Origin of the sequence: Enterococcus sp. DIV0294 (assembly GCF_050558155.1) — a bacterium.
Lineage (GTDB): Bacteria > Bacillota > Bacilli > Lactobacillales > Enterococcaceae > Enterococcus > Enterococcus faecalis.
In genome coordinates, this window is sequence record NZ_CP187889.1 from 57,672 (window position 1) to 173,014 (window position 115,343).

A 115,343-nucleotide genomic window follows, 5' to 3' on the forward strand; every position below is an offset into this window, starting at 1 on the left:
CGGCGAACAGATACCTTGTCTATTTCTCTGGAACAACGATTAGAAAGCGCTGGTGAAGAGTTAGTGGACTATTTAGGGACAGCGGCTACCGACCCATTAGGTCAATTAATGATTCAAGAAAAATTGGCAGCTTTTCCGACACGTCTTTCCTCGTTGGAACAACAAATTTTAAACGCATACTTAAAAGGCTACACGTTAGAAGAAATCGCTAAAGTGCGTGGGGGAACTTTTTCAGCTGTCCGAAGTGCCTATGATCGTGCCAAAGCAAAAATGAAATATACATTAGAAAATGAATAAAAATTCGACAAAACAGCCGGTTTGTCGAGCAAAAGTAGTTGCAAACAGACTTCTAGTATGATAAACTTGAAATTTTTTAAAAAAAGTGATATAATGTTTCTCGAGGTGAATGCAATGCCAACAACGTTATCGTCAATTAAGAAAGATTTGGAAGGCCGTATCGGCAGTGAAATTATGTTAGTTGCTCAGACTGGAAGAAAGCGCCAAACAGAACGTAAAGGAATCTTAACGGAGACTTATCCATCTGTTTTTGTTGTTGACTTGGATCCAGACGAGAACTCATTTGAACGTGTATCTTATAGCTATTCAGATGTTTTAACACGCACCGTTGAAATCGAATTCATCGGTCAAGCTGTATAATTTAGAAAGTCCGCTTAGGAGTGAAGGAAGAGCCCTTCGTTCCTAAGCTCTTTTTAATTTCAGCCATCTGTCGTCAGAGAAAGATCAATCTTCGGTGTACTTCTTCATGGACATATGATAGAATCTAAAAGATTAAAATGTTGGTAGACAAAAGATTAAGGAAGGTGAATCAGGGAACCGATGGAAATAATCGAACGAGCTCCTGCGAAAATTAATCTTGGGTTAGATGTTCTGCATAAACGTGTGGATGGCTATCATGAAGTTGAATCTATTTTTGCAAGTGTAGATTTAGCCGATCATTTAACTTTTGAAAATCTAGAAGAAGACATCATTCGTATTGAAACGGACAGCTCTTTTTTACCCGTGGATCGACGGAATCATGTCTATCAAGCAGTTGACTTATTAAAGCGTACCTATAATATTCATAAAGGAATTAAAATATATATTGAAAAACGTATCCCCGTGGCAGCTGGTTTAGCAGGGGGGAGCAGTGACTGTGCCGCAGCATTACGAGGCTTGAACAAACTGTGGAATCTGGGGTTGACGATGGACGAACTCTGTGAAATTGGCAGCCAAATTGGTATGGATGTTCCTTATTGTTTAAGGGGCGGAACAGCCTTTGCAAACGGACGTGGGGAGAAAATTGAAGCATTACCGACCATGCCTCAATGTTGGATTGTGTTAGTTAAACCAAGAATTAGTGTATCTACTAGTACCGTTTTTAATGATTTAGCGGTAGATGAATTGCACCATCCAGATATTGCTGGACTAAGAATAGCTATTGAAAATGGTGATTATACTGGGATGACCCAAACGGTTGGCAATGCGTTGGAAAGTGTCACGATTGCCAGACATCCAATCGTGCAACAAATCAAGGATCGCATGCTGAAGTACGGCGCTGATGCAGCGTTGATGAGCGGCAGTGGACCGACAGTCTTTGCTTTATGTGAAAAGAAAACACGAGCACAACGGATTTATAATGGACTTAAAGGCTTTTGTGAAGAAGTTTATTTGGTTCGGACATTGAAATAAATAAAAACAACAGAGCGTGGAGCAAAAACCCAAAGTGATTTTTGTCCCACGCTCTGTTGTTTTTTTAAATTTATTCCTTGACGTCCCGTGATCCATTTGGTACATTATTCCTGGCAAATCGTAAATATTACGGTTTATAATAGGTAAATCGAAAAGAGGACAGAACATGACGAAAATCTACCGCCGTTTGATAATCGGCGTTACTTTAGCAATCAGTGCTTTTCTTTTAGCTAGCTGTGGGCAAACCACACAATCGTCAAAAGAGAAGAAAGAGCTCACGGTAATGACTACTTTTTATCCGATGTACGACTTCGCAAAACAAGTCGTTGGTGATGAGGGAGAGGTTGAGCTGTTGATTCCAGCTGGAACGGAACCACACGATTATGAACCAAGCGCAAAAGACTTAGCGAAAATTACTGATGCGGATGTCTTTGTTTATAATAGTAAAGAGCTAGAAACTTGGGTTCCGAATGTTATTGAAAACTTGGACACGAAAAAAGTTTCAATCGTGGAAGCCAGTCAATCCATTCAATTGATGCAAGGAACAGAAGAGGAAGAATCTGGCGAAGAAGGTCATGAAGGCCATAACCATTCCCACGAACTGGATCCGCATGTCTGGTTAGATCCCGTGTTAGCGCAAAAAGAAGTGACAGCGATTCGGGATGCGCTTATCAAAAAATATCCTGAAAAAAAAGCCGTATTTGAAAAAAATACCGCTGCTTATTTGGAAAAATTGACTGCGCTAGATAAGGAATACCAAGCTGAATTTGCAGGCGCTAAAAATCGGACCTTTGTGACGCAACATGCTGCATTTGGCTATTTGGCGAAACAATATGGTTTGACCCAAGAACCGATTGCTGGGGTTTCTCCAGACCAAGAACCTTCGCCAAGTCGTTTAGCCGAATTAAAAAAATATATTAAAACAAACAATGTTTCTGTGATCTATTTTGAAGCATCGGCTTCTACAAAATTAGCCAAAACATTGGCAGACGAGACAGGCGTCGAATTAGCTGTATTGAATCCTTTAGAGAGTTTAACTCAAAAAGAACAAGAAGCAGGCGAGAACTATGTGTCTGTCATGAAAGAAAACCTCGCTGCTTTACAAAAAAGCATTCATTAATCTGGCAACAGAAAGGAGCCAACTTATGCATTATATTGAAGTCGAAAATTTAACCTTCTATTATGATGATGAACCTGTTTTAGAAGATGTTTCTTATTATGTTGATCCAGGGGAATTCGTTATTTTAACAGGAGAAAATGGCGCTGCCAAGTCAACGCTGATCAAAAGTACCTTAGGGTTATTAAAACCAACAAGTGGCAAAATTACGGTCGCTAAAAAAAATAGTGCTGGTGAAAAAATCAGCATTGGCTACATTCCACAACAAGTCGCTTCTTTCAATGCGGGCTTTCCTAGCACCGTCATTGAATTAGTACGTTCAGGTCGCTTTCCCAGAAATCGTTGGTTCAAACCGTTGACGAAAAAAGATCATCTTCATGTGGAAAAAGCTTTGAAATCAGTGGACATGTGGGAAATGCGCCACAAACGAATTGGCGAGCTTTCTGGAGGGCAAAAGCAACGAATTAGTTTAGCACGAGTGTTTGCGACCGATCCAGATTTGTTTATTTTAGATGAGCCAACAACAGGTATGGATGAACAATCGCGAAACGAATTTTATCAATTGTTGCAACACAGTGCGCATGAACATGGAAAAGCTATTTTGATGATTACGCATGATCATGAAGATATCAAAACCTATGTGGATCGTCAAATTCGTCTTGTCCGCAAAGAAGATTCGAAATGGCGTTGTTTCCATATGAGTGAAGAATCGTATACGTAAATTTTCCAATAAAACGTTATCTGGCTCGATAATAACGAAAGCCAAGGAACAGCTTAAAGAAATGTTGGAAAAATTTAAAAAATAAGCAGGAATTAAAAAATTAATTCGCTTAAACGTCGCTACAATGGTAGTGTTCATTTTAGCGGTAAGGAGTGAATCGTATGGCAGAAATGCTTTCTTATGCATTTATGCAAAAGGCCTTTTTAGCAGCACTGTTTATCTCAGTGATTGCTCCAATGCTCGGCGTCTTTCTAGTTATTCGCCGACAATCTTTAATGGCAGATACCCTTTCACATGTGTCATTAGCCGGTGTGGCTCTAGGCTTCTTTTTTAATTGGAATCCTAATTTAATGACCTTAATTGTCGTGATTGTGGCTGCAATCATTCTAGAATATTTACGAATGATTTATAGCACCTATTCAGAAATTTCGATTGCTATTTTAATGTCAGGCGGTTTGGCTTTGGCGTTAGTTTTGATGAATTTAACAGGAGGCAATTCAGCTGCTAGTATTCAATCGTATTTATTTGGTTCCATCGTCACGATTACGTGGGATCAAGTGGTTATGTTGGCAATTTTATTCGTAGTTTTAGTTCTATTGTTTATGTTATTTAAACGCCCAATGTATGTTTTAACATTTGATGAAGATACTGCTCATGTTGATGGGCTACCTATTCATTGGATGTCGATGCTTTTTAATGTAATTACTGGTGTGGCGATTGCTGTGATGATTCCGATCGCGGGAGCCTTGTTAATTTCAGCAATTATGGTCTTACCAGCTGCGATAGGTATGCGAATTGGTAAAGGCTTCAACACGGTGATTATCATCAGTGTGTTTATGGGCTTGATTGGCATGCTAACAGGGTTGACTAGCTCGTATTATTTGGAAACACCACCGAGTGCAAGCATTACCCTAATTTTTATTGGTTTATTCTTATTAGTCAATATTTATCGCCGAGTGGTTGTTATGGTCCAGCGAAAACAAAAAATGCAAAGAAACTAAGGAGAAAAACGAAAGTTTTTCTCCTTTATTTCTTTTTTTTAAAAGAAATGGCGAACTATTTTCAGTTATTTGAAAAAAATCCTCGAATTTTTCGGTTAAACCCCTTATAATAAGGAACGATAGAATGAAAAGGAGTGACGAATTTGAAAATTCGGAGAAGTGAACGATTAATCGATATGACCCAATATCTTTTAGATCATCCCCATACATTGGTTTCTTTGACATATTTTGCTGACCGATACCAATCTGCCAAGTCTTCCATTAGTGAAGATTTAGCAATTGTTAAAAAAACATTTAAAGAACGTGGAACAGGTATTTTAGAAACGATTCCAGGCGCTGCAGGCGGTGTCCGCTTTATCCCTGAAATTCCTTATGAGGAAGCGGAGCAGTTGATTATGGATTTGTGTGATCGTTTGTCAGAACAAGATCGCTTATTACCTGGGGGTTATGTTTATCTTTCAGATTTACTTGGGGAACCGAATTTATTAAGACAAGTGGGCCGGATTATTGCTTCTAAATATTTAGGCAAACAAATTGATGCGGTAATGACCGTTGCGACTAAAGGAGTGCCAATTGCGCAAGCTGTGTCTTATTACTTAAATGTTCCGTTTGTGATTGTTCGTCGCGATTCTAAGATTACTGAAGGTTCAACGGTGAGCGTGAACTATGTATCAGGGTCTTCAGAACGTATCGAAAAAATGGAACTTTCAAAACGCAGCTTAAAACGCGGATCAAAAGTTTTAGTCGTGGATGACTTCATGAAAGGCGGCGGCACCGTCAATGGTATGAAGAGTATGATTGAAGAATTTGAAGCAGAACTTGTGGGCATTACCGTTTTTGCTGAGTCAAAATTCAATGGCCGTCGTGCAATCGATGACTACACTTCGCTATTATATGTGGAAGATGTGGATACACAAACAAAAACGATTAGCGTAGTCCCAGGAAACTATTTCACAGAGAAATAATTTGAAAAAGAACCTGAAAATGGTCCATTCCATTTTCAGGTTCTTTTTTTCTGTTTTATTCCTTTAAAAAAAGATGAGAAAATAAATTGGTCTACCTTTTAAATGCCTTATTTTGTTGAAAAAGACAAAAGAGTAAGATAAACTAGAAAAGGTATAATGAGGACGATTTAGAAGAAAATCAAACAATTTAGTTAATTTGAGGTGGCAAACGTGGAAAATAGATACGCAATTATTTTAGCAGCTGGTAAAGGAACACGCATGAAATCTAAACTTTATAAAGTATTGCATCCAGTTGCTGGTAAACCAATGGTCGAACATATTTTAGATCAAGTAGAACAAACAGAACCAACAGAAATCGTGACGATCGTTGGACACGGGGCGGAAATGATTAAAAGCCATTTAGGCGAACGTAGTCAATATGCCTTACAAGCTGAACAATTGGGAACTGGGCATGCAGTCATGCAAGCACAAGAGTTATTAGGTGGCAAACAAGGAACAACATTAGTTATTACAGGGGATACGCCGTTATTAACTGCGGAAACCTTGAAAAATTTATTCGATTACCATCAAGGTAAGAATGCAAGTGCGACTATTTTAACAGCGCATGCGGAAGACCCAACAGGCTATGGTCGAATTATTCGTGATCATGTGGGCATTGTTGAACGAATCGTGGAACAAAAAGATGCCAGTGAAGAAGAAGCACGTGTTCAAGAAATTAATACAGGAACCTTCTGTTTTGATAATGAATCATTGTTTGAAGCGTTAGCGAAAACAGATACAAACAACACACAAGGGGAATACTATTTAACAGATATCATTGAAATTTTGAAAAAAGAAGGCAAAGCTGTCGCTGCTTACCAAATGGCAGACTTTGACGAAGCAATGGGTGTAAATGATCGTGTTGCTTTATCCACTGCTAATAAAATTATGCATCGTCGTTTAAATGAAATGCATATGCGAAATGGTGTTACATTTATTGATCCAGACACAACGTATATTGATGAAGGCGTGGTAATTGGTTCAGACACAGTCATTGAAGCGGGAGTCACTATCAAAGGAAAAACAGTGATTGGCGAAGATTGCTGGATTGGCGCACATTCAGAAATCGTTGATAGTCACATCGGCAATCAAGTGGTTGTTAAACAGTCTGTGATTGAAGAAAGTGTGGTTCGCGAGGGGGCCGATGTGGGTCCGTATGCACATTTACGTCCTAAAGCAGATGTGGGGGCAAACGTACACATTGGTAACTTCGTGGAAGTAAAAAATGCAACAATCGATGAAGGCACAAAAGTGGGCCATTTAACATACGTTGGTGATGCAACATTAGGCAAAGATATTAATGTCGGTTGCGGCGTTGTTTTTGTTAATTATGATGGCAAAAATAAACACCAAACAATCGTGGGTGATCACGCGTTTATTGGCTCTGCAACGAACATTGTTGCGCCAGTCACGATTGGTGATCATGCGGTGACTGCTGCTGGTTCAACCATCACAGAAGATGTCCCTTCAGAAGATTTGGCGATTGCCCGGGCACGTCAAGTGAATAAAGAAGGCTATGCTAAAAAGTTACCTTATATGAAGGATTAATCTCAAATAAAAAAGAACGCTCTTTTGCTTAAGCAAAAGAGCGTTCTTTTTCCAGAAGTAGAAGCAGTGATTAATGAAATTAAAGAGAAGTACGCGGATATTCAAGCTTTCGTGGTTACTGGGCATTTAGGCGTAGATGAAACGACGCCGCATATCTGGCGTGGTGATACGCTAGCAGAAACCCTTAGTCAAACATATCCTGAGTTAGATGTCACTGTGATTGATGGCCATTCGCATACAGCCGTCGAAAGTGGCAAACGTTATGGCAAAGTGATCTATGCTCAAACAGGTAATTATTTAAATAATGTTGGGATCGTCACAGCACCAGAAAGTGAACCAACTAAGAAAACAGCAAAATTGATTTCAGCAGCAGAGTTGCTAGAATTGCCAGAAAACCCGGCAGTTAAAGCCATCGTTGATGAAGCACGTACGAATTTTAACGCTGAAAATGAAAAAGTAATTGTCGATTATATTCCATTCACATTGGATGGACAACGAGAAAATGTGCGCACACGAGAGACCAACTTAGGGAATTTGATTGGTGATGCGATTATGTCATATGGCCAAGACGCGTTTAGTCAACCTGCTGATTTTGCAGTAACTAATGGTGGCGGCATTCGCGCTGATATTAAACAAGGGCCAATTAAAGTTGGGGATGTCATTGCTGTGTTACCTTTTGGCAATAGCATTGCGCAAATTCAAGTAACCGGCGCTCAAGTTAAAGAAATGTTTGAAATGTCTGTTCGTTCGATTCCACAAAAAGATGAGAATGGCACAATTTTACTAGATGATGCTGGCCAACCAAAACTTGGCGCAAATGGTGGTTTCCTACATGTTTCAAGCTCCATTCGTATCCACTATGATTCCACAAAACCAGGTACTCGCTTGGCTAGTGACGAAGGCAATGAAACAGGACAAACGATTGTCGGTAGTCGCGTATTAGGAATAGAAATTAAAAATCGGCAAACACAAAAGTTTGAACCATTGGATGAGAAGAAACAATACCGGATGGCTACCAATGATTTCTTAGCTGCTGGTGGTGATGGTTACGATATGCTAGGTGGTGAACGAGAAGAAGGGATTTCACTAGATGCGGTCTTAATTGAATACTTGAAAAGTGCAACCAGCTTGCGGTTGTATCGTGCAGCAACGACGATTGATTTAGCACAATATAAAGAACCATTCCCAGGCGAACGAATTGTTTCTATTTCGGAAGAAGCTTACAAAGAGTTAATCGGTGGAGGAGAGACGCCAAAACCAGATCCAAAACCAGATCCAAAACCAGATCCAAAACCAGATCCAAAACCAGATCCAAAACCAGATCCAAAACCAGATCCAAAACCAGATCCAAAACCAGATCCAAAACCAGATCCAAAACCAGACCCGAAACCAACACCAGAAACACCAGTAGCAACCAATAAACAAAACCAAGCGGGAGCAAGACAGAGCAATCCATCCGTAACAGAGAAGAAAAAGTATGGCGGCTTTTTACCTAAAACAGGTACAGAAACAGAAACGCTTGCGTTATATGGTTTACTGTTCGTTGGACTTTCTTCTTCTGGCTGGTATATTTATAAACGACGTAACAAAGCTAGTTAGTCATTTTTTAAGAACCGTCCTTCGGGATTGGTTCTTTTTTTATTTTAATGCTTGCCATTTGTTTTTAATTTTAGTATTATAAGAATATTCTAAAAATTAAAAAATGAAGAGTTTTTTCTGTGAAGGGAGAAAGGCATGAAAAGTAAACGTATAAAAGGACTTATCGGGTTAAGTTTAACAACGCTGTTAGTTTTAGCTGCTTGTGGTGGTGATGGGGGAGCTGGCGCCGAAAAAGCAAAGGGCGGATCAGAGAAAACTGCCGCTAAACAAGAATTTAAAGTAGTAGTTCAACAAGAAATGCCTTCTGCAGATTTATCTTTAGGAACAGATACAATTAGTTTTACGGCACTGAATAATGCGTATGAAGGAATTTATCGTTTAGATGATAAAAGCAAGCCGCAACCAGCAGGGGCTAAAGAAAAAGTGCAAGTCAGTGATGATGGTCTGACGTACACAGTGAAACTAAGAGAAGAAGCAAAATGGTCCAATGGTGATCCTGTCACAGCTGCCGATTATGTTTTTAGTTGGCAACGTACAGCAGATCCTCAGACTGGCGCTGAGTATGCTTATTTTCTAGAAATGATTGAAAACGGCGCAGATATTGTAGCTGGTAAGAAACCAGTCTCTGAATTAGGCATTAAAGCAAACGGAGATTACGAGCTAGAAATTAAACTGGCAAAACCAACACCATATTTTGATTATTTACTGGCCTTTCCACTATTTTTCCCGCAACATCAGGCAATCGTAGAGAAATATGGCAAAGATTACGCTGCTTCCAGTGAAAAAGCAGTCTATAATGGTCCGTTTGTCTTAGCTAACTTTGAAGGGGCTGGCTCAGATACCAATTGGACTTTGGAAAAAAATGAAAACTATTGGGATAAAGACAATGTCAAATTAGATAAAATCAATTTTGATGTCGTCAAGGAGGCGCCAACTGCCTTGAACTTATTCCAAGATGGTCAAGCAGACGATGTTATTTTAAGTGGCGAATTGGCCCAGCAAATGGCGAAGGATCCAGAATTGGTTATCGAAAAAGAAGCACGAACCAGCTATTTGGAATTTAATCAGCGAGATAAAAATTCACCGTATAATAATGTGAATTTACGCAAAGCAATTTCAGCAGCGATTGATCGCAACGCATTAGTAGATAAAATTTTAGGCGACGGCTCAGTAGTCGCTACCGGCTTAATTCCAGAAGGGATGTCGTATTCGCCGACAGATGACAAAGATTTTGCTGATGAAAATAAAAAAATTGTTGAATATAGCCCAGAAAAAGCAAAAGAATATTGGGCAAAAGCGAAGAAAGAATTGGGCATAACAACACTCAAAATGGATATTGTTGCCGATGATGTCGATTCTACGAAAAAGTTAGCGGAATATATTCAAGGTACGTTAAAGGATACTTTAGAGGGCATTGATGTAACAGTGAGCCCAGTGCCGTTTTCAGTTCGAATTGATCGAGGTAGTCGCGGCGATTTTGAGACAATCTTAGGTGGTTGGGCTGCGGATTACGCAGATCCAAGTAGTTTCTTAGACCTTTTTGTTACTGGTAATAACTATAATCGCGGGCGTTTTTCAAGTAAAGCCTACGATGAGTTGATCGAGGCTTCTGCCACAAGAGATGCTTCAGATCCTGAAAAACGTTGGGAAGACATGGTTAAGGCTGAGAAGTTATTGATTGGTGAAGAGACCGCTCTAGCACCACTTTATCAAAAGGCGACTGCCCATCTACGCAGTAAAGAAGTGAAAGGCGTCGTTGCCCATGGTGCTGGCGCACAATATGATTATAAGTGGACATATGTGACAGAAGAGTAGTTAAAAAGAGACACAGAATAGTCAAATCGACTGTTCTGTGTCTCTTTTAATCAAAATATTTCTGCTGTTCTTCTTTTAATTTTTCTGGGGTTACATCTTCACCAGTAGGATCATAAATAGTGACGCCCATTAATGTTTTATTGAATTGTTCACGAATGGTCCGCAAATATTCTTGTCGCAAATCGACACGAAGAGCTTGTTCTTCAGATGTTAAACCTTGTTCACGCTCTTTTTGTGCAAGCGTATTAATTCTTTTTAAAACCTCTAACATTTCTCATTTCCTTTCTATAATAATTCTTTTGCTAGGCGTTCAAACGATTGAAAGCGCGTTTGTTTGTCATAACCTGGGGTGATTAGCATTGCTTCTGTCAACCCTAGTTCTTCTTGTTGGTGGAAAAACTCCGCAACTTCTTGGCTACTGCCAATGACAAAGCGTTGTTTATTTTGTTCTAAAACCAGTTTGTCCATTTCACTGTAAGGGAAAGCTAGGGCTTCTTCTGACGATAAAAATTTATTTGGAAGCCCATGTTCGGTGGCAAAGATATAATGCTCGAAACTAGCCGCATGGTATTCTGCTTCTTCTTTCGTGTCGGCGGCAAAAGTGAAATACGCAGCGCTCACTTGCGGCTCTCGTTGTTCAGTTACTGGTCGGAAATGCTTGTAATATGCTGACAATACTTCTTTGGGCAAATGTCCATGAATAAACTGCGCAAAGGAAAAATTAATGCCATATTCACCAGCTGAACGTGCGCTTTCTTTACTAGCACCTAGTAACCAGGGTTGTGGTAATAGAACTTCCCGCGGAACAGCTGAAATTTTAGAATATAAATGATCTTCAGGAAATTCCTCTCTTAAAAAGAGTAAAATTTCAGGTAATTTATCAAATTGGTCTAGCTGTGGTGGCTGACCATTATTTAACGCCAACGTAGTTAAAGGGCTGCCGCCAGGCGATCGGCCCATGCCTAAATCGATTCGATCAGGATATAAAGCTGCTAACGTTTTAAACGTTTCTGCGACTTTAAATGGCGCATAATGCATGGTCATAATGCCACCCGCGCCAACACGAATTTTTTCGGTGGCACTAGCAATATGTGCAACTAAAATTTCTGGCGTTGCACTGGCAAAGGCGTCTGAGCCGTGATGTTCGGCATACCAAATTCTTGTGTAACCAAGTTTTTCCGCTAATTGAGCGAGCTCTTTGGCTTCTTGTAATGTGTCGCTTGCTGATTGATTTTTAGGAACCGTTAATTGATCTAAGATACTTAATTTCATGTATGTAGTCTCCTTTTTAGTTATTTTTTTGAAGCTACCGCTATTATCACGCAAGCATGTCAAAAAAAACAGTACGCACTTTTTAATTCCCTAGTGAGCGAAAAGTAACAAATAAATGTAGCCAAGGTCGATGATAAAAAATTCTCCGCTATGGCTTTTTGATGCTTTGTGTTAAAATGGAACATATGTACGCAATCAGCAATTGGAAAGGTGACAACATGTACGAATATATTATTGGAAAAGTAACGTTTGTTAGCCCATACTATATTGTCGTTGAAACAAATGGCATTGGCTATCAGATTTCAGTCGATAACCCGTATCGCTATTCAGGAAAAATGGATACGGATATTAAACTATATCTTCACCAAGTCGTGCGGGAAGATGCACAGCTATTATTTGGTTTTGGCAGTTTAGAAGAAAAACAATTGTTCTTAAAATTAATCAGTGTCTCTGGAATTGGCCCTAAAAGTGGTTTAGCTATCATGGCTTCTGTGGCTGATCATGGTGGTTTAATCAATGCAATTGAAGGGGAAGATGTTACATATTTAACGAAGTTCCCAGGTGTTGGCAAGAAAACAGCCCAACAAATGATTTTAGATTTAAAAGGAAAACTAGGCGAATTAGAGTCTTCCGAAGCAGCGGTTGCGGCCATGACCGCAACCGAAGTGGTGACAACAAGCAATCAAGCATTGGCAGAAGCGTTAGAAGCATTAAGTGCCCTAGGCTACAGTGACCGAGAGATTAAGCGTATCACTAAGCAATTGGAAGCGTTAGGTGAGACAACGACAGATGTTTATTTAAGCAATGCGTTAAAATTCATGATGAAACGCTAAGGAGGAATAACGATGACAGAAGAAGAACGGTTGCTTTCAGCTGCAAGTCAAGAAGCAGAAGCTTCAATTGAAAAATCGTTACGTCCACAATTTTTAGCACAATATATTGGTCAAGACAAAGTAAAACAAGAACTAACGATTTATATTGAAGCGGCGAAAAATCGGAATGAAGCGTTGGATCATACCCTTCTTTATGGTCCGCCAGGTTTAGGGAAAACGACAATGGCGATGGTCATCGCCAATGAAATGAATGTGAACATTCGTACCACAAGTGGACCAGCCATCGAACGGGCGGGAGATTTAGTCGCTATTTTGAACGAATTAGAGCCTGGTGATGTGTTATTTATCGATGAAATTCATCGTTTGCCGCGAGTGGTGGAAGAAATGCTGTATTCCGCAATGGAAGATTTTTACATTGATATCATGGTCGGTCAAGGAACCACGGCACATCCCGTTCATTTTCCGTTACCGCCTTTTACTTTAGTGGGCGCTACCACACGGGCAGGGATGCTTTCAGCGCCATTACGAGATCGTTTTGGAATTATTTCTCACATGGAGTATTATCAAGAGCAGGATTTAAAAGAAATCGTTCTTCGTTCCGCGGATATTTTTCAAACGGAGATTTTTGAGGAAGGTGCCTTTGAAATTGCGCGCCGCTCAAGAGGAACCCCCCGAATTGCTAACCGTTTGTTAAAACGTGTCCGTGATTTTGCCCAAGTCCAATCAGATGGCAAAATCGACCGAGCGATTGCAGACAAAGCGTTAACCTTACTGCAAGTGGACCATCAAGGCTTGGATTATGTCGATCAAAAATTGTTGAAAACAATGATTGATTTATACGGCGGCGGTCCGGTTGGTTTAAGTACCTTGTCTGTAAATATCGGTGAAGAAACCGAAACGGTGGAAGATATGTATGAACCCTATCTTATTCAAAAAGGTTTCATTAAACGAACACCACGAGGACGAATTGCAACGCCATTTGCGTATGCACATTTTGGGTATGATTATTTAGAGGGTCGTAAAAATTAAAAATAAGTCAAAAGAAAGCAAGCCTTAACCGCTTGCTTTCTTTTGTTTCACGTGAAACGTTTGTTCTTATTTAGAAGAGTGGCATATTTCAGCTGTTGTAGGTATACTGTGTTTGTAATCGCTTTTAAATTGGAGGGATCAATGTTGAATAAAGAAATCAAAGGGGCATTAATTGTTTCTTGCCAAGCGTTGGCAGACGAACCGTTGCATAGTTCCTTTATCATGTCCAAGATGGCTTTGGCCGCTAAACAAGGAGGGGCTAAAGGTATTCGAGCAAATTCTGTGGTAGACATTCGAGCAATCCGGAAAGAGGTTGATTTACCAATCATTGGGATTATTAAACGAGATTATCCTGACGCAGAAGTATATATTACCGCAACTATGCGTGAGGTAGATGAATTAATGGCTGTTCAGCCAGAAATTATCGCTCTCGATGCAACCCATTCGAAACGACCAAATGGCGAAACGTTAGCCACATTTTTCAAAAGAATAAAAGAAAAGTATCCTAACCAAGAATGGATGGCGTATTGTTCCACACTGGAAGAGATGATTGAAGCGGCGGAGTTAGGTTTTGATTATATTGGCACAACGTTAGTCGGCTATACGCCGCAAAGTGAAAATCAGCGGATTGAACAAAATGATTTTGAACTGTTAAGAGAAGCAAAGAAGCATTTTACTACACCAATCATTGTAGAAGGAATGATTGATACGCCAGCAAAAGTCCAACGTGTTCTGGAGCTAGGTGCCTATAGCGTGGTGGTGGGATCTGTTATTACACGACCGCAAAAAATTACTGAAAAATTTGTGGAAGCTACGAAAATAAAACAGAATCAAGCATAAACTAAATACACTATCGATACACTCGTTATTTTTTGATCAATACACTTCGATACGGTCGCTTTTTTTCTAGAGAAAGTTGAATCTTTCAATAATAAAAAGGGATACACTCCATTTGGCATAGTCCTTGCTGATAATAAATCAGTGTATAAAGCGCTATCATTTTATAGGAGGGGTTTTATGAAGGGTTTATCAAAAAAGAAACGGGTGTCTACTTGGTTAGCGTTAGGAATCACCGTAGTCAGCTGTTTTGCGTTAAGCGGGGAAGTGCAAGCAAGTGTTGAAAAAACAAAAGTTGATGAATTTGCAAATGTTTTAGATGTGAGTGCATCACCAACCGAACGGACGAATGGCGTATACGATACCAATTATTTTAATAATTTTTCTGATTTAGGTGCATGGCATGGCTACTATTTACCTGAAAAAAGCAATAAAGAGCTACTGGGTGGTTTTGCGGGGCCATTGATTATTGCGGAAGAATATCCAGTAAACTTGGCGGCAAGTTTAAACAAATTAACGGTCAAAAATAAAAAAACGGGAGAAACCTATGATTTAAGCCAAAGCAACCGCATGGACCTGTCTTATTATCCTGGGCGCCTAGAGCAAACCTATGAATTAGACGATCTAACGATTCATTTAGCTTTAATTTTTGTCAGCAATCGAACGGCGCTTATCCAAACGACACTTGAAAACACTGGTGAAGAGCCCTTGTCACTTGAAGCAAGCTGGACAGGTGCGGTCTTTGACAAAATTCAAGAGGGAACGGAAACCTTAGATATTGGCACTCGTTTAACTGCTAAAGACAATGACATTCAAGTGAATTTTGGCGAAGTCAGAGAAACGTGGAATTATTTTGCTACGAAAGACACAAAATATACGATTCATCATGCGGATAAAGTTTCAACAAAAATTGATAATCGGAATTATACAGCGACCGCTGAACCAATTGAATTGAAGCCTAAACAAACGTACAACACCTATACGACAGAAAGCTATACTTTTACAAAAGAAGAAGAGGCAAAGGAACAACAACAAGCACCCGAATATACCAAAAATGCGGCGCGCTATTTCAAAGAGAACAAGCAAAGATGGCAAGGATATCTAGATAAAACGTTTGATCAAAAGAAAACAGCAGAATTTCCTGAATATCAAAATGCGCTAGTCAAATCGATTGAAACGATTAATACCAATTGGCGAAGTGCGGCAGGTGCCTTTAAGCATGACGGGATTGTTCCGTCCATGTCTTATAAATGGTTTATTGGTATGTGGGCTTGGGATTCGTGGAAAGCGGATGTAGCAACGGCTGATTTTAATCCTGAGTTAGCTAAAAATAATATGCGGGCCTTGTTTGATTATCAAATTCAAAAAGATGATACCGTACGTCCACAAGATGCAGGAGCGATCATTGATGCTGTCTTTTACAATCAAGACAGTGCGCGTGGTGGTGAAGGTGGCAACTGGAATGAACGAAATTCTAAACCACCATTGGCTGCATGGGCAGTTTGGCATATTTATCAAGAAACCAAAGATAAGGAATTTTTAAAAGAAATGTATCCCAAACTTGTGGCTTATCACAATTGGTGGTATACCAACCGAGACCACAATAAAAATGGGATAGCAGAATATGGAAGCATGGTCAGTGATGCCCACTGGCAAAAAGACGACAAGGATCAAATCATTAAAGATAAAAATGGCCAACCTAAAGTGGATGATGATGCTGTTATTGAAGCAGCCGCGTGGGAAAGTGGCATGGATAACGCTACACGGTTTGACAAAGAAGGTGTGGGCAAAGGCGATGATGGAGTTAAAGTTTTTGAAAACAAAAATAAAGGAAAAGTAGTGGGGTATTCGATTAATCAAGAATCAGTGGATTTGAATGCGTATCTCTACGCTGAAAAGGGCTATTTAGCTTCGATAGCAGAAGAACTAGGCAAAAAAGAGGACTATAAGAACTATCAAAAAGAAGCGAAGAAACTAAAAAAATATATTCAAGAAAATATGTTTGATGAAAAAACGGGCTTCTTCTATGACTTACAAATAAATGAAGACGGCTCGAAAACAAAATTGTTAGTCAATCGTGGCAAAGGAACAGAAGGCTGGTTGCCGCTCTGGGCAAAAGTAGCGACCAAAGAACAGGCGGCGGCAGTTAAGAAAAACATGATGAATCAAGAAATGTTCAATACCTTTATGCCATTCCCAACGGCATCCAAAGACAATGAAAAATTTGCTGCAACGAAATATTGGCGGGGACCAGTTTGGCTTGATCAAGCCTTGTTTGGTGTAGAAGCTCTTCAAAACTATGACTATACAAAAGAAGCAAAAGAAATGACACAAAAACTCTTCTTACATGCCGAAGGATTGATGGGAGAAGGACCTATTCATGAAAATTATGATCCACTGACAGGGAAGGGCCTAAGTACGAAAAACTTTAGTTGGTCAGCGGCAGCGTACTATTTACTGTATAAAAACACCTTATTAAGTAATAATCCCACAACGCAAACCGCTTTTGAAATAAAATAGAAAAACAGCTCTTGAGAAAATATCTCTCAAGAGCTATTTTTTTCTTCACTTGCTACAATCTGTTTCCCTCTGATTTAATTAAATTTAATTTATTTGTTTAAATAAATATATTTAAAATAATTAAATAAAATATCTAAAAATAAACGATATGTACTTTTATTAAAAATGTTATTTAATAAAAATGAAATAGATATTAAATGGAATTGATTGTACAATGGTTAGTGAAGAGTGGGTTTAACGGAACCGAGTAATAAGAAATAAACTAATATTGAAACCAAACATTGCGACACCTCCTGCTCTGAGTTATATTGAATTTCATTATAAGACAGATATCTTAGTTTCTTCAAGAACGAATTAGAAAAGTTTTTTTAAATTTGTTGACGTCTAACAATTATAATGTGCAAAAAAAATAATTCAAATAAATATATTATTCGATAATATTAAAGTTCATAGAAATAATTTTTTAGAAAATATTATATTTTAGTTAATAAAAAAATAATACTTAATATTAACTTTTTAATAGAAAGGAGCATATTATGGATGTGTTAGAGGCATTAAAGTATTTTAGAAAAAAGAAAAAAATTGCTCAGAAAGATGTTTTACCAAAAAAAGGGAAACAAACCTATCGAAGAATCGAAATTGGTGAAGCCAAGCTAAGTTACGAGGATTTAATGACAGCATTACAGTCACTTGGGATTACCTTTAATGAATTTTTTCATATGGTCTCTGAAACAAGAAGTACGGCTTCATCTAAAATTATGCATCAAATTGAATGTTGTCAAATGGGGTTGAACAATACAAGTGAAAAAAAGAACCTGATTCATTACTTTTATCAATTAGAGCGCAATCCCCAAAAAAACGCAGTAGAGATGTCTATTTATACAGATATTAAGCTAACTTTCAGTAATGATTGGGAGGAAATTCCAGAATTTGATGAAACTGATCGAATGGCAATTCTCGCACTTATCTCTAGCAAAAGCTACTATACATACTACGATTATCAAATGGTGACTAATCCTGCCGCCTTGTTTTCTGAAAATGAAGTCCTTCAGATTCTTGAGCAGATGTTTCCTGTCAAAGATGCTGAATTACGCGACATCCAAACATTAAATGTCGCCTATGGTTTTTACCTGAATATCATTACAGCGCAACTTTATAAGAAAAATTATGCGAAAGCCCGGGAGTATTTAGCGTTGATGAGTGTTACCACGATTCCTGCCGAAATCTACTATATTCATTTTAACTTACGTTATTTAAAAAATCTTACGTATTATCTGTACACTGGCAAAATGAGATATTATAAAGAAGTAATCACCGTTATTGATATGATTGAAAGTTTTGGGGATGCACGTTTGGCGGAAGGCATGAAAAAAGAAATGCTTCAGCTGACGGCTGGTCGGACATTTAATTTAGATTATGGACAATTTCCTGTGAATATTGTCACTGAAAAATAAAAAGCACCCCCCGCAAGGTCAAACTTGCGGGGGGTGCTGATGTTAAACGATAATGTTATCTCTAATCATATCTAAATCTTTAATCAAAATTTTGCGGTTACGTAATTCGATTGCCCCTAACTCTTTTAGTTGCTGCATCATCCGGTTAACGCTACTAGCAGAAGTTATCCCGCAAAAATGCGCAATTTCTTCATTGGTCACCACGAAATCAATTAAAATACCTTCCTCTGTTTCTACGCCAAATGAATCGTACATTTCATAGATTTGTGTACAAACGGCCCCAAATTTGCCATTCATCAACATTTGCTGCATCTTTTTCATGGAATGCATTAAACGGTCCCGATAGTATTCTTTGACATACATTTGCAAGTCTTTACTATTATTGATATCCCGCCAAAATTGAACACGGTCGATTTGGTAAAGTTCTGCTTGTGGAGATTCGATGCGAATATTAAAAGGTGCATCAATAAATTCTGAATATTCATCACGTAGCAATGAAACAATTTCCAAATTGTTGATATAACGTAAATTAAATTCACGACCGTCTTTGGAAATAACGCTAGTTTTGATGATGCCACTTTTTAAAATATAGGCATAACGATCTTGCAGTCCTTCATAAGTTAAATAATTTTTCTTCTTTTTTACAACGACTCGAAAGGAATGTTCATCTAAGTAGTCTTGTAAAACATTTCTCATTGGCGGTAACTCCTCAATTATCTCTAAATATTTTTGTTTTTGCCTGTTGGGCTTCTTTCTTATTTAAGCGAATTGGACATCATATGTCAATAACAAATGTTGATAAAAAAGGTCAATTAAACGCTATTTTGAAAAATAAAATCAGCTTTTAGATAATTTTGCCAAAAATTTCGCTTAATGAGTATTAAAAATATTTTTTTTATTTTATGTGCTCAAATATTTTTCAAAAAGAAAAAATTGTATTAAGGTAATAGTAGAAAGGGAGGAGATTTAATGACAGAACCAAACTTAAAAGACCCAAGAAAGTTATTTTATAGTGATGGATTTCCGCAACAAGATCAAGAAACTCCCGCATTACAGGACAAAATGGTCCCTAAACCAGATTGTGGGGAAGACAGCTATGTCGGAAATCACAAATTAGAAAATCGTCGGGTATTAATTACAGGCGGTGATTCTGGGATTGGACGAGCGGCGGCGATTGCTTTTGCTCGCGAAGGTGCAGATATTGCATTACATTTTTTCCCAGGTGAAGAAAAAGACGCCGAAGAAGTGGCGCACTATATACGAGAAGCTGGCCGAAAAGTCGTTCTTTTGCCAGCAGATTTAAGAGATAAACAGGTACCTGAAGAATTGGTTGCACAAGCTCGTGAATCTTTAGGCGGCTTGGATACCCTCGTTTTAAATGCAGCTCAACAAATTTCCTGTGCCGCTATTGAAGAATTGCCAATGGAACAAGTGATAGACACTTTCCATGTCAATATTATTGCGATGTTTGGCATTGTCAAAGCAGCAGTGCCTCACTTGCCTGCCGGAAGTAGCATTGTGACAACGACTTCCGTCCAAGCCTTTAATCCAAGTGAGCATTTGTTGGATTATGCAGCAACGAAGGCATCAATTGCCAACTTTACCGTTGGTTTAGCAAAACAACTGGCACCAAAAGGCATTCGGGTAAATGGCGTGGCTCCAGGACCAATCTGGACACCGTTACAGTTAGATCATGGACAACCAATTGAAGAGTTGCCAGAATTTGGGCAACATTCTTTACTGGAACGTGCGGGTCAGCCTGCTGAATTAGCCCCTGTTTATGTTTTCTTGGCGTCCAATGATGCAAGTTATGTTACGGCTCAAGTTTATGGCGTAACTGGTGGAGAAGCAATTAATCTTTAGGAGGGATGTTCCGTGAATAAAGTTGTTAAAATACTTTTGCTTCTAGGTTCACTGATTTTAATGGCATTATTTGGCGCGGTGGCCATCACCACTTGGTCAGCCGATACAGCTTGGCAACCACCAGATAATGTCCAATGGTTCTTGCAAGACAACGAGTACGCACGTCAAGCAATCTTTTGGGTAGCGCTGGTTTTACTAGGAATTATGCTCTTTCTATTTTTATTCATTCTTTTATTCCCAAGAAGAAAAGGCACGTTTGAATTAAAAGAAGAGCAAGGAAAGTTGGTGTTACACCGTAAAGCTATCGAAGGATTTGTACGCTCTAGCTTGCAAGACAGTGACTTTCTGGAAGCACCAACCATTCGTGTAAAGGCGACAAAACGGCGCATTAAGGTCAATGTTAAAGGCACACTGAAACGAACGGCAGATTTAATTGGACAAACAGAAGCTTGGTCAAAAACAATGGAAGAACGGCTTGCTCGTTTGGTGGGAACTGGTCACAAGATTACGATTGATGTTCATTTTGAAGATATTCAATCAATGAAACGACCACAACAACAGCAAACACAAGCACGTGTGGAGTAGGAGGGATGTACAATGGTTGAATGGATAAAACAATATGCCGTTCCGTTAATTGGTGGCCTAGTCGGCTTGGTTTTTGCAATCTTGTTTCTGTCAATCGGCTTCTTTAAAACATTGTTAGTAGTACTCCTGACAGGACTAGGTATTTGGCTAGGTTTGTATTTGGAACAGACAGGCATTGTCAAAAATTATTTTCATCATAAATAGGAGGTTTTGGCTATGGAAAATGCAAATGTATCGATTGTTAAAGGTGAGTTGACGTTTGAGGATAAAGTAATCCAAAAAATTATTGGCATTGCTTTGGAAGAAGTCGACGGTTTGTTAACTGTGGACGGTGGTTTTTTCTCGAATTTACGAGATAAAATGATTAACAGTGAAGATGTTACAACAGGCATTCACACCGAGGTCGGCAAAAAACAAGTCGCAGTGGATATGGACATTGTAGCCGAATACGGGAAAGATATCGAGACCATTTATGATCAAATGAAAGAGGTTATTACTCGTGAAGTCCAACAAATGACTCACTTGGAAGTAATCGAAGTCAATGTCAACGTAGTAGATATCAAAACACAAGCAGAGTACCAAGAAGAAAGTGAAACAGTCCAAGATAAACTTGGCAACGCCGCTGAAGCGACAGGTAGTTTTATGTCAAAACAAACCAACAAAGCCAAACATGCGGTAACTAAAGGCAAGACAAAAGTCAAAGAAAACACGGCACCTCGTGTTCAATAATGGGTTATTATTTTATTAAAAATAAAGCAATAATAGAAGAAACTAGGAGGAATGAACCATGAGTAACGAAAAATTCAATAATGTACCAAAACCAGCAGGAAACGGACCACACACACCAGAAGATCATGCAATCAAAGGTGAATTAACATTTGAAGATAAAGTCGTTCAAAAAATTATCGGTTTAGCCTTAGAAAATGTCGATGGTCTATTAACAGTCGATGGCGGCTTTTTCTCAAATATTGCTGAAAAATTAGTAAACACAGATAACGTCACAGCGGGTATTGATACCGAAGTTGGTAAAAAACAAGTCGCTGTTGATATGGATATCGTGGTAGAATACGGCAAAGATATTCAAGACATTTACGAAAAAATGAAAGAATTAATCAGCCGTGAAGTGAAAAAAATGACCCACTTAGATGTGATTGAAGTGAATGTTAACGTAGTTGATATCAAATCAAAAGAAGAATACGAAGAAGATAGCGAAACGGTTCAAGATAAAGTCACAGGCGCTGCCAAAAGTACCGGTGAATTTGCTTCTGAACAAACAGAAAAAGCAAAAAAAGCTGTGAATAAAGGAACAGAACAAGTCAAAGAAAATATGGAACCACGTGTAGAATAAACAGTTAAAGGGAGGAAACAATCATGGGCTTTATTTGGGCATTAATTGTCGGTGGTGTCATTGGGGCAATCGCTGGAGCAATTACTAAAAAAGGATCATCGATGGGCATTATTGCCAATATCATTGCAGGGTTAGTTGGTTCAACAATTGGTCAAGCCATTTTAGGCACATGGGGACCAAGCTTAGCTGGGATGGCTATTGTGCCATCGATTATCGGGGCAGTGATTTTAGTTGCCATTGTTTCATGGATTTTAGGACGAAAATAGAGAATATTTTTCAGAAGAGTTTGGGCGATTGTCCAAACTCTTTTTTTATATTCTTTAATATTATTCAGTTTATTAGAATTAGATTAAATATAACTTTCCTTTGATAGGTGGTTTTGTTAAAATTTAATTAAAAAGTCGTTGCGTGGCAAAAAGGAGGTGAATCAGTGAAACATAGGAAACAATGGTTAATCGGACTACTCATTATTTTAATCATAGGAATTGGAGGAAAATGGTATATGGACGAACAAGAAAAAGCGAAACTACACGAAATCCAAACAGATTTAGCGAACTATTTGTATAATAACTACCGAATTTATACATTTGATGAGCAAGAAAGAGCACAATTAGAGAAGAAATATAATAAGGGAAATGGAGAATTGAGTTATCGAGAGTATTCAAATAAATTAGATGAGATTGCAAAATACTACGACGTTAACAAAGTAGAATTTACCAGTTTTTCAGTAGGAGCAATGAATACATTAGAAGTTTATTTTACAATCAACGACGTGTATGAAGAAGAAGTGGATTTAGACACGATATCAGCAGAAACTGAAAAATTTATTTATAGCATAACAAATAGTACAGGCAATGGCCCTTATTACATTGAGAAAAAAGACAAACCTACAAAGGAAAGAATGCCAGAAGACTTAATTGTGTATGATGAAGGAGGGATAAAGTAATGGATAATTATCGAAAAATTTCAAAAAAAGTATATGAGGTAGAGAAAGAAAATGTTCAAATCAATGAGAAAATAAAAGGAACAAATCACATTGTAATCGATACCATTGACACCGATAAAGATACCCTCGGATACGAACATAAACCAAGAAGAAACAGCATGCAAGCTATGACAGTGGCAGAAATCAAAGATGAATATAAAAATGATAAAAATATAAAGGGTGTACCAGGCTATCCCCAATCCGTAATCAACCAAAATCTAACCATTGTCTACGCTGGTACCAAATCATGGCAAGATTGGAAAACCAATTTTCGAGAAATTGGTTTTAATGATAAACACCAAGCTGGAGCGTTCCAATCTGCTTTAACATATGCCAGTCAGATTGAGCGCCAATATTCTCCTGAAGCTGGCTATACAATTAACACGACGGGTCATTCTCTTGGTGGTGCCGAAGCTATTTACGTTGCGGTTTTGAAAGGCTACAATGCCATCACGTATGGTGCGGCTGGTTCAGGATTGACAGACGAAAAAATTAAAAACTACAAAGGTCAAATTATTAATTTCTATGATACTTCAGATGCGGTCACCAGCAGTTTTGTAACAGGTGGACAAGGGAAAATTCCTTTTTATAGTTTTGGAGTTGATAATTATAGTGGCGTAATTGTCGGTTGGGTTAAAAAGACGTTCGGCCATGATTTGGATATGTTTAAAACTGATGATGCCGGTAATTATATTGATAAATTTGGCGATATTGCTGTCTATTCAGGTGGGCATGGTGGCGTTGCAATCGAGCAAACCATCCTGGCGCAGCAGATTTTAGAAAATAAAAATAGAATCCGTGGGTTGGAGACTTACGACGGCACGAATCCTGAGACATTGGTAGAAATCAACCGTTTAAAAAAAGAAAACAAATGGCTTCAAGAACAACTGAAACAATTTAATCAGTTGAATGAATTACGTGTTTCTTTAACGGCGAGCGGTGGCGGATTATCTAGTAATGAACGGATTTATTTAGAAGATAGTCAAGCCTTAGCGGTTGTTAAAGTCGCCGCATCACAATTTGATGTAGCGATGGAAGAGTGCCTACATATTTACAAAAAAGTGATGCAAGAATTACAAGAAGATTGGGAAAACGGATTGCAACTCATTCAACGACATACACCAGAACTTTCGTATGCAGAAATGAGAGAGGCGATGGATCAAGTCCAATGTACGAAACAAACGATGGTTGACCAAGATCTGGAATATTTCCAGCAAAAATTCAGCAAAATCAATCGTATTAGAACTTCATTTGTTCAATTAACCCAACAAATTACCGCTAAAATAAATGAATTGGTTCAGAGAGATCAAGAATTAGCGAACCAACTGAAAGGAGCCTTAACATGACGACAGCCGATGAGCTAGAAAGATGCCGCAGACAATTGCGGGAGTTAGATGAGCAAGAAATGCTCTTAGCTTCTTATCAGAGAAAAAGCCAACAACTCGCTGAAGAAACCTATTATAACATTCAGTCTGCTATTCGAATGATTGCCGAAAATCAGCAACCACTACAACAAGCGAGACAAGCGCTTGTCCGATTAGAATATGACTTTTCAGAAGAAGTAAGTCATGCTAAGAGAAAACTTTACCGTCAGAGGGAAGAGTTAGAAATAACGTATAGAAAATTAAATGCACAGCGGGAAAGTTAACGAAGGAGGATGTTCATGGAGTTATTGGAGAAATTATGGAAAGAATACCAAAAGAATCTGCAAAAAGTAACAGCGCAGTCTCTCGGTTTATCGCTGTTACAACAACAGAGTAAAAAAGTACAGAAAAGCAAGCGAAGGGGAAAAAGTGCTTTAGCACAAGCCAAACGCTCAATAGAAAATGCAAATACTGGCTTAGAAAAGTCGATCCAAGGACAATTTGGCCAAAAAGTAACCGATGTCTTAGACATACAGAGTCAAACTATAGACAGTTTGTAATAGATGTGAACTTATTTTTAATTAAAGGCTATGTTAAAGTTTATTGTTGCTATAAGGTAAAAAATTAGAACTTCCATTTTTCTGGAAGTTCTATTAAATAATAATGTTTTATTCAACTAAAGCACCCTTTTGCGGAAGATCATATGATCATATTTGCCTTTAACCAATCCAACTAACGTTCTCCGTTAGTTTAACGAATTCTCTCATATATATGAAAATAATAATCGTAAGGATTCTTTTCATCTTTTATTCCTTTTTCAACAGATACTTCTTTCCAATCGTCAAAATTAACTACTGGAAAAAATGTATCTCCTTCGAATTCATGATGAATTTTTGTAACGTACATTTTCTCGACATAAGGCAAGAACATAACATATATCTGTTCTCCCCCGAAAATGAAAACCTCTTCTTCATTTTCGCATAACTTAAATGCAGCTTCTATTGAATGGGCAATTTCACAATCCTTAAAGTTAAAGTTTTTATCTCTAGTCAAAATAATATTTCTTCTGTCAGGTAAAGCCCTTCCGATTGATTGAAGGTTCTTTCTACCTAATATGATTGCATGTCCTTTTGTAGTGTTTTTTACATATTCCCAATCACTAGAAATTCTCCATGGAATGTCGTTATCCTTGCCGATTACTCTTTTCTTATCCATCGCAACAATTAAAGAAATTTTCAAGAATGACCACATCCTTTTTAACCTATTTTACCATGCATTTCTATTTCCATATTGAAATCCTTACTAAACAAATCTGCCCGTTAGTTGAATAAGAAACACTGTTTAAACAGCAAATTTAGTTAACCTAATTGTATCATAAGTTTCTGAATTCTGTACTAAATTCCCTCTGATTATCAAATCATTCATTGTTACTTCATTTCTTTGATGTTGGATACTTTCTAAGACCTGAAACCAAGCAAGGTAATTGTTTAAATACTTGGTCGCAACACCATTAAATCGTTGTATCCAACCTTTTAGTCTTCTATGATAATTATTCACGTTCTGGATGTGGTAAAGCCCCTTTGTACGAATTTTACCATCGGACTTGAATTGGTAAATATCCATTCCCTTTTCAGCAGCATATGTTTTAAATGCACGCCAAGAATCCGTGCATAGTATATTTTCATTTGAAAGCTTATGCCCGATGGCTTTATCTAACTGTACTTTCGTTAATCTACCCATACCTAATATCTGCGAAATAGTGGTCTTGTCACGGTCTCTTGCAACTAATACACACACTTGTTCATTACTTATGCCACGTTTCTTTGCTGAACCACCACGTTTGCGAGGTTTTCTACCTTTAATTTTTCTTTGTCCTTTTTCTGAGTACAAGAAATAGGTCTCGTCCATTTCAACGATACCTTCAAAATTTGGTATTTCCATTTGCTTTAACGATGATAATAGTTTGTGCCTCCAATAAAATAAAGTGACGTGAGTAATGTTGCCGATTAAGTTAGCAGACTTCCGAAGAGAATAACCTTCAATCATACACTCAATAAATTTAATCCACTGGTTAAGGTGACGAGTTCGATAGAGAACTGTATTTGTGAGGTCGGTAAATGTCTTTTTACAAGCCTTACAGCGATAGCGTTGCTTTTTAACTTCTTCACCATCAACGATTGTTGTATATTTACCGAAGCGAACAATATGTTCTGATGTACAATCAGGACATTCATACCCATTCTTATTCTTACGTTCAGATATTTCGTGAAGAACGGTTCCAGTCGAACTTGATGCTCTTAGTGCATCAATTAAATATTCACGCAATCTGTGCTTCTCTGCGGGATTTAATTTTTGAATGGCTTTAAGGATTTCAGTCGCTCTCACAATCATCACCAACCCTAATGTAGTTAGTTCGATTATAGAACATTCGTTCTTTAAAATCAATTATCAACAACTAACTTTAACAGAGCCTAATTAAAAGAAAGAGTCCTCAACCATTCGATATTTTGAGAATAGTTGAGGACTCTTTCTTCAATAAAAATCAACAACATTTGTTGAAGTTATTTGTAGATAACGTTTATCATTCACAAATTTACATTTTTTTGTAACGGATATCTCGTATAGTAATAACTGCAAATGAATTTCAGAAAATTTTTTGATAAGTCATCAAAGTGAGGGGATAGCGGTCTTTTATTGAAAAATAGCAACACAAAATAAACAGAACAAAAGAGAGAGGAATTCAAAGAATTATGACAGAACAAACACCAACAAAGCTTTTGAATAAAGGCTTTATCAGTATTACAGTGATTAATTTCATTGTCTATCTTGTTTATTATTTATTAATGGTTATTATTGCGGTGATTGCGCAAGATAGCTTACATGCTACTTTAGGTCAAGCGGGTCTGGCTTCAGGAATTTACATCATCGGGACATTGCTTGCACGACTTTTCATGGGAAAACTCCTTGAACTGATTGGGCGCAAACAAGTCTTACGTTATGGGGCTTTGTTTTATCTTTTAACGACTGTTGCGTATATGTATATGCCAAGTATGGGCATTCTTTATCTGGTCCGTTTTTTAAATGGGTTTGGTTACGGAACCGTTTCGACAGCGACCAACGCAATTGTTACCGCCTATATCCCTAAAAATAAAAAAGGGGAAGGGATCAATTATTATGGTTTGAGTACTAGTTTAGCAGCCGGCATTGGGCCATTTATTGGGATGTTATTGTTAAATGTTTCCAACTTCCATGTCATTATTAACTTTTCAATTATTTTAATTTTGTTAACAACCATTGCTTGCTTCATTTTCCCAGTGAAAAATATTGAGTTAACACCTGAACATCGTGAAGCTTTATCTAAATGGAATTTTGATAGTTTTGTTGAAAAGAAAGTTTTATTTATTACATTTATCGCCTTTTTAATGGGTCTTGCTTATTCAAGTGTCTTATCTTTCTTATCTTCTTATGTCAAAGTAATCGATTTAGTTGACGTCAGCACCTTCTTCTTTATCGTCTATGCGGTCGTGATTACCTTAACACGTCCATCGACAGGTCGGATTTTCGATGTCAAAGGTGAACGCTACGTCATGTATCCAAGCTACATTTTCTTAACACTAGGCTTATTCTTATTAAGTATGACTACGTCTGGTTGGATGTTATTAGTTTCAGGTGGGTTAATTGGCTTAGGTTATGGTACTTTCATGTCAAATGGCCAAGCGGTTTGTCTTCAAGAAAGCCCAAGTCCTCACCGTATCGGGATTGCTTTATCGACTTATTTCATCGGTTTAGACCTTGGATTAGGGGTTGGTCCGTACGTTTTAGGTGAATTACGTAACTTTATGTCATTCCAACAAATGTACTTCTTAGCAGGCTGTATCCCAATCGTTTGTACCATTTTATATATGGTCTTCCACAAAGCTAAAAATGATGCCAAAGATTTGTCTCTTGAAACGATTGAAGAGATTGAACACGGCTCAGAACTATAAATGGACAAGGAGTGATTTCAATGCCTAACGATGAACGGATTTTAAACGTTTTACAACAAACACTAACGGAAATTCAACGCATGAACACGCGTTTAGCTAAAATTGAAACAGAGTTAGCCGATGTCGATCAACATCACGCGACTTTGGATCATTACTTGCAAGAGCTAGAATTGGTGACAGAAAATAACAACGTCATGTAAAGTGAGTAGTTAGTAAATGAATGTTTGACGTTTCGGTATCACTAGAGTGGAACATTGAAAATTTTCGTAAAAAACGCCAAAAGGTAGCAGAAAAACTGCTACCTTTTGGCGTTTTTTGTAATTTTTATCACTTAAAATGTTTCACGTGAAAACTTTTAAAAGTGGCGTGGACTTTGTTTGGTGACAATTTGTGTATTTAAATTTTCTAAGCTTTGCGCTAGTTCACCAATGCTAGCAGAAAAATCAACATAATAAGTGGGAACCGTTGATTTGACACTAACTTCTGAAAAGATATCTGTAATAATTACATCGAAAGGCTTTTCTGGTGAAGCGACAAAAATTAATTTTTTATCCACGGCTTTACCTAGCTTTTCATAAAGGGTATCTAAAATTAAATTACTTTGATTGATCCTTACTAAGACACGAATCGGTGGTAAAGATTTCGTTTTCAATGTACAAAAAAGAATAAACAAGCAGTCAACTAACAATTTTTCATTGCCAATTAATGTCGGAAGCATTTCAATTGTAAGGCGCTTCACATCTTTGTAGAGACTTGGATTTTTTTGAAGTGCTTCTTTTAAAAAGCTTTCTTGCACAAATGGATTGGCAATCGTGACAAAGGTCTTAAAAAAGACACTTAAATTTTGGATAGAAGTATATAGATAAAGATACTCGTGAAATGTCAATTTAATTTGATAAAAAGACGTTAGTTGATAAATGATCTCTTTAATGGGTGAGCCTAATAGCTGGATCATATGCATGCGTGCTGCTGGAATTTCCAAGACATCTTGTGTGGCGTAGCTGACACTAATCGTTAATAAGAAAAAGGCAAAAAGGCCTTCTTTTTGTATAAATTTTGTTGGAACTTGGTGTAAGGCTTCTTCTTTAAAAAACAATTCAAATTCACTCAGATTAACAAAGGGATTAACAATCGCTTCTTCCTCCACGAAAGTTTCTTTGATAAAAAAGCCCTCTTTCCAACGCGCTAAAATCACAGCAGAAAAAATTAAGTCTTTTGTAAAATCTTGTGTTGTATTGAAAGAAACAGAGTGTTTTAAACGTCGAAAGAGACTATGGACTTCTTTTTTAGTAATCGTGTGCAACGGCCAATCCCCTTCAGAGTAATTGTTCCAAAAAAGCATCATAAAGAAAATCCGGATATCTTTTTCTTTGCCCACCAACACATTGGTACGTTTTAAATTGATTTCAATCTGATATTTTTGGAGCCATTGGTTTAATTGTCCAATTTTTCGCGTAAAGGTTGATGAAGAAATTTCTAGGACTTTTTCAAAATGTTTGCTATCAATTGCATTATGGTTAAAGGCATAGGTCAGTACTTGATACGCGAAACTTTTTTTGACAAAGTAGGGCATCAAAAACGACAGTTGGAAATAGGGTGCAAACCAAAATGTGATTTCTTTGGCATTTGCTGATAAAGAAAATAAGTTCTCCCAGCCTTTTTTTTCAATTTCTGCTTGGAGCAAAGCCACGGACTGTAGAATGGTAGTTTGTTGCATTTTTAATTGAGTCGCTAAAGTAGAAATCGCCAATGTTTGTTCTTCTGCTTCACGACGTTCGAGTAATTCTTCTAAAAGAGCAAAACTTTTACGATAAGGTACATCAAGTAATCCTGTTAACATCCGATTCCCTCCAAACTGTTTTCCCCACGTAATTTGGCAAAATAAATTTTACGAACTACTTGTTTTAGGTTATAGTATTCGTCTAAATAAGGAACGGGATACCAATAAAAGGTTTTGCTGGCGTGAAAAAGCGGATTATTTTTGTCAGTAATGACTAGGTCAGGCACTTCTTGAATATGATTGACGAATTTCAAAGGAACATCACAATAATTATTGATTTCTTTCGCTAACCAATTTTCTTGTATCTGATTAATAGATGAATGAAGTAAAATTTTAACCGGAATTTGTTTGTTTAATAAAACACTCCGAATAATTAAAAAAATGGTTTCTTTAAATAATGCATCTAGTGGGTGCTCTTTGTCAAAAGGCAAACGCTTTAAGAAATAGTTGGTTGTTCGCGAAACATTTGGGTATTGCTTTTCATACAAAGAGACGTTAGCAACCTCATAGCTCAATTCCTCTTCCACAGGGAAATGAATCAGTCGTTCACTGGCATTAGATAAATTAACCAACAAAAAGACCACTTCTATTGCGCTTAAATCCAACTGTAATTGCGTACATTTTTCAAAAATCCAGGTGACATGGGGACTTTCATCCATGCCCATAATCGCTAAGTTGGCAAAGTTGACCGTTTCTATTTGTTCAAGTGAATACATCGTTAATGTACTGAAAAAATCATAGTAGAAACGAATTTCAGCCCGCCATGTGTCGGGTTCTTTTTGTTCATTAATAAAACAATCATTCACTAATAATTGAAATTCTGAATAAGGAAAGGCTAAATTGATCGTAGCAATTTCAGGATAATCGCTGATTGTAAAATCAGATTGGTAACGGAGTAAACCTATGGACATAATTAATTTTAATTTGCGTAAATCGGTATATGTAAAGTAAGGATAACGGTTTTTGATGATTTCAATGAAGTTCTGCAATTGTGCTTGATTAGTCTTAGATAGAAATGGTACTAGAGAAGTTCCTGAAATGAAGAATAAGGAATAAAAGAAACTGCGAAAATCTTTCTCGTTACCACAAATTTTTTCTCGTCTTTTTAAGTTTAAATAACAATTAAATCTAGCTAGATGATTATTTAAACGGTCACTGACTTGTTTAAAAATAGAAAAGTTAATAAAGTGCTCTTCACAAAAATCTTTGGCTGAAGTGTAGCGTTTTAAAAGTAAATCCAGGGCTAGCATATAGGTTAGTGACCCGCGGACAACAGCTTCTTTCATTAACTCAATCGGGATATTTTCATCGGCAACTAATTCTATGGACTGTTGATTATTAATGATGCGAATATGTACATTTTCATGTGTATTGACTCGAGAAATTAACAAAGTTAATTGATTCAATAAATTGTTGATATTGTAATGGGAAAATTCATATTTTCGTCGGAGTACTTGCATGGGGACTTTTTCTTTACTGTCATACAAGTATTCAATTAGGGAAAGTAACTGAATTTCCTGTTTGGTTAATAAGTTATACATAATAACCACCTTTCTAATTGGTTATGATTGTTTGATTTTTCAGATAATACAGATAGGGCATTCTTTTCTAAATGACATTGACGATTGCCAGTGAAAGAACTAGTTGTTCTTATGCTACTGTATCTATTCTTAAAAATCAAGAAGAACTGAATGTGTCAAATGGAAGAAAACATGGACAAAAAATGGTAGAGCAAAAAATTATTAAGAAAAACAACCAGTTTATATAAAACATTTAAATAACAAAAATGATAATTTGAGTCTATTGATTTTTTAGCTTAAATAGCTTATACAAATAGGCTTTTTTGTCTGGTTAGTTCTTATGAAAAAAATTAAAAAAAACGGTATAGTGGAAGGAGGAATAGTAAAAATAAGAAAGGATAAGGACGTGTTTTCATAAAGATGAAAAGGGTTTCTGGGATTTCATCAACTTTTTCTATTTGGAGGAGAAGTTGTTGATAATTTTTGCTGAAAAATCTCGTTATACTCTTCTTATTCTTATAGAAGAGTCTATAGGAAAAAGCAGAAAATGAATCCGCATTCGAAGTAAGAGTGCGTTTTGAGGAGATAAAAAGAAAAGGTGTGTTGGCTGTCTGTTTTAACAAGGAAGAAAGACAACAGAAGAGCACTCACTTATTTGGTTTAAAATAAAAAATTGGTACGAAGTGAACGTTCTCTTCTATGTGTCGTTAGTAGAGGAAGGATGAAAGAAATGAGAAAGAATGGTCCAATGGTAAACCGTTGGCTCTACGGGTTGATGTGTTTGTTACTTGTTCTAAATTATGGCACACCACTCATGGCTTTGGCGGAAGATGTTAACAGCGATGGCCAGTTAACGTTAGGAGAAGTGAAGCAAACCAGCCAACAAGAAATGACCTTAGCGCTTCAAGGAAAAGCACAACCAGTAACACAAGAGGTTGTAGTGCATTATAGTGCCAATGTGTCAATCAAAGCTGCACATTGGGCAGCGCCCAATAATACGCGCAAGATTCAAGTGGATGACCAGAAGAAACAGATTCAAATTGAATTGAATCAGCAAGCGTTAGCAGATACGTTAGTCTTAACGTTGAACCCTACAGCTACAGAAGATGTGACGTTTTCTTATGGACAACAGCAACGAGCGTTGACGTTAAATACTGGTACTGATCCGACAGAATCAACGGCAATCACGAGTTCGCCAGCCGCATCAGCGAATGAAGGTTCAACAGAAGAAGCATCTACAAACTCCTCTGTTCCTCGTTCGTCCGAAGAAACTGTCGCCAGCACGACAAAAGCGATAGAAAGTAAAACAACCGAGTCTACGACTGTTAAACCGCGCGTAGCAGGACCAACAGATATCAGTGACTATTTTACAGGTGATGAAACAACGATTATCGATAATTTTGAAGATCCGATTTATTTAAATCCTGATGGCACACCAGCAACACCGCCGTATAAAGAAGATGTGACCATTCATTGGAACTTTAACTGGTCGATTCCAGAAGATGTGCGAGAACAAATGAAAGCAGGCGATTACTTCGAGTTTCAATTACCTGGCAATTTGAAACCTAATAAACCAGGTTCAGGTGATTTAGTTGATGCAGAAGGCAATGTCTATGGAACCTACACAATTAGTGAAGATGGTACGGTTCGTTTTACCTTTAATGAGAGAATCACGTCTGAAAGTGACATTCACGGGGACTTTTCTTTAGATACTCATTTGAATGATTCAGATGGGCGGGGCCCAGGAGATTGGGTGATTGATATTCCTACACAAGAAGATTTGCCGCCTGTAGTGATTCCAATTGTCCCAGATACCGAACAACAAATTGATAAACAAGGCCATTTTGATCGAACGCCCAATCCTAGTGCGATTACTTGGACGGTAGATATCAATCAAGCGATGAAAGATCAAACAAATCCAACTGTGACGGAAACATGGCCAACAGGGAATACCTTTAAGTCCGTGAAAGTCTATGAGTTAGTGATGAATCTTGATGGAACAATTAAAGAAGTGGGTCGCGAACTTAGTCCAGATGAATATACCGTTGATAAAAATGGCAATGTGACGATTAAAGGTGACACCAACAAAGCGTATCGTCTTGAGTACCAAACGACGATTGACGAGGCGGTTATTCCAGATGGCGGCGGCGATGTGCCTTTTAAAAATCACGCGACGTTAACAAGTGATAATAATCCAAATGGGTTAGATGCTGAAGCAACTGTTACCGCCACATATGGCAAAATGTTAGACAAGCGCAATATAGATTACGACGAAGCCAATCAAGAATTCACTTGGGAAATTAACTACAACTATGGTGAACAAATCATTCCAAAAGACCAAGCAGTCATTACAGACACAATGGGCGATAATTTAACGTTTGAACCAGATTCTTTACATTTATATTCAGTGACGTTTGATGACAAAGGAAATGAAGTCGTTGGAGCAGAACTTGTGGAAGGAAAAGATTACAAAGTGGTAATCAACGGAGACGGTTCCTTTGCAATTGACTTTTTACATGATGTGACTGGCGCAGTCAAGATTGATTATAAAACCAAAGTTGATGGAATTGTCGAAGGCGATGTTGCCGTGAATAATCGTGTGGATGTTGGCACTGGTCAGCATTCAGAAGGTGATGGCACAGCCAGTCAACAAAATATTATTAAAAACACTGGCGCAGTTGATTATCAAAATTCAACGATTGGTTGGACGTTAGCTGTGAATCAAAATAATTATTTGATGGAAAATGCCGTGATTACGGATACGTACGAACCAGTTCCTGGCTTAACTATGGTACCCAATTCGTTGGTTGTCAAAGATACAACCACTGGTGCTCAGTTGACGTTAGGCAAGGATTTCATGGTAGAAATAACTCGTAATGCAGATGGTGAAACAGGCTTTAAGTTAAGTTTCATGGGGGCATATGCCAAAACAAGTGATGCTTTCCACATAACCTATACTACCTTTTTCGATGTTACCGAGTTAGACGCTAATGATCCCGCGTTGGACCATTACCGAAATACTGCTGCCATTGATTGGACGGATGAAGCAGGAAACAATCATCATTCAGAAGATAGTAAACCGTTTAAACCTTTACCTGCTTTTGATTTAAATGCGCAAAAAAGCGGTGTTTACAATGCCGTCACCAAAGAAATCACTTGGACGATTGCGGTTAATTTAAGTAATAATCGTTTAGTCGACGCCTTTTTGACGGATCCAATTTTAACCAATCAAACCTATTTGGCTGGGAGCTTGAAAGTCTATGAAGGCAATACAAAGCCAGATGGTTCGGTTGAAAAAGTGAAACCAACGCAACCGTTGACGGATATCAAAATGGAAGAACCAAGCGAGAAAAACAAAAATACTTGGCGTGTTGACTTTCCTAATGATAGTCGTACGTATGTGATTGAATTTAAGACGTCTGTTGATGAAAAAGTTATCGAAGGTTCGGCTAGCTATGACAATACCGCATCTTATACAAACCAAGGTTCTTCACGTGATGTGACAGGAAAAGTTTCTATTCAACATGGTGGCGAATCAGTGAAAAAAGGTGGCGAATACCACAAAGATGATCCAGATCATGTGTACTGGCATGTAATGATCAATGGCGCCCAATCGGTTTTAGACGATGTGGTTATCACTGATACACCCTCACCAAACCAAGTGTTAGATCCCGAGTCATTGGTGATTTACGGTACCAACGTAACAGAAGACGGAACGATTACGCCAGATAAATCTGTTATTTTAGAAGAAGGAAAAGATTACACACTGGAAGTTACCACCGATAATGAAACAGGACAACAAAAAATTGTCGTTAAAATGGCCCATATTGAAGCACCTTATTATATGGAATATCGTAGTTTAGTGACTTCTTCAGCGGCGGGGAGTACAGACACGGTATCCAACCAAGTGTCAATTACTGGAAATGGTTCAGAAGTCGTTCATGGGGATGACAATGGCGATGTGGTCGTTGACATTGATCACAGTGGCGGGCATGCCACAGGGACTAAAGGCAAAATTCAGCTGAAGAAAACAGCCATGGATGGGACGACTATTTTAGCAGGCGCCCATTTCCAAATTTGGGACCAAGCCAAAACACAAGTCCTACGTGAAGGTACAGTAGACGCCACTGGGGTTATCACATTTGGTGGGTTGCCGCAAGGGCAATACATTTTGGTGGAGACAAAAGCACCAGAAGGCTATACAGTTTCGGACGAATTAGCTAAAGGCCGAGTCATTACTATTGATGAAGAAACTTCAGCCGAAGGAGCACAACCAACCATTATTAAAAACGATGTCAGTAAAGTAATTTTAGAAAAAACAGATGAGAAGGGCAAAAAATTAGTCAATGCACGCTTTAAATTAGAGCATGCTGTAACCACGCCGTTTACTCATTGGGAAGAAGTTCCACTTGCGCCGGATCGAACCAACGCAAATGGCCAGTTAGAGGTGGATAGTTTAAAACCAGGGCTTTATCAGTTTACAGAAATCGAAGCACCGACAGGCTATCTTTTAGACACGACACCCAAACGGTTCATTGTGACACAAAACACGAGCGGACAAATTCGTGATGTTCATGTTAAAATGCTTAATTACCAAGGTTCTGCTGAGCTAATTAAAAAAGATCAAGCAGGTAATCCATTGGCAGGGGCTGAATTTTCGGTACTTGATGCCACAGGACAAGCGGTTCGAGAACACTTAGTTTCGGATGCAGACGGAAAAGTCACAGTAACGGATTTAGCCCCAGGCAAATATCAATTTGTGGAAACTAAAGCGCCAGCAGGGTACCTTTTAAACACTGAACCAAGTGCTTTCACGATTGCAGCAAGCGATCGGGGCAAACCAGCAACAGTTATAGCAACGGCTAACTTTGTTAACTATCAAGGCGCAGCTAAATTAATCAAAAAATATGTGAATGGACACTTATTAAGTGGTGCGACATTTAAAGTGCTTGATGCGAAGGGACAAACGATTCAAACAGGCTTGACGACAAATAATCAAGGGGAAATTGTTGCAGAGCACTTAGCCCCAGGAAAATATCGCTTTGTAGAAACCAAAGCGCCAACAGGCTATTTATTAAATACCACGCCAGTCCCATTTGAAATTGCTGAGAAAAATGCTGGTAAACCAGCGGTCGTTGTTGCTAGTGACAACTTTGTGAATTACAAAGGGGCTTTCCAAATCGTGAAAACGAATAGCGCAGACCAACCATTAGCAGGTGCTGTTTTTGAATTATATGATCACAATAAACAATCATTAGGGATTACAGCAACGAGTGGCAAAGATGGCAAAATTATCTTTAGAGACTTGGCGCCAGGTACCTATTATTATAAAGAAATCAAAGCACCAAAATTACCAGATGGCGCAGATTATATTATTTATCCTGAATTAGTAAAAGTAGAAATTCGTGGTGATTTCAAAGGCGATCCGGAGATCTTCCAATTAGGGGCCTTCGCCAATTTCAAAGGACGCGCCGTATTTAAGAAAATTGATGCCAATGCGAACCCACTTCCAGGAACGATTTTTAAATTGTATCGAATCGAAAACGGGGAAAAAATCTTTGAAAGAGAAGTAACTGCTGAAAAAGATGGTTCATTGGCTATGGAGGATTTAGGCGCTGGTAGCTATGAATTAGATGAACTGGATGCAACGGATGGCTATATCGTCAATAAACAACCCATTTATTTTGTAGTGAAGAAGAATTCAAATGATAAACAACCACTAGATGAGTTAGAGTTTGTAAATTATCAAGCGGAAGTAATGGGACGTAAAGTCAACGAGCAAGGTCAAACCTTAGCGGGTGCAGTTTTTGCAATTTACAATGCCGATGAGCAGAATCAGCCCCAAGGTTCACCGATAACATTCTTGAATCGTGCAGGAGAAAAAGTTTCTGAAATAACAACGGATAAGACTGGCGAAATTTACGCTAAAGGGCTGAATGAAGGGCATTACGTTTTAGTGGAAACGAAAGCACCAACAGGTTATCTGTTAGACACAACGCCACATCCATTTGATGTAACCGCCCAATTAGGAAAAGAGCAGCCAATTGCTTTAGGCGATCTTATCAATTATCAAGGAACTGCTCAATTAACCAAAGAAAACGAAACAGGTGAAGCATTGGCAGGTGCGGTGTTTAAGGTCATTGATGAAACAGGGCAAACCGTGGCTGGACAAACCAATCTGATGTCTGACAAGCAAGGCAAAGTCATTGCGAAAAACTTAGCACCGGGAACGTATCGTTTTGTGGAGACACAAGCGCCAACAGGCTATCTTCTTAATGAAACGCCAAGCGCAAGCTTTACGATTGCGAAAGACAACCAAGGCAAACCAGCCACTGTGGTACTTAAAGCACCTTTTATTAATTACCAAGGTGCTGCCAAGCTGGTGAAAATTGATCAGCAAAAGAATGCCTTAGCAGGTGCTGAATTTAAAGTGACAGATGCAGAGACAGGGCAAACTGTCGCTCGTTCATTACGTTCTGACAACCAAGGGTTAGTTCAAGTGAACCACTTACAACCAGGAAAATATACCTTTGTGGAAACAAAAGCACCGGATGGTTACCAACTGTCTAAGCAAGCTGTCGCATTCACTATTGCAGCAACAGCGAAAGACAAACCTGAACTTGTGGATGCGGGCACGTTTGTTAACGAGAAACAACCTGTATCCAAAAAAACAAAACCAAATCAGCCAACAACGAAACAAGCAGCTAGAGAGACAGGTTGGCTTGGTTTACCGAAAACCAACACACAAGTCAATTACTTCTTTGTCTTTATCGGCCTCCTGTTGGTCGGTTTGGCAAGTTGGCTCTTCTATAAAAAGAGCAAGAAATAAGCAAAAGCTATAAAAAAACAGGCCATCCGTCCTTTCGACGGATGGCCTGTTTTTTCATCTTAAGCTAATCAACTGAACAAAAGTAGCTCCTTCTTATTGACATTCTCAGGTAAGCCTTCATCGCAGTTTAGCCTTTGAACAGAACTTACTGGGTTCTTGGAGATAACCGCTTGTGCCTCAGCCTTTGTTTTTCGATGCTATCTTTAGGTATTTTGGCTAAAATATTGTACACTTTGCATGTGCAAGAAATTTAGTTAGAGATATGAGGATAGAATGATGAAAAAGATGATGGTTTTATACAACGAAACTTCAGGAAGTAGTGAAAGTAAAGAGATTGCAGAACGCTTTAAAAAAGCTGCAGAAGCGAAAGGGGAAGCGGTTATTTTGCAACCTTCCAATCCAGACATTGATTCTGAAGAAATGCGGAAAAATGCCAAAGAAAATCAAGTGGGTGTCTTGGTCGTCATTGGTGGTGACGGGACCATTCATCATGCCGTTCAAAATTTTAAAGACACCATTCGTGACTATCAAATAGGGATTATTCCAGGTGGAACAGTCAATAATTTTGCACGTGTGTTAAGTATTCCTTTGAAAGAAGAAGACGCCTTTGAGACCATTTTGGCAGGACAGACCACGCCAGTTGATTTTGGGATGGTAAATCAAGATGTGATGATTTCGACCTTAACGATTGGACTATTAGCGGACACAGCAGCAAATGTGACCCAACAGGAGAAACAAAAATATGGTCCTTTAGCCTTTACAAAGCAATTTTTCCGCTTATTAATGAAAAAGAAAAAATACAAACTAAAAATTGATGGCGATGAAAGACGTTGGCATGGCAAAGCCCAATTATTAACGATGACCATGACGAATTCTGCTGGCGGCTTTACCAATTTCGATGCCAATGCCACGCCAGATGACGGCGAAGTGCACATTATCATTTTACCTAAGTTAGTTTTTTACAAGTTTGTCTATTATTTACCTAAAATTATCAGAGGACAATTAAATGAAATTCCTGGTGTCGTGTATTTCTCTGGGAGTCAATTTAAAATTAGTGGCGAAAAAGACAAGAAAGTCCAAACACGAACAGATGGCGACCCTACCGATGATTTACCGATTAAAGTAACGGTGGAAGCTGGGGGACTCAACGTGTTTGTTCCTGAAACGTCCACATCTACGAAAGAATAAAAGAAACAACTGTTATTTTTTCGTGGAATAGATTTCTCATTTTGTGTACAATAGAACAGAAGAGAGGCAGTTGAGTGAACAGTGAAATGGGATGAATATGTTGATATATTCGATACAGATGTCGTTTCTAAAATTATTATTTTAAGAAACTTGCCAATTAATGAAGGCTGGATTGACATCAATGAGTTAGCAGAAGAATTACAATTAAACAAAAAATCAGTCAAAAAATACGTAGAACTTCTAAAAGATGACATTACGTATTATGCTGTGGATAATGATGCTTCTTTGGCTTTTGAAAAGGGGCATGGCTATCGCTTGAACTTGGCGTCTAGCCAAGCGTTCCAGAAACTTTATACAGCAATTTTTCGGGATAGTTTAACTTATCAAGTAATGGAAGATTTATTCTGGGGTCGATTTAATGGAATTGTGCCAGCGACAGCAAAGTATCATACTAGTGATGCCACGATTCGGCGCTTGCTCAAAGGGTTTACAGAAATTTTAGCACCATTGGGTTTAGTAATTAATAAAAGTACTTGGAAAATTGAAGGCAATGAAGCGTATTTGCGCCATTTTGCTTACACTATTTTTATGGACTTAATCCGTGATACTTGGCCTTTTGACTATATACAAGAAACGGAAGTCGCACAAACCGTCCAAAAAATGATGGCTTTTTTCAACGTAGAAGTTGCGGAAACGGTGACACGCCGAGTTAAATATATGGTCGCTATCTCAAAAGTCCGTAGTGCGCAAGGCGCCGAATATCGACCTTCAGCCGAGCAAGAAACTTATTTAGAAGGTAATAAACATTACCAAGCCTTTATAGAAGAGATGACAGCTACAACCCTTTTCCTTAACAAAAACGATTTAACTTTTGTGTACTTTTTCTTGTTAGCCAATGACCAATTTTATCAAGATGAAGCCACTGCACAAGCAATTTTAGCGCATTTTGATGAGACTGAAGCACCTGTTTACATGTTGACTCATTTAGTCCAACATTTCTTATTAGAAGAAATACACATGACGCCGCAATTGGAGAAAATTCGTCCGCAAATTTTTTATTATTTGTTTGCTACACATTTATTTGCCGAACTTTACTATGTCCAAAATGTGAAAATGTACAATGTCTTTTGGAATAAAGTTAAAGAAAAATATCCGGTTCTTTTAGAAGAATTAAGCCAAGGCTTAAATCAACTTTACGAACAAACAGGCAATGAATTATTTACAAATAAAGAATTTTTGGCTCTGCGTTATTCTAGTGTTTTGGCGCTTTCCGATGATTTAATTCATCGCGAACAAAAAATTGTTTTAGGTTTAAAATCAGGCTTGCCAGTACTGGAAGAAGAACGGGTGAAACTTTCGATTGAAAATAATTTTCGTCGGTTCTATGCATTGGAAGTTTTACGATACAGTGAAGCAAGCAAAGAAGAATGGCAAAATATTGATTTACTATTAGTGACTTCTTTGACAGATGTGGAAACGGGTCATCCAGAGATCTTTTTACTTTCAAGTGAGTTAACGTTTGAGCAATATAATCGTTTGAACCAAAAAATAGTAAAAATTAACGAGAAAAGAACCACGTCACTTTAATAAAAAATCAAAAAAATGGGCTTTTTTGATGCATATGTCCGATAAATTGTAAAAAAATTTTTCTAAAAAGTAAAAAAAGACAAGAAGAAAACGTCAATAAGTAGGTAATCAACACCTACTTATTGACGTTTTCTCGTTGTTTTTTAATAAATACTGCGTCAATTCTTCTGAAAATTATGTCAAAAAGGTACTTTTTTTGCTTTTTTTATCGTAAATAATAGATGATTAGCTATTGATAGTAAAGGAACTACTACTTTTTTTAACAGGCAGTTAAAAAATATTGAGGGTTCTCACAAGAATTTTTCTATATAATAGAAAGAGCAAGGGAAGGAAGGCGGGATAGAATGAAAAAACGGATGGAACAAATTGAAGAAATCTTAAGTTGTGAAGAAAATAGTGCCGGTGTTCGATTAAAGGAATTGGTTGAGGCCTTAGAATTAGAAGTCACAAATCAAAACTTGTTAAAGGTAACAAGTGTTTTACATATGAATCCAAGATTAAAAAAAATTTATGCATACGAAGACAGTCATGTCATTACGCTGTATCAACTTTTACAAAATAAGCCGTTAGAAGTAACGGAATGAAAAGAGGGAACTCCATGAAGAAAACAATGCTCATACTTCTGTTTGGTTTATTAACAGTGGTTGGTCTACCAATGGTGACCGAAGCGGTTGAACCAGTTAACGCAACAGATACAACGATTTTTGGTACGCAAGCGATGGTGCCTAATAGTGCAGAAGATCAATCAGATAAGTTACAGACGTTGCTGAGTCAGACAGCAAAGGAAGGAAACGCATTATTTTTACCACAGGGAAGTTATGCTTTGTCAAAAGATATTACGATTTCTTCAAATTATCAATTAATTGGCGATACAACAGGAGCCACTATTTTACATAATGCTACAGGTACACCGATTCAACTGAAAGACACTAAGTACGGAACGAAAACCAATGTACGACTTCAAAATATTGCTTTTGACGGCATCAATGTGACCTTGAAATTGACGAATCAATTAACGCTAGCAAACAATATCTTCTATAATCCATTAAAAGGATTTGTGGTCAATTTAAATGCAGACATTGGCGTTAAGATTTCAGGCAATATTTTTATGCGAGACACAGCACACATGCAACCCAATATTGATTTTAACCGAGCGATTTACATTGGTGGTTATTCAACACCAAGTCGCTTCCAGTATATGTCAGATGTAGACATCGTGGACAATCTATTTGGATTAAAAGTGACAGAATTAGATGCAATTAAAAGTACCAGTCGTTCAGATTTAGCAGCGACTATTACACGTTTGCAAACAGCCATTGAAGCTGGTGCTATTTCAGTACCTAATGAACAAAACTATCTATCCACCGGGGTTAATTCTTTTAATATGCTGAAGGATGTAACTGTTCAACATAATTTTTTCTATTCACCTTATGATAATGAAGACTTGAATGGTCTGGTGGGAGATCATGCAATTTATTTCCGTGGTGCTCAAAACATCACGGTGGTGGGGAATCATTTACGTGGACTACAAAATGGTCCAGCTGGCGGATTTAATTTAAATCAGGCCGTAATATTACGATTATGAATAATTATTTGCGAAATACAGGTCTCATTATGTATGGAACACCAGAGATTGGTTTGGCAGAAACACAAGCAGAGGGAGCTATTTCAGAATTATCCAACTGGCTAGTGGCTAATAACATTTTTGATTGGAAGTATTGGGACAATCAATATGCAATTGGAATGGAATACAATCGACATACAGGAAATAACAATGTGTTCAATGGCGTATTTATCAACAATCAGTTTGTTAACTACCACAATATTCCGCAAAACCGACGTCGGGAATTGTTAATCGCTAGTGGCGGTGGTTTCCGACCAGAAACGAGTTTTGTGAAAGACAATACTCGAGATGATGGCCTTAAAAACGGCCAATTATTGGTAGAAAATTGGACAGAGGCGGACTATCGCTTAATGCCAGCAACATGGGAACCGTTAATTTCACCAACGCTTTATGAGCAATATAAAAATACGCCAATTCCGGTTAGAAATACTTTAGCAACCCCTGTGGCTACAACGATTGTGCAAGGACAATCAATCGATCCGCAGCAACTGGTTGCTAATACAAATGACGCGGATGAAGCAGTCCCAACTGCTAAAATCGTCAATCCAGAGGTTTTAAATGAAATCGGCCAACAAAAAGTGACTGTTCAATTAACTTATGAAACAGGTTCATTGGTAACAGTGAACGTACCGGTGACGGTAGAGGCTCCGGCAAAAAAGCTTGATTTGTCCCAACTACAAACCGTTTATGCTTCGATTGGTGAAGCAAACCAATATACGGTTTACTCTTGGCAGCTATTCACTGCCATTGGGCCTAAAACGATTGTTTCTTCCTATTATCAGCAGGCGACACAATTGTTAGCAGAAGGTCAGGTGAGTGGGGACAAAACTCAAGAACAAGTGGATCAGTTAACAAGTAATTTGCAATCTGCAATGAAAGTATTAGTCAAAAAAGCCGATATCACGCTAGAGCGTGCAGAAGCAGAAAATGAACTGGCAAGCGTTCATAAATTAGACGAATCTGTATATACCACAGACTCTTGGCAAGCCATGCAAGAAGCCTTAATAGATACAACAACTGGCGAAAGAAGCTCTAAGCAGTTACAACAACTGCTTGCTTGGTCAGATGAAGAATTATTAGAGCCAACACTTGGTGGCTTTAAAACGCCTGCAGATGCACAAAAGCGTATTAACCAATTAACACAAACCATAAAAACGGCGTTACTTCTGTTAGTTGAAAAATCAACAGAGACAACTAGTAACACAAGCGAAAGCAGCACCTCAAGCACGACAAGTGAAAGCAGTAGTACCAGCGAAAGCAGCACCTCAAGCACAACCAGCGAAACCAGTAATACCAGCGAAAGCAGCACCTCAAGCACGACAAGTGAAACCAGTAATACCAGCGAAAGTAGTACCTCAAGCACGCCAAGTGAAACAAGCAATACGAATGAAAGCAACACGCCAAGCACAACCAGCGAAAGCAGTGCTTCAAGTACGACCAGCGCAACCAACAGTACAAGTGAGAGTAGCACCCTAAGCACTGTAAACGAAAGTAGCCAAAACAAAGGCCAAAATTCTGTCATTTACGCGGTAGAGTCTAATCAAGATCCTAATGACGCTCAAAGTAATTCAAAGACCTCTGCCAAGGCTAGTCAAACAAAGGAATCAGTAGCAGAAAACCAAGCAACTAAACAGATACAGACGAATCAAGAATCGTCAGGAACAGTCAAAAAAGCGGATAATACGACCAAAATTGCCAAGAAAAAATTCCCCAAAACAGGGGAACAATCTTCAGCAGTTGGGAGCTTCCTAGGCCTGAGCTTTTTATCGTTAGCCATAGCAACCTATTGTTTTAAAGTGAAAAGATAACTCTTTAAAAACGGATAAGTAAACATCCTGAAACAAGAAATAGGACTTGTTTCAGGATGTTTTTATATAAAATTAAAAGAACTACAGTTTTTAGTGAAAAAATACACAAAAGTACTTGAATTTCTGTGATATAAGGGTAAAGTAAAGGAGGACAAAAAACAAAGGAAGTGAAATATTTGTATACACCAGATGAAATTTTAAGTATCAGTATTGAAAATGGTCAGAAAAAAATTCAAAAGCCTTTGGTAGCAAAACTCATTTTAGGATTTATCGGCGGTGCCATGATTTCCCTCGGCTATTTGGCTTATGTGCGTGTTTCCGCCTCTATTCCAGCAGATTTAGCCAGTGTTCAAGCTTTAGTGGGAGCTGCGGTTTTCCCAATTGGTCTAATTGTTATTTTAATGGCTGGTGGTGAGTTAATCACAGGAAATATGATGGCGGTGAGTACGGCTTGGTTTGCTAAAAAGGTCTCTTTCAGAGAATTACTCGTGAACTGGGTCACAATTACATTGGCAAATATGGTTGGCGCCCTATTTGTTGCCTATTTTTTTGGCCATTATTTAGGTTTAACCAGTAGCGGCGCCTATTTAAATCAGGTTCTTTCTCTTGCAGAACATAAAGTTGCAGCAACTTGGCTTCAAGCAATTATTTCAGGTATTGGCTGTAACTGGTTCGTAGGTCTGGCCTTATGGCTTTGTTATGGTGCGAAAGATGCAGCGGGGAAACTATTAGGCATCTGGTTTCCAGTAATGATTTTTGTTGCAATTGGCTTTCAGCATAGTGTGGCGAATGCATTCATCATTCCAGCCGCAATTTTTGAAGGCGGCGTTCAGTGGGGAGACTTTTTCCGTAATTTTATTTTTGTTTATTTAGGTAATATCATTGGTGGTGCCATTTTTGTTTCTGGCTTTTACTATTTAAGCTATCGCAAACATTAAATCCATTTAGCAGATAAAAACCTATACAAAGGCTAAACGCCTTTGTGCAGGTTTTTTCTTTTTAAACAAAAAGGAAAACGGTTGAAAAATTATTGCTAGATTTTTAAAACAATGTTACATTAATGTTACAAAAAGATTTCTGGAGGTAACGGAAAATGAAAAAAATTGCTTTGTTCAGTATGTTAACGTTCAGTGTATTGTCTTTAAGTCTAGCAGGATGTGGAAACAAAAAAACAGCAAGCACAAATGATTCTAAGCCAAAGCAAGAAACAAAGAAAGCCACGCAGAAATCCTCTAGTCAACAAGAAATGAAAAATAGTCATTCGTCTGTCGCGGGTCAAAATTCTAATGTGGCAGGGGAAAATCCGTCAGAAAATGTCACGCAGCCTTCTGCAGGAACTGATGAAACGAATGAAGTCCCTCAAAACCAAGCACCTGATACAAACATTACAATTACCAATGTTGTTTTCAATCCTGAAAGAAATGAAATTAATGGTACTACATTACCTAATGCAACCATTACAGCAACGGTAGTCGGTGATGCTTCTGCACAAGCAGGTGTTTTTTATGCGGATGCCAATGGCAATTTTACAGTAATTAGTCCCAGAGCGGGAGCGACTACTCAATTAATCGCAACCGTTGATCAACGGAATAGTGCACCTGTCCAAATTGATATTCCAAGTTCAGGACAAGAAGCAGCGCTTTCTTTTAGCAATATTACGATTGATCCGAAACAAGGGACAATTTCTGGTAAAACAGCACCGAATGCAACTATTTTAGTGTCACGTGCAGATGATGCGCGGGTGATTTTAGCAAGTTTTACTGCGGATGCCCAAGGGAATTTCACAGCCAGTAATTTAGTTCCCGGCACAAAAAATCGCTTAGATGTTACGTTAAATGGAGAAATAGGGACACCTTACTTGTTTGACTTACCAAATTAAAATAGAAGAGAAATGATCAAAGCCACCAACGCTAGTTAGCGTTGGTGGCTTTGATGGTTTAAGCTTCTTCTTTTTTATGATTGCGGATATGTAAATAGATGGTATTTTTTGAAATACCTAATCGATCGGCAATCTTTATGACAGAATCTTTGAGATTAAAAATTCCTTGATCATATAAACGAATAACAATTTCTTTATTTTGATTCAAATGTGATACATTTGGATCGCTTTCTACTGCTTGTTTTACTTTTGTCAGTGAAGTAGTGATTAATTCGTCAATATTGTCAGAAAAATGTTCAGAATTTTTAAGCTCTTGGGACATATCATTTTGTTGTCCTGAAGGTAATAAGTCTTGCAAGTAATCAATTAATGGCATTTCTAAATGCATATTGATACAGATCAATCCAATAATACGATCATTTTCACCGATAACTGGAATGGTGGAAGATTTTAAAATAACCCCTTTTTGATTTTTATTGTAGTAGGGTTTCACAGCGTAATCATGTTCCGACTCTACTTGACTTAACATTTTTAACGCCATATCAGTAATGGGGGCACCTTCCTTGCGGTTACTGAAATGGCCATTGATGACTTTGATAGCTGAACTTTCCAAATTTTCTAAACTATGAAGAATGACTTCATGGGTACTACCAAAGAAGTTCCCTAATCCATCAAGCATTAAGGCATATGAATGTAAGATTTGTTTATCTACTTCACTTAAACGTAAATATGACTCCAAGTGATATCCTCCCCTACACTGAAATTAATTTTAGTGTAATACTTTTTTAATGGAAAAGCAATAAGATTCTTTACGTTAAAAAAATACATTGACTAAAATTTTGTTTAGTCGTATACTCTGAATGTGGAATGAAATTTTTATTACTCATTGTACTTTAGTTCATCGAAATGCTCGCTCATTCTTTCACTTGTTGAGCAATAAAAATTTTATTCAGGAGTACCATCCGTTATAAAAAAATATAGTTGGAGGCAAAGAAATGAAAACGTTATCAGGAATCTTGATGTTAGTCTTAGTTTTATGTGGCATGTCCCTATTCTCTTTTAAAGCACCGCGAGGGAAAAAATCTTTAAGTGCTTTGTCTGGTGCAGCTTGTGCCACCTTTCTACCAGAGGCATTTTTGCGGTATGCAGTAGGCGGCGTTTTTCATTTAGATTATGTGTCGCAAATTGGTGAAACTATGGGTAGTCTAGGTGGTTTAGCAGCTGGAGCTCTTGTGCCGCTAGCTTTCGGGATTAGTCCAGTTTTTTCAATTATTTTAGGTCTGTCATTGATTAAAGTCAGCTTGTTACCAGCTTTTATTACCGCGTATCTTTTATCTTTTGTTGTTGAGCAGATGCAAAAACGTATTCCAGAAGGGATTGACTTATTAGTCGTTATTTTAGTCATTCCAGTCGCAGCCTCGTTAGTTGCTGGTTTTATTCAACCCGTTGTATTAGGTGTCCTAGAAGTTATTGGGGGCACGATTTTAAGTGCAGTAGATGGCAATCCATATGTGATGGGCGCAATTTTAGGTGCTATTATCCCGATTGTTGGTATGACACCGTTAAGTTCAATGGTTTTAACTGCCTTGATTGGTTTGACTGGTGTACCAATGGCTGTCGGTGCGTTGACTTGTTACGGCAGTTCCATTGTCAATGCGGCGCTATTTAAAAAGTTAAAACTAGGCACAGCTTCAACCCCGTTAGCTGTGGCAATTGAGCCATTAACACAAGTCGATATCATCAGCTCCAATCCAATACCTATTTACGCAACGAATTTATTTTCAGGAATGGTTAGTGGTATTGTAGTGACTTTCTTTGGCTTAAAAGTACCTGTGACAGGAATGGCAACACCGTGGGCTGGTTTACTTGTGACATTAGGTAACAATGCCATTCAAACGACTTTACTAGCAGTAGCGATTATCACAGTGGTCAGTCTGATGTTTGGATTTTTAGGTGCGCTGGTCTTTAAACGTTACAGAATTGAAGCGGTGGATAATACACCAGAATTTGAAGGAACGACGGAAGTAACCAGTGAAAAAGAAAAAGAAGCAGTAAAAACCAAAGGAGGAGTTACGTATGAACACAGCTATGGCCATCAATAAACCTAAAAAAGTGAACAAAGTAATGAACTACAAAAGTTGTTTTGACATTATCGGTCCTATTATGATTGGTCCTTCTAGTTCGCATACAGCTGGGGCCTTAGCAATTGGCTTAGCAGCAAGAAAGTTATTCGGCGGAACGCCAGAAAAAATTGTGATTAAATACTATGAATCTTTTGCAGACACGCATAAAGGACATGGGACTGATTTTGCAATTATTGGTGGAATTCTTGGATTAGCAGCAGATGATGCCAACGTAACACAATCCATTGAACTTGCGGAAGAACAAGGAATCGAGATTCAATTTTTAGAAATGAGTGAAGAAAGTCCAGTGAAGCATGCTAATACAGCATGTGTGACACTCAGTGATGCAACGCACGAAATTCATTTAACAGGAATTTCTGTAGGTGGCGGCACTATCGAGGTGAAATACATTGAATTAGACGGTTTCAATGTCCAACTACATGGTCCTTTACCTATTTTGATAGTCATTAATCAAGAAGAGCAGGCGATGCAAGCTTTTAAAGATACGTTACAAAAAAATAATATTCAAGTGAATGCTGTGTCTCGTTATGTGGAAGGGAATCAAATTTTATTCATCTTTGACTTAGATTCGGCACCAATTTCCTCGGTGAAAGAACAATTGTTTTCACTAGATGACACATCGAAAATAATCTTATTATGATAGGAGTTTGACATATGTACCTTTCGATTGAAGAATTTATCGATAAAGCTGAAAAAACAGGAAAAAAAATCTCTGATTTGATGATTGAGCAAGAAATGGAGCGTAGCCAAAAAAGCTATGAAGAAATTTGGACACAGATGGGTCAAAATTTGGATGTCATGGATGCTGCTGTCAAACGCTCGCAAGAAGGAGCAGGCGTTTTTTCTCCTACTGGGTTAACGGGCGGTGATGCGGCGCGTTTAAAAAAATACCGCGCAGCTGGCAAAACGTTATCAGGTGATTTAATGATGTCTGCAGTTCAAGCCGCACTAGGTACTAATGAAGTCAATGCAGCAATGGGCGTTGTTTGCGCAACGCCAACTGCTGGTGCAAGTGGCACCTTACCAGGGGTTTTAACAGCGATTAAAAATACCTTGAATTTAACGCGTGATCAACAAATTCGTTTCTTGTTTACCAGTTCTTTATTTGGAATGGTCACAGCCAACAATGCGATGATTGCTGGTGCTGTTGGTGGATGTCAAGCCGAAGTAGGCAGTGCTTCAGCGATGGCCGCCGCTGCAGCTGTTGAAGCGGCTGGCGGAACACCACGCCAATCTTCTGAAGCTTTTGCTATGGCTTTAGGGAATTTATTAGGTTTAGTTTGTGACCCAGTGGCTGGGTTAGTCGAAATTCCTTGTGTCAAACGAAATACAGTAGGTGCAGGCAATGCGTTAATCGCTGCAGATATGGCTTTAGCTGGAATTGTAAATAAAATACCAGCAGATGAAGTGGTGGAAGCCATGAATAAAGTCGGCCGTCAATTACCACGAGAATTGAGAGAAACGGGTTTAGGTGGCTTAGCTGGCACAGCGACTGGCCAACGAATGAAGAATGAGATTTTTGAAAAAGTAAAATTCACCATTGTTTAAAATTTAATCATGAAGAGGGAAATAAGATGCTGGATATGAAAAAAATTCGCCAAAATGTAGAAGTGGTGCAGAAAAAGTTAAAAACACGTGGTGTGGACGAGGAAGTTTTATTACGCTTTTTGGCTTTAGATGAAGAACGGAGAGCGTTACTTGTTAAAGTTGAAGAACTGAAAAAACACCGTAATCAGGTATCAGGAGAAATTGCACAATTAAAGCGTGCACAAAAAGATGCTTCACAACAGTTGCTAAATATGCAAGAAGTTAGCGAGCAAATTAAAGTTTTAGACCAAGAAGTTGTTCATTTGCAAGAACAATGCACAGCAATTGCAGAACGTCTGCCTAACTTACCTCATGAGAGTGTGCCTGTTGGCGCAGACGAATCCGCCAACGTAGAAGTTCGGCGGTGGAGTACGCCGAAAACTTTTTCATTTGAACCGAAACCACATTGGGAAATCGGTGAAGCCTTAGGAATTTTAGATTTTGAAAGAGGCGCGAAAGTATCTGGTAGCCGTTTTCTTTATTACAAAGGCTTAGGGGCTCGTTTAGAACGAGCGGTCTATAATTTTATGTTAGATCAACATGTTAATGAACATGGTTATACCGAGGTGATTCCTCCTTATTTGGTCAATAGTAAAGCAATGTTTGGCACTGGTCAGTTTCCTAAGTTCAAAGAAGATGTCTTCCAAGTTGCAGAAAGTGATTTGACGCTGATCCCCACAGCGGAAGTCCCATTAACTAACTACTATAATAATGAAATTTTAGAGGCGCAAGAGTTACCGATTTATTTCACTGCTTTAAGTCCTTCTTTTCGTTCGGAAGCAGGTAGCGCAGGTCGTGATACCCGAGGATTAATTCGTTTACACCAGTTCCATAAAGTAGAAATGGTTAAATTTAGTGATGCAGAACACTCCTATGAAGAATTAGAAAAAATGACCAACAATGCTGGAGACATTTTAGAAAAATTGGGCCTCCCTTATCGAGTGATTACTCTTTCGACAGGTGACATGGGCTTCTCGGCAGCGAAAACCTATGATTTAGAAGTTTGGATTCCGGCACAGAAAACGTATCGAGAAATTAGTTCTTGTTCAAACTGTGAAGACTTCCAAGCACGTCGGGCGTTGATTCGTTATCGTGATAAAACGGGTCATGTTCAATATGCCCACACTCTTAATGGGTCAGGACTTGCTGTTGGTCGAACAGTGGCGGCCATTTTGGAAAATTATCAAAATGAAGATGGCACCGTAACGATTCCAGAAGTTCTACGTCCTTATATGGGCGGTTTAACGAAAATAGATTAAAAAAGAAGGTTGATGTTGTGACATCAACCTTCTTTTTTAATTCGTTAAATCCGTTAACCAATGCCCAATTTCTTGAAAAACTGTTGCTTTTTCCATTTCTAATAAAATTTCATGACGCAATGTGGGAAATAGTCGTAACGTCACGTGCTGAAAACCTGCATGCTTTAATTGCTTTTGAATTTTCGCTGGCCCCTTGCTGAAATCACCAACTGGGTCTTCAGCGCCACTAATGATTAAAATAGGCAATTCTTTTGGGATCGCTTGGTACCAATTCCTTTGATTTGCTCGTTTAACAAGCGAAAAAAGGGTAGCAAAACCATTATTGGTAAATACGAAGCCCATTAATGGGTCATTTTCATAGTCAGCCACATTGGCTTGATTTTTAGAAAGCCAATTAAAGGAACTTGCTTCAGGAAATTTTTTGCTAAAAGAACCAAAAGCCAGCTTATCAATGAACGGCGCTGGTTTTTTCGGCTGTTTCTCGGCCATTTTTTTAATAAAAGGCAATGCTGCGGTTAAAGGTAACGGACTTGTTCCAGTGCCCATGAAAATGACTCCTTGCATAGTCACAGGATAGTCTTGCAGATAGTTGCGCAAGGCGAAAGACCCCATGCTGTGACCCATCATAAAATAGGGCAATTGTGGATAGCGATTCACAGCCCATTGTTTCACTTGATGAATATCTGTAACGACATTTTCAGGCCCTTGTTCTCCAAAAAAACCATAGATCGGTGCGCTTGGTTGTACAGATTCGCCATGACCTAGATGATCATGACCAATTACGGCAAACCCTAATTGATTTAAAAAACGAGCAAATTCATCATAACGTTGGATATGCTCTGCCATGCCGTGAATCAATTGAACTACGGCTTTGGGTGAAGGACAGGGCCAATGACGTACATTGAGCTGAGTTTGTTGATCGTTTGAAGTGAGTATGAATTGTTCAGTCATAAGAAACCCTTTCTTTCAATTTATTTAAATATTTAACAAAATTTATTTTTTCAGTTATTAATTTTGATTATAGTTGGTTTTTAAAAGATTCACAACCTTGCGTATTTTTTTATTACAAAATAAATTGTTATATTATAAAAATATTAATTTTTAGTGTGTACAAGATAAAAAACACGGTGTATAATTAGGTCTAAAAGAAAGCGCTTTTTTAAAAGGAGGATTTAAATGAAAAAAAGAGCAATTGTATTTTTACTATTTGGGACTTTTGTTGGTTGGTTAGTTAGGGAAGAGACTGTAAGTGCTGCGACTTTTGAGAGTATGAAAGAGCGTGTAGAAGCAGGTGAAGGTAGTATCTATAATCCTATATCAAATGAAGTGATGGGGCAAGAACGGTCTTTAGAATACATTGAGTTCATTGAAGAAGCAACGGAAGAATCTGTTAATCAAGAAGTACTTGAAGAGGTTCAAATAAAGGCTTTTAATGAAACTAAGTCTACTAATACAGAAACGATGGAAGCACTAGAAGTTCCCAAAGTATCTAATCTTGTCCGAGGAATGTCTCCTCCCCACAATAAGAGACCGATTTATTTAGATAACTTTCCTACACCGTATCAGTCTTCTCCATTTTCTGGAAGTGGTTGGAGATTTAGTGGACAAAGATTTTCGTTTCATAACGTACGAAGAAATCCTTATTTTGGTGTAAGAGCTTATCGTGATACATTTACATTTTTTGATGGAATGTATAACAGATTTGTACCTATTAGTAATAATTTTGTTTATTATTCATCAAGTTTTCGCGGTAGTCCTTTAATTGGTTATTTTGCTACTTGGAATCCAATTAATGGCAGCCGTTACTTTATTTACTAAATAATCTTAATTAGAAAAAAAGACGGTCTAGACTGTCTTTTTTTCTCTAATTAAAGTTTTATCAAAAAGTCATTCAAAGTATGAAACCTTTTTCCAAAAATAGATGTCTAATAAGTAAAGGAGGGGTTGAAGATTAAATGAGAGAGTCAGCTCATGTTCGCTTAGTTAAGAAAGCGAAAAAAGGCGATGCCCAAGCATTTATTCAGTTATGTGAGATGTATCAGGTTGTAACGTATAATTCTGCATATAAATTACTGAAAAATAACCAAGATGTTATTGATTGTTTACAAGAAACGGAAATACGTGCGTGGAAACAAATTAGAAAGTTGCGCAAGGAAGAGACATTTAATAGTTGGTTGTTTAGAATCATGATTAATTGCGCAAAGGATATCTTAAAAAAACGAATTGAAACAATTCAGTTAGAGGAAAGTTATTGGGTCACTGAAAAACAGACTATTGATACAATTGAGTTGAAAGAAGTATTCACAGAATTGCCTGATAGATATAAAATCCCATTGATTTTACACTATTATTCGGGGTTCAACATTCGTGAAATAGCCCAACAGCTAGATATGCCGGAAAATACGGTAAAAACAAGATTAGCACGTGGTCGTCAGCGTCTAAAAATTCTATTGGAAGGAGAATAATATGGACCAGAAGAATTTAACTACTATCTGTGAAGAGCAGGAGATTCCAGAAGAAGTAGAACAAGCTTTGAAGAGCAATAGAGCAAAGATTTTAAAGCATGAAATTAAACAAGAACGAATCGTTTCAAGTCTACAAAAAGGATGCTTTATAGTGCTGACAGCGGTAGCATCACTTACGTTATTTTTAAGTTTTAATCCACAAATGAATTTAGCTATTAAACAAGCATTCGGGATTAATGAAGATCCTGGTGTTAATGTAGCAGAAGAAAATCAGTTAGCCGCTGATTTACATTTAGTTAGCACATCCAATGATTTAGAAATCACACTAACTAAATTTGTCACGACAAAAACAAAGCTGGCTTTTGATTATCAATTTAAAATTACTGATGATAAATTGAAAAAATTATTGGAAAAAAATATTCAAGCCAAGGATAATCATCAGTTTATTGAACTTAGTTTGTATGCAAATGGTAGTGATGAAGATATTTATGGTGGGGTGTTCACAGAATCTACTTTTCGAGTTGAGGGAGAAATGTTTTATGGTTCAGTTATCTCAGTATTTACAAAAGATGTTATCCCTGAGGATGCAGAATTAACTTTGAAAATTAAACGATTTGATTGGCAAGATAAAGATGAATTTAATACGGCGATGGCCAATGCACCAGCGGAAGGTCTTGAAGCTTCTTTTACTGTAGATAATGCATTGGAATATGAAGGGGATTGGTCGTTTAACCTTACCTCTAAGCCGCTAACGGAAACAGCATCTCCGACTATTAGTAAAGTGACAAATGTTAAGGATGTTCAAGCAATCAGTGATGCTTTGCAAACCGATGTAACATTCACAGCACCATTAAGGGCAAACAGTCGACCAGCTGCGACCGTTTATAAAGATAGTGTGAAACAAGAGCAATTGATTGAATTAGAATCATATGACCCATTGACTGGAGAAATTAATTTTAGGTTTAGTTTGAGTGCTTTGGATAAATCAGGAGCCATTTACAAAATTCAGTTGAATGAAATTAACGCCTATGGAGAACCTTTATCTGAAATCGGGTCATTTGAATTACGTAATACCTAAGCGTAGTAAAGAAAGTGAGGACATAGTCAGAATGACTACGGCCTCACTTTTTAAAAATTAAGATAAGTGGCTAAATACTTTTGTTTTAGTTTTTTATTTATCTTTAATAAAAATAGCAATGATGTCAAAAAATAGTCGATTTTACTAAGTGATGAATTATGGGTGGTACAAATACTGCTGGAAATAGTTGTTAACTTCAAGGGCATCTTCTTTATTTTTTGAAAGAATTAAGATAGTATCATCCCCAGCGATGCAGCCCAAGATATGAGGGTTGTGGATACGTATGCGATCAATTAAAACCCCAATGGCTTGCCCGTTGCCAGGTAAGACGGTTAAAAGATTTGTGAACTCTATTTGTGTTAAAGAAACACCAGTTTCAATAATAATGTCAACAAGACGTTCTTCATCTGTTTTATATTTTGGACGAAGGGCAGAATTATTCAAGATACGATAATAGGCTTCTCCTTGACCATTGTCTACTTTGTTTAAATTCAGCTCACGAATGTCACGAGAAATAGTTGCTTGTGTGGTGTGAATATTTTCTTTTTCCAATAATGCTAGTAATTCACTTTGTGTATGGATTTCATTTTCTGTGACCAATCGCTTAATCATCGTTTGGCGTTTTAATCGGTTCATTACTTTCCTCCAGTTCAGTTAATCATGCAAAAAAACATCATTGCTGTTATTTAAAACGGTGCCAGTAATTCCCTAAAATCACTGTACAACGTTTTACTAAATTGTGCAAGTCTCACTTTTTTAAATGCGAAATATCCGACAAAATCAATGAGAATCTTTTGGCTAAACGACCCTTTTTCTATTCTAATTAGAGAGATTCTGCTAGTATTGCTTTGTAAATGTCTGTAGGAAGGGTGTTATTTGTGAATAAGCAAACACGCCAAAGTTTGATTAAAAAAATCATTCAAACAACTGTAATTCATAGTCAAAATGAGTTGTTAAGAGAATTAAAAAAGCGCGAGATAAATGTCGCACAAGCAACGATTTCACGGGATTTATGGGAATTAAAAGTCGTCAAAGCATTGGATGAGTCTGGCGAGATGCGGTTAACGATTTTTGAACAATTCACTTCTTTAGAAGAACGAAAAAAAGAACAGTTGATACAAGCAATTCGTGAGGTAGTGACCAAAGTTGAACGTGTCGCCTTTTTACTGGTGGTTCATACATTACCAGACAACGCAACATTGTTTTCAGCTGTACTTGATGAAGTGTCTTTGTGTGAAAAGAAATGTTCTGTCGCTGGCTTCGACACTGTTATTATTGTTTCATCATCCGAGGAAAAAGCACAAGAACTAGAGCAGTATTTTCAACAATTTATTCAGCCAACACCTTTGTCAAAAAGTAACGCATAAAAGGAAGGGAGCCAGAAGTCGTTTTGACTTCTGGCTCCCTTCCTTTTACCTCTATAAGATTATAACTTTATGAAGTGTATGGAGAAATAATTTTTTTTGAATAAATGCATTTTTTTTTATTTAATTATGCATTATTTTTTTAGAATATCTATGAAAGCGCATTCTTTTAGGCTAGAAATATGCATAAGAAAGAATACCGTTGTATATTTGGTATTTTGTTTGGCAAATGGCTCACGTCCTAGGTTAATCAGGTCTGTTATTCTGTGTTTGTAATTAAGTTGAGGAGGTTATTTCACATGAGTCATCCAATTAATGTATTTTCTGAAATCGGGAAATTGAAAACAGTGATGTTACATCGTCCAGGTAAGGAATTAGAAAATTTAATGCCAGATTATCTGGAGAGACTGTTGTTTGATGATATTCCGTTTTTAGAAAAAGCACAAGCAGAACATGATGCATTTGCAGAGTTGTTACGATCAAAAGATATCGAAGTGGTCTATTTAGAGGACTTAGCTGCTGAAGCGTTGATTAATGAAGAGGTCCGCCGACAATTTATTGACCAATTCTTAGAAGAAGCCAATATTCGCAGTGAATCAGCAAAAGAAAAAGTTAGAGAGTTAATGTTAGAAATTGACGACAACGAAGAACTTATTCAAAAAGCGATTGCTGGTATTCAAAAACAAGAATTACCTAAATATGAGCAAGAATTTTTAACGGATATGGTTGAAGCGGATTATCCATTCATTATTGATCCAATGCCTAACTTATACTTCACGCGTGATAACTTTGCGACAATGGGGCACGGGATTTCTTTAAATCATATGTATTCAGTAACTCGACAACGGGAAACCATTTTTGGGCAATACATTTTTGATTATCATCCTCGTTTTGCTGGAAAAGAGGTTCCTAGAGTCTATGATCGTTCAGAATCAACCAGAATTGAAGGTGGCGATGAATTAATTCTTTCAAAAGAAGTAGTGGCCATTGGGATTTCTCAAAGAACGGATGCCGCGTCAATTGAAAAAATTGCGAGAAATATTTTTGAACAAAAATTAGGATTCAAAAATATCTTGGCTTTTGATATCGGTGAACATCGTAAATTCATGCATTTAGATACCGTTTTTACCATGATTGACTATGATAAATTTACAATTCATCCAGAAATCGAAGGCGGCTTGGTTGTTTACTCGATCACTGAAAAAGCAGATGGAGACATCCAAATTACAAAAGAAAAAGATACATTAGATAACATTTTATGCAAATACTTGCATTTAGACAATGTTCAACTAATCCGTTGCGGCGCTGGAAATTTAACAGCAGCAGCCCGTGAACAATGGAACGACGGTTCAAATACATTAGCAATTGCCCCTGGGGAAGTTGTTGTTTACGATCGGAATACGATTACGAATAAAGCGCTAGAAGAAGCAGGCGTGAAATTGAATTACATTCCAGGAAGTGAACTAGTACGTGGCCGTGGTGGCCCTCGTTGTATGAGTATGCCACTTTACCGTGAAGATCTTTAAAAAACACCCAAAAATAGGAGGAATCATCATGAATTCAGTATTTCAAGGACGTAGTTTATTAGCAGAAAAAGATTTTACAAGAGCAGAATTAGAGTATTTGGTAGACTTCAGTATTCACTTAAAAGAATTGAAGAAAAAAGGGATTCCACATCACTATTTAGAAGGAAAAAATATCGCTCTTTTATTTGAAAAAACTTCGACACGGACACGCTCTGCATTTACTACAGCAGCGATTGATTTAGGGGCACATCCTGAGTATTTAGGCGCCAACGATATTCAATTAGGTAAAAAAGAATCTGTTGAAGATACAGCGATTGTTTTAGGTAGTATGTTTGACGGGATTGAGTTCCGTGGCTTTAGTCAAGAAGTAGTGGAAGATTTAGCGAAATATTCTGGTGTTCCTGTTTGGAATGGTTTAACGGATCAATGGCATCCAACACAAATGATTGCGGACTTTATGACAGTGAAAGAAAACTTTGGTCGTTTAGAAGGAATCACTTTAGTATATGTCGGCGATGGCCGTAACAACATGGCAAACAGCTTGTTAGTGACAGGTGCTATTTTAGGCGTAAATGTTCGCATTTGTGCACCAAAAGAATTGTTCCCTTCTGATGAAGTCGTTAATTATGCAAAAGAATTTGCGAAAGAATCTGGTGCAGAATTAATGATTACAGACGACGTTGCTAAAGGTGTTAAAGGAGCCAACGTGTTATATACAGACGTTTGGGTGTCCATGGGTGAAGAAGATAAATTTGAAGAACGTGTCAATCTGTTGAAACCTTATCAAATTAATATGGCTATGTTAGAAAAAACCGAAAACATGGATGGTGATTTAATCGTATTACACTGTTTGCCAGCCTTTCATGATACGAAAACACAATACGGAGAAATGGTTGCTGAAAAATTCGGCATTACTGAAATGGAAATCACGGATGAAGTCTTCCGCAGTAAATATGGTCGTCAATTTGAAGAAGCAGAAAACAGAATGCATTCTATTAAAGCAATCATGGCAGCTACTTTAGGCAACTTATTCATTCCTCGTGTGTAGGAAGCAACTGAAAAAACATTGAAAAAAGAATAGTTGTTTCGCCCTTTAAGAGTTTCTTTTGAAGGGCGGCCTATTCTTTATTATGATAGGAAAGAAGGATTTGTAATGGGGAAAAAAATGGTCGTTGCACTAGGCGGAAATGCCATCCTTTCAAATGATGCTAGCGCACATGCACAACAGCAAGCATTAGTTCAAACATCTGCCTATTTAGTTCATTTAATTAAACAAGGGCATCGGTTGATTGTTTCACATGGCAATGGTCCACAAGTCGGAAATCTATTATTGCAACAACAAGCAGCTGATTCTGAAAAAAATCCAGCGATGCCGCTAGATACGTGTGTTGCTATGACACAAGGAAGTATCGGCTACTGGTTGTCCAATGCGCTTAATCAAGAATTAAACAAAGCAGGAATCAAGAAACAAGTGGCTACTGTTTTAACACAGGTGGTCGTAGATCCAGCAGATGAGGCATTCAAAAATCCAACAAAACCGATCGGTCCATTTTTAACAGAAGCTGAAGCCAAAGAAGCAATGCAAGCAGGTGCTATTTTTAAAGAAGATGCAGGACGTGGCTGGCGCAAAGTCGTTCCAAGTCCTAAGCCAATTGACATCCACGAGGCTGAGACTATTAATACCTTAATAAAAAATGATATAATTACCATTTCATGTGGTGGCGGCGGCATCCCTGTCGTAGGACAAGAATTAAAAGGTGTCGAAGCAGTAATCGATAAAGATTTTGCTTCTGAAAAACTAGCAGAATTAGTGGATGCGGATGCACTAGTTATTTTAACTGGCGTGGATTATGTGTGCATTAATTATGGCAAACCAGATGAAAAACAATTAACCAATGTCACTGTAGCAGAGTTGGAAGAATACAAACAAGCGGGTCATTTTGCACCAGGTAGTATGTTACCGAAAATTGAAGCTGCCATTCAGTTTGTAGAAAGCCAACCCAATAAACAAGCAATTATCACTTCTTTGGAAAACTTAGGAAGTATGAGCGGCGATGAAATCGTAGGAACGGTTGTGACAAAATAAAGTATAGTATTTAGGAGAATTAAGATGATGATAGAGAAAATAATCACTAAAAATAATCAAGATTTTCAATACTTTTCTGAATCAGAACTAACAGAATTGCGCAACGAGAGTTTCGTTCGCTCCTATAAAAAAGGCCAAGTCCTTTTTTATCCAGGTGATCCGAGAAATCATTTGATTTTATTGGTTTCAGGTGTCATTAAAATTGAAAAAAATGATCGCAGTGGTAATTTTTCCTATCTGCATTTTATGAAAAAGCAGGCTCTTTTTCCGAGAATCGGACTGTTTCAAGATGAGGTTCATTACGACTCCGCGATTGCCTATACGGATATTGAGGTTGTGTTTGTGCCAGTTAAACTGTTTGAGCGTTTTCTCCAAAATAATCCCCAGCAATTGATTCATTGGATTCAAGAACAATCGGTCCTTTTAAAAGAAAGCATGATCAAAATCCAAAAAGGAACAACCAATGATGCATGTGAACGGATTGTGACATCACTGGCGATGTTATTAAATGATTTAGGAGAACGAATTGACAACAGAGAACGCGTTGCAATTACTTGTCCAATTACCATTAATGACATTGCACGAATGAGTGGAACTACGCGGGAAACAGCAAGCAGTGTTATGAAAAAATTAGTCCAAATGAACCGTATTAGCTACAGTCATAAATTCTTAACTTTTCTAGATACGCCATTCTTTATTGATCGATTGAGTAATTAATCATAGAGAAGGGAGATACAGGAAAGTAGGTTCCTGTATAAAAGGATATGGCAGAAAAAAAGAAGAAAAACAAAAAACAGCTTTCGTCTTTTAGTATTTTATTTATTATTTTAATTGTTTTAGGTATCGTAACGGTCTTGCTAAATGGCCAGCCATTTACCCCAAGAGAAATTGATGGCAAAATGGTTGACCACGTGGTAGGGGCCAAATTATCGGATATTATCATGGCTCCATTCAATGGGTTTAAAGATGCCATTGAAATTAATATTTTTATTTTAGTACTCGGTGGCTTTTTAAATATTGTGACACAAACTGGGGCTCTTGAAGCAGGGATTCAATCAGTCGTTAAAAAGTTAAAAGGGAACGAATTGAAAATCATTCCGATTTTAATGATTTTATTTTCTATTGGTGGTTCGACTTATGGAATGGCAGAAGAAACAATTCCTTTTTATGGTTTATTGAGTGCCACCATGGTCGCCGCTGGTTTTGATACGTTTGTCGCAGTGGGTACTGTGCTATTGGGTGCAGGATCAGGTGTTATCGGTTCAACGGTTAACCCTTTCTCCACAGGGGTAGCGATGGATGCGTTGCGAGGTATTGGCATTCAGCCGAATACAGGAATTATTTTAATTGTCGGTGCTATTTTGTGGGCGGCCTCTACTAGCTATTCTATTTTCATTGTGATGCGTTATGCGAAAAAAGTGAAGGCTGACAAAGGTTCAACAATTTTATCTTTACAAGAACAAGAGGATATGGAAAAAACGTATGGACAAGCAGCGTCGAAAGAAATGCCATTTACGAATCGTCATAAAAAAATCTTAATGGTATTCGCTTTCTGTTTTGTCATTATGATTGTTTCCTTAATTCCATGGAACGACTTTGGAGTGACGATTTTCAAAGGCTGGACGTCTGTTTTAACAGGCAACAGTTTCGGTGACTGGTACTTTGGCGACTTAGCGATGTGGTTCTTCCTTTTAGGTATCATTGCTGCCTTGATTGGTCGCTTTACTGAAAAAGAAACCATTGAAGCATTTATCGACGGTGCCAAAGATATGTTATCCGTTGTTTTAATTATCGTAGTTGCTCGCGGGGCATCTGTTTTGATGTCTAAAACGTATTTAGATTCATTTATCCTTGATAAAGCGGCAGGCTTATTACAAGGACTCTCCCCAGTTTTATTTGTCATCGGTGCCTTTGTTTTATACTTAGGTTTATCTTTCCTAATTCCTTCAACTTCTGGTTTAGCGTACGTTTCTATTCCTGTAATGGGTGCGTTAGCTAAAAACATTGGTTTAAGTCCAGAAGTGATGGTTATGATTTTTGCTTCAGGTTGTGGCTTGATTAATTTGATCACGCCAACATCTGGTGTTGTAATGGGTGGTTTGGAAATTTCCAAAGTTCAATATGCCACTTGGACAAAATTCATGGCCAAACCAATGATTGTCTTAGGCTTAATTAACCTAATTATCTTAATTGGCGCGATGTTACTCTTTAGCTAATCAAAAATTTTTTATGTTAGGGCTTCGGCTTTCGGAAAAAAGAAGAAGCAATGAAACAACAGCGACTACCTAAAAGTAGTCGCTGTTGTTTCATTTTGATAGTTGTTGAATTAACAATTTTGCGACAGCGCGGACAGAAAAAGGATTTTGCCCAGTGATTATACGGCCATCTTGATACGCAAATTCTTTATAGGGACGCTTTTTCGCAAAAGTAGCACCATGTTCTTTGGCAATTGTTTCGTTTAAGAAAGGAACAACTGCTTTTTTCATGGCTAAAATTTCTTCTGCAGTAGTGAAGCCAGTAATGGTTTTATCTGCAATCAAATAATTTCCTGACGCATCTTTGACATTTAAAAGACCAGCAATTCCGTGACAAACAGAAGTTAGGTATTTGCCCTGTTCGTAAAGGCTACGAGTGATTGCTTGCAACTGAGGGTTATCAGGAAAGTCCCACATAACGCCATGGCCTCCTGTAAAGTAAATTGCTGCATATTCATCTGGCTCAATTTCTTCAAGAGAGAGGGAATGCGCTAGCGCTCGTTCTTGAAAATCAGCACTTTCATAAACCGCCATAATGGATGAATCTACATATTTCATACTCCGGGGATCCAAAGGGACATAGCCTCCTTGGGGACTAACATAGTCAACTGAAAATCCTGCTTTGGTTACTTCTTCCACGAACTCCGTGGCTTCACCTAGCCAGAGGCCCGTTGGTTCTTCGGTGCCGTGATAACGGGAAACGTTTGTGAGGACTACGAGAATTTTTTTCATGCTTGCTTCCTCCCTGGCATAATCGACGTAATGTGGGTCAATAGTTGTTGGAGTTGCTCAATTTTGGTGGTATCGTGAGAAAGTGAGTAATAATTTTTAGTTCCTTCACTGCGACAATCAATTAATTTGGCTTGTTTCAAAATTTTTAAGTGGTGAGAAACAGCGGGACGTGAGAGTTGTGTCGCCTCTGTTAACTCAGTGACACGACGGCCAACACAGGCCTGGTCTTCTAACAGTGCAATAATAATTGCTTGGCGTTTTTCATCACCCAATGCGATTAAAAAATCACTAAGCGCAGTAAATTCTGTTTGAATTCCTTCTAATTCTTTCATATTCTTTCGCCTCTTTGGTTCGTATTTTTAAACGATTAAACCATTTTTCGTGTTTTTTGTCAATAAAATACGCTGAGGGCTGAAACTTGACGTGGATCCCATTTTTCGTTAAGATACTAATTGATTAAAGGTTTAAACTTTTAAACCGATAAAAGGGATAGAAAGAGAGGAAAGATTCAATGATGAAAGCCGCTTTAATTCATAAATACGGACAAAAAGAATTAGCAATCGAGGAGGTGCCCTTACCCACCATTCATGACAACGATGTTTTGGTCAAAATTATCGCTGCCAGTATTAACCCGATTGATTTAAAAACAAAAGATGGCAAAGTAAAGATGCTTTTAAATTATCAAATGCCACTGATTTTAGGCAGTGATTTTGCTGGGATTGTTGTCTCTGTTGGAAAAAAAGTTCAAAATTTTAGGCTGGGCGATGCAGTTTACGGGCGAGTACCCAAAAATCGCGTGGGAACTTTTGCTGAATATATTGCAGTGGATCAAGCGGCTGTAGCTATGAAGCCGAAAAATTTAACGTTTGAAGAAGCTGCGGCCATTCCGTTAGTCGGTTTGACAAGTTATCAAGCGCTACATGATATTATGAATGTGCAGCCAGGCCAGAAAGTCCTGACTCAAGCAGGTTCAGGAGGGATTGGAACCATTGCGATTCAATTAGCAAAACTAGCAGGCGCTTACGTTGCCACCACAACGAGCAGTAGAAATAAAGAATGGGTTCAAGCGTTGGGAGCAGATGAAGTGATTGACTATCGGACACAAAATTTTGAAGAAGTTTTATCCGACTACGATTATGTGTTTGATACAATGGGGGGGACAATCTTAGAAAAAGCTTTCTCAGTGGTTAAACCTCAGGGAAAAGTCGTTACATTGTCAGGCATTCCCAACGAACGTTTTGCTAAAGAGTATGGCTTGCCGCTTTGGAAACAATGGGCCTTTAAAATAGCTACTCGCAAGATTCATCGATTGGAGCAAGCCACAGATGTTAGTTATCATTTTTTGTTTATGCGTCCCGATGGCGAGCAATTAGCTTTACTCACTGAGTTCATTGAACAGGGGAAATTACAGCCGATAATTGACCGAGTCGTTCCTTTTAGCCGAATTCAAGAAGCGGTGGATTATTCATTGACAGGACGAGCACAAGGGAAAATTGTTGTGAAAATCGCCGATGTTGATCACGACTAAGTAAAGGAGACTTGCAAGAAAAATAGGCCTGTTTTTCTTGCAAGTCTCAAAGTTTACCATTTAAATGCCGTCTAACAAAAGTGATTTTAGGCGGGAAAAGATTTTTATAGAAAATCCTCATTTTTCCAGTTTCTATTTTGCAAATTCGTTATTTTTTGTTATTCTATTGATGGTTGTGTATGCGCTTTCTTTTTAGGTGGATACACAAAAATGAACGGAGTGCAGAAAGGAATGGTGTTCAAAGTGGGGAACAATTTATCGACAAGAAAAGGAGAAAACAGAGAAACAATTGTCAGTTGGCTGGGTCTTTCGTTATTGGTTGGCTTGGCGTTTATCTTATTTAGTCTGTTTCATCAACCAATGATCAGCCAAGCCAATGAGCCGACCCAAGAGAAACATTTTATGGTTTATTATCGGGCTTGGCGTGACAAAACGATGCAAGGAGTTAATACAACATTGCCAGATGAAAATTGGCTAACGATGCACGATATTCCTTATGGTATTGACATTGTGAATGTCTTTAGTTATGTGCCAAAAGGACAAGAAGCACTTGCACAGCCATTTTATGATACGTTAAAAAATGAGTATGCGCCAGCACTGCATGCACGAGGTGTTCGTTTAGTTCGTGGGATTGATTACAGCGAGCTATTAAAAGTTCCTTACGCAGGAACAACGCCTACAGAAGCAGAATTTGATGCTTATGCGAAAGAGTTGTTAACCAAATTTGTCGATGATTTAGGAATTGATGGGTTAGATATTGACATGGAAACTCGTCCAAGTGAAAAAGATATTGTTCTATCTAATGGTGTCATTCGTGCATTATCAAAATACATTGGACCGAAGTCGGGAACGGATCGTCCATTTTTGTATGATACCAATGCAGAATATTTACCACCTTTACAAGATGTCAGTGACTGTTTCGATTTTCTCGCGTATCAACAGTATGGTAGCGATGACCAACGCACGCAACGAGCATTAAATAATTTAAGTCCGGTTCTCAATGGGGAACGATTTGTTCCAGGATTAACTTTCCCAGAAGAGCAAGATCGCAACCGCTGGTATGACACAAAAGAGCCGTATATGGAAAGTAACATGTATAAAGTAGCTCGTTATTCTTATGAAAATAATTTAGGGGGCATGTTCCTCTATGCCTTAGATCGCGATGGTCGCACCTATAATGAAGACGATTTAAATCAGATAAAACCTTCTAATTTACTTTGGACAAAAACGGCCATTGCAGAGAGTAAAGGCGTTTCTCTTGCAGAGATGAAAGCGGCTGCGCAACACTATTTAAAACGAATTAGCTACGCCAACACAGACCTTGAAGCACAAAATAAAGCCGCAGAAGCAGTGACACAAGCAACAACGCTTTATGATGTGAATAAAGCTATTTTAGGTGGCGATTATGGCCAAGGGATTTCAAACACCTATGATGCTGAATTAGAAAAAGGCCTGTTAGCCATTGACTTAACCACTTTATATCGTGCGTTGGATCAAGCAGTTACAGCCATTGAAAAGGCAGAAAGCTATACACCAGAAACGATTCAAGCACTACAAACAACAAAAGAGACAGTCGCAACAGAACTTGCGGGAAAAACGTATACAGCCGCGCAAGTGACTACTTGGCAAACGGAGGTCCAAACAGCTTTGGATAATTTAAAAGAGAAACAAACACAACCTTTAAAAAGTGTCTTTTCCATTGATGCGGGAAGAAAATATTTTTCCGTGGAGCAACTGGAAGAATTAGTGGCCAAAGCCAGTCAAAATGGGTACACAGATGTCCAATTAATTTTAGGAAATGATGGCTTACGGTTTATCTTGGATGATATGTCGGTCAATGTGAATGGTAAAAAATACAACCACAACCGGGTTTCAAAAGCAATCCAACGAGGCAACAACGCGTATTACAATGATCCTAATGGCAACGCGTTAACACAAAAAGAAATGGATCGGTTGTTGGCTTTTGCGAAAGCGCGCAACATCAACATCATTCCCGTGATTAATAGTCCAGGACATATGGATGCCTTGTTAGTGGCTATGGAAAAACTAGCGATTAAAAATCCCGCTTTTGATGGCTCAAAACGAACAGTAGATTTAGGGAACCAAAAGGCAGTGAATTTCACAAAGGCGATTATCAGTAAGTACGTGGCTTATTTTTCCGCGCATAGTGAAATTTTCAATTTTGGTGGCGATGAGTATGCAAATGATGTCGACACAGGCGGTTGGGCGAAACTGCAATCTTCTGGGCGCTACAAGGATTTTGTCGCTTATGCGAATGATTTAGCTAAAATAATTAAAGATGCGGGCATGCAGCCAATGAGCTTCAATGATGGCATTTATTACAACAGCGACGATTCTTTCGGTACATTTGACCCAGAGATTATTATTTCTTATTGGACAGCCGGTTGGAGTGGGTATGACGTAGCCAAACCTGAGTACTTTGTTCAAAAAGGACACAAAATTTTTAATACCAATGATGCGTGGTATTGGGTAGCTGGCAATGTTGATTCTGGCATTTATCAATATGATGATGCTTTAGCAAATATGTCGAAAAAAGCATTTACAGATGTGCCAGCAGGTAGCCCGAATCTTCCAATTATTGGAAGTATTCAATGTGTTTGGTATGATGACCCTCGTCGTGACTATGATTTTGAACGAATTTATACGCTAATGGATACGTTCTCGGAAAATTATCGTGAGTATATGGTGGTTAAATAAAACTAGTTAAAACTAACGAGTTATCTATAAAGACTGATCCTGGGACAAAAATCACTTTGGATTTTTGTCCCAGGATCAAAACCTGATAAACGGCGGGAACAGAACCAACTCCTTCGGAAATAAGCCGAAATTCTCCAAAAATTAAAGAGCAATTTTCGGAAATTTCTTCTTATTTCTCGGAGCTAAACGGTTCTTTCCCGACCTCAGCCTTCTTTAACGGAAGAAGATTTGTTTGAGGGCCAACAATCAATTTAGGAATGCCTTATTGAAATGTTCCTGTTCTTATTGTAGACTGAAAGAAGTGGTGGTGGAAAACTATCACCATTAATAGAAAAGCAGGAAAATAAAAAGGATCTTGTTGGAAGTTTAATGCTTGGAAATGTAAGCGGAATCATTTTTGTTGAAATGCTAAAAAAGGGAGTAGAGTTATGAGTAATGAAAATATCGTCTTAGCAAGAAATACAGAGCGTGCACCAAAGCATCCTCTCGCAGCCCAAACAGTCGCATTTTCCCACTATAATCATTTGTCGGCACAGTTACCTATTGAGCCAACCTCTGGACAATTGGTAGAAGGTGGCATTCGGGCCCAAGCGACACAATGTTTGAAAAATATCCAAGCGGTTGTTGAAAGTATCAACCATGTGATGAGTGACATTGTCAGAATGACCATTTTTGTCAAAGATATGCGGGATGCCGCCGCAGTTGAGGAGGTCTATGCGGCCTTTTTTACCCATTATTATCCAGCTAAAACAGTGGTCGCCGTCGCAGATTTGCCGTTAGGCGCTTCTGTTCAAATGGAGGCACTTGTTTCAAATGGGGAAGGAACTATCCCTAATGCACCTCAAGCTGGGGATTTAATTAAATTAACAAATCAGACTGTTCAGGCACCAATTGATGCTCTAGCCAGTCAAACGGTCGCGTTTTCTCACTATAACAATCTGTCTGCACAATTGCCTATAGATCCTCAAACGGGCAGAGTTGTGGCTGGCTGTGTTAAAACGCAAACAAAACAATGTTTGAAAAACATAAAAGCCATTTTAACCAGTATTGATGTGCCTTTTGATGATATTGTGAAGGTCAATATTTATTTAAAAGATTTATCTAAGCTAGAAGCTGTCAATCAAGTATATGCTGCTTTTTTCCCAGATTCAGGAATTGCGCGTACGGTCAATTACATGCCAGCACGAACAGTGATTGCTGTTGCTGATTTACCAATGGGCGCGGCGGTTCAAGTAGAAGCGGTGGTTTCTCATGGGGATGGTACGCCACCACAAGCGATTGAAGATCGACATGGATTAATTATTGAAGCAAATAATACAGATCACGCACCGAAGTGTCCATTTTCGACACAAACTGTTGCTTTTTCTCATTACAACCATCTATCAGCTCAGCTACCATTGGACCCTAAAACAAATGCGTTAGTCGCTGGCGGAATCAAGGAACAAACGACGCAATGTTTAGAAAACATCAAAGCGACTATTGAAAGTGTGGATCACAGCTTAGCTGATCTGGTGAAAGTGAACATTTTTGTGAAAGAGATTGAAGAGCTGGCGGCAGTAGATGATGTCTACCAAACGTACTTCCCTGAAGGCACGCCTGCCAGAAGAGTGATTGGTGTGACGGATTTACCAAAAGGTGCCCAGATTCAAATCGAAGCGATTGCTGGGAACGCAGAAGGTACGCCACCAATTGGCTAAACAGTAAAATAAACAAACGTCAGCTGGCTTCTGAAGCCAGCTGACGTTTTTAGTATTTAGATAAATCAGTAAAGTAAGCTAGTTGCCATTTTTGTGTTTTTTTGGCGGTTTGATTAAGATTTTGGCACCAAGAAGGATAAAAACGGGACGCCATTTTGCCTTTTTGTTGGTGCGTTTTGAGAATTTTTTGTTGGATTAAACATTCTTTTGGCAGAAGAAAGAGACCTTGCTTTTCTTGATCAGCAATGACAATTGCTAACATTTCAGGGGCTTCCGTAGCATCAAAGGCTTCGTTCTGATTTTGTTGATTTTTTTCCCAGAAGGCTGCAAAATAGCCTTCTTTTTTCGGCGTTTTTTTGGCTAAGCGACTGCGGATAAGTTGTTGCGATTCATTAACTTGACATAAAAAGCTTTCATATTCGGCATTTTGTTTTTCTTCGGAAAGCAGGGTGATTGCGCCCACTGCTTTTTCAAGTATTGGCAATGAATTCATAGGGAATGTCCTTTCTTTTCGTTTAATGTCGGTAAGAGTTCTTGGATAATGGTTAATCCTTTCGCCAATACCTCAAGCTGATTGGAGGCCAAGGAAATTCGTAAAAAAGCATCTGGCTGATTTTGCACAGTAAAGCGGCTCGAGTGAAAAAGACGTACCCCATTTTGGAGAAATTCTTGTTCAATTTGCGGCGCCGTTTTTTCGGTAGAAAGGGGAATAGTTCGATAGTACGGCAAAGGATTGCTAGGTCTAGCTAACCCAAAAATGGTATCAAATAAGTCATTGGCTTGTTTTGTTAAAGCCAATTTTTCTATCACTAATTCTTCTGCAACTGGTGAGCGTAAGACTTGGGTGACAATTTCAGCATCAAAGCCAGAAGTTTTAACGTTAATGTTAAAAATCGCACGCTCTATTTCTTGGCGAAGAAGCGGAGGGAAAACAAGGTACGCAATGCGTAAGCCTGTACAGACAAACTTTGTCATCCCCGCTAAGTAAATCGTTTGTTGAGGTAAGAGTTCTTGAAACGTTGGTAAAACTGCTTGCTGTGCATAAGTTGTTAAAAAAGAATGAATGTCATCTTCAATTACCCATAAGTGTTCTTGCTGAATGATTTCAGCTAAAGTCATTCGGCGGGCGCTAGACATTTGGAAACCAATCGGGTTATTACATGCGGGCATTAAGAAAATACCGTGTATTTTTTTCTTTTTGCATTCTTGCAGTAAATGCTCTGGGTCCATCCCCTCGGAATCATAGCCAATCGGGACGATTTCTAAATGATAAAGCTGGGCGAGTTCAATAAAATTTGAATACGTGTATCGATCTACGGCAATCCGCTGACCTGGAGAAAAAGCGGCGGCTAACGTCACGGCCAGCCCATTCTGGACACCAGATACAATGGCAACTTCTTCGGCATTGGTTCGAACGCCTTGTGTCTGAAGCCATTCGGCAGCGGTTGCTCGTTGAAAGTGCGTACCTAAAGGATCGCGATAATTTAGCAAACTGTTAAGGGCCGCATTTTTACTAACGGATTCAATAAAAGGTAAAATCCGCTGATTACACATATCAAAGGAACTAACCAGCCCTAAATCAATTAGATGGTCCGCTACTTGGTTGGTAGAGATTGTAATTGAGTGAAACGCGTTGGGAGAAACGAAAGTGCCGCTACCGATGTTGGTATAAAGTAAGCCTTTTTCCATAGCGTGTTTATAGGCTTGACCAATCGTCGTGAAATTCAGATCCAAGTAATCAGCTAATTCTCTTTGCGAAGGCAATTTCACATTTTTTTGAAGCGCACCAGATAAGATATCCGCTTCTAATTGTTGAACCAATGATTGGTAATAAGGTCTTGTTAAACGTTCTTTAACGGGGCGCCATGACAACGCATAGTTCTCATAGGAATTAATCGGCATGAGGGGAACTTCCTTTCTATAAAATTGTATTCCATACAATTATAGCATTGAGTGTATTGTTTGTCTGGTTTATGATAGCGCAAAGGGAGGAATTCAGATGGACATTATTTCTTATGAGAGGGTTATTCAACAATTGTCGTTTTCCGAAGCAATTCAAGTGATGAAACGTTGCTTTGCAGAGTTGCAAAAAGGAAAAATTTCGCAAAGTGAGCGCCATGTAGAGGTTTTACCAGATGGGGAAAATCAGAATCTTTTTGCATTAATGCCTGCTTACTTAGGAAAAAATCGCTTTTTTGGGGCAAAAATCATTACAGCTTTTCCAGAAAATCCACAAAAAAATTTGGCCTCGCATCTTGGTCAAATTTTATTGTTTGATAGTTCTACTGGAAGACCAGTCGCGATGATGGACGCCAATGCGATTACGTGGCTTCGCACGGCAGCTGTTTCTGCTTTGGCAACCGATTATTTAGCAGCTCCAAAGGCAAAAAGTATCGCTTTGATTGGTGCAGGTCAACAAGCTTCATCTCATCTCGCAGCGCTACAAAGCGTTCGGGCGATTGAAAAGGTTTTTATATATGACCGCACAGCAGAACGCGCACGAAAATTAATCGCTAAGCAACAGCACAATTACCCCGAATGTACCTTTATTGGTTGTTCTTCTGTCCAAGAAGCCGTCCAGGAAGCGGAAATTATCTGTACACTAACTTCCAGTCAGGACGCATTTTTAGAAGAAAAAGACGTTTTGCCGAATGCCCATATCAATGCGATTGGCACATTCACGCCGACTTCCAGAGAATTAACAAGCGACCTTGTTAAAAACAGTCAAGTGTTTGTAGATGAGTACGCGGCTGCATTAAAAGAAAGCGGGGATCTTTTAATTCCGATTTCAGAAGGTGCCTTTTCAGCTGAAAAAATTGTAGGTTCTCTCGGCGAATTAGTCACTGGCAAAGTTAAACTAAAGGCGGAGCAGAAAGGCCGCACGATTTTTGATGCGGTTGGCTTAGCAGTTGAGGATTTGTGTTGCGCGGAATACATTTATCAAAAAATACAAGGAGAGAAATAAAATGAGTTACCCCTATTATATTGTCGATGCTTTTGCGGAGGAAGTTTTTAAAGGCAATCCCGCCGCTGTTTATGTTTTGGAAAAGTGGTTGCCAGAAGCGGTGATGCAAAACATTGCGATTGAAAATAATTTGTCAGAGACTGCTTTTACGGTCAAGGAGGGACAAAGTTACGCCCTGCGCTGGTTTACGCCGGAACGAGAAATCGATCTCTGTGGACATGCTACATTAGCGACGGCTTTTGTGTTATTTAACTATTATTCCGTTGCGGAAGAAACACTCCACTTTACTAGCCAAAGTGGACCGCTCGCAGTGACCAAAAAAGAGGAATACTATTATCTAGATTTTCCTTATATCCTACCGGAAAGGATTCCAATTTTGCCAGAGTATGAAGCCGCTTTAGGCACGAAAATTTATGAAGCTTATTTGGGTCGCGATTTATTTTTTGTCTTAAAAGACGAAGAGACAGTGGCAAAAATCACACCAGATTTTTCTGCATTAAAAGCATTGGATTTAGGAGTAGGAGTCATTGTAACGGCATCAGGAGACTCGGTGGATTTTGTTTCACGAACTTTTTTCCCGAAACTAAGAATTAACGAAGACCCAGTTTGTGGTTCTGCGCACGCCAATTTAATTCCTTATTGGGGAAAACGGCTCAATCAAACGACCCTTTCGGCCTATCAAGTGTCCCCAAGAGGCGGCTTTTTAACTTGTGAAGTGAAAGAAAATCGAGTCATTATTGGTGGCACTGCTAAACTATTTGCAAAAGGAGAAGCTTACTTGCCTGTATAAAAAGTACACCGTCCGCTAGCAATTCGTCGTTAGCGGTCGGTGTACTTTTTAAATAGAATAGTTGCGAGAAACAAAGGGAACTTCTTCACCATTTTCGAGCTGATTTAGGTACAAGGCTAACATGAAAAAGTAACCTGAGAGTAAGTTGACTACATCATACAGCTGCGGATCAATTTTTTTACCACCATAGTCCATGCGATAAAGTAAACGAACAATATCTTTGGCTTTGGCTCTTAAAATGTGTGCATAAGAGGAACAGATTGTGCCCATCGGTAAAACAAAAGGACGATTTTCTTCGTATGTCAGTTCATTCATAGCATTGACACGTTCCAAAAGCCAGGCTATTTCGTCCTCTGTGACTGTTAATTTTGTTCGGGTCGTTGGATTGACATGGTAGATTAACTCGCAAATTTTGGCTAGTTCTTCTGTTAGTGCAGGCTGTTCAGGGACGTCTAATTGTTGCACATATCCTCGTAGAAGACCTGTCATCGAGGCCAATTCATCAGTCATTAATTCAAAATCACATCGTAAATCTTCTGGTTTAGAAGATAGATACGGGTACGCTTCATACGGACTGCGGTACATTTTTTCCATTCAATTTCCCTACTTTCTAAAAATAAAAAGCCCTCAAAAAGAATGCACGAAAGCCAATCTTTTTGAGCGCCGTTGCTCGACTGTTCACAGTACACCATTGTACTTGCTAAGGTAATCATAGCCAAGAGTGAAGGGAGAGTCAAGGGGGGAATGAATATGAGATAACTTTATTGATTTATTTTTTGCTTAATATAATCAATCACATCTTTCTTTTGTTCTTTAGCATCTGATATATATTCCTTTAGTTCTTTATCCGTAATTGTTGAACTGTTAATTCCTTGTTCATACAATTGTCGTCTAGTTTTTGAAACATCATCTGTTGGATTCAATTCTCTATTCTTTAAATTCTCGGTTGTTTCAATTGTTATAGATGATGTAGAAGTTGGTGTTGTGTCCGGATTACTACTATCTTTTTTAGAAGACTGGGTAGTTTGCTGTTTAGTTGATACTTCAGTAGATGAAGAATCTCTATTTTTTTCCACAGTATTATTACTACATGCCGTTAAAAATAAGGCTAACAATAGTACAATAAGTTTTTTTTTCATTATATCCTCCTATAAAATAACGAAACATGGTCGGCCTTCTGTCCAATCAATTGGATCATTTGACGGGGTATTCCAAAGTGCTTGTGTTGACACCCAACCTGAGTAAAACTGGCGACCATACGGATCATAGGTTAAAGTGTAACCATTTTTGTACTCATGAACGACAATAGCATGTCCAATCCCAACATTTTGATATAAAATAACGGGATATCCTTCAGAAAGATAGGCGTTTAATGTAGCTACATCATTAATAACTTTGATCGAACGGCCATATGATTGAGCTGTTATCACTAAATCAGTTGCAGAAGCGCCAAAGTATCTTTGATTTAACCCGCCATAAGAAGCCATTCTTGTTGCAACACTGACAGGATTTACATTATAACCGTAAGAGCCTCTTAAAATCATAGATAAACTTGTTGGAACACATCCTGCTGCGCCAATGGTATAGTTTCCGATATAAGTATTCATCCATTGTGGGTCACGTTGAGAATAATAATAAGGTTTTTTCTTTAATCTTTCTGCACGTAATCTGTTTGCTATCTCTGCTGGTGTGCGAGCTTCATCGCCAACTAAAAAGGCTTTTCCAGATCCTTTAGGAGCAGTTTCACCTTTTCTAACTATTTTGATTTGAATAGCTTCCAAATGTTTAGAGGCAGATTGACTTCCAGCTGAGGCACCATTAGCTGCCCAATTCAACCAACCTTTATCTTGGATATGGACACGGTAATAGACATCATAATATCTTGAAACATCACCGGCCAGTTTGATTTTAATGGCTTCTAATTGTAAATTTTTTCCAGTTGTGCCAGATAATGCCCCATTAGCTTTATAAGCTTGCCATCCGATATTTTGGATGTGCGTAGAGTATTCTATATTTCCAGCTAGAGCAGCATCACTCAGGTTGATTTTGATTGCTTCCAGTTGTAAATTTTTCCCACTTGTACCAGCTATTTCACCATTCTTGACAACCCCTTGCCAACCAATATTTTGCACGTGTGTTTGATAGTTGACAGTTGGTTTGATTTCATCTGGACGTTTTGCTTCATTTCCAACTAAAAAGGCTTTTCCATTTCCTTTAGGAGCAGTTTCGCCCTTTCTAACTACTTTGATTTGGATAGCTTCTAAATGTTTAGATGCAGCTTGACTTCCAGCTGGGGCGCCATTAGCTGCCCAATTTAACCAACCTTTATCTTGGATATGCACTCGATAATAGACATCATAATATCTTGAAACATCACCGGCCAGTTTAATTTTAATAGCTTCTAATTGTAAATTTTTTCCAGTTGTGCCAGATAATGCCCCATTGGCTTTATAATCTTGCCATCCGATATTTTGGATGTGCGTAGAGTATTCTATATTTCCAGCTAGAGCAGCATCACTCAGGTTGATTTTGATTGCTTCCAGTTGTAAATTTTTCCCACTTGTACCAGCTATTTCGCCATTCTTGACAACCCCTTGCCAACCAATATTTTGCACGTGTGTTTGATAATTGACAGTTGGTTTGATTTCATCTGGACGTTTTGCTTCATTTCCAACTAAAAAGGCTTTTCCATTTCCTTCAGGTGCCGCTTCGCCCTTCTTCACTAATTTAATTTGAATGGCTTCTAATCTTTTAGCGGCGCTTTGACTACCTGCGGACTCACTGTTTTTTGCCCAATTCAACCAACCTTTATCTTCTATATGCACACGATAATAAACATCATATGCGTTAGCTATTTCTCCAGTTAAGCGAATTTGAATCGCTTCGAGCCGCAAAGACTTTCCGCTTGTACCAGACAATTGATTATCTTTCACATATCCTTGCCACCCAATTTCTTGGACATGTGTTCTATATTCTACAGATCCAGCCAAATCTGAATTTGAAATATTCATTTTAATTCCTTCAAGACGTAAAGAGCGTCTGCTAGTCCCAGATATTTCCCCGTTTTTGACAACCCCTTGCCATCCGATGTCTTGGATATGTGTCTGATAATTAATATCAGGAACTTTTTCTTCTGCTTTTGCCGGTGCTACAGGTGTGTCCTCATTACTTTGTGATGTTTCCAAAGTAGTTTCAGTATCGTCGCTACTATTTTCTGTATCATTAACAGTTGTTACTTCTGATGTAGAAACTTCAGTGGTAGAATCGGAGGTTGAGGAAGTGGAAGTTGTTTCTGTTTCCTCTTGAGAATTTATGATGCTTGGGTTCATTTCTTCAGTGACACCGCTACTCATTTGTTGCTCCGTTAGAGATGTTTCTGAAGCCACCGTTTCTTCAGTAGTTCCCTTAGAGTGTTCTGAAGCGTAAGCAGAAATAGGGGTAACGAGAAATCCCGACAACAAAAAGGCTAACATAGAACTAGTTATAACACTTTTTTTCATTAATTTACTCCTTCATAGCTTATTTATTATTTATAGTATACGACAACGTCAAAGGCCAAACAAGAACGTCTTGTTTTTATAAGAACAATGGTGAAAAAGTGTCTATAAAATGACTGAAAAAATTACCAGAAGTAAACCAATCAATAAACTGACAAGACCAGAGATTTGACCTAATCGTTGTTGGGTAGAAGAAGGCTGGTCGGTAACTGTGAGCAAACTTGAGAAAAAGTTCATTTTTTTCACGAGTATTAAATACGCAACAATAAGCAAAAGAATACCCGAAAAAAGGTACGATAGGGCCTCAGAAATAACTTTTTGGGCACGAAGTAAAAAAATTCCTATGAAGAGGACAACAAAACCATACTTAAGAAAAGTTTCTTTTGACATGTTGAAATCGCTTCCTTTTAATTGATGAATTTTATTAATAGTCACTATTCTTATGATTAAATTATAGGACTTTGAGGGCGGTGGAGCAAAGGAAAAATGGAGAATGGTGGGAGGAAAGTGTGACCAATAAAAAATAAACCCGCTAGAAAACCTATTTTATAGGTTTTCTAGCGGGTTTATTTTTATTCCCACTCCACAGTTGCAGGTGGTTTTGAAGTAATATCGTACACGATACGGTTTACATGTGCAACTTCGTTCACGATGCGCACAGAGATTTTTTGTAAAACATCCCAAGGGATACGGGCAAAGTCAGCGGTCATGCCGTCGATAGAAGTCACAGCACGGATACCGACTGTGTAATCGTAGGTACGGCCATCGCCCATAACACCTACTGAGCGGATGCCAGGTAAGACAGTAAAGTACTGCCAAATGTCACGATCTAAGCCAGCTGCTGCGATTTCTTCACGTAGGATAGCATCTGAATCACGAACTATTTGTAATTTATCTTCTGTAATTTCACCAAGCACACGAATACCTAATCCTGGTCCTGGGAATGGTTGGCGCCAAACGATTGCATCAGGCATGCCAAGTTCAGTTCCTAAGGCACGAACTTCGTCTTTGAATAATGTATTTAAAGGTTCAATTAATTCAAATTGCATGTCTTCAGGAAGACCACCAACGTTGTGATGTGATTTAATTGTTTGCGCAGTTTCTGTACCAGATTCGATGACGTCTGTGTAAAGAGTTCCTTGTGCTAGGAATGAAACGCCTTCTTCCCCAGCAAGTTTAGTTGCTTCGTCATCAAAAACATACACAAATTCGTTACCGATGATTTTACGTTTTTGTTCAGGGTCAGAAACGCCTGCTAATTTACTTAAGAAGCGTTCTTTCGCATCTACTTTAATAATGTTTAAGCCAAATTTACCGCCTAAACTTTCCATTACTTGTTCTGCTTCACCTTTACGTAATAATCCATGGTCAACGAAGATACAAGTTAATTGGTCGCCAATGGCTTTTTGTAAAAGCACGCCGACAACACTTGAGTCAACGCCACCTGATAAACCAAGTAAGACTTTTTTATCGCCTACTTGTTCACGGATTTTAGCGACTTCCATATCGATGAAGTTTTCCATGCTCCAGTCACCAGTACAGCCACACACATCAAAAGCAAAGTGACGTAATAAGTCGTTACCATATTCTGAATGACGAACTTCTGGGTGAAATTGTACGCCGTAGAATTTGCGGTTGGCATCTTCGATAGAAGCGATTGGACAATCATTGCTTGTCCCAACTTTTTCGAATCCAGGAGCGATTTCTGTTACTAAATCACCGTGGCTCATCCAAACGGTTTGTTTCGCAGGTGTTCCTTGGAATAATGTCGCATCACCAAGGATTTCTAATTCTGCTTTTCCGTATTCACGGTTTGCGGCAGGTTCTACTTTTCCGCCTAAGTTATGAGTCATTAATTGCATACCGTAGCAGATGCCAAGAATGGGAATTCCTAACTCATAAATTTCTGGATCAATGCTAAAAGCATCTTTGTCATACACGCTGTTTGGTCCACCTGAGAAGATGATTCCTTTAGGCGCGATTTTGCGAATTTCTTCTGCCGTAGTTCGGTGGCTTAATAACTCAGAGAATACGCCAAATTCACGAATACGACGAGTAATCAATTGGTTAAACTGACTACCAAAGTCTAAAACAATAATTTTTTCGACAGATGTCAAATCGGCAACGTTAGTCACGTCTATTACCCCTTATCCATTTAAATTTATCTAAAGAAAAGGCGGTTAAAAAGTGGTCAGCACCAAGAATTAAGAAAGGATTTTCAAAAATTGTTTTACGATTTTTAGAAAATTTTGGCTTAATTCCGCAGGGGCTACTTTTAAACAGCCGAGAATCAGGCGGTTAAAAAGTGGTTCACTTTTGTTCCGTACTCTTCTTTGTCTAGCTATACTTATTAAAACATTTTACTCCTTGAAAGTCATGCATTCTGCTGAAAATTTTCAAGGATATTTCTACAAAAGATACAGGATATTTCTTAGCTCGTCAACCCTTAATATTTACGTAGATAGATTTGGTCAATCAAATGATTTTCCGTTTTATGCAAAATAATGTCCGCACGTCCGCGCGTTGGCAAGATATATTCCTCCAAGTTCGGCAAGTTCACGGTTTTCCAAACATTCCGTGCCATGGCGAAAGCATCTTCTCGTTTGCCAATTGCATATTGGTAATAATAATTATTAGGATCTAAGAAAGCCGTATCTAATAAGGCCCCAAAACGTTCTAGGTACCATTTTTCAATTAAGGCTGGATCGGCATCCACAAAAATAGAAAAATCAAAAAAATCACTCACATAAATTTGTTGATTGGCGGGTAACTGTAATGTGTTAATGCCTTCAACAATCAGAATATCTGGTTGTTGAATCAACTCATATTCGCCTTCGATAACATCGTAGACACTGTGAGAATAGACGGGTGCTTTAATTTCGTCTTTGCCGCTTTTGACTTCGTTTAAGAAATTAATTAGCTTCTCCATGTCATAACTTTCAGGAAACCCTTTTCGGTCCATAATTCCCTGTTCTTCTAACACTTTATTGGGATACAAAAATCCATCCGTTGTAATGAGTTGAACGTTTCTTCGTTTAAACGTTCGGGCCAGAATTCTTTGCAAAAGACGAGCGGTGGTGCTTTTACCAACGGCGACACTGCCGGCAATTCCAATGATGAATGGTGGTACAGAGACATATTCATGTAGGAATAATCCTTTGCTAAGTGTTAGCGATTCAAATTCTTTCATGTACAAATGAATAAGATGCGTTAAGGGTACATAAATTTCTTGTACATCTTTTAGTGAAATTTGGTCGTTCACACTTTTAATGTTATCCAATTCTGCTTCGGTTAACGGTGCTTTGCCGTCATGATAAAACCCATGCCATTCTTCTCTGGAAATTGGGTAGTAATTCATTTTATCGTCCATTGTTCCTCCACCAAACCCTGTTCAATCTTTGTACATTTTACCATAATTTCACAAGGGAAACACAGGATTTTACAAAAGAATTCCCTTCTTCGCCAATTTATGATGAAAATGGTATCATGAAAAGAGAAAACTGTTAGAAAAGAGGGGAAAAGCCATGAGAAAAATTGTATTATTTGGTGATAGCATTACTGCTGGTTATTTAGACGAAGCCGTCTCACCTGTTCTTGTTGACTTAGTGAAACGGGATATTGCTGCGATGGGTCTAGAAGAAGTGGCCGTCATTAATGCTGGAATGCCTGGCGATACAACAGAGGATGGTTTAAAACGATTAAATAAAGAAGTACTAATTGAGAAACCTGATGAAGTGGTGATTTTCTTTGGCGCCAATGATGCGTCACTGGATCGAAATATAACAGTAGCCACGTTTAGAGAAAACCTTGAAACAATGATTCACGAAATTGGTTCAGAAAAGGTGATTTTAATTACGCCACCATATGCGGATAGTGGCAGACGTCCAGAACGGCCACAAACGCGTATCAAGGAATTGGTCAAGGTTGCACAAGAAGTCGGAGCGGCACATAACCTGCCAGTTATTGATTTGTATAAAGCGATGACTGTTTATCCTGGAACGGATGAATTTTTACAAGCGGATGGTTTGCATTTTTCACAAGTGGGCTATGAATTATTAGGTGCCTTGATTGTTCGAGAAATAAAAGGTAGACTAAAACCAAAACAAGCATAGATAGGAAGAACAAAATGGCGAATCATTATTATACAGAAAATCCAGAATTAGCACATGATTTAGAAAGCTGGTCTTTTCCATTACGTGGTCGGACCTTTCAGTTTACGACCGATAGCGGGGTCTTCTCAAGAGGAACAGTGGATTATGGTTCTCGTGTGTTGATTGATGCCTTTGAATGGGAAAATTTACCAGCAGGCCGTTTGTTAGATGTTGGTTGTGGCTATGGACCAATTGGGTTGTCCTTAGCAGCAGCGACTGGTCGACTGGTGGAAATGGTGGATGTCAACCAACGGGCAGTTTGGCTAGCTCAAATGAACGCCCAACGCAACCAAATTACTACTGTGGATATCCATTCTTCCAATGTGTATGAAACCTTAAACGAAACGACCTACGCGGCGATTGTTAGCAATCCGCCCATTCGTGCAGGCAAAAAAGTTGTCCATGGCATTTTAACAGGGGCTTTTCCGTTGTTGAAAGTTGGTGGCACACTAACGGTAGTTATTCAAAAGAAACAAGGTGCACCTAGTGCAGAAAAGAAAATGGCTGAAGTATTTGGCAATGTTGAAATTGTGACAAAAGACAAAGGCTATTATATTTTACGAAGTGTTAAAGAAGCAGAGTAAAAAAGAACCTCCACTTTAGTGGAGGTTCTTTTTTAGAATAGATATGCTTGATCAATTTTTTGGTTCAACAGTTTTTTTTCGTCTGGCGATAAAAAAGCACCTGCAAGCGCATTTTTAGTGAGTTGCTTCATTTCGTCATAACTTAATTGATACCAAGTGGCCAATTTCATGAATTCCTTCGTTAACGTAGTATCTGAAACAGTGCGATTATCGGTATTGATGCAGACGGCTAAGCCAGCCTCTATAAATTGTTGAAAAGGGTATTCAGCCAATGTTTTGACGGTGCCTGTTTGGAAGTTGCTAGTTGGACACATTTCTAAAAGAACCTTTTTTTCTTTTAAGAGCGCCAAGTATTCGGGTGTATCTTTCAAAGCAATACCGTGACCAATCCGAGTAGCACCTAAAGTGACAGCATCAGCGACATTTTTGCCACAGCCGCATTCCCCAGCGTGGAGTGTTAATGGAATTGACAATTGGTTGGCTAAAGCTAATACGTCTTCAAATGTGTATGGAGGAAAATCGACTTCATTGCCAGCTAAATCAAAGCCGACAACGCCTGTCTCTCTGAAATCATGCGCTAAGTGAACGATTTTTTCTATGGCTTGTTGTTGGTCATGCCGCATGCCGCATAACAGTGCATTGCTTTTTACACCAAAATCTTCTTCGCCTTGTTTTAAGCCAGTTAAAACAGCGGTCACGATTTCAGGTAACCGTAAGCCTTTTTCTGTATGTTGCGAAGGCGCAAAACGCACCTCTATGTATGCCACGCCATCTTCGGCAGCTTGGCTAATCACGTCATACGCCGCTGCTTGCAAAGCTTCAGCTGTTTGTAGACAGGTTAGCACAAAGTCAAACCGAGTTAAATAATCATTCAAATCGGTGCATTTTTCAGGGGCAACCACTAACTCTTTCAAGGCTTGTTCGTCTTGGGGTAATGGAATGTTTTGTTTTTCAGCAATGGTGCGTAAAGTTGTTGGTCGAATCGACCCATCTAAGTGACAGTGCAGCTCGATTTTTGGTAATTGACGGACACGGGATTCTTCCATGAAAAAAATAGCCTCCATTTTCTTTTGTTTTTTAATCTTTTTAGTCTATTTCTTTTGTCTTTTTTTTGTTAAAATATAAAAGATTCGATAAGTATTTTGAAGACTGTAACACGTCTACAAATGTCTGTCAATGCAAAAGGAGACGTTGGGAGGGGCGCGATGAAACTAACGATTAAAGAAATTGCTGATATGGCTGGTGTTTCTGTCACAACCGTCTCACAAATTCTGAATAATAAAGGGAGTCGTTTCAGTGAAAAAACCCGCAACAAGGTGTTGGCGGTAGTTGCTGAAAATCATTACAAACCAGATTACTTTGCTTCGAATGTAATCAACCGTCATTCCAAAACCATTGGTATGATTGTGCCAGATGTGACGGATTTCTTTTTCTCAAAAGTGATTGAAGGTGTGGAAACATATTTAAATTCGTTAGGCTACATGATTTTGTTATGCAATTCAAAGCATGATTCCGAGCAAGCGATGCAATATGTTAGCGAGTTGATTCATCGGTCGGTGGATGGCATTATTTTTGCCACGCCGAATGTTTTGCCAGAAAATCATATTTTAAAAGACCGACGAGAACATCCGATTCCTGTCATTCTTGTCGATCGTGGGATTAATCCACGAGATAGTGGACGATTAATCGTTAAAGAGTACGAAGGTGCTTATCAAGCGGTCCATCATTTGATTCAACAAGGGCATCAGCATATTGGCATGTTGCGTGAAAGTGCCGGCTATTATCGTTTGACGGAACGAGTGACGGCGTATCAGCATGCGTTACAGGACAACAATTTACCTTTTCGTCCGCATTATGTTTGTGCTGGGGAATTGAACTTGCATGGCGGCTATGCTGCGGCGAAAGAAGTTTTGAAAAATGAAGAAATCACAGCAATTTTTTGTGGCAATGATGAAATGGCGATGGGGGCCTATCAAGCCATTGAAGAAGCGGGCAAGAAAATTCCTGACGATATTTCGGTGGTTGGTTTTGATGGCTTGGAAATTTCCGAATATTTGGTGCCGAGTTTAACAACCGTCTATCAGCCGAGTTTTGATATTGGCTATTATGCAGCAAAATTTTTGGTGGAAGCTATTGCAGATCCAACAGGGAAAGTTCCAAATAAAGTTTTTGATGCGACGTTTATTGCTAGAAAAAGCACAAAACCGATTTAAAAAACAGCTTAGAAATGGAATGTTCGTGTTGTTTGCGTTTTCAAAAGAAAAAAATAATAGTAAACTGGTTTACTAAATGGTTTAAAGCTGAACGATTTTGTTGTATAATACATTATCGGGAAATCGGAGGGAACGAATTCATGAGAATGGTAGACATTATTGAAAAGAAACGTGACGGGCATCAACTAACAAGCGAAGAAATTCAATTTATTATCAACGGATACACAGATGGTTCAATTCCAGATTATCAGGTAAGTGCCTTTTTAATGGCTGTTTTTTACCAAGATATGACAGACGAAGAAATTACACAAATGACGTTAGCAATGGTCCATTCAGGCGAAATTGTGGATCTTTCTTCTATAGAAGGAATCAAAGTCGACAAGCATTCTACAGGTGGCGTAGGCGACACTACGACGCTTATTTTAGCGCCATTAGTTGCTAGTGTCGGGGTCAATGTAGCAAAAATGTCTGGTCGTGGCTTAGGCTACACGGGCGGTACGTTGGATAAATTAGAAGCGATTCCTGGTTTTAAAGTTGAATTGACAGAAGAACGTTTTATTCAATTGGTCAACGATACAAAAGTGGCAGTGATTGGTCAGTCAGGTGATCTAGCACCAGCAGACAAAAAACTTTATGCGTTACGTGATGTGACCGCCACTGTTGACTCAATTCCATTAATTGCAAGTTCCATTATGAGTAAAAAAATTGCCGCAGGGGCAGATGCGATTGTCTTAGACGTGACTACTGGTGAAGGGGCCTTTATGAAAGACCTAGCAAGTGCTCGTCGATTAGCGGAAACAATGGTTCGTATTGGGAAACTGGCAAATCGCCAAACGATGGCAGTAATTTCAGACATGTCACAACCTTTAGGGGAGGCCATCGGAAATAGTTTAGAAATCGTTGAAGCAATCGAGACCTTGCAAGGAAATGGGCCAGAAGATTTAGTGGAGATGTGCTATGTCTTAGGAAGTCAGATGGTCGTTTTAGCTAAAAAAGCCGAGACGTTAGACGAAGCACGGGCTTTATTAGAAGAAGCTTTAACAAGCGGTCGAGCGCTCGCAAAATTTAAAGAAATGATTGAAAATCAAGGCGGCGACAGTTCCGTTGTTGACCAGCCAGAAAAATTATTAACCGCAACTTATCAATTTGATTTACCTGCCAAAGAAACAGGCGTGGTACAAAAAATCGTTGCCAATGAAATTGGCGTTGCCGCAATGTTACTGGGCGCTGGTCGGGCTACGAAAGAAGATACGATTGATTTTGCAGTTGGCTTGAAACTTCACAAAAAAGTGGGGAGCCCAGTTGAAAAAGGCGAATCATTATTGACCATTTACGCCAATCGTGAAGACGTGACAGAAGTTGAACAATTGCTTTATAAAAACATTGAAATTGGACCAACCGGCGAAGAGCCTATTTTGATTCACGATATTATTACGGAATAAAACAAAAAGAAAAGAGGAATTCTCATCATGGAATTAAACCGCATGATTGACCACACTATTTTGAAACCAGAAGCGACAGAAGCCGCTGTCCAAAAAATTATTGACGAAGCTAAGGAGTACAACTTCTTCTCTGTATGTATCAATCCTTGTTGGGTCGCTTTTGCTAGCGAGCAATTAGCATATACCGACGTCGCTGTGTGTACCGTTATTGGCTTTCCTTTGGGGGCAAATACACCAGAAGTTAAAGCATACGAAGCAGCTGATGCAATTAAAAATGGTGCGAATGAAGTGGATATGGTGATTAATATTGGTGCATTAAAATCACAACAATACGATTACGTACGTCAAGACATTCAAGGCGTAGTAGATGCAGCCAAAGGAAAAGCGTTAGTCAAAGTGATTATTGAAACAGCATTATTAACAGACGAAGAAAAAGTTAAAGCTTGTGAATTAGCCAAAGAAGCAGGTGCCGATTTCGTTAAAACATCTACTGGCTTCTCAACAGGCGGCGCTAAAGTAGCAGACATTCGTTTAATGCGTGAGACAGTTGGTCCTGACATGGGCGTTAAGGCTTCTGGTGGCGTGCATAATGCAGAAGAAGCGTTAGCAATGATTGAAGCTGGGGCAACACGCATCGGTGCAAGTACGGGTGTAGCAATTGTTTCTGGCGCAACTGGCGAAGGGTATTAATTCGTATTTCAAATTAAACGAAGGTGTGGCGAAAAAGATGACAGTAAAACAAGAATGGCTTGATTGTGCCGTAGAAGCATTGGCACACGCCTATGTACCGTATTCTAACTTTCCTGTGGGCGCTTGCTTAGTGACTGCAGACGGGAAAATGTATCAAGGAGTCAACATTGAAAATGCCTCCTTTGGTTTAACAAATTGTGCAGAAAGAACGGCGATTTTTAAAGCCATTTCAGAAGATGAACGGACCTTCCAACATTTAGTTGTAGCAGGTAATACAGAGGCACCCATTTCTCCATGTGGCGCTTGTCGTCAAGTAATGGCTGAATTCTTTGATCCACAAATGCCGGTCACGCTAGTTGGTAAAGATGGCGCGACTAAAACAATGACAGTTGAGGCATTATTGCCCTATTCATTTACAGATAAAGATTTTTAAAAAAAGGACATAAGGTTTCGTTGGGCTCAAAGTAGATTTCAATAGCATAAATGCGAATGAAATAATAGATAAAATAGTAGGGGGCTTTTCGGAAAGTGAAACAAGCAAAATTTTTAGGTCTAGGATTGGCAGCAGTTGCCTTAACCATTGGGTTAGCTGCATGTGGCGGCAATAGCAAAAAGAACGCCAACACAAAAGGTGATCCACAACATAGTGTCGTAATGGTCACAGATACAGCCGGCATTGATGACAAATCTTTTAACCAATCTGCGTGGGAAGGAATGCAAGAGTGGGGCAAAGAGCACAAACTTCCAGAAGGACCTCAAGGGTATGCGTATATTCAATCAAATGAAGCATCTGATTATACATCAAACATTGACCAAGCCATTTCAAGTCAATTTAAAACGATTTTTGGCATTGGGTATTTACTAAAAAATGCAGTAGTAGATGCAGCGGACGCCAACCCAGAAACGAATTTCGTTCTAATCGACGATACAGTTAATGGGAAAAACAACGTCGCTTCTGCAACATTTAGAGATAATGAATCTGCGTATTTAGCAGGTGTGGCAGCAGCTAACACTACGAAAACCAACAAAGTAGGATTTATTGGCGGGGTTGAAGGACCCGTTATTGGCCGTTTCCAAGCTGGTTTTGAAAAAGGTGTAGCAGACGCTGGCAAAAAATTAGGCAAAGATATTCAAATTACGTCTACTTATGCAGGGACATTTGCAGACGCTTCAAAAGGACGGGCCTTAGCTTCTTCTATGTATCAAGCAGGTGCCGACATTATTTATCACGCAGCGGCGACTACAGGACAAGGAATCTTCCAAGAAGCCAAAGCGCTAAATGAAACAGGTTCAAAAGATAAAGTTTGGGTGATTGGTGTTGACCGTGACCAAAACGAAGACGGTAAATATACAACCAAAGATGGCAAGGATGATAACTTAACGTTAGCTTCAACCATTAAAGGTGTAAATATTGCTGTGAAAAAAATCTCTGATCTTGCATTAGAAGATAAATTCCCTGGCGGCGAACATTTAACTTATGGATTGAAAGATGGCGGTGTTGATTTAACAACAGAAGCCCTAAGCGATCAAGCCAAAACGGCAGTTAAAGAAGCCAAAGAACAAATCATCTCTGGTGACGTAAAAGTCCCAGACCAACCTTAGAAACAACTTAGTTGTTTAAATACATTAAACTATTTTTAGGAGGCTTTACAGAAATGAAAAAAGCAAAATTATTCGGTTTTAGTTTGATTGCATTAGGTTTATCAGTTTCACTTGCAGCATGTGGTGGTGGCAAAGGCAAAACCGCTGAAAGCGGCGGTGGCAAAGGGGATGCAGCGCATAGTGCTGTAATCATTACAGATACAGGCGGCGTGGATGACAAGTCGTTCAACCAATCTTCTTGGGAAGGATTGCAAGCTTGGGGTAAAGAACATGATTTACCAGAAGGTTCAAAAGGGTATGCATATATTCAATCGAATGATGCAGCTGACTATACAACCAATATTGACCAAGCGGTATCAAGTAAATTCAACACAATCTTTGGTATTGGCTACTTGCTAAAAGATGCAATTTCTTCTGCAGCAGATGCCAACCCTGATACAAACTTTGTTTTAATCGATGATCAAATCGATGGCAAAAAGAATGTCGTTTCTGCAACATTTAGAGATAATGAAGCAGCTTACTTAGCCGGTGTTGCTGCTGCAAATGAAACAAAAACGAACAAAGTCGGTTTTGTTGGTGGTGAAGAAGGGGTCGTAATTGACCGTTTCCAAGCTGGTTTTGAAAAAGGTGTGGCTGATGCTGCGAAAGAATTAGGTAAAGAAATTACTGTTGATACAAAATATGCGGCTTCATTTGCTGATCCTGCCAAAGGGAAAGCTTTAGCTGCTGCAATGTACCAAAATGGCGTTGATATCATCTTCCATGCTTCTGGTGCTACTGGACAAGGGGTCTTCCAAGAAGCAAAAGACTTGAATGAATCAGGTTCTGGCGACAAAGTTTGGGTAATCGGTGTTGACCGTGATCAAGATGCTGATGGCAAGTACAAAACAAAAGACGGCAAAGAAGACAACTTCACGTTAACTTCAACCCTTAAAGGTGTCGGCACAGCGGTTCAAGATATTGCCAACCGTGCGTTAGAAGACAAATTCCCTGGTGGCGAACATTTAGTTTATGGATTAAAAGATGGTGGCGTTGACTTAACAGACGGCTATTTAAACGACAAAACAAAAGAAGCTGTTAAAACAGCAAAAGATAAAGTAATCTCAGGTGACGTAAAAGTCCCAGAAAAACCAGAATAATTTAAGCTCCTAAATGAAGAAAGAAGGGCTCATTATTGTTCCTTCTAAAAATAAAGTGGTCCTTGGCAGCGACGGCTGCCAAGGAAACCCTTTATGATGTTTGGATTTTTAACTAAATAGTTGAGGTTCTTCAACTACTTAGTTAAGGGTCAAAATTACCCTCTAAAGTATTGCCAATATAATTTTGTTAGGAAGTGAATAGACCTTGTCTCAAGAAGAAAACGTAATTGAGATGCGTAAAATCACCAAAGAATTTGGGACGTTCAAAGCCAACGACCAAATTGATTTACAAGTAAAACCTGGTGAAATCCACGCACTGCTAGGTGAAAATGGTGCAGGCAAGTCGACCTTGATGAATATCTTATCAGGGCTATTGGAACCGACCTCAGGTGAGATTTATATGAATGGCGAAAAAGTCAACATTACAAGTCCTACTGCAGCCAATCGTTTAGGAATCGGAATGGTCCATCAGCATTTTATGTTAGTTGAAGCCTTTACTGTGACTGAAAATATTATCTTAGGTAGTGAACCTACCCATGGCGGTATTTTAGACCGGAAAAAAGCGAAAAAAGAGATTGAAGAAGTGTCTAAGCAATACGGGTTGGATGTAAATCCCAATGCCTATATTCGCGATATTTCTGTGGGTATGCAACAACGGGTTGAAATTTTAAAGACCTTATATCGCGGTGCGAACGTTTTAATTTTTGACGAACCAACCGCAGTATTAACGCCACAAGAAATTGATGAATTAATGATTATTTTGAAAGAACTAACCGATGAAGGCAAATCGATCATTTTAATTACACATAAGTTAGATGAAATTAAAAAAGTGGCAGACCGTTGTACGGTCATTCGCCGGGGGCAAAGTATTGGCACTGTCAATGTGAAAGATGTTTCTTCGCAACAGTTAGCCGATATGATGGTGGGTCGTTCTGTTTCCTTCAAAACAGAGAAAAAACCAGCGCAACCGAAAGAAACAATTTTATCAATTAAAGATTTAGTAGTGAAAGAAAGCCGCGGCTTAGATGCAGTGAAAAATCTTAGCTTAGATGTCCGAGCAGGGGAAGTTGTTGGAATTGCGGGGATTGATGGCAATGGACAAACAGAATTAATCCAAGCCTTAGCAGGATTAACCAAAGTCGAAAACGGGTCCATTCATTTGAATGAAAAAGAGATTACTAATCGCAAACCTCGGGAAATTACGGAAATGGGTGTCGCCCACGTTCCTGAAGACCGACATAAATATGGCTTGGTATTAGAGATGACATTGGCTGAAAATATTGGCCTACAAACGTATTACCAAAAACCATACAGTTCAACAGGTATTTTAAACTATCGAATGATTAACAAACACGCCCGTGAATTAATTGAAGAATATGATGTACGGACTCCTAATGAACTAGTACCAGCTCGGGCGCTTTCAGGTGGGAATCAGCAAAAAGCGATTATTGCCCGAGAAGTGGACCGCGATCCAGATTTGTTGATTGTTTCTCAACCAACACGCGGTTTAGATGTCGGAGCTATTGAATACATTCATCGTCGACTAATTGAACAAAGAGATAAAAATAAAGCTGTTTTATTAGTAAGTTTTGAATTAGATGAAATTTTAAACGTTTCTGATCGTATCGCTGTTATTCATGCGGGGGAAATTGTCGGAATTGTTGATCCGAAAGAAACGACAGAAAATGAATTGGGCTTGTTAATGGCTGGCTACTCATTGGAAGAAGCCCGTGCTGAGTTATCAAAAGTAGAGGCAGGTGAAACTGTTGAATAATCGTTCTGAAAAAATAAGAAATATTTTAGTCCCTGTGTTATCTGTTATTATGGGTTTCCTCTTAGGGGCAATTATTATGGTTATCTTTGGCTATGACCCAGTGGCTGGGTATCAAGCGATGTTTGAAACAGCTTTCCAAGGAAAGAAAAGTATTGGTGAGATTTTTGTCACCGCAGCACCGTTGATTTTTACCGCTTTAGGATTCTCGGTGGCTAATTCGGCTGGATTCTTTAATATCGGGCTTTCTGGACAAGCCTTATGTGGTTGGGTGGCTAGTATTTGGGTCGCTTTATCCATGCCTGATGCACCCCGGATGATTGCGTTGCCGGTGGCGATTATTGTTGGCGCGGTTGCAGGAGCTTTAGCAGCAGCCATTCCAGGTTTCTTGCGTGCCTATTTTGGGACGAGTGAAGTTATTGTTACAATTATGTTGAATTATATTTTATTGTACACAGGAAATCATATTGCTAATAATGTCATGAAACCAAGTATTATGGCGAACAAAGGGATCACCAAAATGATTGGTGCGAATGCATCATTACGCTCACCGTTTTTAACAAGTATCAGTGATGGCTCTCGTTTGAACATCGGCATTTTCTTGGCCTTCATTTTCCTTATCCTTGTGTGGTTTTTGATGAAAAAAACAACGCTTGGCTTTGAAATTCGGTCGGTGGGGTTAAACCCATTTGCTTCTGAGTATGCTGGAATGAGCAGCAAGCGAACAATTATTTTATCTATGATGATTTCAGGAACGCTAGCTGGCTTAGGTGGTGCGGTCCAAGGATTGGGAACTTTCCAAAACTTCTTTATTCAAAACACATCGTTGAGCATTGGGTTCGATGGTATGGCCGTGTCTCTATTAGGAGCAGGTAGCTCAATCGGGATTTTACTTTCCGCATTACTGTTCGGGATGTTAAAACTTGGTGGACAAGGGATGCCGTTGATAGCTGGTGTACCAACCGAATTAGTTGATGTTGTTATTGCAGCGATTATTTTCTTTGTGGGAATTAGTTATTTAATTCGTTTCTTGTTAGCAAAAGCGTCTGGTAGTAAAAAAGAAGTAGCGATTGTAGAAACAATTGAAGCGGCGCCAGACAAAAACAATCAAGAGGGGGGAGACATCTAATGGATTTAGCAACAATTTCCTCAATCATCACGCAAACATTAGTGTATGCAACTCCGCTCATCTTGACAGCATTAGGCGGAACGTTCTCAGAACGAAGTGGTGTGGTTAACGTTGGTTTGGAAGGTATTATGGTAATGGGCGCTTTCAGTTCGGTCGTTTTTAACTTGACGTTTGCTGATACATTTGGCGCGGCGACACCATGGATTGCTTGTTTAGTAGGAGGCGTTGTCGGGATTGTCTTTTCTCTCTTACATGCCGTTGCAACTATTAACTTACGAGCAGATCATATTATCAGTGGTACTGTCATTAACTTGATGGCACCGGCGCTAGGGGTTTTCCTAGTAAAAGTTATTTATCAAAAAGGACAAACAGATATGATTACACAATCATTTGGTTATTTTTCTTTCCCAGGATTGTCAAAAATTCCAGTGATTGGTGAACTATTCTTTGCAAAAACCTCTTTACCAGCTTTCGTAGCAATTTTGATTGCGATTTTAGCTTGGTTTGTCATTTATAAAACACGTTTTGGCTTACGGTTACGTTCTGTGGGAGAACATCCACAAGCGGCAGATACATTGGGAATTAATGTCTACTTAATGCGTTATTCTGGCGTCTTGTTATCCGGCTTTTTAGGCGGTATGGGCGGAGCTGTCTTTGCTCAAAGTATTGCGGGTCGTTTTGGGATTACCACAATTGCAGGACAAGGGTTTATTTCAATGGCCGCAATGATCTTTGGTAAATGGAATCCACTTGGGGCAATGGGCGCAGCCTTATTCTTTGGCTTTGCACAAAACTTAAGTATTGCTGGGGAAAACTTACCAATTATTTCAGAAATTCCAAAAGTTTATCTACAAGCAGCGCCATACGTATTGACCATTTTAGTCCTAGTTGTGTTCTTCGGAAAATCATCGGGACCAAAAGCGAACGGGAAAAATTACGTCAAAACGAAATAAGAAAAGAAATAGGCCCTCCGTCAAAGCGACGGGGGGCCATTTCTTTTCTTAGGATAATCAGTTGAACACAAGCGACATTAGGCACTGCTTCACTGCAAAAAAGCGAGTTGATAAAGATAACTTTACTTTTTTCTTTTGGCTGTTTTTTACAATTCGAAGGAAGTGTCGAAATTTTGAAAAAAACCAAACAGGTCTAGCAGCTTTTTTTCAAAAATCGTTGGTTTTTCTGCTATACTTTTGTTTGTAGTCAGAATAGGAAAAGTGGAGGACGTTCAATGAATAAAACACGTGTAGAAGCATTTAGTGATGCAGTCATTGCCATCATCATGACCATCATGATTTTAGAAATTAAGACTCCTCAAGTGGGTGTTTTGGCAGGTTTGATAGAAAATATCCCATATTTTTTATCGTTTATTGTCAGTTTTATTTTTATCTGTATCGCATGGTACAATCATCATTACATAATGTCCGTAACTCATTGGTTTTCTAAAAAAGCGTTTTGGGCAAATAATTTTTGGTTATTCTCCATGGCCTTCATTCCGGTAGCAACTGCTTGGGTGAGTGAATTTTGGTGGATGCGGGCACCCGTTTATTTTTATCTTGTTGTGTATACGGTTTGGGATTTTGCTTACTTCTTGCTAACAAGGATCATTTATGAAGACAATGCAGTGAAAGATCCACAGGGTGCAGCTAAGTTAAGAAAATCGAAATCTTATAGTAAGGCAACAAAAATCATTCATCTTTGTCTTTTCGCAATCGGATATATCGGTATTTATTTTTATCCGCCCATTGGCATTGGTGTGATTTTATCAGAAGCGGTTATCTGGTATTTAAATGTGCCAAAAGAGGGAGACCGCTTGGAGTGTTAAAAGTTTTGATTGTATAAAGAATCGTGTTCTTTTTAAAGAGCAGGCTATTCGAAAAAAACAATAAAAAAGTTTCCTAATTACGGTGGGAGACTTTTTTTCTTTCCGTTTTTAAGCCCTGCTAAAATCGAAGGAATCATTGAAAATTTTAATGCTCTTTCAGGCAATAATAGCGGATTCATGGTATAATTGAAGAGCTGAGAATAAATAGATTATTCTGTTTGATTCTCGAGACTATTTAAAAGGCTAGCGTAAAATAATTGTCATTCTTGACGTATTTACGACCTTAGAGGAGGAAGCAAGTGTGTTTAAACGTGTTCATTTAATCGTACTAGATTCAGTCGGTATTGGTGAAGCACCAGATGCTGAAAAATTTGGAGATGTCGGCAGTGATACACTGGGTCATATTGCCAAAGAAGCGGGACTAACCATTCCTCATTTAGAAAAACTTGGATTGGGAACTATTGCTCCTTTAACAGGTGTCAAAGCAGTGGCAGACCACGATGGCTATGCCACCAAATTAGAAGAAATTTCTGTTGGAAAAGATACTATGACCGGTCACTGGGAAATTATGGGCTTGAACATCAAAAAACCTTTTCGGGTATTCCCAAACGGCTTTCCTGAAGAATTGCTGAAACAAATTGAAGATTTTTCTGGGCGAAAAGTTGTTTGTAACAAACCATATAGCGGGACAGCAGTCATTGATGATTATGGCGAACATCAAATGAAAACAGGGGATCTAATCGTTTATACTTCAGCAGATCCTGTTTTACAAATTGCGGCGCATGAAGACATTATTCCATTAGAAGAATTGTATAAAATTTGTCAATATGTTCGTGACATTACGAAAGACGAACCTTATATGATTGGTCGGATTATCGCTCGCCCGTATGTTGGTGAACCAGGTAATTTCACTCGAACCAGTAACCGTCATGACTATGCTCTAGATCCTTTTGGCCACACTGTTTTAGATTCGTTGAAAGAAAACGGCAATGATGTGATCGCTGTTGGGAAAATTAACGACATCTTTAATGGACAAGGAATTACTGAAGCTATCCGCACGAAGAGCAATATGGATGGGGTGGATCAATTATTAACGGTCATGAACAAAGATTTCACAGGCTTAAGTTTTACTAACTTAGTGGATTTCGATGCGCTGTATGGCCACCGTCGTGATGTGAAGGGCTATGCAAAAGCCATCGAAGATTTTGATGGTCGTTTGCCAGAGATTATGGCTGCTATGGCCGAAGATGATTTGCTTTTAATTACAGCAGATCACGGGAATGACCCAACTTTCCCAGGAACAGACCACACACGTGAATATGTGCCTTTATTGGCTTATAGTAAAAAAATGACAAAACAAGGCAGCTTGCCACAAGGATTTTATTCAGATATTTCAGCAACGATTGCTGAAAACTTTGAAGTTCCTGCAACGGAAAACGGTCAAAGCTTTTTAAATCAATTACAATAATTCGAGGAGGCAACACATGACAACGTTAACGAACCATTTAAACGAAACAACTGAGTTTTTGAAAGAAAAAGGGGTGCAACAAGCAGACTTCGGTCTAATCTTAGGTTCTGGGTTAGGTGAATTAGCTAATGAAATAACCGATGCGATTGCTATTCCTTTCTCTGAAATTCCCCATTTTTCTGTTTCAACAGTCGTTGGACATGCTGGACAATTAGTTTACGGAACGCTTTCTGGAAAAAAAGTTTTGGCGATGCAAGGACGTTTTCATTATTATGAAGGACATTCGATGCAAACGGTCACTTATCCCGTTCGTGTGATGGCTGCTTTAGGCATTCATTCAATGATTGTAACCAATGCAGCTGGTGGCGTAAATGAAACATATACACCGGGGAATTTGATGTTAATCAATGACCACATTAATTTTACAGGCGATAATCCGTTAATTGGTGAAAATGATGAAGAAATCGGGCCGCGTTTTCCAGATATGAGTCATGCTTACACGCAAGAATATCGGGAAGTGGCAAAAAAAGTGGCTGCGGAACAAAATATTGATTTAAAAGAAGGCGTGTATATGGGCTTTTCTGGCCCGACATATGAAACGCCTGCAGAAATTCGGATGTCACGGACGATGGGTGCGGATGCAGTTGGCATGTCAACTGTTTCGGAGGTCATTGTAGCTGTGCATAGTGGCATGAAAGTACTAGGCATCTCTTGTATTACGAATTTAGCAGCTGGTATGCAAAGTAGCTTAAATCATGCAGAAGTAGTTGAAACAACTGAACGCGTTAAAGGACAATTCAAAGAGTTAGTGAAAGCAACACTAGCAGCTTTATAAAAAAGGAGTAAACCAGAATGAGTGTGCATATCGAAGCAAAACCAGGTGAAATTGCCGATAAAATTTTACTACCAGGGGATCCCCTCCGAGCAAAATATATTGCGGAAACTTTTTTAGAGAATCCTGTCTGCTATAATCAAGTTCGTGGGATGTTAGGTTACACAGGAACGTATAAGGGACAGCATGTTTCGGTCCAAGGAACAGGGATGGGTATGCCTTCAGCAGGTATTTATGCCCATGAGTTAATTAACTCTTACAATGTGAAGAAGTTAATTCGTGTTGGTACGTGTGGTTCTATTTCAGAAAAAGTCAACGTTCGTGAATTAGTTATCGCACAAGCAGCAGCGACACCTTCTTCCGCGATTCGCAATGATTTTCCTAAATATGATTTTCCACAAATTGCGAGCTTTGATCTTTTACTCAAATCTTACGAAATTGCTAAAGCAAAAGGCTTTACTACCCATGTTGGTAACGTATTGTCAGATGATGTTTTTTACAAAGATAGCTTAGATGATGTCTTTCGTTTAGGTCGATACGGGGTATTAGCGATTGAAATGGAAGCGGCAATGTTATATTATTTAGCAGCAAAATTTGATGTAGAAGCATTGGCGATTATGACGGTGAGTGATAGCTTGGTGACAGGCGAAGAAACAACGGCAGAAGAACGCCAAACGACGTTTAATGAAATGATTGAAGTTGGTTTAGAAACAGCAATTGCTAATTAAAAAAATGCTTGGATGAAAACAATCATCCAAGCATTTTTTTTAATTTAAGAGCGCTTTTTTTACATCTTCAACAATTTGGGTATTCGCAATAGGTCCGTTGTATAACCAACTACTTTTTTTATCATAGGTATGAACTTGGTTATTTTTCACAGCAGGTAAGTTCTTCCAAATTGTTTCTTGGAAAAGAGGTGCTGATTCATCACTGTTTACAAGGAAAATGTGGTCTGCGTCAAGCTCAGCTAATTTTTCTAAAGAAACTTGATTCCAATCCGCAGTAGCGTTTTTAGAAATTTCTTCCACTAATTTTGGAACTTGGAGGCCTAAGTCTTGATAGAGCACGGTTCCGCTTGAGCGATTATCGCTAACCATAAAGACTTGGTTGTTGGTTACCCATAAGACTGCCGCAGATTTGCCAGCATCTTTTTTGCCAAGGTCTTCTTGGACGCCTTTGGTTAAGGTATCATAATCTTCTAACACTTTTTTCGCTTGTTCTTTTTTATCTAAAACAGTGGCAATATCTTCCAATTGATCACGCCAAGTGACATTTTCGCCGTTTTTGACTACATAAGTTGGCGCAATTTTACTGTATTCTTTGTATTTACCGCCTTCAACTAGAGCAGATGAACTGATTAATAATAAGTCAGGTTCAAATTTTAGAACCGCTTCATATGGCAAGTCATAGGAAATAGTGGGGACATCTTTCAATTCTTTCGCTAAATAATCTTGAATGCTACCTTGTCCAACTGTCCATTGTGCCACTGGTTTTTCTCCTAATGCAACTAGATAATCTTCTAAATAACTCGCAATAATCCGTTTGGGTTTCGCGGGGACGGTTACTTTATTGCCTAAGGTATCTGTTACTTCATGTGTTTTGTCAGCGTTGTTGGCTTCTTTATTCGTATTACCACAAGCTGCGAGTAAGAATGAACCAAGAAGAAGGGTTGTACCAATTAGGACCGTCTTTTTTAAAAGTTTCATTGTGTAACTCCTTTATTTTTAGTTGATAACGATTCTCATTATCAGTTAAAAACGACCGTTTGTCAATCATCGCTTGCTTTTTTGAGCAAATAAGTTGCATTTTTTAGATAATTCGTTTTTTTGATTGGAAGAAACATTGCTTTTTAAGGAAGGGTCTTTTATAATCAAGGAACAATGAGTGAGAACGATTCTCAATAAATGTAAAATAACGACAGAAAAATTAAAGAGGAATGGTTATGAATTATTTAGAGGCAGAGGACTTAACTACAGGATATGGTCGTCAAGTGATTAGTGAAGCGCTGAACTGTTCATTTGAAGCGGGAACTATTACAAGTATTATTGGACCAAATGGTTGTGGCAAATCGACCTTGTTAAAAACACTTGCGCGTATTTTGCCAGCTGAGAAAGGCAAGGTGTTCATTAAGAACCAAGAACTTCAACATTTTTCTTCAAAAGAAGTAGCACAAGAACTAGCGATCTTATCACAAACGCCAGAAAATACAATCGATTTATCTGTTTTTGACCTCGTCTCTTTCGGGCGATATCCTTATCAATCGGGCTGGAAAAGTGTCACCACAGAAGATCAAGAGTACATACAATGGGCATTAGAATTAACAGGCTTAACTGAGTTAGCTAGAGAGTCTGTGGCAATTTTATCAGGTGGGCAACGCCAACGGGTTTGGATTGCTATGGCGCTAGTGCAGGATACAGATATTTTAATTTTAGATGAACCGACCACCTATTTGGATCCAGCGCATCAGCTAGAAATTTTAAATGTGTTAAAACGAATTAATCAAGAACATCAGAAAACTATCGTGATGACGATTCATGATATTAATTTAGCTTCTCGTTTTTCTGATCGCGTGATTGCGATGAAAGAGGGAAAGATTATCAATGAGGGAACACCGCAAGAAGTGATTACTGTTACTGGCTTAGCAGATGTTTTCGCTATTCAAGCAGAAATTAGTTATCATAGTCAGACACAGCGGCCACTAGTGCTTTCTTATGAGTTGATGGAAATGGAGCTGGATGGATGAAAGGCATAAGCGGATTTTATAGACACCAATGGCAAGTGTTACTTGTCTGTCTTTTTTTGCTAATTGGGACAATGCTTCTGTCATTGATGTTTGGTGCGACGTCGGTTTCGATTCAAACGATTATTGAATCATTTACGCACTTCGATGCGACCAATCAAGCGCATCAAGTCATCCAAACGGTTCGGTTGCCGCGGATTTTAGGGGCCGCTTTTGTGGGAGCAAGTTTAGCGGTGAGTGGGGCGTTAGCGCAAGGGATTACGCAAAACCCATTGGCAGATTCTGGCTTGCTGGGTATCAATGCTGGGGCTGGCTTGGGCTTAGCGCTTGTTTTTGCTTTCCTCCCTCAGGCAAGTTATTGGTGGTTTTTAGTTGTTTCTTTTCTTGGTGCTGGCGTGAGTGTGGCACTGATTTATTATCTTTCTAATCATTCAATTCGAGGAGCAAGCCCCATGCGTCTGACCTTAGTGGGAGCTGGTATTAGTGCCCTTTTTTTATCATTTAGTCAATTCTTAGCCATTCAGTTCAATTTGAGTCAAGAGTTAACGTTTTGGTTTCTTGGCGGTGTCAGCGTTATTTCTTGGGCACAATTAAAAATAGTCGTCCCGATCTTTCTGGGCGCATTTGCATTAGCAATTCTGATTAGTCCGTCGGTGACTATTTTACGGTTTGGCGATGATGCAACAATTGGTTTGGGGCGAAATCCGCAGCGTATTCGGTTGTTTGCCAGTATAACGATTTTGCTTTTATCAGGATTGTCTGTGGCGCTAGTTGGCTCGGTCAGTTTTGTTGGTTTGGTGGTGCCTCATGTGATGCGAACAGTTTCTGGAGAAAATTACCGTCGCTTGATTCCGTTCTCGGCGTTAGGCGGTGCGCTCCTCGTTTTGGTGGCAGATTTAATCGCTCGAATGGTGAATCCGCCTTTTGAAACACCATTTGGGATTATCACGGCCTTAATTGGCATCCCATTCTTTCTTTATTTATTTCGTAAAGGAGGGCAACTAGGATGACACAGAAAAAAGTGTCCCGTTGGGTGGCTATCTTAATAGTTGGGATTATCCTAACTGCTTGTATCAGTTTAACGCAAGGGGAATTATCTGTTTCCTTCATGGATTTAAAAGCCCTTCTTTTGGGACAGGGAAGTCAGGCCAAACAACTGTTAGTTTGGGATTTTCGGTTACCACGGATTGTGCTTGCGGTCCTAGCGGGCGCAGCTTTAGGCTTAAGCGGCGCTATTCTTCAAGGGATTACTCGGAATCCGTTAGCAGATACTGGGATTTTAGGCATTAATGCGGGTGCGGGTTTGGCAGTGATTTTGTTTATTAGTTTTATTGAAACGACAAGTATCACGACGTTTGCACTTCCGCTCGTGGCCTTAGTTGGCGGCTTGCTAGCGGCTGTTGGGATTTTGGTAATTGCGTATCATCATCGTTTAGGATTGACGCCAGTTCGAATGGTCTTAGCGGGTGTCATTTTGAGTACGGGTATTTCAGCACTCACCTTATTAATTACATCAAAAATTGACACTGAAAAGTACCGTTTTGTTACAATGTGGCAAGCAGGCAGTATCTGGGGCAGTAATTGGTTCTTTGTGGGCGCTTTGTTGCCTTGGTTAGTCATCGGGTTCTTTTTTGCGATGAAGCGTCATCGTCTGTTGGATATTTTACAATTGGGGGACGAAACAGCTATTTCTGTAGGTATTGCTGTGAAAAAAGAACGAATCGTTTCGTTGCTGTTAGCGGTGATGTTGGCGGCATCAGCGATTTCCGTTACAGGGGGAATTAATTTTTTAGGTTTACTTGCGCCACATATTGCTCGCAAATGTGGTTTTACGCAACAAAAACAGGTATTGCCGTTGGCGGCGTTGTTTGGGAGTTTACTTTTATTGGTTAGTGATACGATTGGTCGGCTATTGCCTGGCAATGGAGAAATGCCTGCAGGGATTATTGTTGCGATCATCGGTGCGCCTTATTTTCTTTGTTTGTTAATCAAAACAAGCGATTCGTTATAAAAAAGAATCAAAAGCTGGGTCAAGCGATCGTTGTGAAAGCAACTGTCATTTGCTCGGCTTTTTTATTGGCGGATTTTTAAAAAAATAGTATGATAAATGCGTAAGAGCATTGAATGGAGGATGAAAGAATGGAAAACTTTAATTTTTATGTACCAACAGACATCCGTTTTGGGAAAGATCGTTTAGACGAATTACCTGCTGTGTTAGATCAATTTGGCAAAAATGTCTTACTTGTTTATGGTGGCGGTAGTATCAAACGTAATGGCTTGTACCAACAAATTACTGATTTGGCCCAAAAAAACGGGCATACACTGATTGAGTTGAGCGGTGTCGAACCAAACCCGCGCATTGAAACCGTTAGAAAAGGAATTGAGTTGTGTAAAGAAAACCAAGTCGATGTTATTTTAGCAGTTGGCGGTGGTTCAACCATTGATTGTTCCAAAGCAATTGCTGCGGGCTTTTATTCGGAAGAAGATATCTGGACAGTTATTGCAGCCAGAAAAGGGTATACTGGTCCTGCTTTACCAATCGTGACCATCTTGACTTTAGCAGCAACAGGTAGTGAAATGAACGCAGGTGCTGTCATTTCTAACTTAGAAACCAATCAAAAATTAGGCTTTGGTGGTCCGAATATGATTCCAAAAGTTTCGTTCTTGGATCCAACGAATACTTTTACGGTTCCTCAAAATCAAACAGCAGCTGGCTCAGCGGATATTTTCAGTCATTTGATTGAAAACTATTTTAGTATTTCGACAGGCACGGACGTCCAAGATTTTGTGTCAGAAGGCTTAATGCGAACGGTTATCAAAAATTGTCCTATTGCTTTAGAAAATCCAGAAGATTATGATGCACGTGCTAATTTAATGTGGGCAAGTAGTTTAGCCTTAAATGGGTTAACAGGGCGCGGCAAACAAGGTGTTTGGTCTTGTCACCCAATGGAACATGAATTAAGTGCGTTTTATGACATTACGCATGGGATTGGCTTAGCAATTTTAACGCCTCGTTGGATGAATTACGTTTTGTCTGAACAAACCGTAGGCAAGTTTGCACAGTTTGCTCGAAATGTTTGGGGAATAGTCGAACAAGAGGAGGAAGTAGCAGCGAAAAAAGGTATTCAAGCATTGTATGATTACTTTGTGGCTTGTGGCATTCCAATGACATTACCAGAAGTTGGCATCGAAGCAGATAAATTTGAAGAAATGGCACAACAAGCTGTGGCCCATAGTGCAATTGCCGAAAAGGCTTATGTACCATTGGATGTAGCGGACATAGTAGCGATTTATAAAGATTGTTTAACCGAAAGTCAATTTATTTAATCCATAAAAAAGCGGTTTGCCTTGGCAAACCGCTTTTGTTAATAAGAAACAAGTTCTTATAAGTAGTATTTTTCTTTCACAGTTAAATCATCGTTTAATTCATAAACTAATGGTTTACCTGTTGGGATTTCAAGATCCATAATATCTTCATCAGAAATGCCTTCGATGTGTTTAGCTAAAGCACGTAATGAATTACCATGAGCCGCTACTAAGACAGTTTTGTTGTCTTTTAAAGCTGGCGCAATTTCATCTTGCCAGAATGGTAATGCACGTTCCAAAGTAACTTTCAAGTTTTCGCCACCAGGAATATCGCGTTGGTCTAACATTGCATAACGACGGTCGTTTGCTGCAGAACCTTCATCTGTTGCTTCCATTAATGGAGGAAGAGTATCGTAAGAACGACGCCAGATGTGGACTTGTTCGTCTCCGTATTTTTCAGCAGTTTCTTTTTTGTTTAGTCCTTGTAATTTACCATAATGACGTTCGTTTAAGCGCCAAGATTTGATTTGAGGTACCCATAATTGATCTGAGTATTCTAGTAAATAGTTACAAGTTTTGATGGCACGAGTTAAAACAGAAGTATAAGCAACGTCGAATTCGATGCCTGCTTCTTTAATTTTACGGCCGCCTTCTTTTGCTTCTTCAACACCTTCAGGTGCTAAATCTACGTCAGCCCATCCAGTAAATTGGTTTAAGGCATTCCATTCGCTAAGTCCATGACGAGAAAAAACTAATTTTGGCATGTATAAGCTCTCCTTTGAGTTTAGTTTTCTGAAAATAAGATTTCCACGTTTATTGTACACCGTTTTGCGTAAGATTTCCAATGGAAAATAGTAAAAAAACGTGAAAGTTGCTGAAAAATTAGAGTGAAATCGAATCAAAAAAGAAGCCCCATCTGAAGGACTTCTTTTTTATTCTTAGGAATACAGCCGCTCGACATCTGTCTCAGGTAAATTGATGTACTTATAACAAGTGCCCACCGAAACGCCGCATTTATTAGAAATAAATTGGATTGTTTCTTTGTTTTCGTAATATAATGCACGGATTTTGCGGACGGTACGTCCATCAATTTTTGGACGTCCACCTACTTTTCCGTTTTCACGAGCTTTGTGGAGCCCGACGAGTGTTCGTTCTTTAATTAGTGCACATTCCATCGCAGATAAGCTCTCCATTAATTGGAAATAGGCTTCACCTGTTGGAAGGTGAGTATCAATTCCTTCTGAAATGCTGACAAAATCAACTTGTTTTTCCTTTAACATTTTCATAAAGTCTGTTAATTGGCGGGTTGTTTTACCTAAATGGTGCAATTTACAAACAATAAGTGTATCCCCAGCAGAAAGAAGTTTTTCGACTTCGTCTAAGACACTGATCTCCGCTTGAGGATCAAATGTCTCTTGGAAAATATCATCACAACCAAACGATTGGAGAGTGGTTAGTTGATTTTTTAAATCGTCTTCAATAATAGTTGTGCGTGCATAACCAATTCGTTTCATATATTATCCTTCCTATATAAATAATCTTTTTTCACACATTCTTAACGTGCGGGAACATGTAAGGTTTTCGGTCCATCTTCATAACCGACGATTACCATAGAAACCATATTTAAAAATAAGCCGTGTTCAACGACGCCAACCAAGTTGTCTAAATAAGAACCTAAAGCTTCTGGATCTGTAATTTTTTCTAAATGTAAATCGATGATATGGTGGCCTCCATCTGTTATTAATGTTTCGCCAGCAGCGTTTAAACGAAGTGTTGGGTGATAGCCTTTTTCTTCAAATAAATGCACTAGTTGGCGGCTGCCATAAGGAACAACCTCAACTGGAAGTGGGAAAGCCCCTAAATCGTCCACCATTTTTGATTTATCCACAATCCAAATACATTTCTTTGAATAAGTGGCCACAATTTTTTCAAAAAGTAAGGCAGCGCCACCGCCTTTGATTCCTTGAAAATCAGCGCTGATTTCATCGGCGCCATCAATAGTAAGATCCACATACGGAACCTCATCAATACCCTTTAAAGGAATGCCCAAGGCTAAGGCTTGTTTCTCTGTTTCTTTTGAAGTAGTAACCCCCACGATTGACAATCCTTCTTCTTTTACGCGACGACCAATTTCGTCTACCATAAATTTTGCTGTTGAGCCAGTACCCAAACCGACAATCATGCCGTCTTCTACATATTTTGCAGCTTCGATTCCTACCATTTGTTTCAGATTCATCGCTGTTTTCCGCCCCCTTCAATAGTCAAAGATATTGTACCGTTATTTAACTAAAAAAGATAGAAAGTTTTTGAAAAAGTCATAAAAATTTTTAAAGGAAAAGTGCATTTAAATAGAAGGAAAAGCTTTTTTACGAAAGGCGAAAGAAGAGGGTTGACAGCTGATACTTATCGTGGTATCCTAACAAAGGTGCTTTATCTACAGGTTCCTTATAGGGACGTGCTGACTGTCTATCAAAGCATATTTGATAAAGAGTGCAGAGATTGCATTATTTTTTATCGCGAAAAAAGAACCACCTGGATGTGTGGAACTAGAAGCGAAGTAAGGAAGGAGGAGAACAAGGAATGCCTACAATTAACCAATTAGTACGTAAACCTCGTAAATCTAAAGTAGAAAAATCTGATTCACCAGCCTTAAACAAAGGATATAACAGTTTTAAGAAAACTCAAACAAACGTTAACTCTCCGCAAAAACGTGGAGTTTGTACACGTGTGGGTACGATGACACCTAAAAAACCGAACTCAGCTTTACGTAAATATGCCCGTGTTCGTTTGTCAAACTTAATCGAAGTTACAGCTTATATCCCAGGTATCGGTCACAACTTACAAGAACACAGCGTGGTATTATTACGTGGTGGACGTGTAAAAGACTTACCAGGGGTACGTTACCATATCGTTCGTGGTGCGCTTGATACTGCCGGTGTTAACGACCGTAAACAAAGCCGCTCTAAATACGGTACAAAACGTCCTAAAGCTTAATTATAATAAGACAATAACAACTTGAAAAATCATATTTCGGAAGGAGGAGTTACGGATGCCTCGTAAAGGTCCTGTTGCAAAACGTGATGTTTTACCAGATCCAATTTATAACTCAAAATTAGTAACTCGCTTAATCAACCGTGTAATGGTTGACGGTAAACGCGGGATTGCTGCTAACATTATCTATAATTCATTTGATATCATCAAAGAATCTACAGGTAACGATCCATTGGAAGTTTTTGAACAAGCAATGAAAAACGTTATGCCTGTTCTTGAAGTTAAAGCACGTCGTGTTGGGGGGTCTAACTACCAAGTACCAGTTGAAGTTCGTCCAGAACGTCGTACAACTTTAGGTTTACGTTGGGTAGTTAACTACGCACGTCTACGTGGTGAACACACAATGGAAGAACGTCTAGCGAAAGAAATCATGGATGCTGCTAACAACACTGGCGCTTCTGTTAAAAAACGCGAAGACACACACAAAATGGCAGACGCAAACCGCGCATTTGCTCATTATCGTTGGTAAGATCCTCTCTGTCTGTCGCGTAAAGTGGCAGCAGAAAGTCAATTTACAATCGATTTAAATAAAGAGAGGAGTAAACATACAAAATGGCAAGAGAATTTTCACTTGAAAAAACTCGTAACATTGGTATCATGGCCCACGTTGATGCTGGTAAAACAACAACAACTGAGCGTATCTTGTACTACACTGGTAAAATCCATAAAATCGGTGAAACCCATGAAGGTGCTTCACAAATGGACTGGATGGAACAAGAACAAGAACGTGGTATCACGATTACATCCGCTGCGACAACTGCACAGTGGAAAGGCTACCGTGTAAATATCATCGATACTCCAGGACACGTGGACTTCACAATTGAAGTACAACGTTCTCTACGCGTATTAGATGGTGCGGTAACAGTTCTTGACTCTCAATCAGGTGTAGAACCTCAAACAGAAACTGTTTGGCGTCAAGCGACTGAATATAAAGTTCCTCGTATCGTATTCTGTAACAAAATGGATAAAATCGGTGCGGACTTCTTCTATTCAGTAGAATCATTACATGATCGTTTACAAGCAAACGCTCATCCAATTCAAATTCCAATCGGAGCTGAAGAAGACTTCACTGGAATCATTGACTTGATTAAAATGAAAGCTGAAATCTACACAAATGATTTGGGAACAGATATTCAAGAAACTGATATTCCTGAAGATTATTTAGAAAAAGCGCAAGAATGGCGCGAAAAATTAGTTGAAGCTGTTGCTGAAACTGACGAAGACTTAATGATGAAATATCTTGAAGGTGAAGAAATCACTGAAGAAGAATTAGTCGCTGGTATCCGTCAAGCAACAATCAACGTTGAGTTCTTCCCTGTATTAGCTGGTTCAGCATTCAAGAATAAAGGGGTTCAATTAATGTTGGACGCTGTTCTTGATTACTTACCATCTCCATTAGATATCGATGCTATCAAAGGGATCGATACTAAAACAGACGAAGAAACAACTCGTCCAGCTGATGACGAAGCACCTTTCGCTTCATTAGCATTTAAAGTTATGACTGACCCATTCGTAGGTCGTTTAACTTTCTTCCGTGTTTATTCTGGTGTCCTTGAAAGTGGTTCATACGTATTGAACGCTTCAAAAGGCAAAAAAGAACGTATCGGTCGTATCCTACAAATGCACGCCAACACTCGTCAAGAAATTGACAAAGTGTACTCTGGTGATATCGCTGCTGCTGTTGGTCTAAAAGACACAACAACTGGTGATACATTATGTGCATTAGATGCACCAGTTATTCTTGAATCTATTGAATTCCCTGACCCAGTTATCCAAGTCGCTGTTGAACCTAAATCAAAAGCTGACCAAGATAAAATGGGCGTGGCTCTACAAAAACTTGCTGAAGAAGATCCATCATTCCGCGTTGAAACAAACGTTGAAACTGGTGAAACAGTTATCTCTGGTATGGGTGAATTGCACTTAGACGTTTTAGTAGACCGTATGAAACGTGAATTCAAAGTTGAAGCTAACGTAGGTGCTCCTCAAGTATCTTACCGCGAAACATTCCGTGCTGCGACTAAAGCAGAAGGTAAATTCGTTCGTCAGTCTGGTGGTAAAGGACAATACGGTCACGTATGGGTTGAATTTACACCAAATGAAGAAGGTAAAGGCTTCGAGTTTGAAAACGCAATTGTCGGTGGTGTGGTTCCTCGTGAATACATCCCAGCAGTTGAAAAAGGGTTAGAAGACTCTATGAACAACGGTGTTCTTGCTGGTTATCCATTAGTTGATATCAAAGCAAAACTTTACGATGGTTCATACCACGATGTCGATTCAAATGAAACGGCCTTCCGTGTAGCTGCTTCTATGGCATTGAAAGCTGCGGCTAAAAATGCAAACCCAGTTATTTTAGAACCAATGATGAAAGTTACAATTACTGTTCCTGAAGATTACTTAGGTGATATCATGGGACACGTAACAAGTCGTCGTGGACGTGTTGAAGGTATGGAAGCACACGGTAACTCTCAAATCGTTAATGCGATGGTACCTTTAGCTGAAATGTTTGGTTATGCTACAACATTACGTTCAGCAACACAAGGACGCGGTACATTTATGATGGTATTTGACCACTATGAAGACGTACCTAAGTCTGTTCAAGAAGAAATCATCAAGAAAAACGGCGGCAACGCATAATTTTCCTTGAGAATAAAAGGTTTGTTTTTAGAACTATCCTTTTTTCAAGATTTCGTGTAAAATAGCTTATGATGATCAGACGATTTTTAGTAACGTCTATCACATATAAAACAAACAATAAAATTTATATTTTTAGGAGGAACATTCAAAATGGCAAAAGAAAAATTTGACCGTTCTAAATCCCATGTTAACATTGGTACTATCGGACACGTTGACCATGGTAAAACTACATTAACAGCTGCAATTGCTACTGTATTATCAAAACACGGTGGCGGGGAAGCACAAAGCTACGATTCTATCGATAACGCTCCAGAAGAAAAAGAACGTGGAATCACAATCAACACTTCTCATATCGAATATGAAACTGAAACTCGTCACTATGCACACGTTGACTGCCCAGGACACGCGGACTACGTTAAAAACATGATCACTGGTGCTGCTCAAATGGACGGAGCTATCTTAGTAGTTTCTGCTGCTGATGGTCCTATGCCTCAAACACGTGAACATATCTTATTATCACGTAACGTTGGTGTACCATACATCGTTGTATTCTTAAACAAAATGGATATGGTTGATGACGAAGAATTATTAGAATTAGTAGAAATGGAAGTTCGTGACTTATTATCAGAATACGATTTCCCAGGCGATGATGTTCCAGTTATCGCAGGTTCTGCTTTGAAAGCTTTAGAAGGCGACGAGTCTTATGAAGAAAAAATCTTAGAATTAATGGCTGCAGTTGACGAATATATCCCAACTCCAGAACGTGATACTGACAAACCATTCATGATGCCAGTCGAAGACGTATTCTCAATCACTGGACGTGGTACTGTTGCTACAGGCCGTGTTGAACGTGGTGAAGTTCGCGTTGGTGACGAAGTTGAAATCGTTGGTATTAAAGACGAAACATCTAAAACAACTGTTACAGGTGTTGAAATGTTCCGTAAATTATTAGACTACGCTGAAGCAGGCGACAACATCGGTGCTTTATTACGTGGTGTAGCACGTGAAGATATCGAACGTGGACAAGTATTAGCTAAACCAGCTACAATCACTCCACACACAAAATTCAAAGCTGAAGTATACGTATTATCAAAAGAAGAAGGCGGACGTCACACTCCATTCTTCACTAACTACCGTCCTCAATTCTACTTCCGTACAACAGACGTTACTGGTGTTGTAGAATTGCCAGAAGGTACTGAAATGGTAATGCCTGGTGATAACGTTGCTATGGACGTTGAATTAATTCACCCAATCGCTATCGAAGACGGAACTCGTTTCTCTATTCGTGAAGGCGGACGTACTGTAGGTTCAGGCGTTGTTACTGAAATCGTTAAATAATTAACTTTTTAACTATAGCTTTAACCAGCGTAAAAAACTGGGGTATTCGGACGTAAGACCAGAGAATTTATTCTCTGGTCTTTTTTTGTTTAGAAATTGGCTGGCTAAAAAATAAGCCAATTGGCTGTTTTAGCAGACTTGTTTCTTCCGTATACTTGGATAAAAAGGTTAGGTGATTTAATGGAAAAAGTATTGACGATTGCAGGCTCCGATTCAACTGGAGGGGCAGGGATTCAAGCAGATTTAAAAACATTTGAAGAGTATGGAGTTTTTGGATTTTCAAGTTTAACCTCGATTGTGACGATGGATCCTACGACAGGTTGGTCACATGAAGTAACTGAATTGCCAGAAACGCTCTTAGAAAAACAATTGATTTCGGTTTTTGCAGGCGGTCCAGTAGCGGCTTTGAAAACAGGGATGATGGGTAATGAACAAAATATTAAAATGGCTAGTAAGTACATTAAACAAGAAAAAATTCAAAAAGTCGTGATTGACCCAGTCATTGCTTGTAAGGGAACGGCACAAATTCTACAACCCAAAAGTGTGGAAGGCCTAAAAAACGATTTACTGCCATTAGCATTAGTGGCCACGCCTAATTTAATTGAAGCGGGCATCTTATCTGGTTTAGGCGAAATTTCTTCCGTGGCGGAGATGGAAGAAGCGGCAAAACGAATTGTACAAATGGGAGCCAAGCATGTCGTGGTTAAAGGGGGACATCGCTTAGCTGGTGAAAAAGCACTGGACTTGTTTTACGATGGTCACACCGCGCATCTTTTGGAAAATGAATTATATCCTACTGATTATAATCATGGTGCAGGTTGTACTTTTTCAGCGGCAATCACAGCTGGCTTGGCGAAAGGTTATTCGGTGTTAGAAGCAGTAACTTTAGCAAAAAAATTTGTAGCAGCGGCGATTAAACACGGTATTCAAGTTAATCCTTATGTGGGGCACGTATGGCATGGCGCATACACTCATGCGGAACAACGGATGTGTAAGAAAGCATAATATTTAAAACTAGAGGAGTCTGTCAAGGACTGGCTCTAGTTTTTTTGTGATAAAGAATAACAATAGTAGGTATTGCGTTAAAAGAATGTTCAAATTTTTAAAAGAGGAGTAGAATAGAACTGTAATTGCAAAAAAAGAAGCGGAACATAGAAGGGGTGTTAACTTTTCTGTGCTTCAGTTTAGAACGGACTGTGGTGTTTGTTTTGACGAACTACCGGAAAGCGACTTCTTTTTGTTTTGGCTTCAAATGGTATTTAATGGAGGGAATGCAATGTTAGAAAAAGAAACGTACAGTCAACTGTTTAAATGGTCTTTTTCAAAAAAGACACAAGTCACATACTGGGATGGTACCGTCAAAGAGTATGGGCAAGGGTCGGGGGATCCGGTTTTTAAAATTGTATTCAATGAAAAAATTCCTGTGAAGGATTTACTGAATAACGCTTCGTTAACTTTAGGGGAAGCCTACATGGATCGCAAAATTGAAATCGAAGGCGATATCCAAGCACTGATTTATGATGTGTATAACCAAAAGGATAGCTTTTTACACAATGCTAAATTTATTAAATGGCTTCCTAAAGAAAGTCATTCAAAAAAACGCTCGCAAGAGGATATTCACAGCCATTACGATCTAGGAAATGATTTTTACAAAAAATGGCTTGACCAAACAATGACGTATTCATGTGCTTATTTTAAAACGCCTGAAGATACATTAGAACAAGCGCAAGTGAATAAAGTTCATCATATTTTAGATAAATTGTTTATCAAAGAGGGCGACACTTTACTGGATATTGGCTGCGGCTGGGGCACGTTAATTTTAACTGCGGTGAAAGAATACGGAGCCAAAGCAACTGGGATTACATTAAGTGAAGAGCAATTTCATCATATTCGCCATATTATAGAAAAAGAAGGCCTACAAGATCGAATGACTGTCAAGTTGATGGATTATCGTGATTTAAAAGGAGAGTCTTTTGACCATATTACGAGTGTCGGGATGTTTGAACATGTCGGTGCAGAAAATCTACATGAATATTTTGACGTCGTTCAACGAAATTTAGCGCCTAAAGGTACGGCGTTGATTCATGGGATCAGTCGCCAACAAGGTGGGGCTAAAAATGCTTGGATTAATCGTTATATTTTCCCAGGTGGCTATATTCCTGGTGTCACTGAGCTAGTCGGCCATATGACAGAAAACGACTTGCAAGTGATCGACTTGGAAAGTTTGCGCAGAGATTATCAATTGACGTTGGAACATTGGACAAAAAACTTCCATAATATAGAAGCAGAAATTGTTGACGAAAAAGGCGAGCGCTTCTATCGAATGTGGGACTTATATTTGCAAGCATGTGCAGCCTCATTCCAAGCAAGCAATATTGATGTTATTCAATATTTATTGGTTCATCCAGATAACAATGATATTCCAATGCGCCGGATTGGTTAATAGAATAAAAAAGAAAGAATTTGAGATTCTGGTAAAAAAAGAATCTCAAATTCTTTTTTTATAAAAATAGAATGAAAAGAATTGAAAAACAAAACAAATGCTTTTCAAAACAAGAAAAAATTCTTTCAAAAAAACGCAGAAAATCCTTGCTAACACTATCCTTTCATAGTATAATCAAAAAGGTGCTGTTTACAGGAGTGTAAAAAGCATTGGTAGATCAACGATTTGATTTGCCGGCTGTGAAGCGAGAGGTTGCGACACGCTCGGACGCTTTGCCATGAACGAGCATGCCGGATAAATTTTCGTGGAGCTATGTCTACTTTTAAAATAGGCGAAGGAGGGAACAAGATGGCAAAACAAAAAATTCGTATCCGTTTAAAAGCGTATGAACACCGTATTTTAGATCAATCAGCGGATAAAATTGTGGAAACAGCAAAAAGAACTGGAGCTGACGTATCAGGTCCGATTCCATTACCAACAGAACGCTCACTTTACACAGTTATTCGTGCGACTCATAAATACAAAGATTCTCGCGAACAATTCGAAATGCGTACTCACAAACGTCTAATTGACATTGTGAACCCAACACCAAAAACAGTTGACGCTCTAATGAAGCTTGACTTACCGTCTGGTGTTAATATTGAAATCAAACTATAAAATTAAGATGGAGGTGTACTCATGACCAAAGGAATCTTAGGGAAAAAAGTGGGAATGACACAAATCTTTACTGAGTCTGGTGAATTAATTCCAGTAACAGTAGTTGAAGCTACGCCAAACGTAGTTTTACAAGTAAAAACTGTTGAAACTGACGGATACGAAGCTATCCAAGTTGGTTACCAAGACAAACGTGAAGTTTTATCAAACAAACCTGCGAAAGGTCATGTTGCAAAAGCAAACACGGCTCCTAAGCGCTTCATTAAAGAATTCAAGAATGTTGAGCTAGGAGAATATGAAGTAGGTAAAGAAATCAAAGTAGATGTTTTCCAAGCAGGAGACGTTGTTGATGTTACAGGTACTACGAAAGGTAAAGGATTCCAAGGGGCAATCAAACGTCACGGCCAAAGCCGCGGACCTATGTCTCATGGTTCTCGTTATCACCGTCGTCCTGGGTCAATGGGTCCAGTAGCGCCTAACCGTGTATTTAAAAATAAACGACTAGCCGGCCGTATGGGTGGCGACCGCGTAACAATTCAAAACCTTGAAGTTGTTAAAGTGGACGTAGAAAGAAATGTTATCTTAATCAAAGGAAACATTCCTGGAGCGAAAAAATCTTTAATCACAATCAAATCAGCTGTGAAAGCTAAATAAGTGTAGGGAAAGGAGGAACTAAGGAATGCCGAATGTAGCATTATTCAAACAAGATGGAACTCAAAACGGTGAAATCACTTTAAATGAAGAAATCTTCGGAATCGAACCTAATGAAAGTGTTGTCTATGATGCAATCATCATGCAACGTGCTTCATTAAGACAAGGAACACACGCAGTTAAAAACCGTAGCGCTGTTCGTGGCGGTGGCCGCAAACCATGGCGTCAAAAAGGAACTGGTCGTGCTCGTCAAGGTTCAATCCGTTCACCACAATGGCGTGGAGGTGGCGTAGTCTTTGGACCAACACCGCGTTCATACAGCTACAAACTTCCTAAAAAAGTTCGTCGCTTAGCAATGAAATCTGTATTATCAGACAAAGTTGCTGAAAATAACTTGGTAGCAGTAGAAGGTTTAAGCTTCGATGCACCAAAAACAAAAGAATTCAAACAAGTTCTTGCTAACTTGTCTATCGATACTAAAGTATTAGTTGTTTTAGAAAATGGTAACGACTTTGCAGCTTTATCAGCTCGTAACTTACCAAACGTTTCTGTAGTAACTTCTGATAACGTTAGTGTGTTAGATGTTGTGTCAGCTAACAAAGTCTTGGCAACACAAACAGCTCTTACTCAAATTGAGGAGGTGCTTGCATAATGGAATTACTAGACGTAATCAAACGCCCAGTGATCACTGAAAAATCCATGTTAGCTATGGACGAAAAGAAATATACTTTCGAAGTGGACACTCGCGCAAACAAAACTTTAGTAAAACAAGCTGTTGAATCAGCATTCGATGTTAAAGTAGCAAACGTAAACATCTTAAACGTGCGTCCAAAATTCAAACGCATGGGTAAATATGCAGGTTATACAAAAAAACGTCGCAAAGCGATCGTTACATTAACTGAAGATTCAAAAGAAATTCAATTATTCGAAGCTGCTGAATAAGCAGTCCTGAACAATATCAACGTAGGAGGGAAATAAGACGTGGCGATTAAAAAGTACAAACCTACCACAAATGGCCGTCGTAACATGACAAGTTCTGATTTCGCTGAAATCACAACTTCAACACCAGAAAAATCATTGTTACAGCCATTAAAAAACAATGCCGGTCGTAACAACAACGGTCGCATTACGGTTCGTCACCAAGGTGGCGGTCACAAACGTCAATACCGTGTGATTGACTTCAAACGTAATAAAGATAACGTCGCAGCGGTTGTTAAAACGATCGAGTACGATCCAAACCGTTCTGCTAACATCGCGTTAGTTCATTACGAAGACGGGGTTAAGGCATACATCTTAGCACCAAAAGGATTAGAAGTAGGCATGCGCCTAGTATCTGGTCCAGAAGCAGATATTAAAGTAGGTAACGCATTACCATTGGAAAACATTCCAGTTGGTACAGTTATCCACAACATTGAAATGAAACCTGGTAAAGGTGGACAATTAATCCGTTCAGCTGGAACAAGCGCGCAAGTACTTGGTAAAGAAGGCAAATACGTATTAATCCGCTTAAACTCTGGCGAAGTTCGTATGATCTTAGCAACTTGCCGTGCAACAATCGGTTCAGTTGGTAACGAACAACACGAATTAATCAACATTGGTAAAGCTGGCCGCTCTCGTTGGATGCGTAAACGCCCAACTGTTCGTGGTAGCGTAATGAACCCTAACGATCACCCACACGGTGGTGGTGAAGGTAAAACACCAATTGGACGTAAAGCGCCAGTATCTCCATGGGGTCAACCAGCAATTGGATACAAAACACGTAATAAAAAAGCTAAATCAGACAAACTTATCGTTCGTCGTCGTACTAAATAATTTTTTTGACCATGTGTCGTACATTTTGAGAGGAGGTTCACCATGGGTCGTAGTTTAAAAAAAGGACCTTTCGTCGATGATCATTTGATGAAAAAGGTCGAAGCACAACAAGGTGCCGAAAAGAAAAAAGTAATTAAAACTTGGTCTCGCCGCTCTACAATTTTTCCATCATTCGTAGGTTTCACAATCGCTGTATATGATGGACGGAAACATGTCCCTGTTTACATTCAAGAAGACATGGTAGGACATAAATTAGGTGAATTTGCACCAACTAGAACTTATCGTGGCCACGTTGCTGACGATAAAAAAACTAAACGCTAATTTTGAGGGGAGGATATGCAAATGTCAGAACAAATTACATCAGCTAAAGCAACTGCAAAAACAGTTCGCACTTCACCTCGTAAAGCACGTTTAGTAATCGATCTTATCAGAGGGAAAAGCGTTGCGGATGCAATTTCAATCTTGAAATTCACACCGAACAAGTCTGCTGGAATCATTGAAAAAGTTTTAATGTCAGCAGTTGCTAACGCAGAAAACAACTTTGACTTAGACGTTGAAAGCTTAGTCGTATCTGAAGCATTTGTTAACGAAGGACCAACAATGAAACGTTTCCGTCCTCGTGCAAAAGGTTCAGCTTCACCAATCAACAAACGTACTAGTCACATCACAGTAGTTGTAACAGAGAAATAAGTCTCATGAAATAGGCTGTTTTCTTTATGAAAACAGAGCTTAAACATTTAAGAGGAGGGACAATCAGTGGGTCAAAAAGTACATCCAATTGGAATGCGTGTAGGCATCATCCGCGACTGGGATGCGAAATGGTATGCTGAAAAAGAGTATGCTGAATTCTTACACGAAGATTTAAGAATCCGTAAATTTATCGCAACAAAACTTGCTGATGCTGCTGTATCTACAATTGAAATCGAACGCGCTGCAAACCGTGTTAACATTTCAATTCACACAGCTAAACCAGGTATGGTTATCGGTAAAGGCGGATCTGAAGTCGAAAACCTAAGAAAAGAATTAAACAAATTAACTGGCAAACGAGTTCACATCAACATCGTTGAAATCAAAAAACCAGATTTAGATGCAAAATTAGTAGGCGAAGGAATTGCACGTCAATTAGAAAACCGTGTTGCTTTCCGTCGTGCTCAAAAACAAGCCATCCAACGCGCAATGCGTGCTGGCGCTAAAGGAATCAAAACTCAAGTATCAGGTCGTCTAAACGGTGCGGATATCGCTCGTTCAGAAGGATACTCTGAAGGAACTGTACCACTTCACACATTACGTGCGGACATTGATTACGCATGGGAAGAAGCGGACACTACTTACGGAAAACTAGGAGTTAAAGTGTGGATCTATCGTGGAGAAATTCTTCCAACGAAAAAAAACACT

At 38.8% G+C, this 115,343-nt stretch carries 109 protein-coding genes and 2 pseudogenes (2 of these 111 cut by a window edge); 86 read left to right on the forward strand and 25 right to left on the reverse strand.

What is annotated here, in order from left to right; genetic code table 11:
* From IGJ20_RS00250 to IGJ20_RS00295, 10 genes and pseudogenes are all read left to right on the forward strand, one after another.
* Positions 1 to 297, forward strand: partial view of a sigma-70 family RNA polymerase sigma factor gene (locus IGJ20_RS00250; protein WP_002356059.1) — the 3' portion only. 270 nt of this gene lie to the left of the window's left edge; 297 of the gene's 567 nt are visible here — the last part of the coding sequence; its start codon lies off the left edge, out of view; the stop codon is at positions 295 to 297.
* Between the two features lie 57 nt (positions 298 to 354).
* Complete coding sequence (locus IGJ20_RS00255) at positions 355 to 657, forward strand: Veg family protein (protein WP_002383497.1); 303 nt, start codon at positions 355 to 357, stop codon at positions 655 to 657.
* 180 nt (positions 658 to 837) lie between these two features.
* Entirely contained in the window at positions 838 to 1,689 is an 852-nt protein-coding gene (ispE, locus tag IGJ20_RS00260; RefSeq protein ID WP_002356061.1) for a 4-(cytidine 5'-diphospho)-2-C-methyl-D-erythritol kinase, read from the forward strand.
* 166 nt (positions 1,690 to 1,855) lie between these two features.
* Entirely contained in the window at positions 1,856 to 2,809 is a 954-nt protein-coding gene (locus tag IGJ20_RS00265) for a metal ABC transporter substrate-binding protein (RefSeq protein WP_126254733.1), read from the forward strand.
* Positions 2,810 to 2,834: 25 nt separating this feature from the next.
* Positions 2,835 to 3,527, forward strand: coding sequence for a metal ABC transporter ATP-binding protein (locus IGJ20_RS00270; RefSeq protein WP_002356064.1), 693 nt, complete (start codon positions 2,835 to 2,837; stop codon positions 3,525 to 3,527).
* Between the two features lie 161 nt (positions 3,528 to 3,688).
* Complete coding sequence (locus IGJ20_RS00275; RefSeq protein WP_002383493.1) at positions 3,689 to 4,528, forward strand: metal ABC transporter permease; 840 nt, start codon at positions 3,689 to 3,691, stop codon at positions 4,526 to 4,528.
* 143 nt (positions 4,529 to 4,671) lie between these two features.
* Entirely contained in the window at positions 4,672 to 5,493 is an 822-nt protein-coding gene (gene purR, locus IGJ20_RS00280) for a pur operon repressor (protein WP_002381336.1), read from the forward strand.
* A gap of 201 nt (positions 5,494 to 5,694) precedes the next feature.
* Positions 5,695 to 7,080 (forward strand): bifunctional UDP-N-acetylglucosamine diphosphorylase/glucosamine-1-phosphate N-acetyltransferase GlmU, encoded by a 1,386-nt coding sequence (glmU, locus tag IGJ20_RS00285; protein WP_277600604.1) that lies wholly within the window; start codon positions 5,695 to 5,697, stop codon positions 7,078 to 7,080.
* A 51-nt stretch (positions 7,081 to 7,131) separates the two neighbouring features.
* A pseudogene (locus IGJ20_RS00290) lies at positions 7,132 to 8,679 on the forward strand (bifunctional metallophosphatase/5'-nucleotidase); the annotation flags it as partial.
* 135 nt (positions 8,680 to 8,814) lie between these two features.
* Entirely contained in the window at positions 8,815 to 10,494 is a 1,680-nt protein-coding gene (locus tag IGJ20_RS00295) for a peptide ABC transporter substrate-binding protein (protein WP_010822420.1), read from the forward strand.
* A 46-nt stretch (positions 10,495 to 10,540) separates the two neighbouring features.
* Here the strand turns inward: IGJ20_RS00295 and IGJ20_RS00300 are convergent, their stop codons facing one another.
* Together IGJ20_RS00300 and IGJ20_RS00305 are read right to left on the reverse strand one after the other, a co-directional pair.
* Positions 10,541 to 10,765 (reverse strand): DUF896 domain-containing protein, encoded by a 225-nt coding sequence (locus tag IGJ20_RS00300; protein ID WP_002356070.1) that lies wholly within the window; start codon positions 10,763 to 10,765, stop codon positions 10,541 to 10,543.
* Positions 10,766 to 10,779: 14 nt separating this feature from the next.
* A complete protein-coding gene (locus tag IGJ20_RS00305; RefSeq protein ID WP_202522256.1) occupies positions 10,780 to 11,766 on the reverse strand; it encodes an LLM class flavin-dependent oxidoreductase in 987 nt (328 codons plus the stop codon).
* A 218-nt stretch (positions 11,767 to 11,984) separates the two neighbouring features.
* On the opposite strand from IGJ20_RS00305, the gene ruvA reads away from it, so the two are divergent.
* The 5 genes from ruvA (at position 11,985) to IGJ20_RS00330 (ending at position 18,439) form a co-directional block, all read left to right on the forward strand.
* A complete protein-coding gene (gene ruvA, locus IGJ20_RS00310) occupies positions 11,985 to 12,599 on the forward strand; it encodes a Holliday junction branch migration protein RuvA (protein ID WP_002361491.1) in 615 nt (204 codons plus the stop codon).
* A 12-nt stretch (positions 12,600 to 12,611) separates the two neighbouring features.
* A complete protein-coding gene (gene ruvB / locus IGJ20_RS00315) occupies positions 12,612 to 13,628 on the forward strand; it encodes a Holliday junction branch migration DNA helicase RuvB (protein ID WP_002381340.1) in 1,017 nt (338 codons plus the stop codon).
* Positions 13,629 to 13,769: 141 nt separating this feature from the next.
* Entirely contained in the window at positions 13,770 to 14,468 is a 699-nt protein-coding gene (locus tag IGJ20_RS00320) for an N-acetylmannosamine-6-phosphate 2-epimerase (RefSeq protein ID WP_202522257.1), read from the forward strand.
* 177 nt (positions 14,469 to 14,645) lie between these two features.
* On the forward strand, positions 14,646 to 16,985 hold the full coding sequence (gene ygjK / locus IGJ20_RS00325; protein ID WP_202522258.1) for an alpha-glucosidase: 2,340 nt from the start codon (positions 14,646 to 14,648) through the stop codon (positions 16,983 to 16,985).
* 536 nt (positions 16,986 to 17,521) lie between these two features.
* The gene (locus IGJ20_RS00330; protein ID WP_202522259.1) at positions 17,522 to 18,439 is read left to right on the forward strand and encodes a helix-turn-helix domain-containing protein; all 918 of its coding nucleotides are present in this window, start codon (positions 17,522 to 17,524) and stop codon (positions 18,437 to 18,439) included.
* 42 nt (positions 18,440 to 18,481) lie between these two features.
* Here the strand turns inward: IGJ20_RS00330 and IGJ20_RS00335 are convergent, their stop codons facing one another.
* Complete coding sequence (locus IGJ20_RS00335) at positions 18,482 to 19,135, reverse strand: Crp/Fnr family transcriptional regulator (protein WP_002356081.1); 654 nt, start codon at positions 19,133 to 19,135, stop codon at positions 18,482 to 18,484.
* Between the two features lie 273 nt (positions 19,136 to 19,408).
* Between IGJ20_RS00335 and IGJ20_RS00340 the strand changes: the two genes are divergently transcribed.
* The 10 genes from IGJ20_RS00340 to IGJ20_RS00385 all read left to right on the forward strand — a co-directional run bounded on the left by IGJ20_RS00340 (position 19,409) and on the right by IGJ20_RS00385 (position 25,144).
* Complete coding sequence (locus IGJ20_RS00340; RefSeq protein WP_231414742.1) at positions 19,409 to 20,302, forward strand: SDR family oxidoreductase; 894 nt, start codon at positions 19,409 to 19,411, stop codon at positions 20,300 to 20,302.
* A 12-nt stretch (positions 20,303 to 20,314) separates the two neighbouring features.
* Complete coding sequence (amaP, locus tag IGJ20_RS00345) at positions 20,315 to 20,887, forward strand: alkaline shock response membrane anchor protein AmaP (RefSeq protein ID WP_002381343.1); 573 nt, start codon at positions 20,315 to 20,317, stop codon at positions 20,885 to 20,887.
* Between the two features lie 12 nt (positions 20,888 to 20,899).
* On the forward strand, positions 20,900 to 21,091 hold the full coding sequence (locus IGJ20_RS00350) for a DUF2273 domain-containing protein (RefSeq protein WP_002356087.1): 192 nt from the start codon (positions 20,900 to 20,902) through the stop codon (positions 21,089 to 21,091).
* Between the two features lie 12 nt (positions 21,092 to 21,103).
* Positions 21,104 to 21,616 carry an Asp23/Gls24 family envelope stress response protein gene (locus IGJ20_RS00355; RefSeq protein ID WP_002383483.1) on the forward strand — a complete coding sequence of 171 codons (513 nt, stop codon included), beginning with the start codon at positions 21,104 to 21,106 and terminating at the stop codon, positions 21,614 to 21,616.
* A gap of 58 nt (positions 21,617 to 21,674) precedes the next feature.
* Positions 21,675 to 22,235, forward strand: a complete 561-nt coding sequence (locus IGJ20_RS00360; protein ID WP_002356090.1) for an Asp23/Gls24 family envelope stress response protein — start codon at positions 21,675 to 21,677, stop codon at positions 22,233 to 22,235.
* Between the two features lie 23 nt (positions 22,236 to 22,258).
* Positions 22,259 to 22,501, forward strand: a complete 243-nt coding sequence (locus IGJ20_RS00365) for a GlsB/YeaQ/YmgE family stress response membrane protein (protein ID WP_002356092.1) — start codon at positions 22,259 to 22,261, stop codon at positions 22,499 to 22,501.
* Between the two features lie 164 nt (positions 22,502 to 22,665).
* Positions 22,666 to 23,181, forward strand: coding sequence for a hypothetical protein (locus tag IGJ20_RS00370; RefSeq protein WP_104845339.1), 516 nt, complete (start codon positions 22,666 to 22,668; stop codon positions 23,179 to 23,181).
* A complete protein-coding gene (locus tag IGJ20_RS00375) occupies positions 23,181 to 24,566 on the forward strand; it encodes a DUF2974 domain-containing protein (RefSeq protein ID WP_202522261.1) in 1,386 nt (461 codons plus the stop codon). Before IGJ20_RS00370 ends, IGJ20_RS00375 begins: the two co-directional genes overlap by 1 nt.
* Entirely contained in the window at positions 24,563 to 24,868 is a 306-nt protein-coding gene (locus IGJ20_RS00380) for a hypothetical protein (protein ID WP_192189857.1), read from the forward strand. The genes IGJ20_RS00375 and IGJ20_RS00380 overlap by 4 nt, the downstream gene beginning before the upstream one ends.
* A gap of 9 nt (positions 24,869 to 24,877) precedes the next feature.
* Complete coding sequence (locus IGJ20_RS00385; protein ID WP_202522262.1) at positions 24,878 to 25,144, forward strand: hypothetical protein; 267 nt, start codon at positions 24,878 to 24,880, stop codon at positions 25,142 to 25,144.
* Positions 25,145 to 25,334: 190 nt separating this feature from the next.
* Here IGJ20_RS00385 and dfrD read toward each other — a convergent pair whose 3' ends face one another.
* On the reverse strand, positions 25,335 to 25,823 hold the full coding sequence (gene dfrD, locus IGJ20_RS00390) for a trimethoprim-resistant dihydrofolate reductase DfrD (protein ID WP_063844481.1): 489 nt from the start codon (positions 25,821 to 25,823) through the stop codon (positions 25,335 to 25,337).
* Positions 25,824 to 25,925: 102 nt separating this feature from the next.
* On the reverse strand, positions 25,926 to 26,969 hold the full coding sequence (locus IGJ20_RS00395; protein ID WP_076611814.1) for an IS1595-like element ISBsp6 family transposase: 1,044 nt from the start codon (positions 26,967 to 26,969) through the stop codon (positions 25,926 to 25,928).
* A gap of 365 nt (positions 26,970 to 27,334) precedes the next feature.
* Here IGJ20_RS00395 and IGJ20_RS00400 point away from each other — a divergent pair, with 365 nt between their 5' ends.
* Both IGJ20_RS00400 and IGJ20_RS00405 read left to right on the forward strand, forming a co-directional pair.
* The gene (locus IGJ20_RS00400; protein WP_002356101.1) at positions 27,335 to 28,570 is read left to right on the forward strand and encodes an MFS transporter; all 1,236 of its coding nucleotides are present in this window, start codon (positions 27,335 to 27,337) and stop codon (positions 28,568 to 28,570) included.
* A gap of 20 nt (positions 28,571 to 28,590) precedes the next feature.
* The gene (locus tag IGJ20_RS00405) at positions 28,591 to 28,770 is read left to right on the forward strand and encodes a hypothetical protein (protein WP_002381345.1); all 180 of its coding nucleotides are present in this window, start codon (positions 28,591 to 28,593) and stop codon (positions 28,768 to 28,770) included.
* A gap of 155 nt (positions 28,771 to 28,925) precedes the next feature.
* Here IGJ20_RS00405 and IGJ20_RS00410 read toward each other — a convergent pair whose 3' ends face one another.
* Both IGJ20_RS00410 and IGJ20_RS00415 read right to left on the reverse strand, forming a co-directional pair.
* The gene (locus tag IGJ20_RS00410) at positions 28,926 to 30,410 is read right to left on the reverse strand and encodes a helix-turn-helix domain-containing protein (RefSeq protein WP_202522263.1); all 1,485 of its coding nucleotides are present in this window, start codon (positions 30,408 to 30,410) and stop codon (positions 28,926 to 28,928) included.
* Complete coding sequence (locus tag IGJ20_RS00415; protein WP_202522264.1) at positions 30,404 to 31,891, reverse strand: helix-turn-helix domain-containing protein; 1,488 nt, start codon at positions 31,889 to 31,891, stop codon at positions 30,404 to 30,406. The genes IGJ20_RS00410 and IGJ20_RS00415 overlap by 7 nt, the downstream gene beginning before the upstream one ends.
* A 71-nt stretch (positions 31,892 to 31,962) precedes the next feature.
* Between IGJ20_RS00415 and IGJ20_RS00420 the strand changes: the two genes are divergently transcribed.
* The 8 genes and pseudogenes from IGJ20_RS00420 to IGJ20_RS00455 all read left to right on the forward strand — a co-directional run bounded on the left by IGJ20_RS00420 (position 31,963) and on the right by IGJ20_RS00455 (position 46,785).
* Positions 31,963 to 32,118 carry a hypothetical protein gene (locus tag IGJ20_RS00420; protein ID WP_002356109.1) on the forward strand — a complete coding sequence of 52 codons (156 nt, stop codon included), beginning with the start codon at positions 31,963 to 31,965 and terminating at the stop codon, positions 32,116 to 32,118.
* A 482-nt stretch (positions 32,119 to 32,600) separates the two neighbouring features.
* Positions 32,601 to 38,699, forward strand: a complete 6,099-nt coding sequence (gene fss1, locus IGJ20_RS00425) for a fibrinogen-binding MSCRAMM adhesin Fss1 (RefSeq protein ID WP_202522265.1) — start codon at positions 32,601 to 32,603, stop codon at positions 38,697 to 38,699.
* Between the two features lie 273 nt (positions 38,700 to 38,972).
* Positions 38,973 to 39,887 carry a diacylglycerol/lipid kinase family protein gene (locus tag IGJ20_RS00430; protein ID WP_202522266.1) on the forward strand — a complete coding sequence of 305 codons (915 nt, stop codon included), beginning with the start codon at positions 38,973 to 38,975 and terminating at the stop codon, positions 39,885 to 39,887.
* Between the two features lie 81 nt (positions 39,888 to 39,968).
* Complete coding sequence (locus tag IGJ20_RS00435) at positions 39,969 to 41,474, forward strand: helix-turn-helix domain-containing protein (RefSeq protein ID WP_002379255.1); 1,506 nt, start codon at positions 39,969 to 39,971, stop codon at positions 41,472 to 41,474.
* A 344-nt stretch (positions 41,475 to 41,818) separates the two neighbouring features.
* Entirely contained in the window at positions 41,819 to 42,058 is a 240-nt protein-coding gene (locus IGJ20_RS00440) for a hypothetical protein (protein ID WP_002386394.1), read from the forward strand.
* Positions 42,055 to 44,906, forward strand: a pseudogene (locus IGJ20_RS00445) (glycosyl hydrolase family 28-related protein). The gene IGJ20_RS00440 and the pseudogene IGJ20_RS00445 overlap by 4 nt, the downstream one beginning before the upstream one ends.
* A gap of 176 nt (positions 44,907 to 45,082) precedes the next feature.
* A complete protein-coding gene (locus IGJ20_RS00450) occupies positions 45,083 to 45,844 on the forward strand; it encodes a formate/nitrite transporter family protein (RefSeq protein WP_002389593.1) in 762 nt (253 codons plus the stop codon).
* 155 nt (positions 45,845 to 45,999) lie between these two features.
* Positions 46,000 to 46,785: a hypothetical protein gene (locus IGJ20_RS00455; protein WP_002390354.1), complete on the forward strand. Its 786-nt coding sequence runs from the start codon at positions 46,000 to 46,002 to the stop codon at positions 46,783 to 46,785.
* A gap of 58 nt (positions 46,786 to 46,843) precedes the next feature.
* On the opposite strand, the gene IGJ20_RS00460 is transcribed toward IGJ20_RS00455, so the two are convergent.
* The gene (locus tag IGJ20_RS00460) at positions 46,844 to 47,464 is read right to left on the reverse strand and encodes a helix-turn-helix transcriptional regulator (protein WP_002383467.1); all 621 of its coding nucleotides are present in this window, start codon (positions 47,462 to 47,464) and stop codon (positions 46,844 to 46,846) included.
* A gap of 316 nt (positions 47,465 to 47,780) precedes the next feature.
* Between IGJ20_RS00460 and IGJ20_RS00465 the strand changes: the two genes are divergently transcribed.
* From IGJ20_RS00465 to serS, 4 genes are read left to right on the forward strand one after another with little or no spacing between them, the layout of a single operon-like run.
* The gene (locus tag IGJ20_RS00465; protein ID WP_002383466.1) at positions 47,781 to 48,887 is read left to right on the forward strand and encodes a PTS sugar transporter subunit IIC; all 1,107 of its coding nucleotides are present in this window, start codon (positions 47,781 to 47,783) and stop codon (positions 48,885 to 48,887) included.
* On the forward strand, positions 48,874 to 49,569 hold the full coding sequence (gene sdaAB / locus IGJ20_RS00470; RefSeq protein ID WP_202242983.1) for an L-serine ammonia-lyase, iron-sulfur-dependent subunit beta: 696 nt from the start codon (positions 48,874 to 48,876) through the stop codon (positions 49,567 to 49,569). The genes IGJ20_RS00465 and sdaAB overlap by 14 nt, the downstream gene beginning before the upstream one ends.
* Positions 49,570 to 49,583: 14 nt before the next feature.
* Positions 49,584 to 50,477, forward strand: coding sequence for an L-serine ammonia-lyase, iron-sulfur-dependent, subunit alpha (gene sdaAA / locus IGJ20_RS00475; protein ID WP_002356122.1), 894 nt, complete (start codon positions 49,584 to 49,586; stop codon positions 50,475 to 50,477).
* A gap of 26 nt (positions 50,478 to 50,503) precedes the next feature.
* A complete protein-coding gene (gene serS / locus IGJ20_RS00480; RefSeq protein ID WP_202522268.1) occupies positions 50,504 to 51,775 on the forward strand; it encodes a serine--tRNA ligase in 1,272 nt (423 codons plus the stop codon).
* 36 nt (positions 51,776 to 51,811) lie between these two features.
* On the opposite strand, the gene IGJ20_RS00485 is transcribed toward serS, so the two are convergent.
* A complete protein-coding gene (locus IGJ20_RS00485; protein ID WP_080005195.1) occupies positions 51,812 to 52,726 on the reverse strand; it encodes an alpha/beta hydrolase in 915 nt (304 codons plus the stop codon).
* Between the two features lie 225 nt (positions 52,727 to 52,951).
* On the opposite strand from IGJ20_RS00485, the gene IGJ20_RS00490 reads away from it, so the two are divergent.
* The 3 genes from IGJ20_RS00490 to IGJ20_RS00500 all read left to right on the forward strand — a co-directional run bounded on the left by IGJ20_RS00490 (position 52,952) and on the right by IGJ20_RS00500 (position 55,318).
* Positions 52,952 to 53,593: a hypothetical protein gene (locus IGJ20_RS00490; RefSeq protein ID WP_129194146.1), complete on the forward strand. Its 642-nt coding sequence runs from the start codon at positions 52,952 to 52,954 to the stop codon at positions 53,591 to 53,593.
* A 137-nt stretch (positions 53,594 to 53,730) separates the two neighbouring features.
* Positions 53,731 to 54,240: an RNA polymerase sigma factor gene (locus tag IGJ20_RS00495; RefSeq protein ID WP_129194145.1), complete on the forward strand. Its 510-nt coding sequence runs from the start codon at positions 53,731 to 53,733 to the stop codon at positions 54,238 to 54,240.
* Position 54,241: 1 nt separating this feature from the next.
* Positions 54,242 to 55,318 (forward strand): hypothetical protein, encoded by a 1,077-nt coding sequence (locus IGJ20_RS00500; RefSeq protein ID WP_231414744.1) that lies wholly within the window; start codon positions 54,242 to 54,244, stop codon positions 55,316 to 55,318.
* Positions 55,319 to 55,474: 156 nt separating this feature from the next.
* On the opposite strand, the gene IGJ20_RS00505 is transcribed toward IGJ20_RS00500, so the two are convergent.
* Positions 55,475 to 55,954 carry an arginine repressor gene (locus IGJ20_RS00505; RefSeq protein ID WP_002356125.1) on the reverse strand — a complete coding sequence of 160 codons (480 nt, stop codon included), beginning with the start codon at positions 55,952 to 55,954 and terminating at the stop codon, positions 55,475 to 55,477.
* Between the two features lie 218 nt (positions 55,955 to 56,172).
* On the opposite strand from IGJ20_RS00505, the gene IGJ20_RS00510 reads away from it, so the two are divergent.
* From IGJ20_RS00510 to IGJ20_RS00535, 6 genes are all read left to right on the forward strand, one after another.
* Positions 56,173 to 56,685, forward strand: coding sequence for an arginine repressor (locus IGJ20_RS00510; RefSeq protein WP_002403943.1), 513 nt, complete (start codon positions 56,173 to 56,175; stop codon positions 56,683 to 56,685).
* Positions 56,686 to 56,981: 296 nt separating this feature from the next.
* Positions 56,982 to 58,208, forward strand: coding sequence for an arginine deiminase (arcA, locus tag IGJ20_RS00515; protein WP_002356129.1), 1,227 nt, complete (start codon positions 56,982 to 56,984; stop codon positions 58,206 to 58,208).
* Positions 58,209 to 58,233: 25 nt separating this feature from the next.
* Complete coding sequence (argF, locus tag IGJ20_RS00520; protein ID WP_160747730.1) at positions 58,234 to 59,256, forward strand: ornithine carbamoyltransferase; 1,023 nt, start codon at positions 58,234 to 58,236, stop codon at positions 59,254 to 59,256.
* Between the two features lie 105 nt (positions 59,257 to 59,361).
* Positions 59,362 to 60,294, forward strand: coding sequence for a carbamate kinase (gene arcC, locus IGJ20_RS00525; protein ID WP_002356132.1), 933 nt, complete (start codon positions 59,362 to 59,364; stop codon positions 60,292 to 60,294).
* A gap of 24 nt (positions 60,295 to 60,318) precedes the next feature.
* Complete coding sequence (locus IGJ20_RS00530) at positions 60,319 to 61,011, forward strand: Crp/Fnr family transcriptional regulator (protein ID WP_002356133.1); 693 nt, start codon at positions 60,319 to 60,321, stop codon at positions 61,009 to 61,011.
* Between the two features lie 47 nt (positions 61,012 to 61,058).
* The gene (locus tag IGJ20_RS00535; RefSeq protein WP_002356134.1) at positions 61,059 to 62,510 is read left to right on the forward strand and encodes a YfcC family protein; all 1,452 of its coding nucleotides are present in this window, start codon (positions 61,059 to 61,061) and stop codon (positions 62,508 to 62,510) included.
* Between the two features lie 90 nt (positions 62,511 to 62,600).
* On the opposite strand, the gene IGJ20_RS00540 is transcribed toward IGJ20_RS00535, so the two are convergent.
* Both IGJ20_RS00540 and IGJ20_RS00545 read right to left on the reverse strand, forming a co-directional pair.
* On the reverse strand, positions 62,601 to 63,281 hold the full coding sequence (locus tag IGJ20_RS00540) for a type 1 glutamine amidotransferase domain-containing protein (RefSeq protein WP_002414088.1): 681 nt from the start codon (positions 63,279 to 63,281) through the stop codon (positions 62,601 to 62,603).
* Complete coding sequence (locus tag IGJ20_RS00545; RefSeq protein ID WP_002359261.1) at positions 63,278 to 63,613, reverse strand: ArsR/SmtB family transcription factor; 336 nt, start codon at positions 63,611 to 63,613, stop codon at positions 63,278 to 63,280. Before IGJ20_RS00545 ends, IGJ20_RS00540 begins: the two co-directional genes overlap by 4 nt.
* A gap of 179 nt (positions 63,614 to 63,792) precedes the next feature.
* Between IGJ20_RS00545 and IGJ20_RS00550 the strand changes: the two genes are divergently transcribed.
* The 3 genes from IGJ20_RS00550 to IGJ20_RS00560 all read left to right on the forward strand — a co-directional run bounded on the left by IGJ20_RS00550 (position 63,793) and on the right by IGJ20_RS00560 (position 69,224).
* Complete coding sequence (locus IGJ20_RS00550; RefSeq protein ID WP_202522269.1) at positions 63,793 to 64,809, forward strand: NADP-dependent oxidoreductase; 1,017 nt, start codon at positions 63,793 to 63,795, stop codon at positions 64,807 to 64,809.
* Between the two features lie 210 nt (positions 64,810 to 65,019).
* Positions 65,020 to 67,527 carry an EndoS/ChiA family endoglycosidase gene (locus IGJ20_RS00555; protein ID WP_002387476.1) on the forward strand — a complete coding sequence of 836 codons (2,508 nt, stop codon included), beginning with the start codon at positions 65,020 to 65,022 and terminating at the stop codon, positions 67,525 to 67,527.
* Between the two features lie 428 nt (positions 67,528 to 67,955).
* A complete protein-coding gene (locus IGJ20_RS00560; protein ID WP_002407561.1) occupies positions 67,956 to 69,224 on the forward strand; it encodes a RidA family protein in 1,269 nt (422 codons plus the stop codon).
* A gap of 49 nt (positions 69,225 to 69,273) precedes the next feature.
* Here the strand turns inward: IGJ20_RS00560 and IGJ20_RS00565 are convergent, their stop codons facing one another.
* Positions 69,274 to 69,717: a MepB family protein gene (locus IGJ20_RS00565; protein WP_202522270.1), complete on the reverse strand. Its 444-nt coding sequence runs from the start codon at positions 69,715 to 69,717 to the stop codon at positions 69,274 to 69,276.
* Positions 69,714 to 71,126 (reverse strand): PLP-dependent aminotransferase family protein, encoded by a 1,413-nt coding sequence (locus IGJ20_RS00570; protein WP_002373794.1) that lies wholly within the window; start codon positions 71,124 to 71,126, stop codon positions 69,714 to 69,716. Before IGJ20_RS00570 ends, IGJ20_RS00565 begins: the two co-directional genes overlap by 4 nt.
* A gap of 97 nt (positions 71,127 to 71,223) precedes the next feature.
* Between IGJ20_RS00570 and IGJ20_RS00575 the strand changes: the two genes are divergently transcribed.
* A complete protein-coding gene (locus tag IGJ20_RS00575; protein ID WP_002363484.1) occupies positions 71,224 to 72,189 on the forward strand; it encodes an ornithine cyclodeaminase family protein in 966 nt (321 codons plus the stop codon).
* Between the two features lies 1 nt (position 72,190).
* Positions 72,191 to 72,979 carry a PhzF family phenazine biosynthesis protein gene (locus IGJ20_RS00580; RefSeq protein ID WP_002356143.1) on the forward strand — a complete coding sequence of 263 codons (789 nt, stop codon included), beginning with the start codon at positions 72,191 to 72,193 and terminating at the stop codon, positions 72,977 to 72,979.
* A gap of 48 nt (positions 72,980 to 73,027) precedes the next feature.
* Here IGJ20_RS00580 and IGJ20_RS00585 read toward each other — a convergent pair whose 3' ends face one another.
* From IGJ20_RS00585 to coaA, 6 genes are all read right to left on the reverse strand, one after another.
* The gene (locus tag IGJ20_RS00585; protein ID WP_002387479.1) at positions 73,028 to 73,573 is read right to left on the reverse strand and encodes an ATP:cob(I)alamin adenosyltransferase; all 546 of its coding nucleotides are present in this window, start codon (positions 73,571 to 73,573) and stop codon (positions 73,028 to 73,030) included.
* A gap of 167 nt (positions 73,574 to 73,740) precedes the next feature.
* Positions 73,741 to 74,118, reverse strand: a complete 378-nt coding sequence (locus IGJ20_RS00590) for a hypothetical protein (protein ID WP_202522271.1) — start codon at positions 74,116 to 74,118, stop codon at positions 73,741 to 73,743.
* A gap of 9 nt (positions 74,119 to 74,127) precedes the next feature.
* Positions 74,128 to 76,479, reverse strand: a complete 2,352-nt coding sequence (locus tag IGJ20_RS00595) for a C39 family peptidase (RefSeq protein ID WP_202522272.1) — start codon at positions 76,477 to 76,479, stop codon at positions 74,128 to 74,130.
* Between the two features lie 102 nt (positions 76,480 to 76,581).
* Positions 76,582 to 76,911, reverse strand: coding sequence for a hypothetical protein (locus tag IGJ20_RS00600; protein ID WP_430605246.1), 330 nt, complete (start codon positions 76,909 to 76,911; stop codon positions 76,582 to 76,584).
* Positions 76,912 to 77,048: 137 nt separating this feature from the next.
* On the reverse strand, positions 77,049 to 78,611 hold the full coding sequence (gene guaA, locus IGJ20_RS00605) for a glutamine-hydrolyzing GMP synthase (RefSeq protein ID WP_002356158.1): 1,563 nt from the start codon (positions 78,609 to 78,611) through the stop codon (positions 77,049 to 77,051).
* Positions 78,612 to 78,922: 311 nt separating this feature from the next.
* Complete coding sequence (gene coaA / locus IGJ20_RS00610) at positions 78,923 to 79,846, reverse strand: type I pantothenate kinase (RefSeq protein ID WP_002356160.1); 924 nt, start codon at positions 79,844 to 79,846, stop codon at positions 78,923 to 78,925.
* 154 nt (positions 79,847 to 80,000) lie between these two features.
* Between coaA and IGJ20_RS00615 the strand changes: the two genes are divergently transcribed.
* A complete protein-coding gene (locus IGJ20_RS00615) occupies positions 80,001 to 80,588 on the forward strand; it encodes an SGNH/GDSL hydrolase family protein (protein WP_002356161.1) in 588 nt (195 codons plus the stop codon).
* Between the two features lie 14 nt (positions 80,589 to 80,602).
* A complete protein-coding gene (locus IGJ20_RS00620; RefSeq protein WP_010821277.1) occupies positions 80,603 to 81,211 on the forward strand; it encodes a class I SAM-dependent methyltransferase in 609 nt (202 codons plus the stop codon).
* A gap of 32 nt (positions 81,212 to 81,243) precedes the next feature.
* Here IGJ20_RS00620 and add read toward each other — a convergent pair whose 3' ends face one another.
* Positions 81,244 to 82,275 (reverse strand): adenosine deaminase, encoded by a 1,032-nt coding sequence (gene add, locus IGJ20_RS00625; protein ID WP_002356163.1) that lies wholly within the window; start codon positions 82,273 to 82,275, stop codon positions 81,244 to 81,246.
* Positions 82,276 to 82,416: 141 nt separating this feature from the next.
* Between add and IGJ20_RS00630 the strand changes: the two genes are divergently transcribed.
* From IGJ20_RS00630 to deoD, 13 genes are all read left to right on the forward strand, one after another.
* Complete coding sequence (locus IGJ20_RS00630) at positions 82,417 to 83,424, forward strand: substrate-binding domain-containing protein (RefSeq protein WP_002356164.1); 1,008 nt, start codon at positions 82,417 to 82,419, stop codon at positions 83,422 to 83,424.
* 140 nt (positions 83,425 to 83,564) lie between these two features.
* Positions 83,565 to 84,866: a pyrimidine-nucleoside phosphorylase gene (locus IGJ20_RS00635; protein WP_002356165.1), complete on the forward strand. Its 1,302-nt coding sequence runs from the start codon at positions 83,565 to 83,567 to the stop codon at positions 84,864 to 84,866.
* A 27-nt stretch (positions 84,867 to 84,893) separates the two neighbouring features.
* Positions 84,894 to 85,556 (forward strand): deoxyribose-phosphate aldolase, encoded by a 663-nt coding sequence (deoC, locus tag IGJ20_RS00640; protein WP_010821278.1) that lies wholly within the window; start codon positions 84,894 to 84,896, stop codon positions 85,554 to 85,556.
* Positions 85,525 to 85,989: a cytidine deaminase gene (locus tag IGJ20_RS00645; protein WP_002387503.1), complete on the forward strand. Its 465-nt coding sequence runs from the start codon at positions 85,525 to 85,527 to the stop codon at positions 85,987 to 85,989. The genes deoC and IGJ20_RS00645 overlap by 32 nt, the downstream gene beginning before the upstream one ends.
* A 95-nt stretch (positions 85,990 to 86,084) precedes the next feature.
* Positions 86,085 to 87,158 (forward strand): BMP family lipoprotein, encoded by a 1,074-nt coding sequence (locus IGJ20_RS00650; RefSeq protein ID WP_002356168.1) that lies wholly within the window; start codon positions 86,085 to 86,087, stop codon positions 87,156 to 87,158.
* Positions 87,159 to 87,211: 53 nt separating this feature from the next.
* The gene (locus tag IGJ20_RS00655) at positions 87,212 to 88,297 is read left to right on the forward strand and encodes a BMP family lipoprotein (protein ID WP_002356169.1); all 1,086 of its coding nucleotides are present in this window, start codon (positions 87,212 to 87,214) and stop codon (positions 88,295 to 88,297) included.
* A 205-nt stretch (positions 88,298 to 88,502) separates the two neighbouring features.
* Positions 88,503 to 90,071 carry an ABC transporter ATP-binding protein gene (locus IGJ20_RS00660; protein WP_002381361.1) on the forward strand — a complete coding sequence of 523 codons (1,569 nt, stop codon included), beginning with the start codon at positions 88,503 to 88,505 and terminating at the stop codon, positions 90,069 to 90,071.
* Positions 90,064 to 91,197 carry an ABC transporter permease gene (locus IGJ20_RS00665; protein WP_002356171.1) on the forward strand — a complete coding sequence of 378 codons (1,134 nt, stop codon included), beginning with the start codon at positions 90,064 to 90,066 and terminating at the stop codon, positions 91,195 to 91,197. Before IGJ20_RS00660 ends, IGJ20_RS00665 begins: the two co-directional genes overlap by 8 nt.
* Positions 91,197 to 92,150 (forward strand): ABC transporter permease, encoded by a 954-nt coding sequence (locus IGJ20_RS00670; protein WP_002356172.1) that lies wholly within the window; start codon positions 91,197 to 91,199, stop codon positions 92,148 to 92,150. The genes IGJ20_RS00665 and IGJ20_RS00670 overlap by 1 nt, the downstream gene beginning before the upstream one ends.
* A 275-nt stretch (positions 92,151 to 92,425) precedes the next feature.
* Positions 92,426 to 93,019 carry a TMEM175 family protein gene (locus IGJ20_RS00675; RefSeq protein ID WP_002359336.1) on the forward strand — a complete coding sequence of 198 codons (594 nt, stop codon included), beginning with the start codon at positions 92,426 to 92,428 and terminating at the stop codon, positions 93,017 to 93,019.
* Between the two features lie 301 nt (positions 93,020 to 93,320).
* Positions 93,321 to 94,487 carry a phosphopentomutase gene (gene deoB / locus IGJ20_RS00680; RefSeq protein ID WP_002356179.1) on the forward strand — a complete coding sequence of 389 codons (1,167 nt, stop codon included), beginning with the start codon at positions 93,321 to 93,323 and terminating at the stop codon, positions 94,485 to 94,487.
* Positions 94,488 to 94,503: 16 nt separating this feature from the next.
* Positions 94,504 to 95,322, forward strand: coding sequence for a purine-nucleoside phosphorylase (locus IGJ20_RS00685; RefSeq protein WP_002356180.1), 819 nt, complete (start codon positions 94,504 to 94,506; stop codon positions 95,320 to 95,322).
* A gap of 17 nt (positions 95,323 to 95,339) precedes the next feature.
* A complete protein-coding gene (gene deoD, locus IGJ20_RS00690; protein ID WP_002396136.1) occupies positions 95,340 to 96,047 on the forward strand; it encodes a purine-nucleoside phosphorylase in 708 nt (235 codons plus the stop codon).
* 39 nt (positions 96,048 to 96,086) lie between these two features.
* Here deoD and IGJ20_RS00695 read toward each other — a convergent pair whose 3' ends face one another.
* On the reverse strand, positions 96,087 to 97,025 hold the full coding sequence (locus IGJ20_RS00695; protein ID WP_202317534.1) for an iron-hydroxamate ABC transporter substrate-binding protein: 939 nt from the start codon (positions 97,023 to 97,025) through the stop codon (positions 96,087 to 96,089).
* A 230-nt stretch (positions 97,026 to 97,255) separates the two neighbouring features.
* On the opposite strand from IGJ20_RS00695, the gene IGJ20_RS00700 reads away from it, so the two are divergent.
* The 4 genes from IGJ20_RS00700 (at position 97,256) to IGJ20_RS00715 (ending at position 101,386) form a co-directional block, all read left to right on the forward strand.
* A complete protein-coding gene (locus tag IGJ20_RS00700; RefSeq protein WP_002356183.1) occupies positions 97,256 to 98,062 on the forward strand; it encodes an ABC transporter ATP-binding protein in 807 nt (268 codons plus the stop codon).
* A complete protein-coding gene (locus tag IGJ20_RS00705; RefSeq protein WP_202522274.1) occupies positions 98,059 to 99,069 on the forward strand; it encodes a FecCD family ABC transporter permease in 1,011 nt (336 codons plus the stop codon). The genes IGJ20_RS00700 and IGJ20_RS00705 overlap by 4 nt, the downstream gene beginning before the upstream one ends.
* Positions 99,066 to 100,070, forward strand: a complete 1,005-nt coding sequence (locus IGJ20_RS00710; protein WP_033594621.1) for a FecCD family ABC transporter permease — start codon at positions 99,066 to 99,068, stop codon at positions 100,068 to 100,070. The genes IGJ20_RS00705 and IGJ20_RS00710 overlap by 4 nt, the downstream gene beginning before the upstream one ends.
* Before the next feature lie 113 nt (positions 100,071 to 100,183).
* Positions 100,184 to 101,386, forward strand: coding sequence for an iron-containing alcohol dehydrogenase (locus IGJ20_RS00715; RefSeq protein ID WP_002386357.1), 1,203 nt, complete (start codon positions 100,184 to 100,186; stop codon positions 101,384 to 101,386).
* A gap of 56 nt (positions 101,387 to 101,442) precedes the next feature.
* Here the strand turns inward: IGJ20_RS00715 and gpmA are convergent, their stop codons facing one another.
* The 3 genes from gpmA to rpiA form a co-directional block, all read right to left on the reverse strand.
* Positions 101,443 to 102,129: a 2,3-diphosphoglycerate-dependent phosphoglycerate mutase gene (gene gpmA, locus IGJ20_RS00720; protein ID WP_002359343.1), complete on the reverse strand. Its 687-nt coding sequence runs from the start codon at positions 102,127 to 102,129 to the stop codon at positions 101,443 to 101,445.
* 174 nt (positions 102,130 to 102,303) lie between these two features.
* Positions 102,304 to 102,879, reverse strand: coding sequence for a recombinase family protein (locus tag IGJ20_RS00725; RefSeq protein WP_002356188.1), 576 nt, complete (start codon positions 102,877 to 102,879; stop codon positions 102,304 to 102,306).
* 41 nt (positions 102,880 to 102,920) lie between these two features.
* Complete coding sequence (gene rpiA, locus IGJ20_RS00730) at positions 102,921 to 103,601, reverse strand: ribose-5-phosphate isomerase RpiA (protein WP_010709139.1); 681 nt, start codon at positions 103,599 to 103,601, stop codon at positions 102,921 to 102,923.
* A gap of 344 nt (positions 103,602 to 103,945) precedes the next feature.
* Between rpiA and rpsL the strand changes: the two genes are divergently transcribed.
* The 14 genes from rpsL to rpsC form a co-directional block, all read left to right on the forward strand.
* Entirely contained in the window at positions 103,946 to 104,359 is a 414-nt protein-coding gene (gene rpsL / locus IGJ20_RS00735; protein WP_002356190.1) for a 30S ribosomal protein S12, read from the forward strand.
* Between the two features lie 55 nt (positions 104,360 to 104,414).
* Positions 104,415 to 104,885, forward strand: a complete 471-nt coding sequence (rpsG, locus tag IGJ20_RS00740; RefSeq protein ID WP_002356191.1) for a 30S ribosomal protein S7 — start codon at positions 104,415 to 104,417, stop codon at positions 104,883 to 104,885.
* Positions 104,886 to 104,968: 83 nt separating this feature from the next.
* Positions 104,969 to 107,050, forward strand: coding sequence for an elongation factor G (fusA, locus tag IGJ20_RS00745; protein WP_002356192.1), 2,082 nt, complete (start codon positions 104,969 to 104,971; stop codon positions 107,048 to 107,050).
* A 150-nt stretch (positions 107,051 to 107,200) separates the two neighbouring features.
* Positions 107,201 to 108,388, forward strand: coding sequence for an elongation factor Tu (tuf, locus tag IGJ20_RS00750; protein ID WP_002356194.1), 1,188 nt, complete (start codon positions 107,201 to 107,203; stop codon positions 108,386 to 108,388).
* 180 nt (positions 108,389 to 108,568) lie between these two features.
* Positions 108,569 to 109,393 (forward strand): bifunctional hydroxymethylpyrimidine kinase/phosphomethylpyrimidine kinase, encoded by an 825-nt coding sequence (gene thiD / locus IGJ20_RS00755; RefSeq protein WP_010713619.1) that lies wholly within the window; start codon positions 108,569 to 108,571, stop codon positions 109,391 to 109,393.
* 271 nt (positions 109,394 to 109,664) lie between these two features.
* Positions 109,665 to 110,831 (forward strand): SAM-dependent methyltransferase, encoded by a 1,167-nt coding sequence (locus IGJ20_RS00760; protein WP_002391607.1) that lies wholly within the window; start codon positions 109,665 to 109,667, stop codon positions 110,829 to 110,831.
* Between the two features lie 348 nt (positions 110,832 to 111,179).
* A complete protein-coding gene (gene rpsJ, locus IGJ20_RS00765; protein ID WP_002389727.1) occupies positions 111,180 to 111,488 on the forward strand; it encodes a 30S ribosomal protein S10 in 309 nt (102 codons plus the stop codon).
* Positions 111,489 to 111,509: 21 nt separating this feature from the next.
* Entirely contained in the window at positions 111,510 to 112,139 is a 630-nt protein-coding gene (rplC, locus tag IGJ20_RS00770; protein ID WP_002356199.1) for a 50S ribosomal protein L3, read from the forward strand.
* Between the two features lie 25 nt (positions 112,140 to 112,164).
* Positions 112,165 to 112,788 (forward strand): 50S ribosomal protein L4, encoded by a 624-nt coding sequence (gene rplD, locus IGJ20_RS00775; RefSeq protein WP_002356200.1) that lies wholly within the window; start codon positions 112,165 to 112,167, stop codon positions 112,786 to 112,788.
* Positions 112,788 to 113,078, forward strand: coding sequence for a 50S ribosomal protein L23 (locus tag IGJ20_RS00780; RefSeq protein WP_002356203.1), 291 nt, complete (start codon positions 112,788 to 112,790; stop codon positions 113,076 to 113,078). Before rplD ends, IGJ20_RS00780 begins: the two co-directional genes overlap by 1 nt.
* A 39-nt stretch (positions 113,079 to 113,117) precedes the next feature.
* Positions 113,118 to 113,948 carry a 50S ribosomal protein L2 gene (gene rplB, locus IGJ20_RS00785; protein ID WP_002356204.1) on the forward strand — a complete coding sequence of 277 codons (831 nt, stop codon included), beginning with the start codon at positions 113,118 to 113,120 and terminating at the stop codon, positions 113,946 to 113,948.
* Positions 113,949 to 113,990: 42 nt separating this feature from the next.
* Entirely contained in the window at positions 113,991 to 114,269 is a 279-nt protein-coding gene (gene rpsS, locus IGJ20_RS00790) for a 30S ribosomal protein S19 (protein WP_002356205.1), read from the forward strand.
* A 21-nt stretch (positions 114,270 to 114,290) separates the two neighbouring features.
* On the forward strand, positions 114,291 to 114,638 hold the full coding sequence (gene rplV, locus IGJ20_RS00795) for a 50S ribosomal protein L22 (RefSeq protein ID WP_002356206.1): 348 nt from the start codon (positions 114,291 to 114,293) through the stop codon (positions 114,636 to 114,638).
* Between the two features lie 66 nt (positions 114,639 to 114,704).
* A protein-coding gene (gene rpsC / locus IGJ20_RS00800) for a 30S ribosomal protein S3 (RefSeq protein ID WP_002356207.1) crosses the window boundary here: on the forward strand, positions 114,705 to 115,343 show its 5' portion. Its footprint extends 18 nt past the window's final position; 639 of the gene's 657 nt are visible here — the first part of the coding sequence; it begins with the start codon at positions 114,705 to 114,707; the stop codon falls past the right edge of the window.

Excerpts from the sequence above, each read along its gene's own strand:
- IGJ20_RS00510 (WP_002403943.1), top strand. The coding sequence starts at position 56,173 with ATGTCTGTAGGAAGGGTGTTATTTGTGAATAAGCAAACACGCCAAAGT.
- IGJ20_RS00630 (WP_002356164.1), top strand. The coding sequence starts at position 82,417 with ATGAAACTAACGATTAAAGAAATTGCTGATATGGCTGGTGTTTCTGTC.
- IGJ20_RS00460 (WP_002383467.1), bottom strand. The coding sequence starts at position 47,464 with ATGCTTGATGGATTAGGGAACTTCTTTGGTAGTACCCATGAAGTCATT.
- IGJ20_RS00485 (WP_080005195.1), bottom strand. The coding sequence starts at position 52,726 with ATGACTGAACAATTCATACTCACTTCAAACGATCAACAAACTCAGCTC.
- IGJ20_RS00540 (WP_002414088.1), bottom strand. The coding sequence starts at position 63,281 with ATGAAAAAAATTCTCGTAGTCCTCACAAACGTTTCCCGTTATCACGGC.
- IGJ20_RS00655 (WP_002356169.1), top strand. The coding sequence starts at position 87,212 with ATGAAAAAAGCAAAATTATTCGGTTTTAGTTTGATTGCATTAGGTTTA.
- serS (WP_202522268.1), top strand. The coding sequence starts at position 50,504 with ATGCTGGATATGAAAAAAATTCGCCAAAATGTAGAAGTGGTGCAGAAA.
- IGJ20_RS00355 (WP_002383483.1), top strand. The coding sequence starts at position 21,104 with ATGGAAAATGCAAATGTATCGATTGTTAAAGGTGAGTTGACGTTTGAG.
- IGJ20_RS00490 (WP_129194146.1), top strand. The coding sequence starts at position 52,952 with ATGAAAAAAAGAGCAATTGTATTTTTACTATTTGGGACTTTTGTTGGT.
- arcC (WP_002356132.1), top strand. The coding sequence starts at position 59,362 with ATGGGGAAAAAAATGGTCGTTGCACTAGGCGGAAATGCCATCCTTTCA.
- IGJ20_RS00530 (WP_002356133.1), top strand. The coding sequence starts at position 60,319 with ATGATGATAGAGAAAATAATCACTAAAAATAATCAAGATTTTCAATAC.
- IGJ20_RS00615 (WP_002356161.1), top strand. The coding sequence starts at position 80,001 with ATGAGAAAAATTGTATTATTTGGTGATAGCATTACTGCTGGTTATTTA.
- IGJ20_RS00780 (WP_002356203.1), top strand. The coding sequence starts at position 112,788 with ATGGAATTACTAGACGTAATCAAACGCCCAGTGATCACTGAAAAATCC.
- IGJ20_RS00585 (WP_002387479.1), bottom strand. The coding sequence starts at position 73,573 with ATGGAAAAAATGTACCGCAGTCCGTATGAAGCGTACCCGTATCTATCT.
- coaA (WP_002356160.1), bottom strand. The coding sequence starts at position 79,846 with ATGGACGATAAAATGAATTACTACCCAATTTCCAGAGAAGAATGGCAT.
- IGJ20_RS00675 (WP_002359336.1), top strand. The coding sequence starts at position 92,426 with ATGAATAAAACACGTGTAGAAGCATTTAGTGATGCAGTCATTGCCATC.
- IGJ20_RS00255 (WP_002383497.1), top strand. The coding sequence starts at position 355 with ATGATAAACTTGAAATTTTTTAAAAAAAGTGATATAATGTTTCTCGAG.
- IGJ20_RS00505 (WP_002356125.1), bottom strand. The coding sequence starts at position 55,954 with ATGAACCGATTAAAACGCCAAACGATGATTAAGCGATTGGTCACAGAA.
- IGJ20_RS00500 (WP_231414744.1), top strand. The coding sequence starts at position 54,242 with ATGGACCAGAAGAATTTAACTACTATCTGTGAAGAGCAGGAGATTCCA.
- thiD (WP_010713619.1), top strand. The coding sequence starts at position 108,569 with ATGGAAAAAGTATTGACGATTGCAGGCTCCGATTCAACTGGAGGGGCA.
- IGJ20_RS00705 (WP_202522274.1), top strand. The coding sequence starts at position 98,059 with ATGAAAGGCATAAGCGGATTTTATAGACACCAATGGCAAGTGTTACTT.
- IGJ20_RS00350 (WP_002356087.1), top strand. The coding sequence starts at position 20,900 with ATGGTTGAATGGATAAAACAATATGCCGTTCCGTTAATTGGTGGCCTA.
- IGJ20_RS00360 (WP_002356090.1), top strand. The coding sequence starts at position 21,675 with ATGAGTAACGAAAAATTCAATAATGTACCAAAACCAGCAGGAAACGGA.
- IGJ20_RS00305 (WP_202522256.1), bottom strand. The coding sequence starts at position 11,766 with ATGAAATTAAGTATCTTAGATCAATTAACGGTTCCTAAAAATCAATCA.
- IGJ20_RS00275 (WP_002383493.1), top strand. The coding sequence starts at position 3,689 with ATGGCAGAAATGCTTTCTTATGCATTTATGCAAAAGGCCTTTTTAGCA.
- IGJ20_RS00440 (WP_002386394.1), top strand. The coding sequence starts at position 41,819 with ATGAAAAAACGGATGGAACAAATTGAAGAAATCTTAAGTTGTGAAGAA.
- rplV (WP_002356206.1), top strand. The coding sequence starts at position 114,291 with ATGTCAGAACAAATTACATCAGCTAAAGCAACTGCAAAAACAGTTCGC.
- IGJ20_RS00725 (WP_002356188.1), bottom strand. The coding sequence starts at position 102,879 with ATGAAACGAATTGGTTATGCACGCACAACTATTATTGAAGACGATTTA.
- IGJ20_RS00400 (WP_002356101.1), top strand. The coding sequence starts at position 27,335 with ATGACAGAACAAACACCAACAAAGCTTTTGAATAAAGGCTTTATCAGT.
- IGJ20_RS00495 (WP_129194145.1), top strand. The coding sequence starts at position 53,731 with ATGAGAGAGTCAGCTCATGTTCGCTTAGTTAAGAAAGCGAAAAAAGGC.
- IGJ20_RS00580 (WP_002356143.1), top strand. The coding sequence starts at position 72,191 with ATGAGTTACCCCTATTATATTGTCGATGCTTTTGCGGAGGAAGTTTTT.
- IGJ20_RS00405 (WP_002381345.1), top strand. The coding sequence starts at position 28,591 with ATGCCTAACGATGAACGGATTTTAAACGTTTTACAACAAACACTAACG.
- IGJ20_RS00455 (WP_002390354.1), top strand. The coding sequence starts at position 46,000 with ATGAAAAAAATTGCTTTGTTCAGTATGTTAACGTTCAGTGTATTGTCT.
- rplC (WP_002356199.1), top strand. The coding sequence starts at position 111,510 with ATGACCAAAGGAATCTTAGGGAAAAAAGTGGGAATGACACAAATCTTT.
- IGJ20_RS00590 (WP_202522271.1), bottom strand. The coding sequence starts at position 74,118 with ATGAAAAAAAAACTTATTGTACTATTGTTAGCCTTATTTTTAACGGCA.
- IGJ20_RS00700 (WP_002356183.1), top strand. The coding sequence starts at position 97,256 with ATGGTTATGAATTATTTAGAGGCAGAGGACTTAACTACAGGATATGGT.
- IGJ20_RS00545 (WP_002359261.1), bottom strand. The coding sequence starts at position 63,613 with ATGAAAGAATTAGAAGGAATTCAAACAGAATTTACTGCGCTTAGTGAT.
- IGJ20_RS00635 (WP_002356165.1), top strand. The coding sequence starts at position 83,565 with ATGAGAATGGTAGACATTATTGAAAAGAAACGTGACGGGCATCAACTA.
- IGJ20_RS00415 (WP_202522264.1), bottom strand. The coding sequence starts at position 31,891 with ATGTATAACTTATTAACCAAACAGGAAATTCAGTTACTTTCCCTAATT.
- sdaAB (WP_202242983.1), top strand. The coding sequence starts at position 48,874 with ATGGCCATCAATAAACCTAAAAAAGTGAACAAAGTAATGAACTACAAA.
- IGJ20_RS00365 (WP_002356092.1), top strand. The coding sequence starts at position 22,259 with ATGGGCTTTATTTGGGCATTAATTGTCGGTGGTGTCATTGGGGCAATC.
- add (WP_002356163.1), bottom strand. The coding sequence starts at position 82,275 with ATGGAGGCTATTTTTTTCATGGAAGAATCCCGTGTCCGTCAATTACCA.
- IGJ20_RS00420 (WP_002356109.1), top strand. The coding sequence starts at position 31,963 with ATGACATTGACGATTGCCAGTGAAAGAACTAGTTGTTCTTATGCTACT.
- IGJ20_RS00555 (WP_002387476.1), top strand. The coding sequence starts at position 65,020 with ATGAACGGAGTGCAGAAAGGAATGGTGTTCAAAGTGGGGAACAATTTA.
- rpsJ (WP_002389727.1), top strand. The coding sequence starts at position 111,180 with ATGGCAAAACAAAAAATTCGTATCCGTTTAAAAGCGTATGAACACCGT.
- IGJ20_RS00295 (WP_010822420.1), top strand. The coding sequence starts at position 8,815 with ATGAAAAGTAAACGTATAAAAGGACTTATCGGGTTAAGTTTAACAACG.
- IGJ20_RS00565 (WP_202522270.1), bottom strand. The coding sequence starts at position 69,717 with ATGAATTCATTGCCAATACTTGAAAAAGCAGTGGGCGCAATCACCCTG.
- IGJ20_RS00430 (WP_202522266.1), top strand. The coding sequence starts at position 38,973 with ATGATGAAAAAGATGATGGTTTTATACAACGAAACTTCAGGAAGTAGT.
- rplD (WP_002356200.1), top strand. The coding sequence starts at position 112,165 with ATGCCGAATGTAGCATTATTCAAACAAGATGGAACTCAAAACGGTGAA.
- fss1 (WP_202522265.1), top strand. The coding sequence starts at position 32,601 with ATGAGAAAGAATGGTCCAATGGTAAACCGTTGGCTCTACGGGTTGATG.
- IGJ20_RS00410 (WP_202522263.1), bottom strand. The coding sequence starts at position 30,410 with ATGTTAACAGGATTACTTGATGTACCTTATCGTAAAAGTTTTGCTCTT.
- fusA (WP_002356192.1), top strand. The coding sequence starts at position 104,969 with ATGGCAAGAGAATTTTCACTTGAAAAAACTCGTAACATTGGTATCATG.
- rpsS (WP_002356205.1), top strand. The coding sequence starts at position 113,991 with ATGGGTCGTAGTTTAAAAAAAGGACCTTTCGTCGATGATCATTTGATG.
- rpsG (WP_002356191.1), top strand. The coding sequence starts at position 104,415 with ATGCCTCGTAAAGGTCCTGTTGCAAAACGTGATGTTTTACCAGATCCA.
- ruvB (WP_002381340.1), top strand. The coding sequence starts at position 12,612 with ATGACAGAAGAAGAACGGTTGCTTTCAGCTGCAAGTCAAGAAGCAGAA.
- IGJ20_RS00685 (WP_002356180.1), top strand. The coding sequence starts at position 94,504 with ATGACAACGTTAACGAACCATTTAAACGAAACAACTGAGTTTTTGAAA.
- ruvA (WP_002361491.1), top strand. The coding sequence starts at position 11,985 with ATGTACGAATATATTATTGGAAAAGTAACGTTTGTTAGCCCATACTAT.
- rpsL (WP_002356190.1), top strand. The coding sequence starts at position 103,946 with ATGCCTACAATTAACCAATTAGTACGTAAACCTCGTAAATCTAAAGTA.
- ispE (WP_002356061.1), top strand. The coding sequence starts at position 838 with ATGGAAATAATCGAACGAGCTCCTGCGAAAATTAATCTTGGGTTAGAT.
- ygjK (WP_202522258.1), top strand. The coding sequence starts at position 14,646 with ATGAAGGGTTTATCAAAAAAGAAACGGGTGTCTACTTGGTTAGCGTTA.
- IGJ20_RS00335 (WP_002356081.1), bottom strand. The coding sequence starts at position 19,135 with ATGAGAAATGTTTTACAAGACTACTTAGATGAACATTCCTTTCGAGTC.
- IGJ20_RS00385 (WP_202522262.1), top strand. The coding sequence starts at position 24,878 with ATGTTCATGGAGTTATTGGAGAAATTATGGAAAGAATACCAAAAGAAT.
- sdaAA (WP_002356122.1), top strand. The coding sequence starts at position 49,584 with ATGTACCTTTCGATTGAAGAATTTATCGATAAAGCTGAAAAAACAGGA.
- tuf (WP_002356194.1), top strand. The coding sequence starts at position 107,201 with ATGGCAAAAGAAAAATTTGACCGTTCTAAATCCCATGTTAACATTGGT.
- IGJ20_RS00300 (WP_002356070.1), bottom strand. The coding sequence starts at position 10,765 with ATGTTAGAGGTTTTAAAAAGAATTAATACGCTTGCACAAAAAGAGCGT.
- IGJ20_RS00620 (WP_010821277.1), top strand. The coding sequence starts at position 80,603 with ATGGCGAATCATTATTATACAGAAAATCCAGAATTAGCACATGATTTA.
- IGJ20_RS00550 (WP_202522269.1), top strand. The coding sequence starts at position 63,793 with ATGATGAAAGCCGCTTTAATTCATAAATACGGACAAAAAGAATTAGCA.
- IGJ20_RS00595 (WP_202522272.1), bottom strand. The coding sequence starts at position 76,479 with ATGAAAAAAAGTGTTATAACTAGTTCTATGTTAGCCTTTTTGTTGTCG.
- IGJ20_RS00760 (WP_002391607.1), top strand. The coding sequence starts at position 109,665 with ATGTTAGAAAAAGAAACGTACAGTCAACTGTTTAAATGGTCTTTTTCA.
- IGJ20_RS00695 (WP_202317534.1), bottom strand. The coding sequence starts at position 97,025 with ATGAAACTTTTAAAAAAGACGGTCCTAATTGGTACAACCCTTCTTCTT.
- deoD (WP_002396136.1), top strand. The coding sequence starts at position 95,340 with ATGAGTGTGCATATCGAAGCAAAACCAGGTGAAATTGCCGATAAAATT.
- IGJ20_RS00265 (WP_126254733.1), top strand. The coding sequence starts at position 1,856 with ATGACGAAAATCTACCGCCGTTTGATAATCGGCGTTACTTTAGCAATC.
- IGJ20_RS00340 (WP_231414742.1), top strand. The coding sequence starts at position 19,409 with ATGACAGAACCAAACTTAAAAGACCCAAGAAAGTTATTTTATAGTGAT.
- IGJ20_RS00465 (WP_002383466.1), top strand. The coding sequence starts at position 47,781 with ATGAAAACGTTATCAGGAATCTTGATGTTAGTCTTAGTTTTATGTGGC.
- deoC (WP_010821278.1), top strand. The coding sequence starts at position 84,894 with ATGGAATTAAACCGCATGATTGACCACACTATTTTGAAACCAGAAGCG.
- IGJ20_RS00570 (WP_002373794.1), bottom strand. The coding sequence starts at position 71,126 with ATGCCGATTAATTCCTATGAGAACTATGCGTTGTCATGGCGCCCCGTT.
- IGJ20_RS00330 (WP_202522259.1), top strand. The coding sequence starts at position 17,522 with ATGGATGTGTTAGAGGCATTAAAGTATTTTAGAAAAAAGAAAAAAATT.
- IGJ20_RS00575 (WP_002363484.1), top strand. The coding sequence starts at position 71,224 with ATGGACATTATTTCTTATGAGAGGGTTATTCAACAATTGTCGTTTTCC.
- gpmA (WP_002359343.1), bottom strand. The coding sequence starts at position 102,129 with ATGCCAAAATTAGTTTTTTCTCGTCATGGACTTAGCGAATGGAATGCC.
- rpiA (WP_010709139.1), bottom strand. The coding sequence starts at position 103,601 with ATGAATCTGAAACAAATGGTAGGAATCGAAGCTGCAAAATATGTAGAA.
- IGJ20_RS00710 (WP_033594621.1), top strand. The coding sequence starts at position 99,066 with ATGACACAGAAAAAAGTGTCCCGTTGGGTGGCTATCTTAATAGTTGGG.
- IGJ20_RS00320 (WP_202522257.1), top strand. The coding sequence starts at position 13,770 with ATGTTGAATAAAGAAATCAAAGGGGCATTAATTGTTTCTTGCCAAGCG.
- IGJ20_RS00380 (WP_192189857.1), top strand. The coding sequence starts at position 24,563 with ATGACGACAGCCGATGAGCTAGAAAGATGCCGCAGACAATTGCGGGAG.
- IGJ20_RS00715 (WP_002386357.1), top strand. The coding sequence starts at position 100,184 with ATGGAGGATGAAAGAATGGAAAACTTTAATTTTTATGTACCAACAGAC.
- IGJ20_RS00535 (WP_002356134.1), top strand. The coding sequence starts at position 61,059 with ATGGCAGAAAAAAAGAAGAAAAACAAAAAACAGCTTTCGTCTTTTAGT.
- IGJ20_RS00270 (WP_002356064.1), top strand. The coding sequence starts at position 2,835 with ATGCATTATATTGAAGTCGAAAATTTAACCTTCTATTATGATGATGAA.
- arcA (WP_002356129.1), top strand. The coding sequence starts at position 56,982 with ATGAGTCATCCAATTAATGTATTTTCTGAAATCGGGAAATTGAAAACA.
- IGJ20_RS00375 (WP_202522261.1), top strand. The coding sequence starts at position 23,181 with ATGGATAATTATCGAAAAATTTCAAAAAAAGTATATGAGGTAGAGAAA.
- IGJ20_RS00560 (WP_002407561.1), top strand. The coding sequence starts at position 67,956 with ATGAGTAATGAAAATATCGTCTTAGCAAGAAATACAGAGCGTGCACCA.
- IGJ20_RS00670 (WP_002356172.1), top strand. The coding sequence starts at position 91,197 with ATGGATTTAGCAACAATTTCCTCAATCATCACGCAAACATTAGTGTAT.